Annotated in this window: 114 protein-coding genes, 3 tRNA genes and 1 pseudogene (2 of these 118 running past the window's edge); 58 read left to right on the top strand and 60 right to left on the bottom strand. The window is 57.4% G+C overall.

All coding sequences use genetic code 11. The features are described from left to right. On the bottom strand, positions 1-2,221 hold the 5' portion of the coding sequence (gene lon, locus BFV97_RS05800) for an endopeptidase La (RefSeq protein WP_069299388.1). Its footprint begins 191 nt before the window's first position; 2,221 of the gene's 2,412 nt are visible here — the first part of the coding sequence; it begins with the start codon at positions 2,219-2,221; its stop codon lies beyond the left edge, outside the window. A 301-nt stretch (positions 2,222-2,522) separates the two neighbouring features. Here lon and BFV97_RS05805 point away from each other — a divergent pair, with 301 nt between their 5' ends. Then, positions 2,523-2,957 (top strand): BLUF domain-containing protein, encoded by a 435-nt coding sequence (locus BFV97_RS05805; protein WP_069299389.1) that lies wholly within the window; start codon positions 2,523-2,525, stop codon positions 2,955-2,957. A gap of 44 nt (positions 2,958-3,001) precedes the next feature. Here BFV97_RS05805 and tgt read toward each other — a convergent pair whose 3' ends face one another. After that, on the bottom strand, positions 3,002-4,132 hold the full coding sequence (tgt, locus tag BFV97_RS05810; protein ID WP_069299390.1) for a tRNA guanosine(34) transglycosylase Tgt: 1,131 nt from the start codon (positions 4,130-4,132) through the stop codon (positions 3,002-3,004). A 66-nt stretch (positions 4,133-4,198) separates the two neighbouring features. Here tgt and rimK point away from each other — a divergent pair, with 66 nt between their 5' ends. From rimK to tpiA, 5 genes are all read left to right on the top strand, one after another. After that, positions 4,199-5,596: a 30S ribosomal protein S6--L-glutamate ligase gene (gene rimK, locus BFV97_RS05815; RefSeq protein WP_069299391.1), complete on the top strand. Its 1,398-nt coding sequence runs from the start codon at positions 4,199-4,201 to the stop codon at positions 5,594-5,596. Between the two features lie 137 nt (positions 5,597-5,733). After that, on the top strand, positions 5,734-6,096 hold the full coding sequence (locus tag BFV97_RS05820; RefSeq protein ID WP_069299392.1) for an SUF system Fe-S cluster assembly protein: 363 nt from the start codon (positions 5,734-5,736) through the stop codon (positions 6,094-6,096). Positions 6,097-6,191: 95 nt separating this feature from the next. Next, positions 6,192-7,415 (top strand): glycerophosphodiester phosphodiesterase family protein, encoded by a 1,224-nt coding sequence (locus tag BFV97_RS05825; RefSeq protein WP_172827901.1) that lies wholly within the window; start codon positions 6,192-6,194, stop codon positions 7,413-7,415. 136 nt (positions 7,416-7,551) lie between these two features. Further along, positions 7,552-7,902: a HesB/IscA family protein gene (locus BFV97_RS05830; protein ID WP_069299393.1), complete on the top strand. Its 351-nt coding sequence runs from the start codon at positions 7,552-7,554 to the stop codon at positions 7,900-7,902. Between the two features lie 143 nt (positions 7,903-8,045). After that, positions 8,046-8,789 (top strand): triose-phosphate isomerase, encoded by a 744-nt coding sequence (gene tpiA, locus BFV97_RS05835; RefSeq protein ID WP_069299529.1) that lies wholly within the window; start codon positions 8,046-8,048, stop codon positions 8,787-8,789. Between the two features lie 3 nt (positions 8,790-8,792). Here the strand turns inward: tpiA and BFV97_RS05840 are convergent, their stop codons facing one another. Then, positions 8,793-9,884 carry a DUF6456 domain-containing protein gene (locus BFV97_RS05840; protein WP_069299530.1) on the bottom strand — a complete coding sequence of 364 codons (1,092 nt, stop codon included), beginning with the start codon at positions 9,882-9,884 and terminating at the stop codon, positions 8,793-8,795. 207 nt (positions 9,885-10,091) lie between these two features. Between BFV97_RS05840 and BFV97_RS05845 the strand changes: the two genes are divergently transcribed. After that, positions 10,092-10,394, top strand: a complete 303-nt coding sequence (locus tag BFV97_RS05845; RefSeq protein ID WP_069299394.1) for a DUF6477 family protein — start codon at positions 10,092-10,094, stop codon at positions 10,392-10,394. 18 nt (positions 10,395-10,412) lie between these two features. Here BFV97_RS05845 and BFV97_RS05850 read toward each other — a convergent pair whose 3' ends face one another. Next, entirely contained in the window at positions 10,413-11,420 is a 1,008-nt protein-coding gene (locus BFV97_RS05850; RefSeq protein WP_108721638.1) for a M23 family metallopeptidase, read from the bottom strand. Between the two features lie 79 nt (positions 11,421-11,499). On the opposite strand from BFV97_RS05850, the gene BFV97_RS05855 reads away from it, so the two are divergent. Next, the gene (locus BFV97_RS05855; RefSeq protein ID WP_069299395.1) at positions 11,500-12,882 is read left to right on the top strand and encodes a M20/M25/M40 family metallo-hydrolase; all 1,383 of its coding nucleotides are present in this window, start codon (positions 11,500-11,502) and stop codon (positions 12,880-12,882) included. Positions 12,883-12,907: 25 nt separating this feature from the next. On the opposite strand, the gene BFV97_RS05860 is transcribed toward BFV97_RS05855, so the two are convergent. After that, positions 12,908-13,183 carry a hypothetical protein gene (locus BFV97_RS05860; RefSeq protein ID WP_069299396.1) on the bottom strand — a complete coding sequence of 92 codons (276 nt, stop codon included), beginning with the start codon at positions 13,181-13,183 and terminating at the stop codon, positions 12,908-12,910. A gap of 64 nt (positions 13,184-13,247) precedes the next feature. After that, entirely contained in the window at positions 13,248-16,073 is a 2,826-nt protein-coding gene (locus BFV97_RS05865) for a bifunctional [glutamine synthetase] adenylyltransferase/[glutamine synthetase]-adenylyl-L-tyrosine phosphorylase (protein WP_245667600.1), read from the bottom strand. 14 nt (positions 16,074-16,087) lie between these two features. On the opposite strand from BFV97_RS05865, the gene BFV97_RS05870 reads away from it, so the two are divergent. Further along, complete coding sequence (locus BFV97_RS05870; protein WP_069299397.1) at positions 16,088-16,558, top strand: YbaK/EbsC family protein; 471 nt, start codon at positions 16,088-16,090, stop codon at positions 16,556-16,558. Positions 16,559-16,637: 79 nt separating this feature from the next. Here the strand turns inward: BFV97_RS05870 and lpxB are convergent, their stop codons facing one another. From lpxB to pyrH, 12 genes are all read right to left on the bottom strand, one after another. Continuing rightward, complete coding sequence (lpxB, locus tag BFV97_RS05875; RefSeq protein WP_069299398.1) at positions 16,638-17,816, bottom strand: lipid-A-disaccharide synthase; 1,179 nt, start codon at positions 17,814-17,816, stop codon at positions 16,638-16,640. Continuing rightward, a complete protein-coding gene (locus BFV97_RS05880; RefSeq protein WP_069299399.1) occupies positions 17,813-18,697 on the bottom strand; it encodes an LpxI family protein in 885 nt (294 codons plus the stop codon). Before BFV97_RS05880 ends, lpxB begins: the two co-directional genes overlap by 4 nt. Positions 18,698-18,701: 4 nt before the next feature. After that, positions 18,702-19,508 (bottom strand): acyl-ACP--UDP-N-acetylglucosamine O-acyltransferase, encoded by an 807-nt coding sequence (lpxA, locus tag BFV97_RS05885; RefSeq protein WP_069299400.1) that lies wholly within the window; start codon positions 19,506-19,508, stop codon positions 18,702-18,704. 2 nt (positions 19,509-19,510) lie between these two features. After that, on the bottom strand, positions 19,511-19,987 hold the full coding sequence (fabZ, locus tag BFV97_RS05890; RefSeq protein ID WP_069299401.1) for a 3-hydroxyacyl-ACP dehydratase FabZ: 477 nt from the start codon (positions 19,985-19,987) through the stop codon (positions 19,511-19,513). Positions 19,988-20,075: 88 nt separating this feature from the next. Beyond that, positions 20,076-20,648: an OmpH/Skp family outer membrane protein gene (locus tag BFV97_RS05895; protein WP_069299402.1), complete on the bottom strand. Its 573-nt coding sequence runs from the start codon at positions 20,646-20,648 to the stop codon at positions 20,076-20,078. Positions 20,649-20,660: 12 nt separating this feature from the next. Beyond that, positions 20,661-23,015 carry an outer membrane protein assembly factor BamA gene (gene bamA / locus BFV97_RS05900; RefSeq protein ID WP_245667602.1) on the bottom strand — a complete coding sequence of 785 codons (2,355 nt, stop codon included), beginning with the start codon at positions 23,013-23,015 and terminating at the stop codon, positions 20,661-20,663. Between the two features lie 103 nt (positions 23,016-23,118). Then, a complete protein-coding gene (rseP, locus tag BFV97_RS05905) occupies positions 23,119-24,462 on the bottom strand; it encodes an RIP metalloprotease RseP (protein ID WP_069299403.1) in 1,344 nt (447 codons plus the stop codon). A 3-nt stretch (positions 24,463-24,465) separates the two neighbouring features. Further along, positions 24,466-25,623 carry a 1-deoxy-D-xylulose-5-phosphate reductoisomerase gene (gene dxr, locus BFV97_RS05910; protein WP_069299404.1) on the bottom strand — a complete coding sequence of 386 codons (1,158 nt, stop codon included), beginning with the start codon at positions 25,621-25,623 and terminating at the stop codon, positions 24,466-24,468. Beyond that, positions 25,623-26,411, bottom strand: coding sequence for a phosphatidate cytidylyltransferase (locus BFV97_RS05915; RefSeq protein WP_069299405.1), 789 nt, complete (start codon positions 26,409-26,411; stop codon positions 25,623-25,625). Before BFV97_RS05915 ends, dxr begins: the two co-directional genes overlap by 1 nt. Next, positions 26,408-27,136, bottom strand: a complete 729-nt coding sequence (locus BFV97_RS05920; RefSeq protein ID WP_108721639.1) for an undecaprenyl pyrophosphate synthase — start codon at positions 27,134-27,136, stop codon at positions 26,408-26,410. Before BFV97_RS05920 ends, BFV97_RS05915 begins: the two co-directional genes overlap by 4 nt. Positions 27,137-27,180: 44 nt before the next feature. Further along, positions 27,181-27,744, bottom strand: coding sequence for a ribosome recycling factor (gene frr / locus BFV97_RS05925; protein WP_069299407.1), 564 nt, complete (start codon positions 27,742-27,744; stop codon positions 27,181-27,183). Between the two features lie 23 nt (positions 27,745-27,767). Continuing rightward, complete coding sequence (pyrH, locus tag BFV97_RS05930) at positions 27,768-28,502, bottom strand: UMP kinase (RefSeq protein ID WP_069299408.1); 735 nt, start codon at positions 28,500-28,502, stop codon at positions 27,768-27,770. A 132-nt stretch (positions 28,503-28,634) separates the two neighbouring features. Between pyrH and miaA the strand changes: the two genes are divergently transcribed. The 7 genes from miaA to BFV97_RS05965 all read left to right on the top strand — a co-directional run bounded on the left by miaA (position 28,635) and on the right by BFV97_RS05965 (position 37,420). Further along, a complete protein-coding gene (gene miaA, locus BFV97_RS05935; RefSeq protein WP_069299409.1) occupies positions 28,635-29,567 on the top strand; it encodes a tRNA (adenosine(37)-N6)-dimethylallyltransferase MiaA in 933 nt (310 codons plus the stop codon). A gap of 78 nt (positions 29,568-29,645) precedes the next feature. Next, positions 29,646-30,464: an AraC family transcriptional regulator gene (locus BFV97_RS05940; RefSeq protein WP_069299410.1), complete on the top strand. Its 819-nt coding sequence runs from the start codon at positions 29,646-29,648 to the stop codon at positions 30,462-30,464. Between the two features lie 312 nt (positions 30,465-30,776). After that, a complete protein-coding gene (locus BFV97_RS05945) occupies positions 30,777-32,438 on the top strand; it encodes an ABC transporter substrate-binding protein (protein ID WP_069299411.1) in 1,662 nt (553 codons plus the stop codon). A gap of 157 nt (positions 32,439-32,595) precedes the next feature. Then, the gene (locus BFV97_RS05950) at positions 32,596-33,678 is read left to right on the top strand and encodes an ABC transporter permease (protein ID WP_069299412.1); all 1,083 of its coding nucleotides are present in this window, start codon (positions 32,596-32,598) and stop codon (positions 33,676-33,678) included. Between the two features lie 15 nt (positions 33,679-33,693). Continuing rightward, positions 33,694-34,899: an ABC transporter permease gene (locus tag BFV97_RS05955; RefSeq protein ID WP_069299413.1), complete on the top strand. Its 1,206-nt coding sequence runs from the start codon at positions 33,694-33,696 to the stop codon at positions 34,897-34,899. Between the two features lie 12 nt (positions 34,900-34,911). Next, entirely contained in the window at positions 34,912-37,002 is a 2,091-nt protein-coding gene (locus tag BFV97_RS05960; protein WP_069299414.1) for an ABC transporter ATP-binding protein, read from the top strand. Between the two features lie 82 nt (positions 37,003-37,084). Then, a complete protein-coding gene (locus BFV97_RS05965; protein WP_069299415.1) occupies positions 37,085-37,420 on the top strand; it encodes an antibiotic biosynthesis monooxygenase family protein in 336 nt (111 codons plus the stop codon). Between the two features lie 12 nt (positions 37,421-37,432). On the opposite strand, the gene BFV97_RS05970 is transcribed toward BFV97_RS05965, so the two are convergent. Continuing rightward, positions 37,433-38,635: a cation:proton antiporter gene (locus tag BFV97_RS05970; protein WP_069299416.1), complete on the bottom strand. Its 1,203-nt coding sequence runs from the start codon at positions 38,633-38,635 to the stop codon at positions 37,433-37,435. A 153-nt stretch (positions 38,636-38,788) separates the two neighbouring features. On the opposite strand from BFV97_RS05970, the gene BFV97_RS05975 reads away from it, so the two are divergent. Together BFV97_RS05975 and purB are read left to right on the top strand one after the other, a co-directional pair. Next, the gene (locus BFV97_RS05975; RefSeq protein WP_069299417.1) at positions 38,789-39,175 is read left to right on the top strand and encodes a VOC family protein; all 387 of its coding nucleotides are present in this window, start codon (positions 38,789-38,791) and stop codon (positions 39,173-39,175) included. A 147-nt stretch (positions 39,176-39,322) separates the two neighbouring features. Continuing rightward, positions 39,323-40,627 carry an adenylosuccinate lyase gene (purB, locus tag BFV97_RS05980; protein ID WP_069299418.1) on the top strand — a complete coding sequence of 435 codons (1,305 nt, stop codon included), beginning with the start codon at positions 39,323-39,325 and terminating at the stop codon, positions 40,625-40,627. Between the two features lie 411 nt (positions 40,628-41,038). Here the strand turns inward: purB and BFV97_RS05985 are convergent, their stop codons facing one another. Next, on the bottom strand, positions 41,039-41,353 hold the full coding sequence (locus tag BFV97_RS05985) for a DUF1476 domain-containing protein (RefSeq protein ID WP_069299419.1): 315 nt from the start codon (positions 41,351-41,353) through the stop codon (positions 41,039-41,041). Positions 41,354-41,566: 213 nt separating this feature from the next. On the opposite strand from BFV97_RS05985, the gene purC reads away from it, so the two are divergent. The 5 genes from purC (at position 41,567) to BFV97_RS06010 (ending at position 46,570) form a co-directional block, all read left to right on the top strand. Then, positions 41,567-42,325 carry a phosphoribosylaminoimidazolesuccinocarboxamide synthase gene (gene purC, locus BFV97_RS05990; RefSeq protein ID WP_069299420.1) on the top strand — a complete coding sequence of 253 codons (759 nt, stop codon included), beginning with the start codon at positions 41,567-41,569 and terminating at the stop codon, positions 42,323-42,325. Between the two features lie 166 nt (positions 42,326-42,491). Then, entirely contained in the window at positions 42,492-42,731 is a 240-nt protein-coding gene (purS, locus tag BFV97_RS05995; RefSeq protein ID WP_069299421.1) for a phosphoribosylformylglycinamidine synthase subunit PurS, read from the top strand. After that, positions 42,731-43,408: a phosphoribosylformylglycinamidine synthase subunit PurQ gene (gene purQ, locus BFV97_RS06000; protein ID WP_069299422.1), complete on the top strand. Its 678-nt coding sequence runs from the start codon at positions 42,731-42,733 to the stop codon at positions 43,406-43,408. Before purS ends, purQ begins: the two co-directional genes overlap by 1 nt. Before the next feature lie 49 nt (positions 43,409-43,457). Beyond that, complete coding sequence (locus BFV97_RS06005) at positions 43,458-45,224, top strand: sensor histidine kinase (protein WP_069299423.1); 1,767 nt, start codon at positions 43,458-43,460, stop codon at positions 45,222-45,224. An 8-nt stretch (positions 45,225-45,232) separates the two neighbouring features. Beyond that, on the top strand, positions 45,233-46,570 hold the full coding sequence (locus BFV97_RS06010; protein ID WP_069299424.1) for a sigma-54-dependent transcriptional regulator: 1,338 nt from the start codon (positions 45,233-45,235) through the stop codon (positions 46,568-46,570). A gap of 75 nt (positions 46,571-46,645) precedes the next feature. On the opposite strand, the gene BFV97_RS06015 is transcribed toward BFV97_RS06010, so the two are convergent. The 5 genes from BFV97_RS06015 to BFV97_RS06035 all read right to left on the bottom strand — a co-directional run bounded on the left by BFV97_RS06015 (position 46,646) and on the right by BFV97_RS06035 (position 51,288). Next, on the bottom strand, positions 46,646-48,100 hold the full coding sequence (locus BFV97_RS06015; protein ID WP_069299425.1) for a calcium-binding protein: 1,455 nt from the start codon (positions 48,098-48,100) through the stop codon (positions 46,646-46,648). Positions 48,101-48,262: 162 nt separating this feature from the next. Further along, entirely contained in the window at positions 48,263-48,913 is a 651-nt protein-coding gene (locus BFV97_RS06020) for a DUF1638 domain-containing protein (RefSeq protein WP_069299426.1), read from the bottom strand. A 6-nt stretch (positions 48,914-48,919) separates the two neighbouring features. Then, a complete protein-coding gene (locus BFV97_RS06025) occupies positions 48,920-49,621 on the bottom strand; it encodes a corrinoid protein (protein ID WP_069299427.1) in 702 nt (233 codons plus the stop codon). Positions 49,622-49,757: 136 nt separating this feature from the next. Next, positions 49,758-50,768 (bottom strand): betaine--homocysteine S-methyltransferase, encoded by a 1,011-nt coding sequence (gene bmt / locus BFV97_RS06030; RefSeq protein WP_069299428.1) that lies wholly within the window; start codon positions 50,766-50,768, stop codon positions 49,758-49,760. An 88-nt stretch (positions 50,769-50,856) separates the two neighbouring features. After that, complete coding sequence (locus BFV97_RS06035) at positions 50,857-51,288, bottom strand: SufE family protein (RefSeq protein ID WP_069299429.1); 432 nt, start codon at positions 51,286-51,288, stop codon at positions 50,857-50,859. A 157-nt stretch (positions 51,289-51,445) separates the two neighbouring features. On the opposite strand from BFV97_RS06035, the gene BFV97_RS06040 reads away from it, so the two are divergent. After that, positions 51,446-51,991: a hypothetical protein gene (locus BFV97_RS06040; protein ID WP_069299430.1), complete on the top strand. Its 546-nt coding sequence runs from the start codon at positions 51,446-51,448 to the stop codon at positions 51,989-51,991. Between the two features lie 59 nt (positions 51,992-52,050). Here the strand turns inward: BFV97_RS06040 and rnd are convergent, their stop codons facing one another. The 3 genes from rnd to BFV97_RS06055 all read right to left on the bottom strand — a co-directional run bounded on the left by rnd (position 52,051) and on the right by BFV97_RS06055 (position 54,352). Next, entirely contained in the window at positions 52,051-53,208 is a 1,158-nt protein-coding gene (gene rnd / locus BFV97_RS06045; RefSeq protein WP_069299431.1) for a ribonuclease D, read from the bottom strand. A 67-nt stretch (positions 53,209-53,275) separates the two neighbouring features. Continuing rightward, positions 53,276-53,350, bottom strand: a tRNA-Asn gene (locus tag BFV97_RS06050). A gap of 75 nt (positions 53,351-53,425) precedes the next feature. Beyond that, positions 53,426-54,352: an MBL fold metallo-hydrolase gene (locus BFV97_RS06055; RefSeq protein ID WP_069299432.1), complete on the bottom strand. Its 927-nt coding sequence runs from the start codon at positions 54,350-54,352 to the stop codon at positions 53,426-53,428. A gap of 60 nt (positions 54,353-54,412) precedes the next feature. On the opposite strand from BFV97_RS06055, the gene BFV97_RS06060 reads away from it, so the two are divergent. Continuing rightward, positions 54,413-55,732: an ATP-binding protein gene (locus BFV97_RS06060; RefSeq protein ID WP_069299433.1), complete on the top strand. Its 1,320-nt coding sequence runs from the start codon at positions 54,413-54,415 to the stop codon at positions 55,730-55,732. Between the two features lie 16 nt (positions 55,733-55,748). Here the strand turns inward: BFV97_RS06060 and BFV97_RS06065 are convergent, their stop codons facing one another. The 3 genes from BFV97_RS06065 to BFV97_RS06075 form a co-directional block, all read right to left on the bottom strand. Further along, positions 55,749-56,999, bottom strand: a complete 1,251-nt coding sequence (locus tag BFV97_RS06065) for an AAA family ATPase (RefSeq protein WP_083225533.1) — start codon at positions 56,997-56,999, stop codon at positions 55,749-55,751. A 122-nt stretch (positions 57,000-57,121) separates the two neighbouring features. Beyond that, positions 57,122-58,750 (bottom strand): AMP-binding protein, encoded by a 1,629-nt coding sequence (locus BFV97_RS06070; protein ID WP_108721640.1) that lies wholly within the window; start codon positions 58,748-58,750, stop codon positions 57,122-57,124. Then, complete coding sequence (locus BFV97_RS06075) at positions 58,747-59,253, bottom strand: hypothetical protein (RefSeq protein ID WP_069299435.1); 507 nt, start codon at positions 59,251-59,253, stop codon at positions 58,747-58,749. The genes BFV97_RS06070 and BFV97_RS06075 overlap by 4 nt, the downstream gene beginning before the upstream one ends. A gap of 160 nt (positions 59,254-59,413) precedes the next feature. On the opposite strand from BFV97_RS06075, the gene moaA reads away from it, so the two are divergent. Continuing rightward, positions 59,414-60,427 carry a GTP 3',8-cyclase MoaA gene (gene moaA, locus BFV97_RS06080; protein WP_069299436.1) on the top strand — a complete coding sequence of 338 codons (1,014 nt, stop codon included), beginning with the start codon at positions 59,414-59,416 and terminating at the stop codon, positions 60,425-60,427. Between the two features lie 103 nt (positions 60,428-60,530). On the opposite strand, the gene BFV97_RS06085 is transcribed toward moaA, so the two are convergent. Next, positions 60,531-61,508, bottom strand: a complete 978-nt coding sequence (locus BFV97_RS06085; protein WP_069299437.1) for an MrcB family domain-containing protein — start codon at positions 61,506-61,508, stop codon at positions 60,531-60,533. A gap of 156 nt (positions 61,509-61,664) precedes the next feature. Between BFV97_RS06085 and BFV97_RS06090 the strand changes: the two genes are divergently transcribed. After that, entirely contained in the window at positions 61,665-61,943 is a 279-nt protein-coding gene (locus tag BFV97_RS06090) for a YrhK family protein (RefSeq protein WP_069299438.1), read from the top strand. Positions 61,944-61,963: 20 nt separating this feature from the next. Here the strand turns inward: BFV97_RS06090 and BFV97_RS06095 are convergent, their stop codons facing one another. Further along, positions 61,964-62,734 carry a GNAT family N-acetyltransferase gene (locus BFV97_RS06095; RefSeq protein ID WP_069299439.1) on the bottom strand — a complete coding sequence of 257 codons (771 nt, stop codon included), beginning with the start codon at positions 62,732-62,734 and terminating at the stop codon, positions 61,964-61,966. Between the two features lie 89 nt (positions 62,735-62,823). Between BFV97_RS06095 and msrB the strand changes: the two genes are divergently transcribed. Further along, on the top strand, positions 62,824-63,234 hold the full coding sequence (gene msrB, locus BFV97_RS06100; RefSeq protein ID WP_069299440.1) for a peptide-methionine (R)-S-oxide reductase MsrB: 411 nt from the start codon (positions 62,824-62,826) through the stop codon (positions 63,232-63,234). A gap of 97 nt (positions 63,235-63,331) precedes the next feature. Here msrB and BFV97_RS06105 read toward each other — a convergent pair whose 3' ends face one another. Beyond that, positions 63,332-63,793: an outer membrane protein assembly factor BamE gene (locus BFV97_RS06105; protein WP_069299441.1), complete on the bottom strand. Its 462-nt coding sequence runs from the start codon at positions 63,791-63,793 to the stop codon at positions 63,332-63,334. Positions 63,794-63,905: 112 nt separating this feature from the next. Here BFV97_RS06105 and BFV97_RS06110 point away from each other — a divergent pair, with 112 nt between their 5' ends. From BFV97_RS06110 to BFV97_RS06140, 8 genes are all read left to right on the top strand, one after another. Beyond that, a complete protein-coding gene (locus BFV97_RS06110; RefSeq protein ID WP_083225534.1) occupies positions 63,906-64,496 on the top strand; it encodes a YceD family protein in 591 nt (196 codons plus the stop codon). 155 nt (positions 64,497-64,651) lie between these two features. Then, positions 64,652-64,858: a 50S ribosomal protein L32 gene (gene rpmF / locus BFV97_RS18395; protein ID WP_083225535.1), complete on the top strand. Its 207-nt coding sequence runs from the start codon at positions 64,652-64,654 to the stop codon at positions 64,856-64,858. A 26-nt stretch (positions 64,859-64,884) separates the two neighbouring features. Continuing rightward, entirely contained in the window at positions 64,885-65,991 is a 1,107-nt protein-coding gene (gene plsX / locus BFV97_RS06115; protein ID WP_069299442.1) for a phosphate acyltransferase PlsX, read from the top strand. A 23-nt stretch (positions 65,992-66,014) separates the two neighbouring features. Then, entirely contained in the window at positions 66,015-66,992 is a 978-nt protein-coding gene (locus tag BFV97_RS06120) for a beta-ketoacyl-ACP synthase III (RefSeq protein WP_069299443.1), read from the top strand. A gap of 180 nt (positions 66,993-67,172) precedes the next feature. Further along, entirely contained in the window at positions 67,173-67,475 is a 303-nt protein-coding gene (gene ihfA, locus BFV97_RS06125; protein WP_069299444.1) for an integration host factor subunit alpha, read from the top strand. Between the two features lie 15 nt (positions 67,476-67,490). Further along, positions 67,491-68,408 (top strand): MerR family transcriptional regulator, encoded by a 918-nt coding sequence (locus BFV97_RS18400; protein WP_083225536.1) that lies wholly within the window; start codon positions 67,491-67,493, stop codon positions 68,406-68,408. 66 nt (positions 68,409-68,474) lie between these two features. Further along, a tRNA-Pro gene (locus BFV97_RS06135) sits at positions 68,475-68,551 on the top strand. Positions 68,552-68,802: 251 nt separating this feature from the next. Continuing rightward, the gene (locus tag BFV97_RS06140) at positions 68,803-69,882 is read left to right on the top strand and encodes a 2'-deoxycytidine 5'-triphosphate deaminase (RefSeq protein WP_069299445.1); all 1,080 of its coding nucleotides are present in this window, start codon (positions 68,803-68,805) and stop codon (positions 69,880-69,882) included. Positions 69,883-69,886: 4 nt separating this feature from the next. Here the strand turns inward: BFV97_RS06140 and BFV97_RS06145 are convergent, their stop codons facing one another. From BFV97_RS06145 to BFV97_RS06175, 7 genes are all read right to left on the bottom strand, one after another. Next, positions 69,887-70,135: a hypothetical protein gene (locus BFV97_RS06145; protein ID WP_069299446.1), complete on the bottom strand. Its 249-nt coding sequence runs from the start codon at positions 70,133-70,135 to the stop codon at positions 69,887-69,889. Positions 70,136-70,208: 73 nt separating this feature from the next. Beyond that, a complete protein-coding gene (scpB, locus tag BFV97_RS06150; protein ID WP_069299447.1) occupies positions 70,209-70,865 on the bottom strand; it encodes an SMC-Scp complex subunit ScpB in 657 nt (218 codons plus the stop codon). 2 nt (positions 70,866-70,867) lie between these two features. Continuing rightward, entirely contained in the window at positions 70,868-71,668 is an 801-nt protein-coding gene (locus tag BFV97_RS06155) for a segregation and condensation protein A (protein WP_069299448.1), read from the bottom strand. Continuing rightward, the gene (gene nagZ / locus BFV97_RS06160; RefSeq protein WP_069299449.1) at positions 71,661-72,668 is read right to left on the bottom strand and encodes a beta-N-acetylhexosaminidase; all 1,008 of its coding nucleotides are present in this window, start codon (positions 72,666-72,668) and stop codon (positions 71,661-71,663) included. The genes BFV97_RS06155 and nagZ overlap by 8 nt, the downstream gene beginning before the upstream one ends. After that, positions 72,668-73,636, bottom strand: coding sequence for an SPOR domain-containing protein (locus BFV97_RS06165; protein ID WP_069299450.1), 969 nt, complete (start codon positions 73,634-73,636; stop codon positions 72,668-72,670). Before BFV97_RS06165 ends, nagZ begins: the two co-directional genes overlap by 1 nt. Positions 73,637-73,810: 174 nt before the next feature. Then, entirely contained in the window at positions 73,811-75,553 is a 1,743-nt protein-coding gene (gene argS, locus BFV97_RS06170; protein ID WP_069299451.1) for an arginine--tRNA ligase, read from the bottom strand. A 48-nt stretch (positions 75,554-75,601) separates the two neighbouring features. Then, a complete protein-coding gene (locus BFV97_RS06175) occupies positions 75,602-76,732 on the bottom strand; it encodes a deoxyguanosinetriphosphate triphosphohydrolase (protein ID WP_069299452.1) in 1,131 nt (376 codons plus the stop codon). A 108-nt stretch (positions 76,733-76,840) separates the two neighbouring features. Here BFV97_RS06175 and erpA point away from each other — a divergent pair, with 108 nt between their 5' ends. The 4 genes and pseudogenes from erpA to BFV97_RS19020 form a co-directional block, all read left to right on the top strand. Further along, positions 76,841-77,170: an iron-sulfur cluster insertion protein ErpA gene (gene erpA / locus BFV97_RS06180; protein ID WP_069299536.1), complete on the top strand. Its 330-nt coding sequence runs from the start codon at positions 76,841-76,843 to the stop codon at positions 77,168-77,170. 83 nt (positions 77,171-77,253) lie between these two features. Next, the gene (gene xth, locus BFV97_RS06185) at positions 77,254-78,036 is read left to right on the top strand and encodes an exodeoxyribonuclease III (RefSeq protein WP_069299453.1); all 783 of its coding nucleotides are present in this window, start codon (positions 77,254-77,256) and stop codon (positions 78,034-78,036) included. Positions 78,037-78,144: 108 nt separating this feature from the next. After that, positions 78,145-78,843 (top strand): hypothetical protein, encoded by a 699-nt coding sequence (locus tag BFV97_RS06190; protein WP_069299454.1) that lies wholly within the window; start codon positions 78,145-78,147, stop codon positions 78,841-78,843. A gap of 56 nt (positions 78,844-78,899) precedes the next feature. Beyond that, positions 78,900-79,016: pseudogene (locus BFV97_RS19020) on the top strand (exodeoxyribonuclease III); the annotation flags it as partial. Here the strand turns inward: BFV97_RS19020 and BFV97_RS18940 are convergent. From BFV97_RS18940 to BFV97_RS06220, 6 genes are all read right to left on the bottom strand, one after another. Next, positions 78,983-79,195: a hypothetical protein gene (locus tag BFV97_RS18940; protein WP_069299455.1), complete on the bottom strand. Its 213-nt coding sequence runs from the start codon at positions 79,193-79,195 to the stop codon at positions 78,983-78,985. The pseudogene BFV97_RS19020 and the gene BFV97_RS18940 overlap by 34 nt on opposite strands. 82 nt (positions 79,196-79,277) lie before the next feature. Beyond that, positions 79,278-79,622, bottom strand: a complete 345-nt coding sequence (locus BFV97_RS06200) for a DUF1127 domain-containing protein (protein WP_069299456.1) — start codon at positions 79,620-79,622, stop codon at positions 79,278-79,280. Between the two features lie 315 nt (positions 79,623-79,937). Continuing rightward, positions 79,938-80,687, bottom strand: coding sequence for a hypothetical protein (locus BFV97_RS06205; RefSeq protein WP_069299457.1), 750 nt, complete (start codon positions 80,685-80,687; stop codon positions 79,938-79,940). 85 nt (positions 80,688-80,772) lie between these two features. Next, positions 80,773-81,582, bottom strand: coding sequence for a hypothetical protein (locus BFV97_RS06210; protein ID WP_157888274.1), 810 nt, complete (start codon positions 81,580-81,582; stop codon positions 80,773-80,775). A gap of 217 nt (positions 81,583-81,799) precedes the next feature. Further along, positions 81,800-81,876, bottom strand: a tRNA-Ile gene (locus BFV97_RS06215). 53 nt (positions 81,877-81,929) lie between these two features. Continuing rightward, positions 81,930-82,829 carry a DMT family transporter gene (locus tag BFV97_RS06220; protein ID WP_069299459.1) on the bottom strand — a complete coding sequence of 300 codons (900 nt, stop codon included), beginning with the start codon at positions 82,827-82,829 and terminating at the stop codon, positions 81,930-81,932. A gap of 94 nt (positions 82,830-82,923) precedes the next feature. Between BFV97_RS06220 and purM the strand changes: the two genes are divergently transcribed. The 4 genes from purM to BFV97_RS06240 all read left to right on the top strand — a co-directional run bounded on the left by purM (position 82,924) and on the right by BFV97_RS06240 (position 86,800). Continuing rightward, complete coding sequence (gene purM / locus BFV97_RS06225) at positions 82,924-83,967, top strand: phosphoribosylformylglycinamidine cyclo-ligase (protein WP_069299537.1); 1,044 nt, start codon at positions 82,924-82,926, stop codon at positions 83,965-83,967. Continuing rightward, a complete protein-coding gene (purN, locus tag BFV97_RS06230; protein WP_069299460.1) occupies positions 83,967-84,539 on the top strand; it encodes a phosphoribosylglycinamide formyltransferase in 573 nt (190 codons plus the stop codon). Before purM ends, purN begins: the two co-directional genes overlap by 1 nt. Before the next feature lie 316 nt (positions 84,540-84,855). Then, on the top strand, positions 84,856-85,260 hold the full coding sequence (locus tag BFV97_RS06235) for a TadE/TadG family type IV pilus assembly protein (protein ID WP_069299461.1): 405 nt from the start codon (positions 84,856-84,858) through the stop codon (positions 85,258-85,260). A 10-nt stretch (positions 85,261-85,270) separates the two neighbouring features. Further along, positions 85,271-86,800, top strand: coding sequence for a Tad domain-containing protein (locus BFV97_RS06240; protein ID WP_069299462.1), 1,530 nt, complete (start codon positions 85,271-85,273; stop codon positions 86,798-86,800). Between the two features lie 88 nt (positions 86,801-86,888). Here the strand turns inward: BFV97_RS06240 and ndk are convergent, their stop codons facing one another. Then, complete coding sequence (gene ndk / locus BFV97_RS06245) at positions 86,889-87,311, bottom strand: nucleoside-diphosphate kinase (RefSeq protein ID WP_069299463.1); 423 nt, start codon at positions 87,309-87,311, stop codon at positions 86,889-86,891. 115 nt (positions 87,312-87,426) lie between these two features. Between ndk and BFV97_RS06250 the strand changes: the two genes are divergently transcribed. From BFV97_RS06250 to BFV97_RS06260, 3 genes are read left to right on the top strand one after another with little or no spacing between them, the layout of a single operon-like run. Then, positions 87,427-89,301, top strand: coding sequence for an ABC-F family ATP-binding cassette domain-containing protein (locus BFV97_RS06250; protein WP_069299464.1), 1,875 nt, complete (start codon positions 87,427-87,429; stop codon positions 89,299-89,301). After that, complete coding sequence (locus BFV97_RS06255) at positions 89,298-89,915, top strand: MarC family protein (protein ID WP_069299465.1); 618 nt, start codon at positions 89,298-89,300, stop codon at positions 89,913-89,915. The genes BFV97_RS06250 and BFV97_RS06255 overlap by 4 nt, the downstream gene beginning before the upstream one ends. Then, on the top strand, positions 89,912-90,490 hold the full coding sequence (locus BFV97_RS06260) for a retropepsin-like aspartic protease family protein (protein ID WP_069299466.1): 579 nt from the start codon (positions 89,912-89,914) through the stop codon (positions 90,488-90,490). The genes BFV97_RS06255 and BFV97_RS06260 overlap by 4 nt, the downstream gene beginning before the upstream one ends. Before the next feature lie 37 nt (positions 90,491-90,527). On the opposite strand, the gene BFV97_RS06265 is transcribed toward BFV97_RS06260, so the two are convergent. Further along, the gene (locus BFV97_RS06265) at positions 90,528-90,995 is read right to left on the bottom strand and encodes a DNA polymerase III subunit chi (protein WP_069299467.1); all 468 of its coding nucleotides are present in this window, start codon (positions 90,993-90,995) and stop codon (positions 90,528-90,530) included. Then, complete coding sequence (locus BFV97_RS06270; RefSeq protein ID WP_069299468.1) at positions 90,988-92,463, bottom strand: leucyl aminopeptidase; 1,476 nt, start codon at positions 92,461-92,463, stop codon at positions 90,988-90,990. The genes BFV97_RS06265 and BFV97_RS06270 overlap by 8 nt, the downstream gene beginning before the upstream one ends. A gap of 132 nt (positions 92,464-92,595) precedes the next feature. Here BFV97_RS06270 and lptF point away from each other — a divergent pair, with 132 nt between their 5' ends. From lptF to rsmA, 6 genes are read left to right on the top strand one after another with little or no spacing between them, the layout of a single operon-like run. Beyond that, positions 92,596-93,705, top strand: coding sequence for an LPS export ABC transporter permease LptF (lptF, locus tag BFV97_RS06275; protein WP_083225538.1), 1,110 nt, complete (start codon positions 92,596-92,598; stop codon positions 93,703-93,705). After that, positions 93,702-94,802, top strand: coding sequence for an LPS export ABC transporter permease LptG (gene lptG / locus BFV97_RS06280; protein WP_069299470.1), 1,101 nt, complete (start codon positions 93,702-93,704; stop codon positions 94,800-94,802). Before lptF ends, lptG begins: the two co-directional genes overlap by 4 nt. Before the next feature lie 3 nt (positions 94,803-94,805). Beyond that, on the top strand, positions 94,806-96,983 hold the full coding sequence (locus BFV97_RS06285; protein WP_069299471.1) for an LPS-assembly protein LptD: 2,178 nt from the start codon (positions 94,806-94,808) through the stop codon (positions 96,981-96,983). 14 nt (positions 96,984-96,997) lie between these two features. Further along, the gene (locus tag BFV97_RS06290; RefSeq protein WP_069299472.1) at positions 96,998-98,209 is read left to right on the top strand and encodes a peptidylprolyl isomerase; all 1,212 of its coding nucleotides are present in this window, start codon (positions 96,998-97,000) and stop codon (positions 98,207-98,209) included. Next, positions 98,206-99,195, top strand: a complete 990-nt coding sequence (gene pdxA, locus BFV97_RS06295) for a 4-hydroxythreonine-4-phosphate dehydrogenase PdxA (protein ID WP_069299473.1) — start codon at positions 98,206-98,208, stop codon at positions 99,193-99,195. Before BFV97_RS06290 ends, pdxA begins: the two co-directional genes overlap by 4 nt. Beyond that, the gene (rsmA, locus tag BFV97_RS06300) at positions 99,179-100,024 is read left to right on the top strand and encodes a 16S rRNA (adenine(1518)-N(6)/adenine(1519)-N(6))-dimethyltransferase RsmA (protein ID WP_069299474.1); all 846 of its coding nucleotides are present in this window, start codon (positions 99,179-99,181) and stop codon (positions 100,022-100,024) included. The genes pdxA and rsmA overlap by 17 nt, the downstream gene beginning before the upstream one ends. A 3-nt stretch (positions 100,025-100,027) precedes the next feature. Here the strand turns inward: rsmA and BFV97_RS06305 are convergent, their stop codons facing one another. The 9 genes from BFV97_RS06305 to BFV97_RS06345 form a co-directional block, all read right to left on the bottom strand. Continuing rightward, positions 100,028-100,729, bottom strand: a complete 702-nt coding sequence (locus BFV97_RS06305) for a DUF4167 domain-containing protein (protein WP_069299475.1) — start codon at positions 100,727-100,729, stop codon at positions 100,028-100,030. Positions 100,730-100,923: 194 nt separating this feature from the next. Continuing rightward, positions 100,924-101,772, bottom strand: a complete 849-nt coding sequence (prmC, locus tag BFV97_RS06310) for a peptide chain release factor N(5)-glutamine methyltransferase (RefSeq protein WP_069299476.1) — start codon at positions 101,770-101,772, stop codon at positions 100,924-100,926. After that, complete coding sequence (gene prfA / locus BFV97_RS06315; RefSeq protein ID WP_069299538.1) at positions 101,769-102,824, bottom strand: peptide chain release factor 1; 1,056 nt, start codon at positions 102,822-102,824, stop codon at positions 101,769-101,771. The genes prmC and prfA overlap by 4 nt, the downstream gene beginning before the upstream one ends. 305 nt (positions 102,825-103,129) lie before the next feature. After that, positions 103,130-103,585 carry a DUF1499 domain-containing protein gene (locus BFV97_RS06320; protein WP_069299477.1) on the bottom strand — a complete coding sequence of 152 codons (456 nt, stop codon included), beginning with the start codon at positions 103,583-103,585 and terminating at the stop codon, positions 103,130-103,132. A gap of 25 nt (positions 103,586-103,610) precedes the next feature. Further along, the gene (ispG, locus tag BFV97_RS06325; protein WP_069299478.1) at positions 103,611-104,738 is read right to left on the bottom strand and encodes a flavodoxin-dependent (E)-4-hydroxy-3-methylbut-2-enyl-diphosphate synthase; all 1,128 of its coding nucleotides are present in this window, start codon (positions 104,736-104,738) and stop codon (positions 103,611-103,613) included. 79 nt (positions 104,739-104,817) lie between these two features. Beyond that, positions 104,818-105,999 carry a helix-turn-helix domain-containing protein gene (locus BFV97_RS06330; RefSeq protein ID WP_069299539.1) on the bottom strand — a complete coding sequence of 394 codons (1,182 nt, stop codon included), beginning with the start codon at positions 105,997-105,999 and terminating at the stop codon, positions 104,818-104,820. 196 nt (positions 106,000-106,195) lie between these two features. Beyond that, positions 106,196-107,419: a 5-aminolevulinate synthase gene (gene hemA, locus BFV97_RS06335; RefSeq protein ID WP_069299479.1), complete on the bottom strand. Its 1,224-nt coding sequence runs from the start codon at positions 107,417-107,419 to the stop codon at positions 106,196-106,198. Positions 107,420-107,647: 228 nt separating this feature from the next. Then, positions 107,648-108,157, bottom strand: coding sequence for a MarR family winged helix-turn-helix transcriptional regulator (locus tag BFV97_RS06340; protein WP_069299480.1), 510 nt, complete (start codon positions 108,155-108,157; stop codon positions 107,648-107,650). 91 nt (positions 108,158-108,248) lie between these two features. Then, a complete protein-coding gene (locus BFV97_RS06345; RefSeq protein WP_245667605.1) occupies positions 108,249-108,527 on the bottom strand; it encodes an FAD assembly factor SdhE in 279 nt (92 codons plus the stop codon). 113 nt (positions 108,528-108,640) lie between these two features. Between BFV97_RS06345 and BFV97_RS06350 the strand changes: the two genes are divergently transcribed. Together BFV97_RS06350 and BFV97_RS06355 are read left to right on the top strand one after the other, a co-directional pair. Then, a complete protein-coding gene (locus BFV97_RS06350) occupies positions 108,641-109,846 on the top strand; it encodes a pyridoxal phosphate-dependent aminotransferase (RefSeq protein ID WP_069299481.1) in 1,206 nt (401 codons plus the stop codon). A gap of 8 nt (positions 109,847-109,854) precedes the next feature. Beyond that, positions 109,855-110,253, top strand: coding sequence for a hypothetical protein (locus tag BFV97_RS06355; protein WP_069299482.1), 399 nt, complete (start codon positions 109,855-109,857; stop codon positions 110,251-110,253). Positions 110,254-110,318: 65 nt separating this feature from the next. Here BFV97_RS06355 and BFV97_RS06360 read toward each other — a convergent pair whose 3' ends face one another. Continuing rightward, the gene (locus tag BFV97_RS06360) at positions 110,319-110,780 is read right to left on the bottom strand and encodes an Lrp/AsnC family transcriptional regulator (RefSeq protein ID WP_069299483.1); all 462 of its coding nucleotides are present in this window, start codon (positions 110,778-110,780) and stop codon (positions 110,319-110,321) included. Between the two features lie 151 nt (positions 110,781-110,931). On the opposite strand from BFV97_RS06360, the gene cysG reads away from it, so the two are divergent. The 3 genes in view from cysG to BFV97_RS06375 are tightly spaced (at most 3 nt apart) and all read left to right on the top strand, a layout consistent with a single transcriptional unit that may run on beyond the window. Beyond that, complete coding sequence (gene cysG / locus BFV97_RS06365; protein WP_069299484.1) at positions 110,932-112,335, top strand: siroheme synthase CysG; 1,404 nt, start codon at positions 110,932-110,934, stop codon at positions 112,333-112,335. Next, positions 112,335-112,637 (top strand): DUF2849 domain-containing protein, encoded by a 303-nt coding sequence (locus BFV97_RS06370; protein ID WP_069299485.1) that lies wholly within the window; start codon positions 112,335-112,337, stop codon positions 112,635-112,637. The genes cysG and BFV97_RS06370 overlap by 1 nt, the downstream gene beginning before the upstream one ends. Positions 112,638-112,640: 3 nt before the next feature. Next, positions 112,641-112,665: the 5' portion of a nitrite/sulfite reductase gene (locus BFV97_RS06375; RefSeq protein ID WP_069299486.1), read on the top strand. The gene runs 1,643 nt beyond the window's last position; the window shows 25 of its 1,668 coding nt (coding positions 1-25); the start codon lies at positions 112,641-112,643; its stop codon lies beyond the right edge, outside the window.

A 112,665-nucleotide genomic window follows, 5' to 3' on the forward strand; every position in this document is an offset into this window, starting at 1 on the left:
GATCCTTCTGGTTGTCTTTGGGGATAAGAACCGTTTTGATCCCGCCCCGCAGCGCCGCCAGAAGTTTTTCCTTCAACCCGCCAATCGGCAAGACATTCCCGCGCAACGTGACCTCGCCAGTCATGGCGATGTCCTTGCGAACCGGAATCTGTGTCAGCACCGACACGATAGATGTCACCATGCCAACACCGGCGGAAGGACCGTCCTTCGGGGTTGCCCCTTCGGGAACGTGAACGTGGATGTCGATCTTCTCGAACTCAGTCGGTTTCACACCCACATCAGGGCTGATCGAGCGCACGAAAGAGCTGGCCGCGTCGATGCTTTCTTTCATCACATCGCCAAGCTTACCCGTGGTCTTCATCCGCCCTTTGCCGGGCAGTTTCAGCGCTTCAATCGACAGCAGTTCCCCGCCCACAGATGTCCAGGCCAGTCCGGTGACAACACCCACCTGATCCTCTTCTTCTGCCAGACCGTATTTGAACCGTTTGACCCCCAGAAATTCTTCCAGATTGTCTTTGGTCACAACTACAGCCTTTTCAGCACCTTTGACGATCTGGGTCAGGGCCTTACGGCAGAGTTTTGCCAGTTCCCGTTCCAGATTACGCACGCCCGCTTCACGGGTGTAGGTGCGCACGATGTCGAGCAGCGCGGCGTCTTGAACTTCAAACTCGCCCTTGCGCAGGCCGTGATTCTTGATCTGCTTGTTGATCAGATGCTGCTTGGCAATCTCGGTCTTTTCGTCCTCGGTGTAGCCGGACAGCGGAATGATCTCCATACGGTCCAAAAGCGGGCCGGGCATGTTGTAGCTGTTCGCCGTGGTCAGGAACATCACGTTCGAGAGGTCATACTCCACTTCCATATAGTGATCGGTAAAGCTGGCGTTTTGCTCCGGATCGAGCACTTCAAGCATGGCAGAGGCCGGATCACCACGGAAGTCCTGACCCATCTTGTCGATTTCATCGAGCAGGATCAGCGGGTTCGTGGTTTTCGCCTTTTTCATGGCCTGAATGATCTTACCGGGCATAGAGCCGATGTAGGTCCGACGGTGGCCGCGAATTTCGCTTTCGTCGCGCACACCCCCAAGGGAAATGCGGATGAACTCACGCCCTGTCGCCTTGGCCACGGATTTACCCAGCGAGGTTTTACCCACGCCCGGAGGACCGACGAGACAGAGGATCGGGCCTTTCAGCTTGGCGCTACGTTGCTGCACCGCAAGATATTCGACGATCCGTTCCTTGACCTTCTCCAGACCGTAGTGATCCGCATCAAGCACGTCCTGTGCTTTGTTCAGGTCTTTTTTCACGCGGGATTTCACGCCCCACGGGATCGACAGCATCCAGTCGAGATAGTTGCGCACAACAGTGGCTTCGGCAGACATCGGAGACATCTGTTTCAGCTTTTTCAGCTCGCCTTCGGCTTTTTCCTTGGCTTCTTTGGACAATTTGGTTTCCGCGATGCGGCTTTCCAGTTCGGCCAGTTCGTCGCCGCCCTGCTCACCATCGCCCAGTTCCTGCTGGATCGCCTTCATCTGTTCGTTCAGATAGTATTCACGCTGGGTGCGCTCCATCTGGTTTTTGACGCGGGATTTGATCTTTTTCTCAACCTTGAGAACAGACATCTCGCCCTGCATCAGACCGAAGACCTTTTCCAGCCGCTCTGACAGGTCCAGTTCTTCCAGCAGTTCCTGCTTCTGGTCCACGCGCACGTTCAGGTGGCCCGCAATGGTATCGACCAGTTTCGCGGGGCTGTCGCTCTCGGCGGCGGCGCTCAGGGCTTCTTCGGGCACATTTTTGTTCAGCTTCGCATAGCGGTCGAATTCCTTGGCCACCGCATTGCCCAGAGCCTCAAGTGTTTCAGGCTCGCGTACGGATTCATCAAGGATGTCAGCGTTGGCTTCAAAATAGTCCGGATTGTCCAGATACTCGGTAATGCGCACACGCTCACGGCCTTCGACGAGCACTTTCACAGTGCCATCGGGCAGTTTGAGCAGTTGCAGAACCGATGCCAGAACGCCGGTTTCATAGATACTATCTTCGCTTGGCTCGTCCTCGGAGGGGTCGATCTGGCTGGACAGAAGGATTTCCTTATTGTCGGCCATCACCGCTTCGAGTGCGCGAACCGATTTTTCACGTCCAACGAAAAGTGGAACGATCATGTGTGGAAACACCACGATGTCGCGCAGGGGAAGTACTGGGTAGGAAACGCTGCTCGCGTTGGTCATGTTATCGTCCTTTAATTAGCAAGAAGCATCAGGCCCCGGATCACCAGCAACACACCGCTTCTTCTGTTATCGGTCTTGTATGTGGTATCTGATAGCAGGATCGTCAAGCACCGCCGAATTTATTGGAAACCATTCTGACGCGATGTGATAAGGCGTGCAAGTACACAGGCGCGAAAAACTCCGTTTCTTAAAGCTATCTATTGCAGCAGTGTATGGCACTGCCTAGTATTAAAGGCATATCTGGAATTTTCCGGCTTACAAGCTGTGCCACGCCATTACCGCAATCCAAAAGAGGCCTGTATTGTATTATCTAATTTATCAAAGTTCGGCCCTGATTCCGCGCAACTCTGGTGAACATGACGCCATTCTTATTGCAAGCTATCGTTGCAACAAACGGGATGACATCACAGGCTTTCTCCACCGCGAGCAGGATTACTTCGTGCAATATCTCGAAGGGCCGAAAGACAAGATCATGGACCTGATGGGCCGTTTGGAAAAAGACTGGCGGCACGAGAATATTGACGTGCTCGACGAGGGAAAACTGAACATGCGGCGGCTGCCGGACTGGCAGATGGGCATGGTAGAGCAAGGCACCTTTGCCATCAGCGACCTACTTGAAATCGAGGATACAAAGCTTGCCATCAAATCCGCCGATCCGTTTGATCTGGTGGTGTTTATGGTGGCAAACGCGGGCCTGCTGCGCCAGATATTTGAGCCGGGAACAGATGTGACATAAACCACGGCTTTCCCCGTGACAGGTCCGCCTGAAAGCTTCCTAATCTAGAGAATCTCCAGATCGCCCTCTGCCCGACGGGCATGAAAGCGGGTCACAAAATCGTCAAGCGTCCCGCCGGCAATTGCCCCCCGCAGCCCTGCCATCAGTTCCTGATAGTAATGCAGGTTGTGCCACGTCAGCAGCATGGAACCGATGATCTCTTGGGATTTAATCACATGGTGCAGATAGGCGCGGGAATAGTTTGCGCAGGCCGGACAGGAGCATTCCGCATCCAAAGGGCGCGGATCATCCTTGTGGCGGGCGTTGCGCAGATTAATCGCGCCCATACGGGTTTGCGCCTGCCCGGTACGTCCCGAACGGCTCGGCAATACGCAGTCGAACATGTCCACCCCGCGCTGCACCGCGCCGACAATGTCATCCGGCTTGCCCACGCCCATCAGATAGCGGGGTTTATCCTCGGGCAGTTGACCGGGCGCATAATCGAGACAGCCAAACATTGCCTCCTGCCCCTCCCCGACTGCCAGACCGCCGATGGCATAACCGTCAAATTCTATGCTGCGCAGGGCCTCGGCGCTTTGGGCCCGCAAGTCTTCTTCCAGACCGCCCTGCTGGATGCCGAACAGCGCATAGCCCGGACGATCCCCGAAGGCATCCCGCGAGCGCTGCGCCCATCGCATGGAAAGCTGCATGCTTTCCTCAATCCGTTTGCGATCCGCAGGCAGCGCGGGGCATTCGTCGAAACACATAACAATGTCGCTGCCCAGCAGCTTCTGGATTTCCATAGAGCGTTCCGGCGTCAGATTATGTTCCGACCCGTCAATATGGCTGCGGAACTTCACGCCTTCTTCGGTCAGCTTGCGCAAATCAGTCAGGCTCATGACCTGAAATCCGCCACTGTCTGTCAGGATCGGACGGTCCCAATTCATAAAGCGGTGCAACCCGCCGAGATTGTGAATCCGTTCCGCACCCGGACGCAACATCAGGTGGTAGGTATTGCCCAGCAGAATATCCGCTCCGGTCGCGCGGACGTTCTCGGGCATCATCGCCTTGACGGTGGCCGCCGTGCCGACGGGCATGAAGGCGGGCGTGCGAATTTCACCCTTGGGTGTTGACACAACACCTGTGCGGGCGCGACCTTGGCGGGCGGATATGGAAAAACCGAATGTGTTAGACATAGCGCCCCTCTACCGCTATGGCCCGTAATTTCAAGCGTAAAGTGACAGTCAGGCAGGGGACAAAAGATGGCAGAAGAAGAAAACACCACCGACACACCGTTCGTTCTGGGCTGGGAAGAATGGCTTTCCCTGCCCGATCTCGGCCTGCCTGCGCTAAAGGCCAAAGTGGACACCGGCGCGCGGACCTCTGCCCTGCACGCCTTTAATATCGAAAAATTCGGCACGACCACGCGCCCGAGGGTACGCTTTGGCATTAACCCGATCCCCGAACGCGACGACATAGAGGTAATCTGTTCGGCCGATGTGATCGACCAGCGCGAAGTCACCAGTTCCAACGGAGAGCGGGAATCCCGCATTGTGATCGCAACCAACGTGCGGTTTGGCGACCAGTCCTGGCCCATCGAGGTCACTCTGACCGACCGCAAGAACATGGCCTACCGGATGCTTCTGGGGCGCCAGGCGTTTCCCTCCGGCACCACGATTAATCCAACCGAAGGGTTCAACCAGCCGGAACTGTCGTTTGATTTGTACAAGAAAACGCTGACAAACGTGCCAAAACGCCCCTTGCGTATCGCAATTCTGACAAGAGAGCCGAACAATTATTCCACCCGCCGACTGATCGAAGAGGCGGAATCCCGCGATCATGTGATCGAAACCATCGACACCACGCGCTGCTATATGAACATCCGCACCACAGCACCCGAGGTCCATTACGACGGCAAGATCCTGCCCCGCTATGATGCGATCATCCCGCGCATCGGTGCCTCGATCACGTCCTACGGCACCGCTGTGGTGCGCCAGTTTGAAACTATCGGCACCTATTGTGTGAACGGCTCTGACGGGATCACCTCCAGTCGGGACAAACTGCACGCGCACCAGATCCTTGCCAGCTACAAGATCGGCACGCCGACGACGGCTTTTGCCTCTTCTCCGAAAGACACGCAGAACCTGATTTCCATCGCAGGCTCCACGCCGCTGATCGTGAAACTGCTGGAAAGCACCCAAGGCAAAGGCGTTGTTCTGGCGGAGACCCAAAAAGCGGCGGAAAGCGTGATTTCCGCCTTTCGCGGTCTGAAAGCGGATTTTCTGGTGCAGCATTTTGTTAAGGAGGCCGCCGGAGAAGACGTGCGTTGTCTGGTGATCGGCGGCAAGGTGGTTGCTGCCATCCGGCGCAAGGCCGCCGCCGGTGAATTCCGCTCCAACCTGCATCAGGGCGGTGTGGCCGAACCGGTCAAGATCACCAAAGCCGAGCGGGAAACCGCGATCAAGGCTGCGCGGGCGATGAAACTGAATTTTGCCGGCGTCGATCTTTTGCGCTCTTCAGAGGGACCGAAAGTTCTGGAAGTGAACTCTTCACCGGGGCTGGAAGGCATCGAAAAAGCCAGCCAGCGCAATGTAGCAGGCAAGCTGATGGACCATATTGAACGCAGCGTGCGCCCGACCCGCACCCGCAAGTCCCTGTAACCGCGCCTTAAATCCGCGTCGCCCAAGTGGATCGGCGCGGGGCGGAATCGCCGCAGGGAAGCTATCCTTGCAATCTGGACACCCAGACTTAGATTCCATATAAGAACCGTCAGGAATAAAAAAGCAGGCCCGTTGCCATGAACGCCGAAAATCCCCATCTCGAAGGTCAACCACTGATCAAGCCGTCCACAACGGACCATCCGTTGCACGAGGCCATCACCGAGGCATGTCGCACTGTGCATGACCCTGAAATTCCGGTGAACATCTTTGATCTGGGCCTGATCTACACCATCGAAATCGACGATGCAGGCGTTGTGGACATCCTGATGACACTGACAGCACCGGGGTGTCCGGTTGCCGGTGAAATGCCCGGATGGGTTGAAGATGCCGTGATGGCTGTTCCCGGCGTGCAGACTGCGAATGTGCAGCTGGTCTGGGAGCCTCAGTGGGGCATGGATATGATGTCCGACGAAGCGCGGCTTGAACTGGGCTTTATGTAACTTTTCGACAGGTTCACATAAAATTTACACCGTATGAGATGCCCTGTCACACTTGGCCCGCACATAGGCGGCACCAGTGAATACAGGAGACATCAATGCTGCGTATAACGACACTCGCCTTATCCCTCGTGCCCGCGATTGCAGCGGCACAATCCATACAACTCGGCCCCCGCCCCGCTTATCTGATTGACCAGATGGCAGAGGGTGCGCTGAAATCCAAGCTGCAATCCTGCGCCGGAATGGATTTCCAGAAGCATGATTTCTCTATCGGCCACCGCGGTGCGCCGCTGATGTTCCCCGAACATACGAACGAATCCTACAAAGCCGCCGCGCTGATGGGGGCTGGAATTGTTGAATGTGACGTGACATTTACCGCCGATCAGGAACTGGTCTGCCGCCACGCCCAGAACGATATGCATACCACAACAAACATCGTCGCCACCGATCTTGGCAGCAAATGCACCACACCCTTTGCACCAGCCAATGGCGATGACGCAGCACAGGCCGAGTGCCGCGCGTCAGACATCACACTGGCCGAGTTCAAAACCCTGAATGCGAAAATGGACGGGGCCAACAAAAAGGCCACCACAGCGCTGGAATATCTCGACGGAACCGCTGGCTGGCGCACGGATCTCTATGCCACCAAAGGCACGCTGATGACCCACGCCGAATCCATTGCTCTGATGCAGGAATTGGGCGTGAAATTCACTCCGGAACTGAAAGCCCCTTCGGTTGAAATGCCCTTCAACGGCTTCACTCAAGAAGACTACGCGCAGAAGATGATCGACGAATACAAAGCGGCAGGCGTTCCGGCTTCGGATGTCTGGGCCCAGTCCTTTAACCTGAGCGATGTGCTCTACTGGATTGAAAACGAACCGGAATTTGGCAAGCAGGCGGTATATCTGGACGACCGCTACGAAGCCCATGATGACGACGAGGGCCTGATCGACCCGAATGATCCGGCCACGTTCAAGCCGACAATGGCCGAGCTGAAAGAGATGGGCGTAAACTATATCGCCCCGCCGATCTGGATGCTGCTGACCCTGAAAGACGGTCAGGTTGTGCCAAGCGTATACGCCAAGGAAGCCAAAGCCGCAGACCTGAAAATCATTGCATGGTCGCTCGAACGTTCCGGCCCGCTGGCCAATGGCGGCGGCTGGTATTTCAAATCCGTCAAGGATGCGACAACCAGTGACGGCATGTACTTTGAGGCTCTTGATGTTCTGGCACAACAGGTCGGGATCGAAGGCATGTTCTCCGACTGGCCTGCAACCACGACTTACTATGCAAACTGCATGGAATTGAACAGCCCGAGCTGATCCCCTGCCCGACTGTCACAGGATCTTTGCCGTTTCGCACAGTCGCGTTACCAATGCGCCCCGCAGTCCGCTGCGGGGTTCTCTTTTAGGGCAGCAGCCCCTATATTAGACCCGTAACAAGCTTCGAAAGACTGACATGTTTGGAATTCCGGGAAAACAGGCTGTGTCGATCACCGACAAAGCCGCAGCGCAAATCGTCAAACTGATGAATGCAGGCGACAAAAAAGGCCTGCGCATCGGCGTGAAGAAGGGCGGCTGTGCGGGTATGGAATACACGATGGAATACGTGGACGAAGTGGACCCGATGGACGAAGTGGTGGAACAGGAAGGTGCCCGCGTGATGATCGCACCAATGGCCCAAATGTTCCTGTTCGGCACGGAAATCGACTATGAGGTTTCCTTGCTGGAAGCGGGTTTCAAGTTCAACAACCCCAATGTTACCGAGGCCTGCGGCTGCGGCGAATCCATCAAATTCGACGGCATGTAGAGCCGCGCCCTGTCGGGCGGTTTTTTGTCCCATTCTGCATAAGGCGGACGCCAATACCCTTGGTGTCCCGCTGCTTTTGCGGTAAATGATCCCGAAATGCCCGTGCAAAGGGGCGCAAATTCAACGGGATGGGACGCAACGACATGCCTAAAAAACTCGCCGCCGGTAACTGGAAAATGAATGGTCTGCGTCAGGCTCTGGACGAGGTCCGAGCCCTGCACGATGCCTGCCCCGATGCGGCCTGTGACATTGTCATCTGCCCCCCTGCCACACTGATCCGGTCTATGGTTAAGGTCTGCGATGACATGCAGATCGAAGTGGGCGGTCAGGACTGCCACGAAAATTCCGCCGGTGCCCATACCGGCGATATTTCCGCCCCGATGCTGGCGGATACGGGTGCCAGCTATGTGATCCTCGGCCATTCCGAACGGCGGGCCACTTATGGTGAAACCGATGCGCTGGTACGGGCCAAAACCCTTGCTGCATGGGACTCCGGTCTGACTGCGATTGTGTGCATCGGGGAAACGCTGGAGCAGCGCGAGGCGGGTCAAACCCTAGAGGTCGTCGGACGCCAGTTGCAGGAGTCCACACCCGATGGTGCGAGCCCCGAAACCCTTGTGATCGCCTATGAGCCTGTTTGGGCCATTGGCACCGGCAAGACCCCGACACTGGAGGAAATTGGCGAGGTTCACGGATTTATCCGCGAGGCGCTGGTTAAACGGTTCGGGCCCGAGGCGCAGGACATGCGGATCGTCTATGGCGGTTCCATGAACCCGAAGAACGCCCGCGATATTGCCGGAATTGCCAATGTGGACGGCGGGCTGGTGGGCGGCGCCTCTTTGAAGGCATCGGATTTTTACCACATCGTAAAAGCACTCGACGGCTGATCCTCATCCAATCAGGCGAGAGTCGCTTCCGGTCTGTGTTTCGTAATAGTCCTGCAGCCGTTGCAATGCGATGCGCAGGACGATCTTGCCTGATCGCGCCGACCAGCCGAGCTTTTTCTCTGCCGTTTCCAATCCTTCGAGAAAGCAGCAGCAGCGCAGGGCAATGTCATCCAGCCCCGGCCCGAGCGCAGTCAGCGCAGCGCTCAGCCGGTCCTGTGCGGCATTGGAACCGCCGGCGTTGCTGTTAAAACTGCCCCGCTGCCCGCCGGTCAGAAAACGATCCCAGTTCTGCCCGACACGCGGTCCCATTTGCGCCAGTTCAAAGTCCTCTCGCAGACGATCCCCCGCCGCAATCAGTTCTCCGTTCAGGAAAGGACGACCGGATCGGTCCTTTTTGCGCCCGAGTACGGTTAACGGGCTTTCGCGCAGATTAACGCGTTTGCGCTCCATCCCGCGGTCGGGGTCGTGGATCACCCGCTCCCCCCATTCTTTGTGTTGCTCGCTGTAAACGGTCGCAGATTCGCCAGCTCCGCTTTGCGGCCTGCCACGGATCGTATCCTGCGCAATGGCGCGTTTCAACGCCGCCCGCCCCGCTTCGGTGATTTCATAAAGCGAAATCCGGCCGGTTTTCACGCAGCGCAGCCAGTCTTTGATCACGGAAGATCCGGCAAGATGGGCGTTCACAACCGCTGTCCGGCTTTGGGTTTTGTCGGGATTGGTGCGCATCACCATCGCCTTTTTCAACCCTTTGGACACCACCAGTTGCGCTCCGGACTCTCCCAGCCGCCGCAGCAGGGTCTTTTCCCCGTCCGTCAGGGTTTCAGGTCCCGTCCCCGATCCCGCAGGCCGGAGCGGTTCGACCCGTTTCTCCCCCCGCACCACGGCGCTGTTAAGGTATTGGTCAAGCACCGGATCATCCCGCATGGTTTCGATCTTGCGGATGCGACGCATGATGGTGGACGGATGCACATTCTTGTCCTGTGCGATTGAACGGATGCTCTCTCCGTTAACCACATGGGCCAGATAGCTGGCTGCGGCTTCTTCGAGGTTTCCTCGTGGTTTTACTGTCTCTGTCTGTTTGTGTTGTCTCTGCATTCGCTTGGATTCCATGTTTTGCTTACCCTGAAATAGCGAGGGCTTAAGCCACTAGGGGTTGATTTGTTGAAAACTTAGTTAAAGTTATCCACAAAACACAGCTATTGTTTCCAAACGATAAATTCAGGTTTACCCACCGCTCTGTGAAATCCGTTTCGCGCAACGGTTGTTTCTTTGTGGTTAAGCAAGGTGTGAAAGGAATTTATTATGACCGAATCACACCAAATATTAAGCAATTTGCGCCGCCCGAAGATCCTGATCAGTGCGGCCCGATTGGGGCTGGCCCATTACCGGCGCGACGCAGATCTGCGCTCTATTACAGGCAGCAACCGCACACCCGACCGCGCCTTCGCAATTGAAACGCTCTTGCGTCACGAGGCCTTGCTGGAATCCGAACGTAAGGACGGTGCGGCAAGTTACAGCATCCAGAAACACATCCGCGTGTTAACGGCATTGTTGGGCGAGTTCCGTCTGCCGCTGCCCGATCTCAGGGTCGTCAAACCCAACTGATCCGGAAAAACAGCTCTGTCAGGGGGCCAGTTCGACAGTGTTGGTGCGTTCATGCAAGGTTATGTCACCGCGCAACACCCGCACTGTCATTTCATAACGGCCCTCTGTCCAGCCACCGGCGGGCTGGCGTTTACCGGCAAAGGCGAACCACTGCGCCTGCGGCTTGCCCAGACCGTCCTGTGTGATATCAACAATCGTTCCGCTCGGGCCGTCCAGCACCAGTTGCAGCCGGTCGCCTTTTTGTCCGTTTACCGCCAGCCCGAAAACCACAAGCGGCGCGTCTTTTCTGATGGTGAAATCAGACCAACGCCCGTCCGCCACGTCCCGCAGATCCAGCGCCCGATCCGCAAGCCCAAGGTCGATCACCTTGACCGGCTGATAGGTGAACGCCTGCGCAAAACCATCGTCCCAAAGCGTGCCGTTGGCATTGTAGGTGCATGTATCGTCGCCGGATTCTGGCGCGAAAGGGTCAACGGGCACCCCGTCCTTGCGCACCGACAGATGCAGATGGGGGAATTGGGTCTTTCCCGACAGGCCCACTTCGCCCAAGGGGTCGCCCGCTTTGACCTGTTGGCCCTTTTCCACGCGCACCGAGCCGAGTTTCATGTGGCAATACTGGGTTTCCCACCCCTCGCCATGGCGCAAAACAACACCGTTACCACATTCCTTGCCTTCTACCGCTTCCCTGTCTTCGGGCAGCACGATGCGGCGGTCTGTCATGGAATCCCGCAACCCCATCACCACCCCGTCCGCCGCGGCCAGAACGGCAACGCCTGCATCCATCATCGGGACGGACACGCGGAAATCAGTGCCTTTGTGCCCGTCGTAGCTGGCACCGCCACAGGCAAAGTCGCGGCTGCCTTCGCCCGCGTCATGATCCATGAACTGCTGGATTTCACAGGTCTCGCCCAAGCTGCAATCAATGGGCTGGCGGAACACCGGATCTGCGCTTGCGCCCGTGCTGCCACTTACGGCAAGTCCAAGGAAAACCGCTTTGGCCAGTCGCTTTAAGATTTCAGACATCATTCGCCAATTGCCCTTTAATTCCGCTTGGAAACAGTGTGTAGTTTTTTCAATCCGAATACAAACACCGAAAGGCCGTATGATGTCACTCGACTCCGTTCTCGCCCATATTGACGCCGATCAGGACAAGGCTCAGGACCGTTTGCTGGACCTGCTGCGCATCCAGTCGATCTCAACCGATTCCGCCTATAAAGAGGAATGCGACAAGGCCGCAGACTGGCTGGTTCAGGATCTGGAGAGCCTTGGCTTTGACGCATCCAAACGCCCGACACCCGGCCACCCGATGGTTATCGGCCATCAGGACGGGGACGGCATTCACGTCACGTTCTACGGCCACTATGACGTGCAACCCGTTGATCCGCTTGAGCTTTGGGACAATCCCCCGTTTGAACCCGCCATAGAAGACACCCCCAATGGCAAGGTCATTCGCGGGCGCGGGTCGTCTGATGACAAGGGCCAGTTGATGACTTTCCTAGAGGCCTGCCGCGCATGGAAAGCCGTGACCGGATCGTTGCCCGTGAAGGTTTCGATCTTTTTTGAAGGCGAAGAGGAATCCGGCTCGCCCTCCCTTGTGCCCTTTCTCAAGGAGAACGCAGAGGAACTGAAATCCGACATTACACTGATCTGTGACACCGGCATGGTGACGCCGAAAACCCCGTCGATCGTGACCATGTTGCGCGGGTTGGTTGGCCAGCAAGTGACAATTACCGGACCAAGCAAGGATTTGCATTCCGGCATGTTCGGCGGCCCCGCCCGCAACCCGATCCGTGTGCTGAACAAGGCACTGGCCGCCCTGCATGACGACGATGGCGCTGTCACCCTGCCCGGTTTTTATGACGGTGTGCCCGAACTGCCCGAACAGGTGGCCGAGCAATGGCGCAATCTGGACTGGAGCGCGGAGAGCTTCCTTGGCGATGTCGGGCTAAGCGTTCCGGCAGGCGAAAAAGACCGCTCTGCGATTGAACAAATCTGGTCACGCCCGACCTGTGACGTGAACGGCATTTGGGGCGGTTATACCGGCGAAGGGTCCAAAACCGTGATCCCGTCCCAAGCCCACGCAAAGGTCAGCTTCCGGCTGGTTGGCACGCAAGACCCCCATAAAATCCGCGCCGCGTTTCAGGACCATATCCGCACGCATCTGCCCGCAGATTGCAGCGTGGATTTTATCGACTACGGCGCTGCTCCGGCATCCAATATGGAAATCAACCACCCCGCCTTTGAAGCCGCCCGCACGGCGCTTTCGGACGAATGGGAAAACGACGGGGTTTATGTGGGCTGCGGCGGTTCCATCCCGATTGCAGGACACTTTCAGAAGATCCTTGGCACAGAGTCCATGCTGATCGGGTTCGGGCAGGATGATGACCAGATCCACAGCCCCAACGAAAAATATGACCTGCGCTCGTTTCACAAAGGCATCCGCAGTTGGGCGCGGATCCTTGATTCCCTGTCCCGCAACGCCGGATAAGACGGCTTAAAGGGCGCCGCCGCTGTCAGGAAATGCGGCGCGCCCGTCCGCCCTGCCGCCCCAAGGGACGGTCCATCTTTTGCAGACCCTCGCGCAAAACCTGCGTCATGGCATGATCAGGGGCGTTGCCTGCATATTCATCGAGCAAGCTGTGCAGCATGGCGGTCATATCCGCGCCAAGCTGCGTTCCCATTGCCCAGTCCAAAAAGATGCTGCGGCATTCTTCCGGTCCAATATCAAGGCGATACGCCTCGTAGATCAGGCCGCGGGGGTCGATATCCAGATTGCCTTTGAAAACCATTGTACTGTCTCCTGTTCGCCCTTCCGGTTAGCAGCCGCTCCGGTGAAAAACAATTCCATAGACGTCACTCCGGAGTCAGAATCCGCGCAATCACCGTTTCCGCCTGGGAACACTGCGTCAGAATCGCTTTTTCCAGTGCCTCGGCACTGTCAAAACCGGCAAAGCCGACCACAAAACCCATTCCATCGGTGCCAAGCTTGTCCGGATCGAACCGCCCCTCGATCACCAGCCGCTGCGCCTGTTGCACGGTACAAAGCAGACGGTGCACCTCTGCCAGCGCTGCCACCTCGGGATTTGATGCAGCAGCAAGCTGCTTGCGGGGATCACGGGCGTCGCTACCCTCTAGAAGTGCAACCATCTGGGCTATCAATTCAATATCGAGAATGCCGCCCGCGATGTCTTTGACCTCCCAGACCGAGGCGCGGCTGCCCTTGGCCGCCGCCAGCCGCGCACGCATGGCGGCCACGTCCTCGCGCACCAATTCGGGCCGGCGTTCCTTGGCAATGACCATGTCGCGCACAGCATCCACCTTGGTGCTGTCACCCGCGATCACGCGCCCGCGGGTCAGGGCTAGATGCTCCCATGTCCAGGCTTCGTCCCGTTGATAGGCCGCAAACCCGTTGACAGAAGTTGCCACCGGCCCCTGCCGACCGCTCGGGCGAAGGCGCATGTCCACCTCGTAGAGTTCGCCTTCCGCCATCGGGGAGGACAGCGCCATGATCATTCCCTTCGTCAGCCGCGCGAAATACTGGGGCGCGGACAACCCCTTACGCCCGTCCGACTGATCGCCGTCCACATCATAGAGCAGGATCAGGTCCAGATCGCTGCTGGCGGTCATCTGACGGGAGCCAAGCTTGCCCATCGCCAGAATGCTGACAGATTGCTGCGCAAACCGACCGTAACGGCGGATAATATCCGCTTCGATCCACGGTAAAAGCACGCGGATCACAGCGGTGGCAAGATCGGAATAGGCCCGCTCGACCTCTTCCAGTCCGGCCAGACGGCGCAGCATTAGAACACCGATGCGGAAATGCTGTTCCTTTTGCCAGCGCCGCGCCGTATTCAGCGCATCCTCGTAATCGCTCACGCCGCGCAGGGCTGCCTCTGCCCCTGTGACATAGCGTTCGGCATCGGGCAGATCGCCAAAGAAGGTGCCGCTTAGCACTGCATCAAAAACACCTGTGTTGCGGGCCAGATACTGCGCAAGGCCGGGGGCCGTGGAACAAATATCCAGCAGCAGATCGAGTATCTGCGGGTTTGCCTCGAACAAAGAAAACAACTGCACACCGGCAGGCAAACGGCGGATGAAGGAATCAAGCTGGCGCAGGGTAAAATCCGGCCGTTTCACCCCCGCGATGCGGCGTTCGATTTCGGGGCGCAACCGCTCGAATATCTGGACAGACCGGCGCGAGCGCAAGGCAGGCAGCGCCGCCCAACTGTCCATCTGCTCGCGCAATTCCGGATCAAGGACAACCCCCTCCTCCGCCGTTTCTCCGTTGGAAACGGGGTTGTAAAGGGTTTCGATCCGGTCGTGTACGCCTTGCAAACGGGCGGTTTGATCGGCCAGAAACGCCGCCACATCGGACCAGCCCGACAGGTTGGCAACCTGCGCCAGCCCCTCTCCACTGGTCGGCATCACATGGGTCTGGGCATCCCGCAACATCTGGATGCGGTGTTCTGTGGTGCGATGCATGCGGTAAGCGGCACTCAGGGTTGCGGCCACCTCTTCGGGCACCCAGCCCTTTTGCGCCAGCCCCGCCAGCGCGTCGAGCGTGCCCGCACTGCGCAATTCCGGATCGCGCCCGCCTGCGATCAACTGCTGGGTCTGGGCAAAAAACTCGATCTCGCGAATACCGCCCCGCCCAAGTTTCATATCGTGACCTGCAATTTCGATCGGACCGCCCAGCCCCTTGTGCTCGCGGATACGCAGCCGCATGTCATGAGCGTCCTGAATGGCGGCGAAATCCAAGTGGCGGCGCCAGACAAACGGCGTGATCCGTTGCAAAAACGCAGCCCCCGCCGCTTTGTCCCCCGCACAGGGCCGCGCCTTGATAAAGGCGGCCCGCTCCCATGTGCGCCCCTCGCTTTCATAGTAGCGTTCCGCCGCATCCATCGGCACGCACACCGGCGTGACTGATGGATTTGGCCGCAGGCGCAGGTCGGTGCGGAACACATACCCCTCCGCTGTCACCTCTGACAGAAGTTTGGTCATATTGCGCGTGGCCCGCTGGAAGGCCATGCGCACATCATCAATATGCGCATCGGCATGACGCTCGTCGTCGAACAGCACAATCAGGTCGATATCCGAGGAATAATTCAGTTCGTAAGCGCCCATCTTCCCCATCGCCAGTACCGCAATTCCGGCGCAGTCGGCGATGTCTTCCGGCCCGCAACCGGGCAGTTTTTTTCGCGCGATCAAGGTCGCAATCTGCGAGCGTAACGCCGTGTCAGTGGCAAAATCCGCAAAGCGGGTCAGTCGGTCCGTCACCTGCTCCAGCGTCCAGACGCCGCCCAGATCACAAGCCGCCAGCAACAGGGCAACCCGCCGTTTTGCCTGACGCAAGGCAACTCCCAGACCCACAGCATCCTGCGGATCGACCGCCGCCAGCACCCCGTCGAAACAGGCCTCCGGCAGCTCTTTCAGCGCGGTCTCAAACCAGTCCGCCTCCCGCTCCAGCAAACCGCGCAAATAGCTGCTGGTCGCAGCCATTCCGCCCACGAGATCACGGGTCTGAGCGCTCTGATCCGCAAACCGGTCGAGCACCTCCGCGGCGAGTTCGGGGTTATAGGGGACGGGCGCTGATTTTAGCTGTGTTTCCAAGGTCATATCCGGACCTTGCGCGGATCGCACAAAACCGTCAAGTCGCAGTTGCATCCCTTTGCGTTTCATCGCAAAAATCTCCCATGAGCAAGAGTCTGAAACGGGTCCAACGCCACGCAGAGTCGCTTGGCCTAAATATCACTGTGGTGGAAACCGCAATCGACACCCATACCGCAGCGCAGGCAGCGGAGTCGCAGGGTTGCACGCTGGATCAGATCGCGAAATCCATCATCTTTCGGGGCGAAACCAGCGGCGCAGCCATCCTGTTCCTGACCGCAGGCGGCAACCGCGTGGACGGGGATCAGGCGGCGGCGCTTGCGGGCGAGCCGCTGGGCAAGGCGGATGCCGCCCTGATCCGCAGCCAGACCGGTTTTGCCATCGGCGGTGTCTCTCCCATCGGCCACCTGAACCCGATCAGAACCTTTATCGACCCGCGCCTGCTGGAGTTCGATGAAATCTGGGCCGCGGCCGGAACCCCGCGCCATCTGTTTGCAATCAACCCACAGGTCTTGCAACAGGTCACACGGGCACAAACCGCGCCGTTTACAGGGTAACCTCTGCTCTTTTTGGGACCAATATCCGCGGGTGAATTGCGCCAAAGCGCAAGAGGGCCGGCAGGCCCTTAAACCGCCCCTAAACCGCGCTATCCAGAAACGCCAGAACAGAACGGGCCGCCCGCAGACCCGGATCTTCACCGCCAAGTCCAAGCGCCTGCATGGTTTGCGCACAGACCTCTTTCTGTGCCGCTGCAACCTGCCTGTCCTTAAGCAGCGCAAGCAGCGCCGGTGCGATCAGGTCGGGCGTGCAGGCTTCAAACAGAAACTCGGGTATTTCACGGGTTTGCGTAACGATATTAATCAGGTTCGCCGTGTCAATTTGCGCCAGTTTCTTGACCATGCGCGTGGTCAGATAATTTGCCTTATACCCCACCACCATCGGACAGGACGCCGCCGCAAGTTCCAGCGCGACCGTGCCCGAGGTCGCAAGCGCTGCGTCGCTAAGCGCGAAAACCATCCGCTTGCGATGCTCGTTTTCCGCCACGCCCAATCCGCGCGGATCGAGCACCAGCGGCGTCACTTCCCAGGTTTCCACCATCCGCTTGGCCTGATCGACCACGGCTCCGGCAGCGGGCAAGATGAATTGCACGCCCTCGACATGGATGGCAATCCGGCGGGCAACCTCGCCGTGGATCGGCCCCATACGCGTCAGTTCCCCCTTGCGCGAGCCGGGCAACAGGCAGACCACAGGCAACTCCGGATTTATCCCCAGCTCCTTTGCAAAAGCTGCCGTTTCCGGCTCTGCGGGCTGACGTTCTGCCACGATCGGATGACCAACGAAATCGCAACTCATCCCTGCGGCTGTCATGTAGGGTGGCTCAAACGGAAGCAGTGCAAGCACATGATCCACATGGCGGGCCATTTTTTCCGCCCGCTCCGGACGCCACGCCCAGACCGAGGGGGCAACGTAATGCACAACCTTCAAATCAGGATGGCTCTGTTTCAGCTTCTCGGCCACGCGCAGGCAGAAATCGGGACTGTCGATGGTGATCAGCACATCCGGCGCAAATGCCTGTGCCGCGGCAACCGTCTGCTTGATCCGGCGCAACAGTTTGGGGATGCGGGGCAGAACCTCCAGCAGTCCCATGACCGACAGATCCGCCATATCAAACAGACTGTCCAGCCCTTCCGCCGCCATCGCATCGCCGCCCACCCCTTGAAAGGAAATCTCCGGCGTCAGACTGCGCAGTCCGGCCATCAGCGCACCGCCCAGCTTGTCACCCGACGGTTCACCGGCGAGGATAAAGACCTTCACGACCCTGATCCTTCTGGCCCGGCTGCGGCGCCCTCGCGCCCCACCCCGACCAGAAACAGGCCCAATTCGTCCGCTTTCGCAATCGTCTGTTCCAACCCAAGCACAAGAACACCTCCGGCCTGTACCGCCACACCGGCCAGTCCGGCCTGTGCTGCGGCCTCCATCGTGGCGGGGCCAATGCTCGGCAGATCGGTGCGCCAGTCCTGTCCGGGCTTGGGCAGCTTGCACAACACGCCCTTCGCGCCTTTCTTGTCGAGCCGGAAAGCCTCGCCCGTTTCGGCCACAAAGCGTAACATGGCGTCTGTGCCCTGAATGCTCTCAACCGCAAGGCAAATCCCCTGCGCCACGACTGCGCCCTGCCCCACATCCAGCCGCCCCGAGGCTTCGGCAATGTCAAAACCCCGTTTGATGTCTATCCAATCCGCTTTGGACAGTTTCGCGACCGTCTGCACGCCACTTGGGGCAAGCAGCGTTGCAAGCACATCATGGGCGCCGATAACCTCTATTCCTTCGGATTGGAAAATGGCGGTGATGGTGCGCAGGGTTACATCATCCCCTGCCTTCATCGCCGGCAGCAGGCTCGGGGCGAGCCGCAGGAATTTCCAGTCGAATTTCAAAGGCCGCAACTGGGGGCGTTGCATGGCACCGGCAAAGGTCACATGGTCGAAACCGCGCTTTTTCAACGCTTTGAACATGCGGGCAGGCTTTTCAAATTCTGCCTCGATCACCGGGAGACCTTTGGTCCATTCCGGCGAGAACCCAGCAAAAAGCACCAGAACATAGTCCCGTCCGGATCGCTGGCATTCCTCGGCCAGCAGCTTAGGCAAATCCCCGTCGCCCGCGACAATTGCCAGCGGTTTCAGATCCGACGCCGCGCTCATGCCCCTAGCCCGCTTTGGGCGTCGTCATGTGGCGGCTGCTCTCGTCCAGAATGAAATCCGTCACATCCTGAACCAGCGCATTAGAGGCGTATTCCAGTTGCAGGCTCGCAGCCCGCTCCTTAAGCGAACCTGTGCCGTTAAACAGCAGCCGGAAGGCACTGCGCATTCCGTTGATGGTGTTCTTGTCATAGCCTCGCCGCTTTAGCCCGACAAGATTCAATCCTTCCAGCGTGGCCCGATCGCCAAGCACGGTGCCGTAAGGGATCACATCCGCCGCCACAGCCGCCAGACCACCGATCATGGCGCCCTTACCGATGCGACAGAACTGGTGGACGCCGGACAACGCGCCCATCACAACATTATCTTCGACGATGCAATGCCCGCCAAGCGAGGCGTTATTGGCCAGAATCACATGGTTGCCGATGATACAGTCATGACCGATATGGACGCTCATCATGAACAGGCCATCGTCGCCCACTTTGGTCAGACCGCCGCCCCCTTCGGTGCCCGGATTCATCGTGACATGCTCGCGGATGCGGTTGCGTTTGCCGATTTCAAGCTTGGTGCGCTCGCCGCCAAACTTCAGGTCCTGCGGTATATGGCCGATGCTGGCAAAGGGGAAGATGACGGTTTCATCGCCAATTTCGGTCCAGCCTTCGACAACGGCGTGGGATTTCAGTTCAACCCCGCGTCCAAGTGTGACCTCCGGCCCGACCACGGCAAAAGCGCCGATCTTGCAATCGGGGCCGACGACCGCGCCCTCTTCGACCACCGCCATCCGGTGGACTGTTGCAGTTTCATGGACAGCCATTTTTACTGATCCTCTGGTGGAACCATCATTGCGTTGAATTCGGCTTCAGCAACAACCTTGCCATCTACCATCGCCTCACCGGAGAAGCGCCACAGTTTGCCACGACCACGGATTACCTTGACGTGCAGTTCCAACTGATCACCCGGTGTAACAGGCTGGCGGAACTTGCATTTGTCGATGGACAGGAAATACACCAGCATGTCGTTGTCGATCATGTCGAGCGTCATCACCACCAGAACAGCGGCCGTCTGGGCCATAGCTTCGACGATAGTGACGCCGGGCATGATCGGGCTTGCGGGGAAATGACCCTGAAAATGCGGCTCGTTATAGGTGACATTCTTGATGCCAACGGCGCTTTTGTTCAGGTCAACGTCCTTGACACGGTCGATCAACAGGAACGGATACCGATGGGGGATCATCCGTTTGATCTCTTGAATATCCGCGGTTAACAACGTGTTGCCGGTCTCGCCGTCTGCCATTATTTCTTCCTTTGTTTTAGAAAACCAACCTTAGCCTGCCTCTTGCTGCGGTTCCAGAGGAACCACCGTTAGATCAGCGTGCCAAAGCCTATTCGATGGATATTTCACCCGCTGCATAGGCGGAATTCATCCGTTCTATGACAATGTTTGTAACATCGCCGCCCTGACTCATCCAAACCGCGCTTTCGTCCAGCACGAAGACGATGCCCTGTTCCTGCATCAACTGGGCGATGATGCTTTCCGCCTGCCGGAAAAACCGGAACCGCATGGATTCCAGCGTTCTGGCCAGATCGACGGATTTCTGGTCCTGTTCCCTGCGGGTCTTTTTAACCTTGGCGTCGAACGCCTCGGCCATGGGCGCAAAGTCTTCCGCGCTCATGGTTTTGCGCAAGTCTGTGAGGTCGAGTTCTTCCTGTTCCAGCGTCGCGGCAAGCGTTTCGTTTTCCGAAACCAGTGCGGTTTGCAGTTCGGCCAGAACCGAAGAGAGATGCCGCCCGAGATCGGACCGCTGGATCAGTGCCTCGCGGTTGATGCTGACGATCGGCAAGGACTGGCTATAAAGCGGAAAATCCCGCGTCTGCGCCAGCGCGGTCGTCGACCCGCCTGCCATTAGCAGACAGGTTGAAAGAACCGCGCCAAGACCCAGCGTCCTGCCTGTCATCCACATCATCCCTTAGAAGCGGGTGTCGATGGTAAAGTTGAACGACTCCGTCTTGTCTACACCACGGACATATTCAATCGGCTTGGCAAAGTTGAAGCGAAGCGGCCCGAGCGCCGTATCCCAGAACAGCGAAACCCCGATGGCAGAGCGCAGTTCAAAATCAGAGGAAGACGCTGTTGTGGTCACGCCCCCTGCCGTTGCCGTGGTGTTATCAAGCCCCCAGAGACTGCCGACATCAAAGAACAACCCCCCGTGGATGCCGTATTCTTCCGGCAGCCCGATTGGAAAGCTCGCCTCCAGACGGGCCAGCGCGTAAAAGTTGCCGCCAAGTGCCGCATCAAAGTTGGTTCCGGGATTGTTCGGGTCCGCCGACACATCCCGTGGGCCGATCCCGAAGGCTTCAAAGCCGCGCAGGGTGTTGCCGCCCAATTGGAACCTGTCGATGATACTCGTCGAATTGCCCCCGAAGCTCTTGAGATAACCGCCTTCAAGCTCGGCAGACAGGACAACCTCTTCGTTGAAGATATTGCGATAGCCTTTGGCGTTGGCGACGGCCTTATAGTATTTGCTGTCCCCGGCCAGCCCTGCCAGTGTCTGGTCGATGCTGAAGATAAATCCGGCTGTAGGATCAATCGGAGAGTTCCGCCGGTCATAGGTGTACCCCAGCCCCACCCCGAAGGAAGAGCGCCGGCCTGCTTCGGCCTGAATCAACGGAGAGGAACCGGTGTCCGGGATCACCTCGTCGCTGGCAAACAGCAGCGAGGTGTTCAGTCGGGAATATTCGCCAATCGGGAATGCCAGACTGGGGCGGAAACTGAAACGGCTTGTGTTGAAATCCAGATCATCATCATTCGTGGTCCGGTACACAAAGTTCAAAGACCCCGCCAAATCCCGATCAAACATCTTGGGTTCGGTGAACCTGAACGAAAATTCGCGGTTGTCGCTGGTGGTGCTGATGGACAGGCCAACCGACTGCCCCCGCCCCAGAAAGTTGTCTTCGGTCAGGGTGACGTTACCGCTCAGGCCGGAATCCGTGCCAAAACCGACACCAAAGCCCAGCGTGCCGGTGGATTGTTCTTCCACGTTCACGTCAATCACAACCTGATCAGGGGCCGAGCCTTGCCGCGATTGCACCTCTACGTTGGAGAAATAGCCGAGCGCACGAATGCGGTCCGCAGCTTCCTGCACTTTACGCGGATTGAAGGGATCGCCTTCAACGGTTTCAAATTCACGCCGGATCACACGGTCAAGCGTGGTGCTGTTGCCCTCAATGTCGATCCGCTCCACAAAGCGCTTTTGACCGCGGGCAAGCTCAAAGTTTATATCGAGCGTGCGGGTGTCGTCGTTGCGGGTCACAACCGGACGGGCCTGAACAAAGGGCAGCCCCTTTTGCGCGGCGATCACGTCCAGCCGCTCCAGCGTGGTGTTAACCAGTTCGGGGTTATAGGTCCGTCCCTCGTTGATTTTCATGGCGGACTGGAAATCTGCGATATTCACGTCCTGCTCCGGACTGGAGAGGGACAGTTTGCCAAAGCTGTACTGCTGGCCTTCCTGCACCTGAAAGTTTACGCCGAAAGAATTCCGTTCCCGCGCAAAATCAGCAGAAGAGGACAGGACCTGCGCGTCGATATAGCCCCGTTTCAGATAGAAGTTCCGCAGCTTTTCCTTGTCAAATTCCAACCGCTCCGGAATGAATGTATCCTTGCGCACCAATGTGCGGAACAGCCCCGCCTGTTTGGTTTCCAGCGCCCCACGCAAACGACGGTCCGAGAACTTCCGGTTGCCGGTAAAGCTGATGCGGTTGACCTCAATCACGCGACCCTCGCGCACTTCAAACACCAGATCCACTCGGTTGTCAGAGCGGCGGATGATCTTGGGGTCGATCCGTGCAGCCAGACGACCGGCCTGTGCGTATGCCTCGGTCAGGGCCTGCGTATCCGCTTCGGCCTGTGCCGGCGAATAGGCCCGCCGTGGTGTGGACCCGATCAGCCCGATCAGGTCTTCGTCCTTCAGCCGGCGGTTGCCTTCGATCGCAATGGCATTGATTGTCGGGTATTCGGCAACGTCAATAACCAGACGCCCGCCTTCGGGTCGGACATCAACCGTTTCAAACAGACCGGAGGCATAGAGGTTCTGGACGGCTGTGTTGATCTGTCCGGGTGTCACGCTGACGCCCGCAGACACACCTGCGATAGAGCGGACCGTATCCGCAGCAATCCGTTCGTTCCCTGAAACATCCACCCGCGAGAACCGCGCGGTGGCCTGCGCATAAGCCATAGAACTTTGCAGGGAAATAACACTGTTCACCGGCACCACCGCAACGCCAAGCGCCAAAGCTGCACCACCGAGTTTCAAATTGCGTTTCATGCGCAATGACATCCGTGAAGTCTTCATACTGTCCCAAACCCCCAAGGTCTTAATCGAACCTTATAATTTTTCTACACCCTTTCTAATCGAACCGTTCCCGAAATCAAAGGCGCATAATGTCGTTAAAGGTGGCGAAAATCATCAACATCAGCAAGAGCGAAAGCCCCAGTCCCATTGCAACCTGTAGGGCGCGGTCGCTTGGTGGGCGCCGGAAAATCGCCTGATAGGCAAAAATCACCAGATGCCCGCCGTCCAGGATCGGAATGGGCAGCAGGTTCATCAACCCGATTGCGGTAGAGATAAAGGCGATCATAAAGACCAGTTCCAACGGTCCTTGCGAGGCACTGTCACCGGAGGCCACAGCAATCCCGACCGGACCTTGCAGGTTCTTGACCGACAGACCGCCTGTCACCAGTTCGCTGATGGTCCGCACAAAGGTTTTGGCCAGATGCCAGACCGACCCGACACCCGCATCCAACGCACCAAGCAGCCCGACGGTTTCATAGACAGGGGCCACCGACAGCCCTGCCCCGATACCAATCATCATCCGCTCGCCAAAGCTGCCGTCCGCTTTTTCATAAGCCATAGAGCGCGGGGTGATCGAAAGGTCCACAACCTCGGCATCGCGCAATACCTTCATGGAGACTTCACGAGAGGTCATTTGCTGCACAAGGGTTTGCAATTCAAAGAAAGAGGCAATCGGTTTGCCGTCCATTTCAATCACAAGATCATCCTTCCGCACACCGGCCTTTGCCGCAGGCGTCACCGGATTAACCGAGGATACGATCGGCAGCCACGGGAACGGGCCGCTCACCGTCAGTTCTTCGCCGTTGCGCACCACGCCATACATCGGGGTGCTGTTCTCATCGGCGCGGTATTTGAAATCTTCAAAGTCCTTCCAGACCGTGACAGGCTGGCCGTTAAAGCTGCGGATTTGGTCGCCCGCTTGCAGGCCGATGCGCTCACCCGGGGCGGATTTGACTTCGCCAACCACCAGATCGGGGGATGGGCGGCCGGATCCGATTGCGATCAGGCCGAAGATCACGATGGACAGGATAAAGTTGGCCCCGGGGCCGGCAAAAACCGTCAGGGCGCGTTTCCACAGGGCGGCTGCCTCGAATGTGCGGGCGCGCAGGGACTCTGGCATAGCCTCGATTGCGCTGCGATCCGCACCGCCGCTGGCAGCATTCGCGTCGCCCAGAAATTTAACAAACCCGCCAAAGGGCAAGGCGGCAATCTGCCAGCGGGTGCCCCGTTTGTCGGTCCATGTCTTTAACACCGGACCAAAGCCCATAGAAAACGCCTCGGCGTGGATGCCGCACCAGCGCCCTACGATGTAGTGACCGAACTCGTGGATGAAAATCACGATACTTAACACGATAATGAACGGCACCAGAAAGGTCAGCGTTCCCCCGATCAGTGGCACATAGGACAGGAAATCGAACATAGACTAAAACCCTTTCTGCGCGGCTTCCACCGCTCTCACACGCGCAATTGCATCTGCGTCAATCACGTCTTTTATGCTGAGTGTATCATTGCCGGCCACATCTGTCTGCGCCAGTACCGCGCGCACCACGCGGGCCATATCCAGAAACCCGATCCTGCGGTCCAGAAACAGATCGAGTGCAGCCTCTTTTGCTGCATTGAACGCCGCGCCAGCCAGTCCGCCCATCTGCATGGTTTGGCTGGCCAGCTCAAGGGCCGGAAATTGCGCCGGATCAGGATGCTGAAAGCTGAGCGCACCAAGCGCCCCGAAGTCCAGACGCTCCAGCGGCAGGTCCACCCGGTCCGGCCAGTTCAGCGCAAACCCGATCGGCCCGCGCATGTCCGCCGGACCCAGATGGGCCATGATCGCCCCGTCCGCAAACCCCACCATCGAATGGATGATGGATTGGGGGTGGATGATGACTTCGATCTGGTCGGGCGTCACGTCGAACAGGGCGTGGGTTTCCAGAACCTCCATCGCCTTGTTGAACATGGACGCGCTGTCGATTGAAATCCGCTGCCCCATATCCCAGTTCGGATGGGCCATCGCCTGTTCCGGTGTGGCCGTTTCCAGCGCCTTGGGGTCCGAGTGCAAAAACGGCCCGCCCGAAGCGGTGAGAATGATCCGCTCCACCTCTTTATCCGCGCCGCCGATACACTGCAAAATCGCGGAATGCTCGCTGTCCACAGGCAACAGAAGCGTGTCGTTCTCGGCGCAAACCTTGGTGAGCAAAGCGCCCCCGCAAACGAGGCTCTCTTTGTTAGCAAGGGCGAGGGTTTTCGTGTTACGGGCAATGGCCAGACTGATCTCCAGACCGGCAAAACCCACAACCGCCGACATCGCCCAATCCACCGGCACAGCCGCCGCCGCAAGCACAGCATCCCGTCCGGCGCTGGCTTTGATGCCACTGCCCGCTAATGCGTCCCGTAGATCGGGCAGCAGATTTTCTTGCGCAATAACGGCATGTTCGGCCCGCAACGCCCGCGCCTGTCGTGCCAGCAAATCCACATTTGCGCCACCGCTCAGGGCGACCACATCGAATTCATCGGATCTACGGGCGATCAGATCAAGGGTATTCTGCCCGACCGATCCTGTCGCCCCGAAAACGGACACACGGCGCATCACACCAGCCCCAAGGCTCCGGCGCCGCCAAGGGCAAGCACCAGTCCTAGCGCACATGAGGCACCGATGGTTCCGTCAAACCGGTCCCACAAGCCACCATGTCCGGGGATAAGATTGCTGGAGTCCTTTATTCCGGAGCGGCGTTTCATCGAGGATTCCAGCAGATCGCCAATCTGTGCGGCAACAGCCACCAACACCGACAACAGCACAATCCCCGCACCGCCAAGCCCCGCGCTATAAGCGATAAACCCAACCAAAGCGGCCAGAACCCAGCCGCCGACCGTACCGGACCACGTCTTTTTGGGGCTGATCCGTGGCAGGATCTTTGGCCCGCCGATCATCTTGCCGGCAAAATAGCCACCCACATCAGAGGCAACCACGACCACCAAAAGCCACAGCGTCCAGCCGATGCCGAACTCGCTGCGCAAGATCTGCAGCGTATAGCAGCCCGCAGTAATCGCGACCGCCGACAGAAGCACCGCTAGCGGACGCTTGTGACCAAGGAACACCGCACCAAGCAGCAAAACCGCCAGCACCACGGTCCAAAGCACCGGCAGGAACATGGCCGACAACACCAAAGCGGCCAGCAACAGGCCGAACACATAGTTGATCAGAACCGGCGTGGCGTGCATCCGGCTGGTTTCCCAGCCAAGCAGTCCCGCAGCAATTACCAGCAAAACGCCAAAGGCATCGCCGCCCACCCAGACCAGCGCCAGACCGATGAACACCAGCGCCAGCGCAGAGATAATCCGTGTGCGCAGGTCCGAAAAATCCGCGCCGTTTTTCATTTCGCTACGGCCGCACCAAAGCGGCGGTCCCTTGATCGGTACTGGTTCAGCGTCTTGACCAACTCGGCCACGGTAAAGTCGGGCCATGCGGTGTCGGTAAAGACATATTCGGCGTAACAGGACTGCCACGGCAGAAAGTTGGATGTGCGGCATTCACCGGAGGTGCGAATGATCAGATCAGGGTCGGGCAAATCAGAGGTATCAAGGAAATTGCCGATCATCTGCTCGGTCACATCTGCCGGATCAATCATGCCCATCTTGGCGGCTTTGGCGATCCGCCCCACAGCGCGGGTGATTTCATCCCGCCCGCCGTAATTCAGCGCGATGGTCAGCTTCAGTCCGGTGTTGGTTTCCGTCAGCTTTTCCAGCTCGTCCATAAGGGAACGCAGTTTGCGGTCCAGCGGTTTGCGGTCCCCGATAAAGCGCACGCGCACATTATCATCATCAAGGGTAGCAGCCTCGCCGCGGATGTAGCGTTTGAACAGGTTCATCAGCCCTGTCACTTCCCGTTCGGAGCGTTTCCAGTTTTCGGTGGAAAATGCAAAAACGGTGAGAAAGCCGATGCCGTAATCAGGTGCCGCGCGCACAACCTCGCGCACACGATCCACCCCTTTGACATGGCCTTTAAGCCGCTCCAGCCCACGCGCGGTTGCCCAGCGCCCGTTGCCATCCATAATTACCGCAACGTGATCCGCTTGGGCCACAGGGTCTGTTTTCTGCATCATTTGCCTGCCATATCAGACCTTGCCTGCGCGCCGGCGGAACCGGTCTACACCTGCATGATCTCTGCTTGTTTGGCCTCAAGAGCCTTATCAATATTTTCAATTGCCGCATCGGTCATGGTCTGGATTTCTTCGGACCAGATTTTCTGGTCGTCTTCGCCCATGCCGTTGTTTTTGGCTTTCTTGACCTGATCCATACCATCGCGGCGCACGTTGCGTACAGCAACACGTGCCTGTTCGGCGTAATTGCCGGCAACTTTGGCGAGATCCTGCCGACGTTCCTCGTTCAACTCGGGGATTGGCAGGCGGATGGTCATACCGTCCCCGACAGGGTTGATGCCAAGGCCGGAGTTGCGGATCGCTTTTTCCACAGCGTTGATCAGACCTTTGTCCCAGACCGTCACGGTAATCATGCGGGGTTCGGGCACATTGATGGTGCCGCACTGGTTCAGGGGCATCATGGAGCCGTAAGCATCCACCATCACCGGCTCCAGAATAGAGGCCGAGGCCCGTCCGGTGCGCAGCGAGGCGAACTCGGTTTTCAGCGCAGTCATTGCGCCATCCATGCGACGTTTCAGACCGTCTACATCAATTTCAATATCGTCACTCATAGCTCTGTCTCCAAGCGCGGGTCTCAGCCCACTTTCGTATAGGTGCCTTCGCCGCGCAAAATACCGGCAAAGCCGCCGGGTTCATCCAGCGAGAATACCACAATCGGTTTGTGGTTGTCCCGTGCCAGTGCAATCGCGGAGGCGTCCATGACCTTCAGATGCTTTTGCAGCACTTCGTCGTAGGACACTGTATCATAGCGTACGGCATCTGCATGTTTTTTCGGGTCTTTGTCGTAAACACCGTCGACCTGTGTGCCCTTAAAGATGGCCTCGCAGGACATTTCGTTGGCCCGCAGGGTCGCGGCGGTGTCGGTGGTGAAATAAGGATTGCCGGTGCCTGCTGCAAACACGCAGACCCGTTTCTTTTCCAGATGGCGCACCGCACGGCGGCGGATGTAGGGTTCGCAGACCTGATCCATCGGAATGGCGCTGATCACGCGGGTAAACACCCCGAGACTTTCCAGCGCACCCTGCATGGCCAGCGCGTTCATCACAGTTGCCAGCATGCCCATGTAATCGGCGGTGGTCCGCTCCATACCCTGCGCACTGCCCTGTAGACCGCGAAAGATGTTGCCGCCGCCGATTACCAGACAGATTTCTACACCGAGATCGTGGACCGATTTGATTTCATTGGCAATTCTCTCGACGGTGGGGGGATGCAAGCCGAACCCCTGATCACCCATCAACGCTTCGCCGGAAATTTTCAGAAGGACACGTTTATATGTCGGTTTCTGCTCGTCATGCGATGCGTCAGCCATGCGCGATTCCTCGATTTTTGTGCTTCGGCGCAAACTGTCCCAAAATCGCGCGTGATTCAATGGCAAATTGCGCCTCGATCCCCTAAGAGAATTTCCGAACCCGACCCTATAGACAGCGATGTTGCGAAAGATATGACACAAAGCGATGCACCGATCCTGATTGCGGGCCCTACAGCTTCGGGCAAATCCGCACTGGCCTTGCGACTGGCGGCCCTGACAAACGGTTGCGTGATCAATGCGGATGCTTTGCAGGTGTATGACTGCTGGTCTGTGCTGTCCGCCCGCCCCGACAAAACCGAGATGGCACAGGCCCCGCATTGGCTCTACGGGCATATCGGCAAATACGACAGCTATTCAACGGGGCACTGGCTGCGGGATGTGGAATCCTGTTTGCAAAAGGCCCGCGCCCAAGGTCTGCGCCCGATCATTGTCGGGGGCACGGGGCTGTATTTCGGCGCACTGACACAAGGGTTGGCGCCCATTCCGCCGGTCCCCGAGGCCATCCGCGCCGCCGGAAACGCCCTGCGGGAGCAATCGGGCAAAGAGGGTTTCATCGCAGAACTGACGGCAGAGGACCCCGAAACGCTGGCCGGACTGGATGCAAATAATCCGGCACGGCTGCAACGGGCGTGGGAGGTGCTGCGCGCCACGGGCAAGGGTTTGTCCCGCTGGCAGGCCGACACCCCGCCCCCGCTGGTTGCACCGCACCGCGCGGTGCGCCTGCATCTTGATGCCGACCGCGACTGGCTGGCAGAGCGGATCGGGCGACGGTTCGATCAGATGATGGAACTGGGGGCGCTGGAAGAGGTCAAAGCCTATGTTGCGGATGGCTGGGATGGGACGCTCCCCTCGGCGCAGGCCATCGGCGCAAAAGAACTGGTCGCCCACCTGCACCAAGAACTCGATTTACCCTCTGCCATTGAGAGCGCGAAAATCCAGACCCGCCAGTATGCCAAGCGCCAGCGCACATGGTTTCGCAAGAGAATGGCGGACTGGACACCGCTTGATCCGCAAAAAGAGATTACAGAACAGGCGCTTGTCAAAATAGCTTCAACCTTTTCTTGATTCGATTTCCGGTTTGGGCTTTAGTATCGGGATACCGTATTAATTTTTCTTATTTTCGACGCCTGAAGCGAGCCTATTATGGATGATGATACACCAACACTGATCCGCGACACAGAGCAACGGGTCTTTGTCGGCTCGCTTGCTGGTACGCTGCGCTCCAGCCATCCCGAACTGCGCCTTGACAGTGTGAACGGCCTGCACAAGTTCTTCTGGATTTCCAAGGGCAACGGACGCTGTATGATCAACGGGGTTACACGCTCCTTCGGGCCGAATACGGTGATTTTTATCCCCCATGACGTGCCCCACCGTCTGGAGCTTTCGTCGAATGTTTACGGCGTTGTGGTCACGGTTGATCCGAATGTCGCGGTGGTATTGCCGGATCATTCGGTGTTCATGCCGATTCTCAATCTGATGGATCAGAAACAGATCGCCAACCGCTTTGACCGAATCTCGGCAGAGTTCAACACCTCGGGGATCGGGCGCAATCTGGCGGTAGAATATCTTGTGGGGCTGCTGTCAGTTCATCTGGCGCGCATGGCCCAGAAGCATTTCAAGGAACCCCAGACCAACGCCGCCCAGCGCCTGATGGAAGCCTTCGTCAACATGCTGGAAAAGGATTACCGCACCGGACGCACGCTGGCGGATTATGCGCGGGTGCTCGGGGTGACGCCAACCCATCTGACGCGGGTGTGTCAGCAGGTAAACGGCAAGTCTGCCTCACGTTTGATACAGGAACGGGTGCTGGCAGAGGCCCGTATGATGTTAAGCAATACAGATCACAAGATACTGGAAATCTCCAACCAGCTTGGCTTTTCATCACCGGCCTATTTCACACGTCTGTTTTCTGCCAAACAGGGACAAAGCCCCAAAGCCTACCGCCGGACCGCGCAGAAATAGTAAGGACCGGCTTGCCCCGCCACCGCGGAGCCAAAGCGCATCCAGAGTTAAGTCTGTGGTGAGCTGAATTCACCCGAACGTGAGTATTCTGATTCCGTAATGTCGCGAAAACGACACCTAATGTCGTTTTCCTCCCCTTAAAAACCACGCAAAGCGAGTGTCCTGTTAAGACGGCGGAGGGTAGCATCGTTACAGCATTCACAATCATAAGCGGCAAATCGGACGGCACCGCCGGCCTCTGGTTTGGGCAAAACCGCAATTCGTGCTATACTCAATAAAACAAAAAAAACTTGGTCTATCAGGGAGAAACATATGACCTCGACTCGCTCTAAACTGCATCCGGCAGTGGAAATGTACGCAGAGGAACACAAGGCGGGGCTGTTGTCCCGACGGGAGTTTTTGTCGCGTGCCACAGCGCTGGGGGTGACAGCCGCTGCCGCTTATACGCTGATCGGCACCCCGATGGCCGAGGCTGCGGCCCACGGTGCCAAGCCCAAGATGGGTGGCACGATGCGCATTCAGATGACCTGTAAGGCGCTGAAAGATCCCCGCGCCTACGACTGGTCCGAAATCGCGAACTTCACCCGTGGCTGGCTGGAATATCTGGTCCAGATCAATGCCGACGGTTCGTTTGAGGGGCGTCTTCTGGAAAGCTGGGAGGCCAATGAGGATGCAACAGAAATCACCCTCAACGTGCGCAAGGGCGTAAAGTGGAACAATGGCGATGATTTCACCGCCGAAGACGTCGCCCGCAATATTCGCGGCTGGTGTGACAAGGCCATGGAAGGCAATTCCATGGCCGGACGTATGGCCACGCTGATCGGGGAAGACGGCACGGCTGCCGAAGGCGCGATCACGGTAGCGGATTCCCATACTGTGATCCTGAAACCGTCCGATCCCGACATCACCCTGATCCCGGGCATGGCGGATTATCCGGCGGCGATTGTCCATTCCTCCCATGATCCTGAAAACATGGTTGGCAATCCGATCGGCACCGGCCCTTACATCCCTGAATCCTTTGAAGCAGGTGTGAAAGGTGTCGTTGTGCGCAACGAGGACCACACCTGGTGGGATGCAGAGGCCAACGGCCCCTATGTAGACCGGATCGAATACATCGACTTTGGCACGGAACCTGCCGCTTGGGTCGCCGGGGCGGAATCCGAAGAATACGATATGGGCTATCGCACAGACGGCGAGTATATCGAAATCTTCGAAACGCTGGAGGGCTGGAACAAATCCACCACAGTGACCGCCAACACCATCGTTGCCCGCTGCAACCAAGTGGCCGAAGTGGACGGTATGGTGCCCTATAAGGACAAACGTGTCCGCAAGGCACTGGCGATGGCGGTGGACAATGCGGTTGTGCTGGAGCTTGGCTTTGCCAATAACGGCGTGCCTGCGGCGAACCATCAGGTCGCGCCGATCCATCCGGAATACGCCGATATTGGCCCCCATGTTGCCGACCCCGAAGGCGCCAAGGCGCTGATGGAAGAGGCTGGCATGGCCGATTTCGAGCACGAGCTGATCTCGCTCGACAGTGACTGGCGCAAGGATTCCACGGATGCCATTGGCGACCAGATCCGTCAGGCGGGGATCAACATCAAACGCACGGTCCTGCCCGGCTCTACCTTCTGGAACGACTGGGCGAAATATCCGTTCTCGACCACCAACTGGAACCAGCGCCCGCTGGGGATTCAGGTGCTGGCCCTTGCCTTCCGCTCCGGTGAGGCGTGGAACGAAAGCGCCTATGCCAACCCCGAATTTGACGCGGCTGTGACAGAGGCAATGGCGATTGCCGATGCGGACAAGCGGCGCGAGGTTATGGCCCGTCTGGAACAAATGCTGGTTGATGACGGTGTGATCATCCAACCCTACTGGCAAAGCGTCAGCCGCTTTTACAAGGACGGCGTGGTCGGGGCAGACATGCACCCCTCCTTTGAAATCCATGTCCATAAGCTCGGCTTTGCGGCCTGATAGAAAACGACAAAAGGCCAGAGCATCGCTCTGGCCTTTTTCGTCAATCGCTACAGTTGTCTGACGATCAACCAACAATAAACCACAGGCCCGGACCCCGCTGACCCGCAATCAGGCAGCCAAATCAAGGCCACAGGACCAAGCAACAGGGAAATCTATGGGAAGATTTATTCTCCGGCGAACAGGGGTCATGCTGCTGACAGCCCTGTGCCTGACTTTCATCGTGTTTTTCATGACGAACCTTTATCCGAACCTTGAAAAACTGGCGAAAACCGAAGGCAATATGCGGATGACCGACGAACAGGTCGAAAGCTGGCTGGTAAATCGCGGATATACCCAGAACGTTTTTCTTAAGTACGGCCAGTGGCTTGGCGTAATGCCCTCACCCAAAATCGAAGTCGACGGAGAGATCCACACCCGCTGTTCCCGCCCCGGAGTACCGGATGAAGAGATCGGGAATTACTGCGGCGTGTTACAGGGAAACTTTGGATTTTCCACAGTTTTCAAAGGCGAGGTTTCGGATATTATCGCCAAGAGGCTGGCGCTGACGGGCTGGCTGATGCTGTTTGTACTGATTGTGATGGTGCCTATGGCGCTGGTGATCGGGATACTTGCAGGAATGCGGGAAGGATCGCGCACGGACAGATCGCTTTCAACTTTTGCAATCGCCACGACGGCTACGCCGGAATATGTGTCCGGTGTGATCTTTGTAGTGTTGTTTGCCTCCTCGCGCACCGGCCTCTCCCCGATCCTGCACGAATGGGGCTGGATTGAGAAGAAAACCCTGTTCAAAGGGCTGGCCTCAACCGCTGCCAATGACATTACATTTGCCAATTTCACCCTGCCCGTGATGGCGCTGGCGCTTTACGGGGTGGGGTATATCGCGCGGATGACACGGGCCTCTATGGCCGAAGTGATGACCGCGCAATACATCCGCACCGCCCGCTTGAAAGGGGTCAGCTTTCGCAACATCGTCTTGAAACACGCACTGCGCAATGCGCTGATTGCGCCGTTTACCGTCATCATGCTGCAAATCCCGTGGTTGCTGACCGGCGTTGTGATTGTCGAGACCCTGTTCAATTACAAAGGCTTTGGCTGGACGCTGGTTCAGGCCGCCGGAAACAACGACATAGAGCTGTTGCTCGGCGTTTCGGTGGTGGCTGTTCTGGTGGTGCTGGTAACGCAGCTCATATCCGACATCGGCTATGTTTTTCTCAACCCGCGCATCCGCGTCAGCTAAGGAAGGGACACTATTATGGAACCTCTCACATCCCTTCAAATCGTCGGTTATGTGTTCATGCAGTTCATCCCTGTCTGGGTCGGAATGCTGGTGATTTTCGCCCTGTCAATCATGACCAAGAACAAGACCGGACTTTATGGCAAGCTGTTTGACAGCCCGATTGGAATGGTCGGCTTTGCGCTGGTGCTGTTCTGGGTGCTGACGGCCATTTTTGCCGATGCCATCATGACACACGCCGCGCTGGAAACCGCGTCGGGTATGAAAAACAAACTGCCCGGCACCCCCCTGCGCGGCGCGACCGAGGGCGATTTCCAGTGGTATCTGTTTGGCGGCGATAACCTTGCACGGGATGTGTTCTCGCGCATGGTGGCCGGTTCACGGATCGTGCTGATCATCGCGCCTGCGGCCACGCTGTTTGCCTTTATGGTGGGTATCACCCTTGGCCTGCCTGCGGGATATTTCGGCGGGCGCACCGACACAGTGCTGTCATTTCTGGCGAACCTCGTGCTCGCCTTTCCGGTGATCCTGCTGTTCTACCTGCTGGTCACACCGGAGATCCGCGCAGCAGGGGCCGAGATCCGCATCTGGGGCGGCAACACTTGGGTCACGTCGATCCCGAATATACTGGCGGCAATCCTGTTCCTGTTCCCGATCCTGTTCTTGCTGATCCTGTTCCAGTCGCGGTTTTTCACCCGTCCGATGCTGCGCAACATCCTGATCGCGGGCACCTTGCTGGCAGGCGCTTGGATGTATTCGGGACTGGCGTTCAATGCCGATCCGCTCGGCCTGCTGGGGATGGACCCGAACCTGTTGAACATCTTTGTCTCGGTTGTGTTTGTGAACTCCCCCACGGTATTCCGGATCGTGCGGGGGCTGGCGCTCGACATTCAGACGCGGGACTATGTGGCAGCGGCGCAGACCCGTGGCGAGGGTCCGTGGTATATCATGCTTTGGGAAATCCTGCCCAACGCGCGCGGACCGCTGATCGTAGATTTCTGTCTGCGCATCGGCTATACCACCATCCTGCTCGGGACATTGGGCTTTTTCGGCCTTGGCCTCTCGCCGGAAAGTCCGGACTGGGGGTCTACCATCAACGAGGGGCGCAAGCTGCTGACCCTTTATCCCCACCCTGCCCTGATCCCTGCCCTTGCCCTGATGTCTATGGTGCTGGGGTTGAACCTGCTGGCCGACGGCCTGCGTGAACAATCACTCAAAGACTAAGGGAGACGCGGAATGACTAAATGGGATTATGACGGCCCGATCCTTGAAATCGAAAACCTGTCGATTTCCTTCTTCACCCGCGCCGGAGAAATCCCCGCGGTGATGGATTTCTCCACCACGGTCATGCCCGGTGAAGCAATGGGGCTGGTCGGGGAATCCGGCTGCGGCAAATCCACCGTTGCGCTGGGGGTGATGCAGGATCTGGGAAAGAACGGGAAGATCGTCGGCGGCAGCATCAAGTTCAAGGGACGCGATCTGAACACGATGAGCGAGGAAGAGTTACGCGACCTGCGCGGCTCTGAAATCGCGATGATCTATCAAGAGCCGATGGCCTCTCTCAATCCGGCAATGCGCATCGGCAAGCAACTGATGGAAGTGCCGATGATCCATGAAGGCACCTCCAAGGATCAGGCCCGCCAGATGGCGATTGAAGTGATCAACGATGTGAAACTGCCCGATCCGGAACGGATACTCGATGCCTATCCGCACCAGCTTTCGGGTGGGCAACAGCAGCGTATTGTGATCGCAATGGCACTGATGTCCAAACCATCGCTGCTGATCCTTGACGAACCGACAACCGCATTGGACGTGACGGTAGAGGCAGGGATCGTCGATCTGGTAAAGGGGCTGGGCGAGAAATACGGCACATCCATGCTGTTCATTTCCCATAATCTCGGGCTGGTGCTGGATACCTGTGACCGTCTGTGCGTGATGTATTCCGGTGAAGCGGTGGAAACCGGATCTATCGAGGATGTGTTCGACAAGATGCGTCACCCCTACACGCAAGCGCTGTTCCGCTCTATTCCGCTGCCGGGGGCAGACAAAAACGCCTCTCCTTTGATCGCCATTCCGGGCAATTTCCCCCTGCCTCATGAACGCCCGCCCGGCTGTAATTTCGGACCGCGCTGCGATTATTTTGTCAACGGGCTGTGCAACAAAGGCGCTATCCCGATGGTCGCCGTAGAAGGCGGTGGCCGCGACCGCCATGAAAGCCGCTGCCTGCGGGTGGACGAGATCAACTGGAAGGCCCCGCCTGCCGTTGCAGACAACACCTCAAAGACCGAACCGGGCGAAGTGGTTTTGAAAGTGGACGGGTTGAAAAAATACTATGAAGTGGCCGCAAATGCCATTTTCGGCGGCGGCGATGTTCGGGTTGTGAAAGCCAATGAGACCCTGTCCTTTGAAGCCCGCGAGAGCGAGACACTGGCCATCGTGGGGGAGTCCGGTTGCGGTAAATCCACGCTTGCCAAGGTGTTGATGGGGCTGGAGACCGCTACCGACGGTTCCGTGACGCTGAACAACAACCAGATTGAAAACACCCCGATTGAAAACCGCGACACGGATACGGTGGCCTCTATCCAGATGGTGTTCCAGAACCCGTTTGACACGCTCAACCCCTCTATGACGGTGGGCAGCCAGATCATTCGTGCACTGGAGATTTTCAAGGTCGGAAACACCGCCGCTGAACGCCGCCAGAGGATGCTGGAACTGCTCGATTTGGTGAAACTGCCCCGCGCCTTTGCGGACCGGATGCCCCGTCAGTTGTCAGGCGGGCAGAAACAGCGGGTCGGCATCGCGCGGGCCTTTGCCGGATCAGCGCAAATTGTGGTGGCGGATGAACCTGTGTCTGCGCTGGACGTATCTGTGCAGGCGGCGGTGACGGACCTGCTGATGGAAATCCAGCGAGAGAACAAAACCACCCTGCTGTTCATCAGCCATGATCTGTCCATTGTGCGCTACCTCGCGGATCGGGTCATGGTGATGTACCTTGGTCATGTGGTGGAAATGGGCACTACAGAAGAAGTCTTCTCACCGCCCTATCACCCCTACACCGAGGCGCTGCTCTCTGCTGTGCCGATTGCCGATACCAGCGTGCTGAAAAAGCGGATTGTGTTGGAAGGCGACATTCCGTCCGCCATGAACCCGCCAAGCGGCTGCCCGTTCCAGACGCGCTGCCCCCACAAGGTTAACGTAGCCGGAAACCTGTGCGAAACCGAAGTCCCGCCAATGCGCGATCTGGCAGGCAGCCAGCAGATTAAGTGCCATCTGGCGCAAAGCTATCTGGACCAGATGGAGCCCGTAATCAAAATCGCGGCGGAATAGCGTGGGGCGGCGCGTCAAAACAGGGTGACAGCGGGCTTTTCGGGGTGGCATAGTCCGCCTAACCCATCGCAAAGGCCCGCCCATGTCCCGTTTCGCCCCCCTGCCCGAACCGCCTTATTACGCAGTCATATTCACCGCACAGCGCAGGGGTGCGGACAATGGTTACGGCGCAATGGCCGAAAAGATGGGCGAACTGGCCGCCGCCCAGCCTGGCTATCTCGGGGTGGAATCCACGCGGGATGAGCACGGTCTGGGGATCACCGTATCTTACTGGCAGGACGAAGCGGCGCTGAAGAACTGGAAACAGGTTTCAGAGCATTTGTTCGCGCAAAAGATGGGGCGCGAGAAATGGTATGAACATTACACCCTGCGTGTTGCCAAGGTTGAACGCCATTACGACGGACCGGAGGGGCGCTGAATCTGACGCGGTTCAATCCTGCGGCGCGTCATCCTTTTGCGCGAATGTCCGTGCCAGCGGGGCCGCAGAAATACCATGGGCCAGGATGGACAATAACACCGTCACCACCACGCAGGCCTGTATCTCATCCGCGAACGGAATATCGTAGTCCTCTACCACCAGCAGCGCAAACAGGATAGAGGCCAGTCCCCGTGGCCCGAACCAGCCCAAAAACAGCCGTTCCCGCAGGATTAGCGGACTGCCCAGCAGCGACAGCATAATCGGGACGATCCGCACCACCGTCAGGAACAGAACCGCCAGCAGGACCGCCGACAGGCTGATGTGTGCGATGCCCACAGGCAGCAGCACGGCACCGAAAATCACAAAAGCCCCGATGGTGGCAAGCTGGCCCTGACTTTCCATAAATTCGGTAATGAAACTGGCGTCATAGCGGTAGGTATTGCCAAAAACCGCACCGGCAACAAAAGCCGCAATGAACCCGTTGCCCCCGATGACCGAAGCCAGCAGATAGGCGGCAAAGGCTGTGGCGAGAAAGACAATCGCCTCGCTCTCCTCATTGGCCCAACCTGCCTGCTGCGCACGGTTCATCGCGCGGGCTATGCCCCAGCCAACCGCCAGACCTGCCAGCGGCCCGAGGATCACCTGCAACAGCGCATCCAGCGCCAAGGCTCCGGTTCCGTCGCCGCTGCCCGCCAAAATCGCGCCGAACAGCACAAAGGGCAGCGCCAGCCCGTCGTTCAGCCCGCTTTCCACATTGATGGTCTGGCGCAAACGGTCCGGCAGCTTGTCGGAATTGACCACACTCGCCCCCAGTGCGGCATCTGTCGGGGTCAGCACCGCCGCAATCAGCAGTGCCACCGCCCAGCCACCCGAGGGGAAAATTACATAGGCCACCAATGTGCCCAGCCCGACTGTAAGCGGCATCCCGATCACCAGCATCCGCAGCGGTAAAAAGACGCTTTCCCCAAGATGCTTGGGGCGAAAATGGCTCGCATCTGCGAACAGGACAATGACCAGCGTCACCTCTGCCACCACGCGGGCAATCTCTCGCAGGGCGTGTTCTTCGGCCAGCAGACCAATAGGATAGGACATGGCGAATCCGGTGGCGGTGAAAATCATCGGCAGGGTAATCGCGGATTTCTCCAGTCGCGCCGCCGAAAGCGCCCAGAGGATCACGACACACAGCAGTCCAAGCACCAGAAGTTCAGTCGGCATAGGGTCCCCCAATCGTCAGTCCACGGCTATGCGGTTGAAAAACCCTAAGCATTCCCGCGACCCATTTGCAAGCAAACCTGCTGACACAACTTGGCAGGACCGATGGGCTACACCGGAGTCACCCATGACAACCAACCCTGAAAGGACATTACAATGATCGACCATTCCGGTATCAGCGTTTCGGATTTTGACGCCGCCAAAGCATTTTATCTCGCAGCTCTCGCCCCTCTGGACGGGAAAATGCTGATGGAAATACCAAGCGAACACACAGGCGGCGTAAAAGTAGCCGGATTTGGCCGCGACGCGCCAACCTTCTGGATCAGCGAAAACGGCCAGCAAAAACCCGCGATGCACGTGGCTTTTGCCGCCAGAAACCACACCGAGGTGGATGCCTTCTACAAAGCGGCCATTGCTGCGGGTGGCGAAGACAACGGGGCCCCCGGCCCGCGCCCCCATTATCACGAGCATTACTACGGCGCCTTTGTGCGCGACCCCGATGGCAACAATGTAGAAGCGGTCTGCCACGCGCCGCAATCCTGATCCGTTACACACCCGCCGCGCACCGGCCGCATTGTCCTGCCGGTGTGCATGCGACACCTCTCGCGCTTGTCAGTTGCGTCCTGTCAGTCTAAACCGCGCCCATCTGCCCGTATTAGCAAAGCCTGTCAGACAAAGGACACTCGCTTCATGATCCCACGTTATTCCCGTCCCGAAATGGTTGCCATCTGGTCGCCGGAAACGAAATTCAAAATCTGGTACGAGATCGAGGCCCACGCCTGTGAGGCAATGGCCAACATCGGCGTCATTCCCCGCGAAAACGCCGACGCCGTCTGGAAGGCCAAAGACGTAGAATTCGACGTGGCCCGCATCGACGAAATCGAAGCAGTGACCAAACATGACGTCATCGCCTTTCTGACCCATCTGGCCGAACATGTGGGCAGCGATGAAGCCCGATTTGTCCATCAGGGCATGACATCATCTGACGTGCTGGACACCTGTTTCAACGTGCAACTGGTGCGGGCGTCTGACATCCTGATCGCAGATGTAGAGGCGCTTTTGGCGGCGCTGAAACGCCGCGCACTGGAGCATAAAGACACGGTACGTGTGGGTCGCAGCCACGGCATCCACGCTGAACCAACGACAATGGGCCTGACCTTTGCGCGGTTCTATGCGGAGATGGATCGCAACCTGACCCGCCTTAAAACCGCCCGTGAAGAAATCGGCACCGGCGCAATTTCCGGCGCGGTTGGCACCTTTGCCAATATTGATCCCGCGGTTGAAGAACACGTCTGCAAACAGCTTGGCCTGAAGCCCGAGCCGATCAGCACCCAAGTCATTCCCCGCGACCGTCACGCCGCCTTCTTTGCGACACTTGGTCTGGTGGCAAGCTCAATCGAGAACATCGCGACCGAAGTGCGTCACATGCAGCGCACCGAAGTCCTGGAAGGTGCGGAATTCTTCTCGGCGGGGCAAAAGGGGTCTTCGGCCATGCCACACAAGAAAAACCCGATCCTGACAGAGAACCTGACAGGTCTGGCCCGTACTGTACGTATGGCCGTGATCCCTGCGATGGAAAATGTGACCCTGTGGCACGAGCGGGACATCTCCCATTCCTCCGTGGAACGGGCCATCGGGCCGGATGCGACTATCACGCTCGACTTTGCGCTGAACCGTCTGACTGGCGTGATCGACAAAATGCTGATCTATCCGGAAAACATGCTGGCGAATATGAACAAGTTCAGCGGTCTGGTGATGTCACAACGGGTGCTACTGGCGCTGACGCAAGCCGGCGTTTCGCGGGAGGACAGCTACAAACTGGTGCAGCGCAATGCGATGAAAGTCTGGGAACACGGCGCGGATTTCAAAACCGAGCTGCTGGGCGACGACGAAGTGCTCGCCGCGCTGTCGCCAGAGGAAATCGAAGAGAAGTTCGACCTTGGCTATCACACCAAACATGTGGACACGATCTTCAAACGGGTCTTCAAGTATTGAACACCTGCCGTTGCGTAAACGGGTGAATCACTACTTTCAGTGGTGATTCATCTGAAACACTTAACAATGGATTGTTGCGCATAGCGAAACAGCAAAGTCTCAAAAATCGACACAAACGCCCAAAAACCGTTAATGTTTTTAGACCACTTGATAAATAACCTTAAAAAGAGTGACGTTTATCACTTTTTATATGGCAGAAATAAGGGTATTTTTAGGCATACCTTTTCAAGTAGCCATATTTACAGTCGGTGTTGGGGGTCGGGTAACTGATCTTCGAGGAATTTAGCTTCAGTGGCTGGCGTGTTGTGTCGCTTATACCGACTTTTTGTTAATAAGGGCCCTCGCTTTCGCGGGGGCCCTTTTTCATTGCAGCGTCATTGTGGCGGTGCACTCTGCACCCCGAAACGGTCTTTAGACTTCGGTCATGATCTCGGCTTTGGCCTGAATTTTCAGGGTCTGCATCTTCTCGCGGATGGTGGCTTCGTCCGCCTTGCCGTTCAGATCCCCTGACACCTTGCGGAAGACATCCTCGTCGCCGGCTTCCTCAAAATCGGATTTCACCACTTCTGCGGCATAGGCCTCTGCTTCGGACCCGGTTTTTCCCATTAGGTCAGCGGCCCAGAGCCCCAGCAATTTGTTCCGGCGCGCCTCGGCGCGGAACTGCATTTCCGCGTCATGGGCGAATTTGTTTTCAAAAGCCTTTTCGCGATCGTCGAATGTGCTCATCAGGGTGGTCTCCTTGTGATAACTGTCTCTTCAATCTAGGGTGCCGTCCCTGCAAAAGAAAGCTCCCGATTGTGGAAAATCACAAAGGTTTGTCAGGCACAGGGCTGCCCTGCATTGACGCAGCGGCCAGCCCCTGCAGTGCAAACCGCTTGCCGCTTCGACGAACAAACCCTATAGAACCCCCAAACCCCCGACACTGATGTGGAACCGATCATGGCGCGACGCACAAAAATTTACGAAGGCAAGGCGAAAATCCTGTACGAAGGACCGGAGCCCGGAACAATCGTACAATACTTCAAAGATGACGCCACTGCGTTCAATGCGCAGAAGAAGGACGTAATCGAAGGCAAAGGCGTGCTGAACAACCGCCTGTGTGAATATTTCATGAACGGTCTGACCGCGCTGGGTATTCCCAACCACTTCATCAAACGCCTGAACATGCGAGAGCAGCTTTGCCATCAGGTGGAAATCATTCCTCTGGAAGTGATCGTGCGCAACGTGGCTGCGGGATCGCTGTGCAAGATGCTCGGGATTGAAGAAGGCACGCAATTGCCCCGCCCCATTGTTGAGTTTTGCTACAAGGACGATTCCCTTGGCGACCCGCTGGTGGCCGAAGAACACATCCTCGCCTTTAACTGGGCCAGCCAGCAGGATCTGGACGATATGGTGGCCATCGCCTTGCGGGTGAACGACTATCTGTCCGGCCTGATGTATGGCGTCGGGATCAAACTGGTGGATTTCAAGATTGAAATCGGTCGCCAGTTTGAAGGTGACTTCCAGCGCCTGATCGTCGCGGATGAGATTTCGCCTGACAGCTGTCGGCTTTGGGATCTGAAAACCGGCCAGAAACTGGACAAAGACGTGTTCCGCCGTGATCTTGGCGATCTGGCAGACGCCTATACCGAAGTCGCACGGCGTCTGGGCCTAATGCCAACCAATAACATCACCGAAGGTCCGAAACTGGTGAACTAGGCGCAGGCATTACCGTTAAGCCTCATTACCCCGCAGCCAAGGTTGCGGGGTTTTTCGTTTTGGCGGCCTTTACACACTCATTCCCCCCGCGACACCCGTGCCTCTTGCCTCAATCGCGGCTTGGCGCTATCACGCCGCCATACCTCTTGGCCAAAGGAATCCCCTGATGAAAGCTCGTGTGCACGTTACCCTGAAAAACGGTGTTCTTGATCCTCAAGGGGCGGCTGTCGCCCATTCGCTTGGGGCGCTTGGCTTTGAGGGCGTCAATGACGTGCGTCAGGGCAAGGTGATCGAACTGGATCTGGCCGAAACCGACAAGGCGCAGGCCGAAGCCAGCGTCAAGCAGATGTGCGAAAAGCTGCTCGCCAATACTGTGATCGAAAACTACTCGGTTGAGATTCTCTGATGCGTGCGGCGGTAATCCAGTTTCCCGGCTCCAACTGTGATCGGGATATGGCGGTGGCACTGGCGAATGTCGCTGGCGGCGCCAAGAATGTTTCGATGGTCTGGCACAAGGACGCAGAACTGCCCAAAGGGTTGGACGTTATCGGCATCCCCGGCGGCTTTTCCTTTGGTGATTACCTGCGCTGCGGCGCGATTGCTGCGCGCTCCCCGATCATGGATGCAGTTGTAGAGTTCGCAAATAAGGGCGGCTATGTGTTCGGCCTGTGCAACGGCTTTCAGATCCTTACGGAATCCGGCCTGCTGCCGGGCGTTCTGATGCGCAATGCGGGGCTGAAATACATCTGTAAGGACGTAGAACTGCGGGTGGAAACCACCGCATCGCCTTTCACCTCCCGCTATACGGTGGGCGAAGTGGTGACAGTTCCTGTGGCCCACCATGACGGCAATTATTCCGCCGATCCCGATACCCTGAAACGTCTGGTCGGGGATGATCGGGTCGCGTTCCGCTATACCGAAACGCCCAACGGTTCGATGGATGACATCGCCGGTATTCTGTCTGCCAACAAACGGGTTCTGGGCATGATGCCCCACCCCGAACGTCGGGCAGATGCGCAACTGGGCGGCACCGATGGCGTGCGCTTCTTTGAGGGCATCGCGGATGCGCTGGTTTCTGCCTGATCCACAGGCAAAGCTTGAGCAACCGCGCCCTGCGCCCTAGATTGGCAGAATGAACATAACCCAGCCAGTACCGCGCAGCCGCCGCAGCCATTGGATGCTTCGCGCAGGTGTGCTTGCCTTTCTGGTTGGCACAGGTGTTCTGATCTGGCTGTCCAACATCTATTTCACCCAGCGTTTCTCTGAGGCGACCCGTGCGGATGCCGAGGCGCAGATGACGCTGTATTCAGGCCGTCTGGTCAGTGAATTACATCGAAATTCCGTTGTTCCGCTGTTGTTGTCACGGGACACGACACTTATTTCGGCGCTGAACACGGATGATTACGTTGGCACCTCGCAGCGGCTGATTTCCTACAAGGAAGAAATCGGCGCGAAATCTATCGTGCTGCTGGACGATGGCGGCCGCGTTGTTGCGGCTTCGGACCGGCGAGAGTTGGGTACGGTGCTGCGGGATTCCACCTTTTTCGTAGAGGCGCTGCGCTCTCCGGATACGGTCTTCACCACCAACGGCGTCAAGGAAGGCGCGCTCGGGTTTTATTACTCTCGCAAGATGCAGAGCCAGAAAGAGACCGTTGGCGTCATCCTGATCGAAGTGGATCTGGATCAGTTGTTTGACCGCTGGTCCACACGGGACAGCATCATTTTCGTTTCTGACAGCGAGGGCGTCATCATCCTGAGCACAGAACGCCAGTTCCGCCATCAGACCCTAGAGGCAGCCCTGGCCAACCAGCCGGCCCTTTCCGCGGTGGAGCGGGCGTGGCAGGCGACTGGCGACTGGAACCGCAGTGTGGTGAACGCCAACTTTCAGGGGCAACCGCTGTTCCGGCTGGATCAGAAAATTCCGTTTCAGGGCTGGAAGCTAAGCTATCTCGCCTCTTTTGAAGACGTCCGTGCAAGGGTGAACGCGGTGCTGGCGCTGGAACTGATGGTGCTGGCCATTGTGACCGCGCTCGGGTTTTATTATCTGTCCCGCCGCGCCATCCGCCAGTCCTTTCTGTTTCAGGCCGAAAGCCGCGAATTGCGGGCCCTGAACGAGCGTCTGCAAGCCGAAATTGCCGAACGGGAGCGCGTGGAGAAGGATCTGGAAGTGGCAGAGCAAAGCCTTGCTCAATCATCCAAACTGGCCGCGCTGGGGGAGATGTCCGCCGCTGTCAGCCACGAGCTGAACCAGCCGCTGGCCGCCATGCGGACCTATCTGGCGGGCGCCAAACTTCTGTTGCAACGCCGTCGCCCAGCCGAGGCCATGTCCTCTTTCCAGCGGATTGACGATCTGATCGAACGGATGGGGGCGATCACGCGGCAGTTGAAATCCTATGCCCGTAAAGGCGGGGATGATCTGATCGCTGTGGACATGCGCGACGCGGTGAACGCCTCGCTTTCGATGATGTCTCCCCAGCTTAGCCAGATGAAGGTGGAAATCCTCTCTAGCCTGCCGCCGGAGCCTGTCATGGTGCTGGCCGATCAGGTGCGGGTAGAACAGGTTATCGTAAACCTGTTGCGAAATGCGCTGGATGCGACCAAACTGCAAGAGGACCGCCGCATCGCGATTACCCTAACTGGGGGCAGCACGATCAAGCTGGCGGTTGAAGACAACGGCAAGGGCATTGAGAACCTCGACGAGCTGTTCGAGCCGTTTTACACCACCAAGAAACCCGGCGACGGTGTCGGTCTCGGACTGGCCATTTCATCGGGGATCGCCAAAGACCTCGGTGGGCGACTTATTGCCAGAAATTCACAATCCGGTGGCGCGGTCTTTGAGTTTTGGCTACCCGAACTAGATAAGTCACAGATCAAAGCACAGACTCAGGCAGCAGAATAGAGAGCCCCATGGCAGAACAGATGACAATCGCGATCGTTGATGACGAACAGGATATGCGCGAAAGCATTTCCCAGTGGTTGACCCTTTCGGGCTATCGCACCCAAACGTTTTCCAGTGCGGAAGAAGCGCTGAAAAATATCGACGGCGACTTCCCCGGAATCTTCATTTCCGACATCAAAATGCCCGGCATGGATGGGATTACCTTTCTTAAACGCCTGCAAAGCATCGACAACCAGCTTCCGGTGATCATGATCACAGGCCACGGCGATGTGTCTATGGCGGTAGAGGCCATGCGCATCGGGGCCTATGACTTTCTTGAGAAACCATTTGACCCCGAACGTATGGCAGAGCTGACAAAACGGGCAGTGCACACCCGCCGCCTGACACTGGACAACCGCACGCTGCGGCGTGAACTGTCTGATGGCACGGTGTTGCTGCGAAAGCTGATGGGCTCCAGTCCGGTGATGGAACGGCTGCGCGAGGATATTCTCGATCTGGCACAGGCGGACGGACATATTCTGGTTTCGGGCGAAACCGGTTCGGGCAAAAGCCTGATCGCCCATGCCCTGCATGCCTGCGGTCCCCGTCAGGGTAAGAAATTTGTCATGGTGAACTGCGCGGCCTTTGCCGAAGAGGAACTGGCCCGCCGTCTGTTCGGTCCGATGGACGATGGCACGCCAGCGCTTGAGGCATCCCTCGGCGGCACATTGTGCCTTGAAGACGTCGAAAGCCTGCCAGCGTCCATTCAGGCCCGCCTAATCGGCGCTCTGGAGGATCACGACCGTGGCTCGGATACCTCGCCGCTGCGCATCATCGCGATTTCCAACGAACCGGACCCGAACACATCCTTGGAAGAAACGATCCGGCAGGATCTCTACTTCCGTCTGGCCGCAATGCAGATCACCCCGCCGCCCCTGCGCGCACGGGGGGAGGATATTCTCAACCTGTTCAACCGCTACGTGGAAACCTTTGCCGATGAATACGGCGTAGAAGGGCCGGATGTTTCCGCCAAGGACGCGGCGCAACTGCTGCAAGCGCCCTGGCCCGGCAATATCCGCCAGCTGATCAATCTGGCCGAACGGGCCGTGCTGCAACACCGGCGCGGCAGCTATTCCATTGCCAACCTGCTGATGGATGATACCTCGGAACCAACGCCCGATGTGATCGCTGAAGGCAAGCCGCTGAAGGAATATGTCGAAGCGTTCGAGCGGATGCTGATCGACAACACCATGCGCCGCCACAAAGGGTCTATCCAATCGGTGATGGAGGAACTTTCCCTGCCGCGCCGGACCCTGAACGAGAAAATGGCGAAATACGGGCTAAGCCGCAGCAACTACGTGGGTTGAGTTTTCAGGGTGTCGTGGCACAAAACCCGACACCCGAACGCACCGCGCACTGAGCTTTCAAGGCGCTGACAGCGTTCAATATTCGATATTTAGTTCAGGCGTATCAGACAGGTCCAATCCTTCGAGGATGATAATTCCCCGTGGATGCGCCAGTATCAGGTTGCCGTCTTCTTCGACAAACTCAATGGCGGTTTCGGGCACCCCGTTCAGGCGGATCATGTCCGCATCCACGTCAAAGTCCGTTACTGTGTCAGTGCCCTGACTTTTTTTACCGACCGCAAAGAACTCGAAGGTATCCGCGCCCTTGCCGCCTGTTAGCCGGTCATCACCGCTGCCGCCGGTAATCGTGTCCTGTCCGGACCCCCCGTCGATAATGTCGTCCCCTGCCCCGCCTTCCAGCCGGTCCTTACCCGCGCCGCCCTCAATAGCGTCGTCGCCGCCGCCACCGTTGATCCGGTCGTTGCCCTGGTCTCCCCCGATGCTATCGGCACCGGCACCGCCGTCGATAGCATCCTTTCCGCTACCACCAAAGAGCGTGTCATCACCGCCGCCGCCATCCAGTGTGTCGCCACCGCGACCGCCAAATTGCGTGTCATCTCCCTTGCCGCCATAGAGAAAATCATTCCCGTTGCCGCCAAAGTTTCGATCATTCCCGGCACCGGACTCGATGAAATCATCCATCGCGCCGCCCTCGTTCCGGTCATTTCCACTGCCTGATTTGATCGTATCGTCTCCACTGCCGCCGTAATTCCGGTCGTTCCCGCCGCCACTGTAAAATGTGTCATTCCCGTCTGAACCATGAAACACGTTGACAAAATCATCCCCGATGAAAGTGTCATCACGGATCGTCCCGAAGCCGCCTTCAATATTCTTGATATCAATCGTTTCTGTTTCTGTTTCGCCTCCCCCATCACCCGCTGTCGCAAGAACGACAAGTGACAAAAGAAGGTTCAGTGTAAGAGAGTAGTCGACGAGCTCAAAACCTGTGACCAGATCCTTTCCCTTGCCCCCGTTTATCGAATCGTTCCCAATACCATCGGCATTTTCGTGAAGAATAAATGCATCCTTCCCCTTGCCGCCGATCAAGACATCCCTGCCAAAGCTTGCTTCCAGCACGTCCTTCCCATCGGTTCCCGTAACGGTTGAACCATAGGGTCCCATCAAGATTTCCAAGAAATCCCGATAGGCGTCGGTGTTGTAGCCGGCCGTGACATCTTCAGCCGCCGCCCGCATCGCCCCTATGTCAAAGCGCGCCCCTTCTATCCGTACAGCCTTGTAGGGAGAGGACGGAAAGAACATATCAACTGCATTAACCTCGCCGCTAAAGCTGTCTCCGTCGATCGCCAGTCCTGTACCGAAAAACCGGAAGGTCGGTTGATCCCCTAGGGTCGGCCCCACAGAAATAGAAGACGCCGTACCAGCCGGTTCAAACCGCCACCTCACCGTGGCGCTGGTGACTGCATCGACTATGTGCTCTACCATAAATCGCTGAAAGCTGGTGGTGATACCGGATAACATTGTGACGTGCATTGAAATTAACTCCCTGAAATTAACCTGAAACAGACGGTAAAAATTCAGTCGAGACTGCTTGCGCTAGCCAAGAATTTGAATTTTGTAGGAATTAATATCGATTAAACGTCATTTTCGCGTTTTTCGCAAGTTAAGGCCTGTCCAAAGCTTTGAAAGGCGCAATTACCCCTTTCCCGACAGGTGCTCCAGCGCGGTTTGCAGATCGCCATAGCCGGTGAACCGCCGCTCCAGCGGCAGGCCCAGTTTGTCCGCGCAGGCTTGGGCCTTGGCGTCGAGCGCGGGATCGTTGGTCTGCGCCTGATAAATCATCTTGGTGTAATTGCCAAACAGCATGTCGCGCAGTTCGGGATGCCTGTCCAACCCCATCGGTTTCCACACAAAGGCATCGAACTGTTTGACCAGAAAATCTGTCAGGTAGAAGGCCGTGATCTCGTCCTCGGCGGTCTGGGCGAAGGCGTCATTTCCTTTAAAAAAGGAATAACAATGGGGACCGGCTATCATTTCGACGCCCAGTTCTTCGCATTTGGCCTGCAACAACCCGCCGGTGCCGCAATCTGCATAGGCCACGAAAATCTGCGCATATTCATCGCGGTGTTTCTCAACCGCCTTGGCGACCTCCTGGGTGATCCGCTCCGGATACAGATGCAGTTTCGCCGGCAGGCAGGTCAGGTCCATATGGTCCCAGTTGTTCAGCCGGAATAGCGCAAGGATTTCCCGCGCCAGCGCACCGCAGGCCAGAACGAGAATGCGCGCAGGTTTCTCACTGCGCGCATCCAATCCGTCTTCGGTCAATGTATCGTCATCAACCTGCATGGCGCATCACGCGCTGACTTGATTGTGTTTTTTGGCCATGAATTCCTTGGCCGTTTCCACCGCAACAGCAGCGTCACGACAATAGGCATCCGCGCCAATCGCCTTGCCGAATTCCTCGTTCAGGGGGGCACCGCCCACAAGAACCGTGTAGTCGTCCCGCATGCCTTTTTCGACCATCGTGTCGATCACGACCTTCATATAAGGCATTGTGGTGGTCAGCAGGGCAGACATACCAAGAATGTCGAACTCGCCGGTTTCCAGCGCTTCGATGTAGTTCTCAACAGGGTTGTTGATCCCCAGATCCTTCACCTCAAATCCGGCACCTTCCATCATCATGGTGACAAGGTTCTTGCCGATGTCATGAATATCGCCCTTTACGGTGCCAATCACCATATTGCCCAAACGGGGCGCGCCGGTTTCTGCCAGCAGAGGTTTCAGGATCGCCATCCCGCCCTTCATCGCATTGGCCGCCAGAAGCACTTCGGGCACAAACAGGATACCATCGCGGAAGTCGATCCCGACGATGCGCATGCCTTCCACCAGTGCTTTGGTCAGCACGTCGTATGGCTGCCATCCCCGTTCCAGCAGGATGTTGACGCCTTCTTCGATCTCTTCCTTCAGACCGTCATAAAGATCGTCATGCATTTGCAGCGTGAGTTCCTCGTCACTGAGTTCCGAGAGGATGATTTCGTCTTCTTCTTCAGACATTTGGCAAAATCCCACTAGTTTTGGCACCCGGCACCGGGCGGCTCTGGCCCCACGTTACCTGCGGGACCCTTTCATTCTGCGAAATAAGCGACATTTGTGTTTCACAATCCGACCGCTCTTCGCATTTTAAGATGGATTAGTCGCGGCGGCGGCGTCTTGTACGTGTCTCGCCGGTTCTGGCGGTCGTGCCGTCGTCTGCGGACGAAAAATCGCCCATCCGCTCCGCGATGAGCGCCAGATCCGGCGTTTCGCCTTTTTGCGTGGACTCGAGCGACTTGCGCATGGCGGCAAGATGTTCGGGCATCGTGCCACAGCACCCGCCAATAATAGAGGCCCCGCAATCCCGCGCCAGAACAGCGTATTCCGCCATCAGCGTGGGCGTCCCGTTGTAATGGATATGACCATCCACATACTTTGGAATCCCCGCATTGCCCTTGGCGATCAGCGGACGGTCCGGATTGGCCGCTGACATACCCAGAATGGTGCGCAGCAGGTCAGAGGCCCCGACCCCGCAGTTTGCACCAAAGGCAAAGGGTTTATAGTCCATGCCGTTAACCATATCGACCATACCGTTGGATGTGACACCCATCATGGTCCGACCGGCGGTGTCAAAGCTCATTGTGCCACACCAGGGCGCGCCGATATTGCCGATTGCTTCGGCGGCGGCGGCATATTCTTCGGGGGCGGAAATGGTTTCCACCCAAAGCACATCTGCCCCGCCTTCCACCAAACCTGTGGCCTGTTCTTCAAAAATTTCGACCGCATCCGCATGGGACAGGGTGCCAACCGGCAGCATAATGTCCCCCGTCGGACCCATCGATCCGGCAACGATCACATCGCGCCCGGCCTTATCCGCCACTTCCCGACCGATCTCGGCCGAAATGCGGGACAGTTCCCGCGCACGGCTCTGGGCGTTGTGCAGCTTAAGTCGCGCGGCGTTGCCGCCGAAACTGTTGGTCAGAAACATATCGGAACCGGCGTCTACAGCCCCCTGATACAATTTGGTGATCCGGTCGGGATGCCAGTCGTTCCACATCTCGGGCGCTTCACCGGCTTCCAGACCCATGTTGAACAGGTTGGTCCCTGTCGCACCATCGGTCAGGATCCAGCCTTGGGTATCCAGAAGTTTCTGTAGTTTCTCAGACATATATTGCTCCGCGTAAGGCCGTATTAGCCAGCTTACGCCTCCGTGTCACATGGACCGGCAGGGCGCAAATTCTTTCTTAGCATATTGATTATGAATCTGCCGCGAGTTTGCGCTGTGCGAGGGATTGAATCCGCACGATCATCGCCCGCAAACCGTTGGACCGCTGCGCTGAAAGGTGCTGATCCAGACCCAGTTGCGCAAAGGCCGCCGCCGCATCCGTATCGACAACCTGCTGCACCGTCACATTGTTAAACAGCGCATGCAGGATCGCGATCAGGCCGCGCACAATCATTGCATCGCTTTCCCCCTGAAAGGTGAACACCGCTTCCGGCCCGTCCCCTTCGATATGGGGCACGATCCAGACCTGCGAGGCGCAACCGTCCACTTTGGTAGCGGGCACCCGCAGTGCCTCGTTCAGTTCGGGCATCGCCTTGCCCATGTCGATGACATGGCGGTAGCGGTCCTCCCAGTCGTCAAGGAATTCAAATGTTTCCACGATTTCCTGAAAATCTTCAGTCATTCTTAACCGTTCCTGCGTAAATCCTGTGGGATACCTAAGTCCCCTGCCCGATCAGGTCCACCAATAATTCGACACCGCGTCACTCGGCCCTTTTCTTTGAAACCCGTTTTGGCTAACACTTGGCCCGTAAATAAAAGACCAACAACGGGGTCGGCAGATGAAAAAACTTATAGGCGCAGTTCTCCTTGTCGGGATGGTCTCCTCTTGCGGCTTGGGCAACAGCGCAGGCAATAGCGCGGGTAGCAGTGCCGGCAGCAGCGCCAACAGCGCCGGTTCCGCAAGCAGTGCAGGATCCGCCGGAAGCGCCAGTTCAGCAGGCAGCTTTGGCAACCTGTTTGGCCGCCGCAACCGTGTGGACCAGCGGGTTGATCCGGTAATCCAGAACAATGGCGGCCTGATCAGCGTCATTAAAGAGGCCCGTTTTGAACGGGCTCGGGGTGGCGCAATCATCCGCGCCCGTGGTGTGGCCCCCCGTCAGGGGTATTATGACGCCAGCCTCTACAGCGCGACCGGCCTGAAACCCGATGCAAACGGCGATATAACGCTGGAGTTTCGCGCCAAGGAACCGCAGTTCCAAACCAATGTTCTGGGAGAGCATAGCCGCGAAATAGATGTGGGAATTTTCATCTCGAACCAGAAGCTGAACGCTGCAAACGCCATTCGCGTGGTCGGGCGCCAGAACCAGATCAGCCTGAGACGCTGATCGCGGCACCAGTTCAGGACGAACCACCGGCCCTGTCGCTTGCGCCAGGGCCGTTTTAGTTAGATATGTACGATTTTCACGCTGCTGCCATCCGCAGACAGGGCCACCTTGCCATCGCAAAGGTCCTTGGCATCCTTGCCGAACACCTCGTTTCGCCAGCCGCGAAACACCTGATCCGCACCCAGACCCGCCGCAATATCATCAAGATCAGAGGCATTGGCGATCAGCTTTTGCGCAACGCCGGATTCCTCGGCCTTGGCTTTCAGAAGCACGCGCAAGAGATCCGCCAGACCTTCACTGCCCTGCGGACGCTGCCTTGCCTTGGCGACATGGGGCAGTTTGTCATTCGGGATCGCATCGGCCGCTTTGACCGCCGCCAGAATACCTTCACCAATGGCGCCCTTGCGGGCCTCGCGCAGCAACAGACGGGATTTGCCCAGATCGCCAAGCACCTTGGGTCGTGTGGCCGCAACCTCCATCAACGCATCATCCTTGAATACGCGGTTGCGCGGGATGTTGCGTTCCTGGGCATAGGACTCGCGGAATTTGGCGAGTTCTTGCACCGTTGCCAGAAAACGTCGGGAATTGCTGCGGGTTTTCAACCGCTTCCACGCATCGTCAGGATTGGCGTTATAGGTTTCGGGATTGGTCAGGATCTCGACCTCTTCCTCCACCCAAGAGGTGCGCTTCGTCTGGTGCAGCTTGCGCTTTAGAAACTCGTAAATCTCGCGCAGATGGGTCACATCGCCCAACGCGTAATGCTTTTGCTTGTCCGACAAAGGCCGCGCCGACCAGTCGGTAAACCGCGAGGATTTGTCCAACTGCGCCTTGGCAATCTTGCGCACCAGCGTTTCATAGCCGACCTGTTCGCCAAAACCGCAAACCATCGCCGCCACTTGCGTATCAAAGAAGGGTTTCGGAAAAATCCCGCGATCCACGTAGAAAATCTCAAGATCCTGCCGCGCCGCGTGAAATACTTTCACCACGCTTTCGTCCTGAAACAGCGCATAAAGCGGATCAAGGGACAGCCCGGGTTCAAGCACGTCGATCAGCACAGCGCCCTCATCCCCTTCACCGGGATGGGCCATCTGGATCAGACAAAGCTTGGAATAATAGGTGCGCTCCCGCAGGAACTCGGTGTCGAGTGTGACATAATCGAATTGGGCGCAATGGGCACAAAACTCTGCCAGCTGTTCGGTGGTTGTTATTGTTCTCATAAACAGGGCTTAGTTTTTTTCGCTGCGATCTTCAAGGTATGAAAACCGCAGTCGGTCAGGGGAAAAATGGCTCCGGCGGTAGGGATCGAACCTACGACCAATTGATTAACAGTCAACTGCTCTACCGCTGAGCTACGCCGGAACATTTTTACCTTGCGGTGATGGGCGTATAGCAAAGGCTATTTGGGGCGTCCATAGGCATTTTGCCTGTTTTTGATTATTTTTCAAAGAACACCGCATCGACGCTGATCGGGCGGTCTGCTTGCACGAGATTTCGCTCTGACAGGTCGATCAAATGGGCAAAAACATTGCGTGTTGCGGCGGGGATCAGGCGGGGGTCTACATCCGTGTAAATCTGTTCGGCCAGTTGCAGCGCGGTTGCGGGATTACCCCCTGCGAGTGCCTGACGAATCTGGCTCTCGCGGGATTTGCGGTGGCGAATCTGATGCGAGACCATAGCGGCGGGATCTTTGATCGCCCCGCCGTGACCGGGAAAATAAACGCTGTCCCCGTCCCGCGCGGCCAGTTTTTCCATCGAGGCCATAAAGCTGGTCAAATCACCGTCCGGCGGCGACACCATCGTTGTGGCCCAGCCCATGACATGATCGCCCGTCAGCACCGCGCCTGTGCCCTGCACGGCGAAGCACAGGTGGTTGGACAGATGTCCGGGCGTATGTATCGCCTCCAGCGCCCAGCCATCGCCCTTGATGACTTCGCCGTCTGCAATCTTGCGATCCGGTGCGAATCCTTCGTCGATGCCTTCATTGCCGCCAAGGTTGCCTTGGGCGGCCAGCCGCTCCATCACCGCACTGCGCCCTTCGTTTGCGGTGCCAAACCCCAGCACAGGTGCGCCGGTGGCGTCGGACAGGCGGCGACACAGGGGCGAGTGGTCCACATGGGAGTGGGTCACAAGGATATGGCTGACCGGCCGCCCGTCAATCGCCCGCAGCAAAGCCTCTAGGTGGGCGTCATTGTCCGGCCCCGGATCCACCACCGCCAGCGCACCCTGCCCCACCAGATAGGTCTGGGTGCCGGTAAAGGTCATCGGTCCGGCATTGGGCGCTGTGACAACGCCGATCAGCGGCGTCAGTTGCACCAGCTCTCCGGTTTTCGGGGTATAATTGCGATCAAACGGATCAGACATCAGCGGCTCTCCAGCTTTGGGTTGCACAGGGGCGGTTCCGCCCGTAACGCTGTTGTGGTGATGTTTAACAAATGGCTCAAGCCCTATCTGCCCCGCTCTCTGTTCGGCCGCGCCTTTATGATCCTTGCGGTGCCCATTGTGCTGATTCAGGTCGTGGTGGGCGTGGTTTTTGTGGAACGGCTGTTTCAGGACGTGACGCGGCAGATGACACAATCCACATCCCTTGACCTCAACCACCTGATTGCACTGCTGGAATCCGGACAGGACACCACTCAGGCGGCGCGGGATCTGCAAATCACGCTGCGCCCTGTGCCCGATGCGGATCTGGACGCGCCCGACCGGTTGAAGGACAGTCTGGATTTTTCGGGACGCTACGTCATTGAAACATTGCGCGCCGAAGTGCCGGAGGCCCGCGTCATAGACCTTGCCAACCCCAAAAGCACCGTGACCCTTATCGCAGAGGTGAACAGCACCCCTTATGCGTTCACCCTGCCCCGCAAGCGGGTCTCTGCCGCCAACCCGCACCAGTTGCTGGTGGCGATGGTGGCAGCGGCGATTTTCCTGACAGCCCTGGCGGCGGCCTTTCTGCGCAACCAGATCAGCCCCGTACGCCGTCTGGCCCGTGCTGCGGATGCCTTCGGGAAAGGCCAGTCCCTGCCGCTCTATCCCCGTGGCGCCTCCGAAGTGCGGGCGGCCACCAATGCGTTTTTGTCCATGCGATCCCGGATTGAGCGGCAGATCGAACAGCGCACGCTGATGCTGTCGGGTGTCAGCCACGACCTGCGCACGCCGCTCACACGGTTGAAACTGTCCCTGTCGCTGCTGGATTCAGACGACGAAGAGACCACCCTGATGGCGCGGGATCTGGACGAGATGGAGGACATCCTGAACGAGTTTCTGGCCTTTGCCAAAGGCGACAGCGAGGAACAGGATGAAATGGTGTCCCCCCTTGCGCTGGCCGAGCAGGTCGTCGCCAATGCAGAGCGCGGCGGTCGGGTTGTGCCGCTGAACCTTGAAGGGGCCGAAGCCGCAGAGGAACCCGTCAAAATGCGCCGCCCCGCCGTGCAGCGGGCGATTGCAAACCTGCTGTCCAATGCGGCGAAATACGGCGACCAAAGCGAGCTGACCCTATACACGGGGGCGGGTTTTGTAGAGTTCGTGGTGGAAGACAACGGCCCCGGCATCCACCCCGATCAACGGGAAACCGCCGTAAAACCCTTCGCCCGCCTCGACACCGCGCGCAATCAGGACAAAGGCAGCGGAGTGGGACTCGGCCTCGCCATAGCCGCCGATATTGCGAGAAGTCACGGGGGGAGTTTGAACCTCGGCGACAGTGAGAGACTGGGTGGTTTGAAGGCAGCGTTTAGGTTACCTAGGTAGGGGTTGGTGGGTGCTGCTAAATCTTCAAAATTTCTTTCCGAACCTTTTCGTCTTCTACCTTCAACATAGTGCATATAGCCATACGAACCTTAGGACTGGCCAAACGGTACGCGTCATCAGTCGGAAGGCGCTTCAATAAAGGATTTTCTCCTTTCGCCAATTTAGACAACTCGCCCGAAATATTTAAGGAAACGCCCGATGTAGTTGTTGGAAAGAGTTTCCTGATTAGCGCCTCTACATCTTTGTACGAAAAGCTCTCCTTGTCCAAAACTCCACAAGCATAAATACACTGGTTTCTTCTTGATACTTTGGTTTCCCTCGAATTTAACCTATTTGAAACCATTACGCAGTAAGCTCTAATAGAGTTTTTAGCCCATTTTTCTACTGCTCGGTTTAGAACATTCTGATCAATCACCCCATTTTTCTTTAAAGCTTCCTTCGCTATTCTCAAGCCCAATCCTTGAAGCTCTAAGGCGATCCGATCCGTTATACTTAGCATTCGCTCATAGAAAACTTGTGAATTCCCGAGGACGGACAGTTTCAACTGATCCTCAAGCCCTCTACGCATCAATAACTTTGCCTCTGTAACACTCATCCGTTCGACTTCGGGTATCTCTTTCAGACGTGTAGATATTGTTTGGATATTTCCATTCCTAGACAGAATCTCATCGATTCCAACCGGGGTCCCCACAACCACAATTTTCACATCGTAATTGGCGTATATCGGGTCGTCTAAAAGAACCACGCAGTTAGAGACTTGCTTGCAGAGTTCAGGTTCGTCAGCAATTTGCTCAAAATTGTCGAAAACTATTACTGCTCTCCCTCTTCCGGCCGATTTCCTTAAGTATGCCAGAAGTTTCTCAAATGGTTCCTTCTTCCCTCTAACCAATTTCCATGTACCTATGAAATCGAAACCAATACCGGCAGGTTTGGCACCGGCCGATTTGGAAACCTCATACTCTTGTCGTTCTAGTTCTTCTCTCCGCGAAAGCTTATCATTAAAAGCAGCACCTAATGACCCAAGGGTTGATGCTTGAACTAAGTTAACCACTTCGCAAGTTACATTTTCTTGTTTAAAAACTTTTTTGTATAGCCATGACTTTCCGTTACCGCTCTCACCAAATATGACTAGGTGTTGGCTCTCAGATAATCCCTCTATCAATTCCTCTTCTAAGTCAGGCCTAGGAATATAAAGATTGGGATTAACGTCTGCCGACCGAGGTGTGAACACTTCATCTGGCTTTAACTTTGATGAAAAAAGAACCAATTTAACCGATCCATCTTATAAAATACGCACGCAGTATAGGTGCACATCTACCATCAGTTCGTTGGGGAATCCAATAGCTTAAGACAAGGCGTTCAAACATAACCTCTTCTTGCTTAAAAAGATCACCCCTCCAACGCCCGTAACTCCCGCCGCATGATCTTGCTCGTTGCAGTCATTGGCATTTCCGTCAGGAATCTGACAGAGCGAGGGGCGACGTGGGGGGAGACTTTTTGTTTTACCCGATCAATCAGCACCTGTTCCATGCCCTCCGGTGACACCCCTTCGCGCAGGACGATGAAGGCTTTGACCACCTCGCCCCGTATCTCGTCCGGCACGCCGATCACGCCAGCAAAGACCACGTCTTCGTGGCCACCAAGGCAGGCTTCGATCTCGCTCGGCCCGACGCGGTAACCGGCAGAGGTGATCACATCGTCATCGCGCGATGAAAAGGCGAAGAAGCCGTCTTCGTCGCAGGTGCCGATGTCGCCCGTGCGCATCCATTCGCCGCTGAATTTGGCGGCGGTTTTTTCCGGTGCGTTCCAGTATTTCAGGAACATGGCCTTATGGCTGCGGTGGATGGCTATTTCTCCGGTCTCTCCGGGTTCCAGCGGGATGCCGTCGGGGCCAAGGATCACCACCTCGGCGCCGGGCACCGCCTGCCCCATGCTGTTGGGTTTGGGATCAAAGCTGCGCACGCAATTGCCCAGCACAAGGTTGCATTCGGTCTGGCCGTAAATCTCGTTAATGGTCAGCCCCAGCCCCTTGCGCCCCCAGTCAAGAATATCCGCGCCCAGTGCCTCACCGCCAGAGAGGACGGATCGCAGGGTTGTTGCGCCGGGTGCCGGCACCTGCCGCATCAGTTTCAGCGCCGTGGGCGGCAGAAAGGCGTTGCGGATGGAATGGGCGGCGATCAGGTCATAAACCCGTTCAGGATCGAATTTGCCCATGCGGTAGGCCACCACCGGCACGCCGTAATAAAGGCTCGGCATCAGGGTGTTCATCAATCCGCCCATCCACGCCCAATCCGCCGGCGTCCAATGCAGGTCACCTTTGATGGGAAAGAAATTATGGGCGGTTTCGATGCAGGGCAGATGCCCGATCAGCACGCGATGCCCGTGGAGCGCGCCTTTGGGCGGGCCTGTCGTGCCCGAGGTATAGACCAGCAATGCGGGATCATCGGGGCTGGTGGCCTTCGTGCGAAAACTGTCAGAGGCGGCGTTCAGATCGGCGTGAAAGTCCCGCGCCTGTGGTCCTGCGCCGTCGATACAATAGATGGTTTCAAGGTCGGGCAGGCGGTTGCGAATCTCCAGCAGTTTGGGCAGGTTGGCGCTGTCCGTCACCACCACCCGCGCCCCGCTGTCGCGCAGCCGGAACTCCAGCGCGTCGGCCCCGAACAGGGTAAACAGCGGTAGCGCCACGCCTGCGGTTTTGTAGATTCCGAAATGGCAGACAGCGGTTTCAAGGGATTGTTGCAACAGGATGGCACAGCGGTCCCCCCGCCCTGCCCCGCCCGCCGTCAGAACATTGGCAAAGCGGTTGGCGAGCCGGTCCAACTGCTGGAACGTGACCGGCGTGGCCGTGCCGCAATCATTAAGGCAGATCAGCGCCGTACGTTCAGGATCCTGCCGCGCCCAGCGTTCCACACAGGCGCTCGCCATGTTGAAACGGTCCAGTTCCGGCCATTCAAACGCCACGCGCATCGCCCCCCAACTGTCGCGGCGCGGCACCAGCGGATCGGCAAACCGGATCATCGAATGAACACCCGCACCGTGACCAGATCGGTGATCGGCACGCCCAGCACCTGCATCGCCGCAATAGAAAGCTGCGATCCCGACCCCGATTCCCCCCCGCTGGGCAACAGGCGGAGGTTCACCGACGCCCCCGAGGGTTCCAGCACAACGCGCCCGTCTGCCTCGGATGTGACCAGCGGTGTGCGCAGCCAGAACCCGTCCCGCTCCAACAGACCAAGAGAAGCCACGGTGGTGCCCTTGTCCTGTTCGGGCCGTTCCACAGGTTTGGTCGCCTCTGCCAGCGCAGTCTCGCTTACCGCGCCGGCGGCTTCCTGTGTCAGTGCACCGCCTGCGTTCAGGGCGGGCGCATCGGGGCGCTGCTTGGGCCGCACATCGGTTTCGGCGGGGGCCTGCACCACAGGCTCCGGCCCGCGTTCTGCCCGTTTGAACAGTCCCGGACCGCTATCGCCGCAACCGGCCAGCGCCAGAGTTGCGGCTATGAAGAAAAAGAGGGGTCGGGTCATAACGGGTATCCTGTTTGTGCGCGAAAGGGTCATTTGTCGTGGCTGGCATAGAGCGGGTCGGCGTCAATCCCGACGATAGGTCCGCAGGCCCTGCAATTCAACTCCCCGTAAACGGTGGAAACCCCTTGATGCGCTGGCAGTCACCCCCTAGGTTCCCCCTATGACAGATGCACCCAGACTAGTAGACCCGTTCCAACGCGCCATCACTTACTTGCGGGTTTCCGTAACCGACAGGTGTGATTTCCGCTGTGTGTATTGCATGTCAGAGAACATGACCTTCCTGCCCAAGAAAGAGCTTCTGACGCTGGAGGAACTGGACCGTCTGTGCACGGCTTTTGTGGAACAGGGTGTGCGCAAGCTGCGGATCACAGGGGGCGAGCCGCTGGTGCGCCGTGGCATTATGGAATATTTCCGCGCTATGAGCCGCCATATCGACAGCGGCAAACTGGACGAACTGACCCTGACCACTAACGGATCTCAACTGCGCCGCTTTGCACAGGAACTGGCGGATTGTGGCGTGCGGCGGGTGAACATCTCGCTTGATACGCTGGACGAACAGAAATTCGCCAAGATCACCCGCTGGGGTCGTCTGGCACAGGTGCTTGACGGGATCGACGCAGCGCAAGAGGCCGGCCTGCGGGTTAAAATCAACGTGGTTGCGCTGAAAGGCGGCAATGAGGACGAACTGGAAACCATCGTAAAATGGTGTGCGGATCGTGGCATGGACCTGACCTTTATCGAGGTAATGCCAATGGGCGATCTCGGGAATGAGGACCGTCTGGACCAATACTGGTCCCTCAAAGACCTGCGGGCACGGCTGGAACAGACATGGTCGCTGTCCGACCTGTCGGAAAATACCGGCGGCCCGGCCCGTTATGTGCGGGTGAATGAAACGGGGCAGAAAATCGGCTTTATCACCCCCCTGACCCATAATTTCTGCGAAAGCTGCAACCGCGTGCGCCTGACCTGCACCGGCCAGTTGTTTCAGTGTCTGGGACAGGAAGACGAAGCCGACCTGCGCCGCGTGCTGCGGGACAACCCCGAAGACAACACCCCGCTGATCCGCGCCATCCACGCCGCCATCGCGAAAAAGCCCAAAGGCCATGATTTCGACTACTCACGGCAGGAAGTGGCAGGGACAATGACACGGCATATGAGTCATACTGGCGGGTGATGGCTGGGGTAGTGGATTACTACTCCCTATTATCATACGCGTTAAATGAAGTAGCCTATAGGAAGGGTGGGAAACACAAGAGACTGATTGATTGCTCTGCACGTTAAAGGAGGTAAGAAGATACGTCTCTTGCGATTTTAAATCGAACTTTATCTTTAAGTCCTTGTAAGTCAGACGGATTTTCGGTTTTGTGTATCATGCGATGACGGGTCGGGCAGAGAACTAGAAAGTCATTTTGAATACTGTACCTTCGTGTTTCTCCTTCGGACAGACCGGACAGCGGAGCTGCGTGGTGTACGTCAAGTGGTGTCTTATGAACGGGCCCATTAAAGCCGTAGTCCCGTTTAGGATCCAAGCCACAACTCTCGCAAATCGCAGGTCTGACTGAAAGGACCTGTTTGCGCACTCGCGCAGATCGTTCTATTCGTCGAGATAAAACGTATCGGCGTGTCTCTTCAATATCTTTCCCCCCCGCCTCCTCGTGCATAACTTCGCTCGGAGTTGTTCCCCCGCGAGATACTAAAGTTTCATATAGTTCGAGCATGTGATACAAGTCATCCGAAAGCTCCGTTTCCGTGAGGCTACTACCCTGCATTGTTTTGCCAAACGCATGCCCAGCCTCATATCCCGCTGGCAAACCAGCTGTGGAACTAAGGGTTATCGGATCATCGGTAAAATGATTTTTAAACTCTGCCACACGGTCGGCCATATCTTTTGCGCGCCTGCTAAGTATCTCACGCCCTCTAAACTGGCCAAATTCGTTGTAGATCGCGGTAGTCCCCTGGTTCATCGACAAGATTACTGTCTGCTCGTCTGGGTTAATCAAAATGACCACATAAAATCCCTGCGTAGCCGTCTCGGTGATTAATGGATCAAAAAAACCAAGCCAAGGCACCGAGGCCCACACCCCCTGACCTACGCTAGCCTTTACTTTTAAGTCAAAGTGCCAGAGTGACAGCGCCATTTTGGCATCCATTGCAATGTCGTGTCTTACGAAATCTGCAAAAGCTGAACCAGTAAACGGTTTTGCACGTTCGTATGTAAATTCAGTAGCAAGACGGAGTAAGTTTGCAGCCAGCATAAATTACCTTTCACCTAAAAACTTACTCAACTTTAAATAGATTTTTTAGGGTAGCAAGAAATTTCTTAACGCCCCCTCTCCCCTAATCGTGGCGGAACTTCAACCCATGCAGTTTGTTAACCCGTGAAAGAACCCTCCATAACTCAGGAGACAAACATGCAATTATTCGATCCGGATACACGAAATCTGAGCGAGCGACATAAGAAGATTTATGCCTATTTTGAATTGGCCTATACGGTGGTCGATGTCACAGCGGCCTCTATGTTTGTTGTAGGCAGCGTCCTGTTTTTCAGGGAATCGACGTCTTTGGCCGGGACATGGCTTTTCCTGATCGGCTCAATCCTGTTTGGCCTGCGACCGACCCTGAAGCTCATTCGGGAATACGCTTATCTACGGGTGGGCAAGTATGAAGATGTCGCGATCAAGCGACCCTAGCGGATAAGCCGCAAGACCCCTCACCGCGCATCCGCCCTTAACAACTCTGCCCGCCGCTGCGGGATCTTCGCAATCTCCACCCCTGTGAAGACGTGAAACGTGCCAAGGGCACGGTCTATAACGGCGTGGTCGGACACCCAGCCCCCCATCCCCAGATAGGTGCGCAGCAGGCTTGGGACAGGCTTTCTGCCAGCCCCAAGTCCTGTGCAATCGTCTGAAACCAGCGGGCGTGTCTCGGGGGCTTTGGGTCTCGGGGCCCAATGCGCCGGCGCAAGGTGGCGTTTGTGCAGCAGTGCAAGTGCAGCGCTGTAGGGTTTTGTGTCGTTGCCCGGAAAAGACGAACAGCCAAACATCATGCCGATGCTATGGGCATCCACATAGCGGGTCAGCATGGCCCAGCCAAGACGGATCACGTCAGGATCGTTCACGCCTTCAGCGGTGCAAAACCGGCCGATCTCCAGCATGGGATCCCTGTAGCTGCGCAGATTGTTAAGATCATAGAATTGCGCCGAATAGCTGATGCCCAAATCCGCGCCGGTGTTCAGATGCAAAAAACGGAAACAGGCAAGGATCGCGCCGGTGTCCGTATCTTCGACCAGCACATGCTGGCACTTGGGATCAAACCCGTCCGCGTCGAGCGCGCCTGCCTCTGCCGCCCTCGCCCCGGAAAACATTCTGTGGCGCAACCGCTGGGCGGCCTGCACATCCTGCGCCCCTGTCGCCATACGCGCCTGCAACCGGCCTCTGGTCACGGCTGGTACAGACGCGATCTTGCTGTCAAAAGCGGTCATCAATCACCATTCATTGATCGGACCGCTTGCAGCCGCCCTGTTTCACTATATCTATGGGACCAAGGACTAAACGACAACGTCGATATTCGATGAAGGAGCATGACGTGACAGATAAGATTGTAAAAAGCGATGAAGAATGGCGCGCACAACTGTCCGATCTGGCCTATAAAGTAACCCGCAAGGGCGGCACGGAACGGGCCTTCACCAATGACAACTACCCCAAGGCCCCCGGCGTATTTCACTGTGTCTGCTGTGATGCGCCGCTGTTTGATGCAGAAGCCAAATTTGACAGCGGCACCGGCTGGCCGTCTTTTTACGAACCTGCAAGCGGGGAAGCCGTGGAAGAGCGCGAAGACAACGGCTGGTTCATGCGCCGCACCGAAGTGGTCTGCGCCCGTTGTGACGCCCATTTGGGTCATGTGTTCAACGATGGTCCGCAACCGACCGGCCTGCGGTATTGCATGAACGGCGCTGCGCTGAACTTTGAGCAAGAGGGTTAACACCCTGTCGCAAAACACTGAAAAGACTGATTAAAAACGGCCCGCCCTGCATCCGGCGGGCCTTTTCATTGGGATTACCTTAAGATCATCCCCATGATCACCCGTCGAGCAGTTGTTCCGCATTGATGTTGCCAAAGTTGCCAAGCAACTGACGGAAGATGTTGGTCCCCTGCACGCCGCTGTCGGTCACACGACGGGAAAAGGTGATGACCCGTCCGTCCTCCAGACCAAAGCGTTCGATGTTGCTGACCTTGTCATTGGCATCAAAAGACACCGCGAGGATCGTCCGCTCTACCGTTTCCGGTTTGTTGTAGGTGTAATATTTGATCCGGCTGGACATATAGTACCACGCCCCGTCCGACAGAACACCGGTTGAAGACGGGTGCCCGACGATTTCGGCAACCGTCTCGCGGGTGTCGGTACCCACGATAATATTCTCAAGCTCCAGCTCGGTTGGAACATAGCCGTGGTTGGTATAGGTTGCCGAACAAGCGACAGTCACGGACAGGCCGATGATCGCGAGTGTGGTTCTGATCTTTCTCGCATGCTTGAATTGCATGTTGCCTGCGCCCCGTTTCTTATGTCACTGGCGTGTCATAGCTTGCTCTCGCCCGACAATCAAATATCTTATGGAACAGAGCAATGCAAAACTGACGATATGAGGGGTCAAAATGGCCAATTCCGACGGCAAACCAGCAGCCAAATCCGCCAAGGGACCAAAGCGGGTAGAGACACGCGCCCAAATTCCCGTAGCCGACATGCCTTCCGGACGGAGCATCGACTTTGATCTGGTCTTCGATCAGGCACAGTTGGAAGCGGCGCAGGAAAAGCTCGATATTCTCGGGGTGCAGAAGCTGCGTCTGACAGGTACGCTGTCCCCGCGCGGGCGCAGTGACTGGTCCTTGAAGGCAGATCTTGGCGCGACGATCACGCAGGCCTGTGTGGTCACGCTTGATCCGGTCAAGACGCGGCTTGATGAAACCGTCACCCGCACTTTTGTGGCCGACTGGCACGAACCTGACCCCGACACGGTGGTCGAGATGCCAGAGGATGTGGATCAGGACCCGCTTGGCACTGTGATCGACCTTGAGGGCATCGCAATCGAATCTGTTGCGCTTGCCATGCCGGACTATCCCCGCAGCGAAAGTGCGGCGCTGGAAGAATCGGTTTTCGCAGAACCGGGCGTCAAACCGATGAGCGACGAAGACGCTAAACCCTTTGCAGGGCTGGCCGCGTTAAAAGAAAAAATGGACAAATCGTAAAAACAAAGGGAAAAGGGGTTGCGAAGACACAGTATCTTTGTATTTTCGCGGCTCTTATCTTCAGGCGGGAAATGACGCCTTGTTCTTGCGACGAACAAGGGTTACATCACCGCGCATCCGGGTAGTGTTTACCCGCCATATCTTGAGGTTGTGACATGGCTGTCCCACAGAATAAAATTACCCGCTCCCGCCGCGGAAACCGTCGGTCCCACGATTCCCTCGTTGCGGACAATCCGAACGAATGCCCGAACTGCGGTGAGCTGAAACGCCCTCACCACGTTTGTGGTGCTTGCGGCCACTATGCCGACCGTGAAGTAGTTGCCGTTGTGGACGACGTCGAAATCGACGAAGACGCAGCCTGAGCAAAGAGAGATTGAGCTGACCAGACATGCAAACCAGCGTAACTGTCGGCTCTGATTCTGCTTCAAAAACAGTCATTTCTATTGACGCGATGGGCGGCGACCTCGGGGTCGCCGTTGTCGTTGATGGAATGGCGTCTGCGGCAGCAGAAAATGCCGGTATCTCCTTTATTGTGCATGGCGACCAACCCACACTGGAGCCGCTGATCAAGCGGAAATCCGTGCTGGAAGGCCGCGTAAGCATCTGTCACGCCGATGGTGTTGTGGATATGCACGACCGTCCGAGCCACGTCATGCGGCACGGCAAAGGAACCTCTATGTGGTCTGCGCTGGAATCAGTGCGCACCAAAGAGGCCAGCGTCGCCGTTTCCTGCGGCAATACCGGCGCGCTGATGGCGCTTTCGATGATTCGACTGCGCAAGGCACCCGGCGTGAAGCGCCCTGCCATTGCGGTGCTCTGGCCCTCTCTCAATCCGCAAAATTTCAATGTGATGCTGGATGTGGGCGCCGATATTCGCGCCGATGCACAGGATCTCAAGGTTTTTGCGCTGATGGGCGCCTCTTATGCCCGCAACGGGCTGGGTCTGAAGCGTCCGCGCATCGGCCTGCTGAATGTGGGCACCGAAGAACATAAGGGCCGTCCCGAACTTCACGAAGCCAATGACATCATCGAAGAAGATGCGGCGCTGAATGATTTTGAATACGTCGGCTTCGTTGAAGGCGGCGATATTCATTCCGATAAGGTTGATGTGATCGTCACCGACGGTTTTACCGGCAATATCGCCCTGAAAACCGGTGAAGGCACGGCAGGGATGATTTCCCTGCGCATGCGCGAGTCCTTCAAAAACAGCCTGCTGTCGCGTCTGTCAGCCGTTTTCGCCTACCCGAGCCTGCGCCGCCTGCAGCACCGGATCGACCCCCGCCGCGTGAATGGCGGTGTGTTTTTGGGATTGAACGGCACAGTAATCAAATCCCACGGCGCGGCCGATGCCACCAGCGTTGCCGCTGCAATCCGGCTGGCCCAACAGCTCGCCCAATTGCGCTTTACCGAAAAACTGGCAGCGCGTGTTGCATCCGGCATGCAGAACAGACAAGATGAGGACGACTCCAAAGGCTCTTCTGCCGACGGCTCCTAAAAACCACCGGGAAATTCTGAATAATGACGACGATCCGATCAGTTGCAATTGGCATTGGGCACTATCTGCCCGAACGTGTTGTTCCAAACGAGGAATTTGCAGCGAAACTGGATACATCAGATGAGTGGATTAAGTCCCGCTCCGGTATTGAGCGCCGCCATTTCGCCGCCGAAGGGGAATTCACCTCTGATCTGGCTGTGAAAGCTGCCCAAAACGCGCTGACGAACGCCGGACTTCAAGGTGCGGATATTGACGCCATCGTGCTGGCGACCTCTACCCCGGATCAAACCTTCCCGTCTACCGCCACCAAGGTGCAGCATCGTCTGGGCATGACGGGCGGCTTTGCCTTTGACATTCAGGCGGTCTGCGCCGGGTTCGCCTTTGCGCTGGCCAATGCGGATGCGCTTGTCGTGTCGGGTCAGGCCAAACGGGTTCTGGTGATCGGTGCGGAAACCTTCAGCCGGATTATGAACTGGGAAGACCGCACCACCTGTGTCCTGTTCGGAGACGGTGCAGGGGCGCTGATCCTTGAAGCACAGGAAGGTAGCGGCGAAAGCAGCGACCGGGGCATTCTGGCGACGGATCTGAACTCTGACGGGCAGTACAATGATTTGCTTTACGTGAATGGTGGCGTGTCCTCGACCCAGTCCACCGGTCATCTGGTGATGGAAGGACGCGAGGTCTTCAAACACGCGGTCTCCAAACTGGCCGCAACCGCCAATGCCTCTTTGCACAAAGCCGGCCTGACCCATGAGGACGTGGATTGGGTGGTGCCCCATCAGGCAAACCTGCGCATTATCAAAAGCACAGCCAGCAAGCTCGGGGTGCCGATGGAAAAGGTTGTGGTCACGGTGCAGGATCACGGAAACACCTCTGCTGCCTCTATTCCACTGGCCCTGTCCGTGGCGGTGGAAAAAGGTATGATCCGCAAGAACCAGCTTCTGGTGGCCGAAGCCATCGGCGGCGGTCTGGCTTGGGGCTCTGTGGTTCTGCGCTGGTGATTCGCACCGCAAATGCGTTTTCTCCATACGGTTCAGCCGCTTGACCCGTCCAGCGAAACTCCTGCCCCCTCAAGGGGTTTCCCCGAACTGACGCTAATTATTTCTTAAGTACCAATGCGTTGCAGTTGACAGGTAAATCTGATTTCTCCTAGTGTTCGTGCATAGAACAGGGAGACAGTTATGGGCGGTAAGACCTTAACACGTATGGATTTGAGTGAATCCGTGTTTCGCGAAGTAGGACTATCACGCAATGAATCAGCCGATCTGGTGGAAAGCGTGCTGGATAATATCTCGGACGCTTTGGTCAGCGGCGAAAATGTAAAGATTTCGTCATTCGGCACGTTCAGCATCCGCGACAAGACCGAACGCATCGGTCGCAACCCGAAAACAGGCGAAGAGGTGCCAATCCGGCCCCGCCGCGTGTTGACCTTCCGGCCTTCTCATCTGATGAAGGACCGTGTGGCCAACGGTAACAAGTCCTAAAGGGACCAAGAGTAAATGAGTAAATCTCCAGACGCGTTTCGCACCATTTCAGAGGTTTCTGAATGGCTAGACACGCCAACATATGTCCTGCGCTTCTGGGAAAGTCGCTTTCCCCAGATCAAACCGGTGAAACGCGCCGGCGGCCGGCGGTATTATCGCCCCGAGGATATGATGCTGCTGGGGGGCATCAAGAAACTGCTGCATTTTGACGAGCTGACAATCAAGGCGGCCAAGGCGCTTTTGAAGGATAAGGGCGTCAAACATGTGATGGAACTGTCACCGGATATCAACACGCCCGTGGTCACACCGCAGTCTTCGGCGGATGCTGCGGATAAGGCGGATATTGCCAAGATGGTGCAGGAAACCGCACAGGACGCGCCCAAGGCCAAGCCCGCCGTAGAGGTGCGCGTGGTCAAAAAGGCCAAACCAGCCGCAGAACCGGAAGAAGAAACCATCGCGCCAGCGGCTGCGGAACCGGTAACAGAATCAGCCCCTTCCCCGGAGGAAACGCCGATGACCCAGGATACACCCGAAGAAGAACCCGCCGTCGCCAAGACAAAAGCAGACACACCGGCTCCACAAGAACCCGCGCAGGAGCCGGCTGACGCCGCTGAAACGGACGCCACAGACGCCGGTGCAGATACAGACGCTGATACCGTCAGCGATCCAGCAATGCAGGCCAAAGCAACAGAGGCAGAACGTCAAGCCGCCGCCCAACAAGCAGCACAGGCCAAAGCCGCCGCAGATGAAGAAGCCGAGGACTGGGCCGGACTGGTGCCCGATATGGTCATGAACGCCCCCTATCGGATCGGTACTCCGGATGATTACGATTCCAAAACCATGGGCGAAATCGAAATGCTGTATTACAGCCTGCGCATGGCCCGCAACAAAATGCGCCGCTCTATCAACCAGCGGGAAAACCGGCCGTCATAACTTGTTGGTTCGGTGCAGTTCTGACTTGCAGAGCCGCGCGCAAACCCTTACATGATCGCCAAGTGTCGGGCTATAGCGCAGCTTGGTAGCGCGTTCGTCTGGGGGACGAGAGGTCGCAGGTTCGAATCCTGCTAGCCCGACCATTTCCCCCACCAACTCCTCCGGTCAATTCAGTCACAAACCGCGGCCCGACCGGGGCTGGCGGCCCCGGACCCCGCGGATATTTTGCCAAAAAGAGCCGTCAGCGTTCAAGGTGCGCGGGGTGCGGCTCTTTTTGGGTCAAATATCCAATTCCCGCCCTGTCCACACACCTGTGCCGCTCGAAACTTTTTTTAAGTGCAGCGCGGCTTAAAATACGGCATAAGCCCCGTAAAACGCAGGGTAAGGGATCGTTATGACAACAAAAGGCGTAGTTTCCAGCCAGTCCATTGCAAAGATGCTGGAGCGCGGAGAAATCCGCAGCACAGTTCCCCCTGTAGAGGGACAAATTCAGCCGGCCTCTCTCGACCTGCGTCTGGGCACAAAGGCGTGGCGGGTGCGGGCCTCTTTCCTTTCGGGGGCCAATGGCACCGTGGCAGAGCGTTTGCAGGAATTCCAGATGCACGAGATTGACTTGCGTCAGGGTGCGGTGCTGGAAAAGGGCTGTGTCTATGTGGTTCCGCTGATGGAATCCCTGAACCTGCCGCCCGAAGTGAACGCAGTGGCCAACGCCAAAAGCTCGACCGGACGGCTTGATCTGTTCACCCGCTGTATCACGGATCACGGGATCGAATTCGACCGGATTGAAAAGGGCTACACAGGCCCGCTTTATGCCGAAATCAGCCCGCGCAGTTTTTCCGTTCTGGTGCGCCCGGGCATGCGATTGAACCAGATCCGCTTTCGCCGTGGCAAATCGGAACTGTCTGACGACGCTCTGGCCGCCCTGCACGAAGAAATCGGCCTTGTGGACGGCATTGCCCAGATCGACAACGGACTGGGGTTCTCGGTGGATCTGAACGGCGATAAAAACGGTCTGGTGGGGTATCGCGCCAAACCCCATACCGGATTGATTGATCTGGACCGGATCAATCATTACGATCCGGCAGAGTTTTGGGAACCTGTGACCACACGCACTGGCGGCATCATCCTTGATCCCGGGGCGTTTTACATCCTTGTCAGCCGCGAGGCGGTCCATATTCCGCCCAATTGCGCAGCGGAAATGGCACCCTATCTGGCGATGGTGGGGGAATTCCGCGTCCATTATGCAGGCTTTTTCGATCCCGGATTCGGCCATTCCGCCGCCGGGGGCACCGGATCACGGGGCGTGCTGGAAGTGCGCTGCCACGAGGCCCCTTTCGCGCTGGAACACGGCCAAAGCGTCGGGCGACTGGTTTATGAATATATGGCAGAAGTGCCGGATGTTCTTTATGGCGCTGACCTTAAATCCAATTATCAGGGTCAGGGTCTGAAATTGTCCAAACACTTCCGCATGTAGCGCCCTACATCCGGTCTATCGGATCATTCTTGCGCTTTTGCTTTTCAGCCTGTTTGCGCGCCAGTTTCTTCTGGCGCCTGAACTCCTGAAACTCGGCTTCTTCTTCGGGTGTCATGGGCGGGCGGCTTTGTTTGGCCTGATTGCGGGACTTGTTGCCGCCCCGCGCCATTCCCATACCCTTGTTGATCCCCGCGTTAATACCGCGCCGCATGATCATCCGGATGATCAGGTTTACAATCTGGTTTACATTCATTGCATTGGCTCCTGCCCGCATTATGCCTCTGTCAGAGTATAGAGCGTCGCGCCCCACATTCCAATTGGCCGGATCAGCCGAACATATCGTCTTGTTCTTCGGCCCTGTCGGGATCGTCGCTCGGGATTTGCAACGCGCCCGGAGGTGGACGGTTGTCCAGCAGCCCCGCATCGCGCAATTCCTTGACGCCCGGAAGATCGCGGGCGTTTTCAAGGCCGAAGTGATCCAGAAACACCTGTGTGACGATAAAGGTAACGGGCCGTCCCGGTGTCATGCGGCGGCGGCCAAGTTTGATCCAGTCCAGTTCCATCAGCATGTCAATCGTACCGGAAGATACAGAAACCCCACGAATTTCCTCGATCTCGGCGCGGGTGACGGGTTGGTGATAGGCGATAATGGCGAGGGTTTCGATGGCAGCACGGCTGAGCTTGCGGGTCTCCACCTGCTCTTTTTGCATCAGGAAGCCCAGATCGGCGGCGGTGCGAAAGGCCCAAGCCTCCCCCACGCGCACCAGATTTACGCCGCGCCCGTCATAGCGTTTGCGCAGGCGGGTGATTGCCTCGGCCACGTCGGAGCCGTGAGGCATCCGGTTTTCAATCTGCAACTTGGTTTGCGGCGTATTGGTGGCAAAAAGGATCGCTTCGATCATCCGTTCCTGTTCGGCCATCGGGGGCGCTTCAAACAGGCTCTCGGTGATGTTGGCGGGCTGTTCCGGTTTATCATCGGACATGCTCAGATCCCTTTTTTGCGCAGCTCGATGGGCGCGAATGTGTCGGACTGGCGAATCTCGAGCGAGCCGTTCTTGACCAGTTCCAGCGCCGCCGCAAAAGAAGCTGCCGTGGCAGAGCGTCGTTTTTTCGGATCATCAGACCAGCCGTCGGGCAGGAATTGTGACAGGTCGGACCATTCGAGAGCATGGCCCATCAGGGATTTCATCCGCTCCAGCGCCTGTTCCATCGTCAGGACGCTATCCCGTTCGGCGTAATGCAGGGGCGCAAAACTGTCTTTGGTTTTCAGCCGTGCATAGGCTTGCATCAGGTCTAGCACAGTGGCCTTGTAGACGACGGTTTTCTTGACGCCAGTGTCTTCGGGCAGGCCGCGTGCGAAAAAGTCCCGCCCCAATTGGTCCCGTGCCATCAGCTTGGCCGCCGCACGGCGCATTGCCTCAAGCCGTTCCAGCTGGAACGCCAGATGCGCGGCAAGTTCTTCCCCCGAAGGTCCGTCTTCCTGCGGGTCAACCGGCAGCAGCAAGCGGGATTTCAGGAAGGCCAGCCAAGCCGCCATCACCAGATAATCCGCCGCCAGTTCGATCCGCAGGGTTTTCGCACGATCCACAAAGGAAAGGTATTGCTCCGCCAGCGCCAGCACCGAAATCTTGCGCAGGTCCACCTTTTGCGTCCGCGCCAGCGTCAGCAGCAGGTCAAGCGGTCCCTCATAGCCGTCCACATCAATCAGCAACGCCTCTGAAGCGATCCGCGCCTGTGTTGCGTCCAGCACGGCATCTGTTCCGTCGGGGGAGGTTTGTTCAACCATGAACCGCGTCTTCCCGCAACAGTGCCAGCGCATCTTCGGCTTGCGTCGGATCGAAGGGTTCTGGCGTGTGGCGCTGCGCCAGTGCGGCCTCCGCGCGGGTTGCAGCCAGACCGGACAGCGCGGGTGTTTCGCTCAGGATCGGTTCCATCTCCGCCCGCTCTCCGTTGCAGTGCAGAACCACATCACAGCCCGCCGTCAGCGCACGGGCGGTGCGATCCTCAAAGCTGCCGGACAGCGCCTTCATTGACAGATCATCGGTCATCAGCAGTCCGCCAAAGCCGATGTCCTGCCGGATCACGTCAATCACTGCAGGGGACAGGGTGGCGCAGTTCTGCGGGTCGATGGCGGAATAGATAATATGGGCCGTCATTGCCATTGGCAGGTCCGACAAGCGCGAGAACGGCACGAAATCAGAGGCTTGCAGGTCCGCCAGCGGCGTGTCGAGTTTGGGGAGGTCAAAATGACTGTCGAGCGATGCCCGCCCGTGGCCCGGAATATGTTTGATGATCGGCAACACGCCGCCCGCCAGTTGGCCTTCGGCCAGTGCCCGTCCGTTGGCGGCAACCGTTTCGGGATCATGGCCGTAACAGCGATTCAGGATAATTTCGTGGCTGTCGTCCGTGGCCACATCCAGCATCGGTGCGCAATTCACATCTATGCCGAGGTCATAAAGCTCGGCCGCAATCATCCGCCCGCGCAGGTGCATGGCCTGTGGTGCGTTGGCCCCTGCCCGCTGTGCAAAGTCAAGAGCCGCATCCCATTCCCGCCAGTGGGGGGGGCGCAACCGCGCAACACGACCGCCTTCCTGATCTATCAGGATCGGGGCGTCACGGCCCACAGACTCGCGCAAGTGGGCGGTCAGTTTGCGCAACTGGTCCGGTGTTTCGATGTTGCGGGCAAAGAGGATGAACCCCCATGGGTCCGCGTCCCGAAAAAAGGCCGTTTCCGCGGCGGATAGCACAGGGCCGAGACAGCCGAATATGGCAGCACGGGGCGCCATTACCGGGCCGTCACGGGAATACAGGGCGTGCCAACCGCCAGCAGCGCAGAACAAAGCGCACGGGATTCATCCAGCGAGTCAAATCCGGCAGCCCGCAGACGATAGAACTTGCGCCCGCCGGACTTCGCCGCAATCACCAACCGCTTTTTGTCTTCCAGCAGGTGGTTGTGTTTCTTGAGCAGTTTCAGCCAGTCCGCTTTGGCCAGTTCCGCACTGTCATAGGCGCCAAGCTGGATCAGCCGTGTTCCTGCGGGAACGGAGTCCACGCTTTGGAATTCCGGCACTTCGTCCGCTTGGGAGGAGGTCGGCTGCACGCGGGTGATCTGGGTTTCAAGATTATTCGGGCGCACCTGCGGACGGGACGATGCCGAAGGAGAATATTGCGTGCCGCGAATATTGCGGCGCGGGATCGTGGCAGGGTCCACATTGGCCTGTTCCCGCTCGGCCAGTTGTTCTGCCACGTCTTCTACGATCTCAAGCGCGTCGAGATCGGCTTCGGCGGGTTCGTCCTCGGCACTTTCAATTTCTACGTCGATGTCGGTTTCTTCGTTGATGGCCTCAAGGCTGGTGTCGTCCTCTGCCTTGGCAGAGACACGGGTGATCTGTGCCGCTTCACCCGCGGGCAGGTCATCTTGTGACAGTCGAGCCGGTTCAGGTGCCAGCACCACAGTATTTGCAGGGGCTGCAACGCCCCCTTCCGCCTGTACCGAGTTCACCGCCAGCCCCTGATGGGACGCCTGCATGCCGCCCGGATCTTCCGGCGCAATACGGGACGGGCCGACCATCGCACGGATGATGGGAACGTCATGGGGGTCGCGGGTGCCAAGGCTGACCGTCCAGTACACAAAGCCGCCGACGACAGCGACTGACAGGCCAGCGACACCCCAGTTGACCGCAGTTCGCACAACACCCAAACCTCCGACAGCTTCCGTCGGTTTGGATTTCGACTCCGTTTTCTTCTTGGACATCAGTTTCGCCTCTTTACTCGCACAGGCTCTCGCATGTGCTTAACTGCTCAGCCCCCGAAACAAGCGGTTATTCCGCCTTTTATGTGCGTTTCGGGACTGTTACTCTTGATACCACCCGAACCCCTGCGGGCCGGTGCCTGTGGACGTTTTCTTTTCAGTCGCAAAACGCCCGATTTACATTTCTGTCATCGGGGTCACGCCCAGAATACCAAGACCGGCGGATAAAACAACCGAAACGGCACGGATCAGGGCAATTTTAGACAGGGACAGATCGGTATTATCCGCCTGCCAGAAGCGCAGTTGCGGTTCGGCTTTGCCCAGATTGTGCAGGGAATGGTATTCCGCTGCCAGCTCATAAAGGTAGAAAGACACGCGGTGCGGTTCGTTGTGTTTTGCAGCCAGTTCCAGCAAACGCGGCCATTCTGCCAGTTTGCGGGCCAGCGCCAGTTCCGCCGGATGGGTGTTCGCGCCCATATCCGCCGCTGCAAGGATCGCATCAGATGTGTCCACGCCAGCCTCGTTCGCCTTGCGCATCACTGAACAGATCCGCGCATTGGCGTATTGCACGTAGAACACAGGGTTTTCTTTGGATTGCTCCAGCACTTTGTCGAAATCAAAGTCTAGCGGCGCGTCCTGTTTGCGGGTCAGCATGTGAAAGCGGGTCACATCGGGGCCCACCTGTTCCACCACATCGCGCAGGGTGATGAACGTCCCTGCCCGTTTGGACATTTTGAACGGCTCACCGTCTTTGAACAATTTGACAAGCTGGGTCAGCTTGATGTCCACCGGCACCTGACCTTCAGACAGGGCCGAGACCGCCGCTTTCATCCGTTTCACGTAACCGCCGTGATCGGCACCGAAAATGTCGATCAATTCGTCAAAGCCGCGGGAAATCTTGTCGTAGTGATAGGCGATGTCGGGGGCAAAATAGGTCCATGACCCGTCCGATTTTTTCACCGGACGGTCCACATCATCGCCGTGTTCGGTGGATTTGAACAGGGTTTGTTCGCGCGGTTCCCAGTCTTCGGGCTTCTTGCCTTTCGGGGGTTCCAACACGCCCTCGTAGATCAGGCCCTTGTCTTTCAGACTGTCGATCGCCACCTCGATCCGGCCCGTGCCGTAAAGCGACTTCTCGGAATAGAACACATCCATTTCAATGTTGAGCGCCTTCAGGTCAGCGCGGATCATATCCATCATCGCCTCGGTGCCAAAGGCCCGCAGATCGGCCAGCCATTCGGATTCCGGTTTGCCCACAAGGCTATCGCCGTATTTTTCCTTCAGCGCCTCCCCCACAGGGATCAGATAGTCGCCGGGATAGGTGCCGTCTTCAAAGGCCACTTCCTGTCCGTTGGCTTCCAGATACCGCAGATAGGCAGAACGGGCGAGCACATCCACCTGCGCACCGCCATCGTTGATGTAATATTCCCGCGTCACGTCATAACCGGCAAAATCCAGCAGGCTGGCCAGCGCATCGCCAAAGACCGCGCCGCGCGTATGGCCTACGTGCAGCGGACCTGTGGGGTTGGCAGAGACATATTCCACGTTAACCTTCTTGCCCTGCCCCATGTCAGAGCGCCCGAAATCCGCACCGGATTTGATCGCTTGAGGCACAATCGCAGTCCAGCTTGCAGGGTCGAGCGTCAGGTTCAAAAAGCCCGGCCCAGCCACATCCGCAGCTTTAATCCGGTCGTCCTGCAACAGTTTCGCGGCCAGCGCCTCGGCAATGTCGCGGGGTTTGGATTTGGCAGGTTTCGCCAGCACCATCGCCGCATTGGTGGCCATATCCCCGTGCAGGGCATCGCGGGGCGGTTCTACCGCGACGTTGGTGAAATCCAGATCGCCCGGAAGCACGCCTTCGGACTGAAGGGCTGTCAGGCTGTCGAGCACAAGTGTTCTGATGTCTGCAAAAAGGTTCATGGCGCTTTCCTATGTATCAGGCGGGGTTTAGCATGTTGGCGCAAAGGGTCAACTCACCCCGCCCCACTCCTTGTGCAATTTCAGCGCAAAGCGGTCTGTCATGCCCGAAACGTAATCCGCCACCAGTCGGGCGCGGGCGAAATCGTCGCTATAGGGGGTCCAGCCCTCGGGCAGCAATTCGGGGTGGTCCATAAAACGGTGGAACAGATCGCGCAGCACGGCAGTCATTTCCTCACGCACCACCAGAACGTCCGCGTGGCGGTACATATTGGCGTAAAGAAACTCTCGGATTGCGTTCAGACCGGACAGCAGTTCGTCTGAAAAGGCAATCACCGGATGGTCCAGATTGCGTATGTCCTGCGCAGTTTGCGCGCCGGATTTTTCCAGCCAGATGCGGCTTTCGGTCAGCAGGTCCTCTACCATCAGACCAAAGACACGGCGCAGGGATTCATGGCGACGGCGGTCGGGGTCCAGATTGGGGTACTTGCGGTCCACCTCGGCAAAGCAGGGTTTGACCAGCGGCAGGTGCAGAATGTCGTCAATCTGGAAAAGACCTGCACGTAGCCCGTCATCAAGATCGTGATTGTTATAGGCGATGTCATCGGACAGGGCGGCGACCTGTGCCTCGGCACTCGCGTGGGTGTGCAGTTCCAGATCGTGTTTGGCGTTATATTCCGCCAGCGCGAAGGGGATTTCCCCCAACACCGGACCATTGTGTTTGGCGATGCCTTCCAGACATTCCCACGTCAGGTTCAGACCGTCAAATTCCGCATAATGGCGCTCCAGATCGGTGACGATCTTGATGGCCTGCGCGTTGTGGTCAAACCCGCCGTAAGGCGCCATACATTCATCAAGCGCATCTTCTCCGGCGTGACCGAACGGCGTGTGGCCCAGATCATGGGCCAGCGCCACCGCCTCTGTCAGTTCGACGTTCAGGCCCAGTGCACCGGAAATCGTCCGCGCCACCTGCCCGACCTCGATGGAATGGGTCAGACGGGTGCGGTTGTGATCACCTTCATGCTCTACAAAAACCTGCGTTTTATGTTTAAGACGGCGGAAGGCCGTGGAGTGGATGATCCGGTCCCGATCCCGCTGAAAGGCCGAGCGGTGGGCCGAGTGCCCCTCATCCACAAGCCGACCCCTGCTATTCGCAGGATTACTGGCATAATTCGCTAACATTTGATTGAGGCCCCGATCTAAACGTCTGTCTTGTCCTTGATGCCGCGTTTATCGCAGCCTATGTTTAGGGAAACCTTACACGATTGATGTGGACGTTAACAGATGGACTTGTCCCTGCCCCCTAAAGTAACCGACCGCGCGTTTGAACGGCTTGCCGAAATCAACGAAGGCGCAACTGCGGCCCAATGCCTGCGCGTCGCCGTTGAAGGCGGCGGCTGTTCGGGCTTTCAGTACGAAATCAAGCTGGAAGAGACGGCTGCCGATGACGATCTGATCCTTGAAAAAGACGGACAGAAGGTGCTGGTGGACAGTGTGTCCCTGCCCTTTTTGACCAATGCGGTGATTGATTTCAGTCAGGAACTGATCGGCGCACGCTTTGTGATCGAAAACCCAAATGCCAGCAGCTCTTGTGGTTGTGGCACCAGCTTCAGCATGTAAACCGCCCCTCGCGGGTCCGGTTTGCGCTTGTTCTCTGACAGGATTGCCGCGATATTTGCGCGGCAATCAAAGGACCAACCCACATGAAAATCGCCAGCTTCAATATCAACGGGATCAAAGCCCGCCTGCCTGCCCTTTTGCAGTGGCTGGAAGAGGCGAAACCGGATGTGGCCCTGTTGCAGGAAATCAAATCGGTGGATGAAAACTTCCCCCGCGAACCGATTGAGGATCTGGGCTACCAAGTGGAAACCCACGGGCAGAAATCCTTTAACGGTGTGGCGATCCTTTCCAAACTGCCGTTGGAAGACATCACACGTGGCCTGCCCGGTGATGACGAAGACGACCACGCCCGTTGGATTGAAGCTACGGTGATCGGGGACAAAACGGCTGTTCGTGTCTGTGGGTTGTACCTGCCCAACGGCAATCCGGCCCCCGGACCGAAATACGACTACAAGCTGGCCTGGATGGAGCGTCTGCACGCCCGCGCCCGCGATCTGATGAATGCTGAAGAACCGGCACTGATGGCTGGCGATTACAATGTGATCCCCCAGCCCGAAGATTGTTGGGATGTGAAACCGTGGCTGGAGGATGCGCTCTATCTGCCCCAGTCCCGCGCTGCATTTGAGCGAATCAAGAACCTCGGCTTTACCGAAGCTTTCCGCGCCCGCAATCAGGCGCCGATGAATTTCACCTTCTGGGATTATCAGGCGGGCCGCTGGAACAAAAACCAAGGCATCCGCATCGACCACTTCCTGCTGACCCCGCAATGCGCCGACCTGTTGCTAGACTGCCAGATCGACCGCGACACGCGGGGTCGCGAGAAACCCAGCGATCACGTCCCGATCTGGGTCGAACTGGACGCGTAAACCCACTGACTATCAACGACCGTCAGTTTTTCTTCACATAAGAATTCTTCACATAAGAAAACGAATGCCAAGTTAATTTTAGAAATTATTTCATTGAGGATTGCGGCTATGAACAAACCTTTGCCAGAATTAAAGCTAACTGTACCTGGTCTTAGAATTATTGCTCCTCAACACATTAAAGATAATTTAAAAAAGAAATGGGAATATTCAGCTAGAGAATTTGTGACTGAATTGACGGAAGAGTACTGTTCCGCATGGGCGAGTCTAATTCTTTTCTCCCGCTACCATGACACGCACACCAAGCGGGCACTATTCGAAGCGGAGTTAGCCGAGAAAGGCAACCAAGAAGCGCTTCGCGAGGCGCAACAAAATCGATACCCATCAGCGATAGAAAACCACTTTTACAAAATACAACGCGACGCCTTTGTCTTTACCGTGGTGCGAACAATAAACATAATTAAGTTGGGACCTGCCACCGATTCCGACGATCTCATTGACGTAGATTTTTCACCTTTCAAAGAGCAACTGGAAAATGCGTTCCCTGATGCGAGGGACGTTCGAAATTCTATTGCTCACGCGGAAGAAAGACGGCGGAAAATAAAAAATGGAGGCAAGCCTATGCCTCCGCATATATCTATTGTGGGCGCACAAACAGGTGACAGCCTCACAACCATAGGGGCGGACGGAATACCAAAATCTATAAGTTTCTCCGCAGAATCACTAATTAAACTTAAGAATATATTAAATGAATTGTTTGCGGTTTTTGAATGGTATGGAGAGCCTGAGAAGTGGCCATTAGATTACTAATTACTGCAAAATCTAAACTCATAAATAATCTACCGTTTTGGCATTGCAATCCACGGTTCCTGCTGACCCCGCAATGCGCCGACCTGTTGCTAGACTGTCAGATCGACCGCGACACGCGGGGTCGCGAGAAACCCAGCGATCACGTCCCGATCTGGGTCGAACTGGACGCCTGAGCCAGCGCAGCAGCGCTGGCGGCATGGGCGGGGTGAAGGGCGGGCGGACCGCCATCGTCTTCCCAACGGGCCAGACAGGACGGTGACGGTTTCTTGAAAACAATCCTTGCGCGGCCGGCCGAGGGGCGTCTTTTCGACCTTAACTCGGGTGATTTGAAATGGTTTTGGCGGATCAACATGTCGCAACTCCTCTGAAACGTAACGGGATTTTCTGAACAGCGCGTCACCTGTAAATCGGGGACGCGCGAACGGGGCGTGGCGTTAACCGGCCTGATGGATCCCGTCGGCTTCAGGCGTGGCCGCTGTTGCGCGGCTCACGGGGGTCATGCCCAGTTCCTCGTCAGTGAAGCGGCCCACCACATAGCGGATCTCGCCGCGGCGGATGCCCATGTCGTGCAGCAACCGGTCATCCAGCGCCTGAAGCGCGTCGATCATCTTGCGGCGCTGCCAGCGGCGATACAAAGACCGTCCCAGATCCCCGATAATCCGCGCGACACGACCCCGTTGCCTGATCGCACCGGCATAGGGGGCGGCGGGAGAGAGGTAGTTACGTTGTGAAAGATAGGTTTGCATGTCGTTCTCCGAAACTGTGAAGGTTCCAGACATGCGCAAAGCCGTCTCCGGCACGTGACCGGCAACGCGGTCACAGGCATTGCGGCGCCTGTTGCGCTCGTGTCTGGATTGAAAGAAGGAAATTCCAACATCACCCCGAGGTCAAAGCAGGCAAACAGCCCGCCTGACCCGGGGCTAACCGCGGTTCAGTAGATTTCCTGCGGGACGCAGGACCTTCTTATGACACAGTGTTATCGACATGCCTTGCATATGGGCGCTGCGGGCACCTGTTTCAAGAGGCCGCCCCGCGCTGCGACCTTCTGTCCGTTGCAGCCCGCCAGTCGCGGACGCGCAATCGAGCCAGTCGGGTCAGTCGGAAACGTAAGCCGGATAGCCAAGCTGCTGGAACAGGAACCATTCGCGATCCTGTACCGCCCGCAGCAGATCATCAGAGAGGACATCCTTGGCGTCATCCCGCTTTGAGGCGTTGATGCGGGCGTCAGACGTCATCAACTCGTTCACAGCCGCCTCTGCATCCTCAAACTTCGGCGCAAGTTCCGCCTTGATCAGCGCGGCAAGATCCCCGTTCAGGCTTTCGTTGCGGATCACCACTTGGGGCAGGCCCTTGTTCTTGTACCGCCGGACCACCTGATCACGATCCTTGAACGCATTCAGTTCCTTGTGTTTTCCAGGCAACGCGAGGGTCAGGTAGCGATAGGTCATATATCCGAACAGTCCCGCATGGGTGTCGGCATAAGGCGCCTCGTAGAAATGGGCGTTCTGCGGGTCAAGCATGAACTCCAGCCATTTTGGAAAGCCCGCCGGACCATCGGCGTAAAGGCTGTTTCCCTCACTGAAGTGCCGGTCCAAACGGCGACGGATCGGGCTGCCGGTTTTGGTCAGGCCGAAATAATACAGGCTTTTATACTGGTCGAGCGGGTCCCGCGCAGTGATGAAGTAAAACGTGCCGTCATCCTGTTTGACCTGTTTGAAAGACACGCGCCGGTGCTTGATAAACCTGACAGGCTCTTCCGCGATATGACGTTTGAGGAAATCGACGATAAAGCTCGATCCGGTCTTCTGGACATCAAGATAGCAAAAGGAACCGTAATCGAGCATATATTTTCCTGCTTTTGTGCCGCACCGCCCCCTGTTCGGACCCGCCCAGCTTCATTTAAATCTGTATCTCAGTGTTCAAGCAGGTTTACGTTGCAGCGACAAGCCCCTCTGTTTCGGCGTCTTTTGGCGCTCCTTCCAGAAAGGCGCGCATCCGCTGACGGGCAAATTCCTGTTTCTCGGCATCGGTTTCTCTGGCCACATAGACCCGCACCATTTGCTCTGCGATAAAGTAGCGGACCACACGCTTTTGCCGCAGGGCCACGCCGGCAGCTTTAAGAAACATTCGTGCCTCTTTCTCTGGCAGGCCGTGAAACAGCCTCTGCCCGTCCGGAGACGAGAAGAAATCCTTCATCACCAGAAAACGGGCCGCCATGCGCATCAGGGGCAGCCAGCGTTCCCTGTTGATGTCGATTGCATAAAGCCCGCCTTCCCAGATCTTGAGGTTCACCAAAGTCATGTCGTCATGGGCGCTGGTGTGATCCACCGGCTTGCCTTCTATCTGATCTGCAAGAGAAGCCATTTCCGCCAGCATCCCGTTCAACAGGGTGCGTTCTTCGCCGCTTAGGGTGTCGTTATCCGAAACGTCCAAACGGGACACAAACTGCGCGGCCCGCAGGGGTTTCTCTTTGCGCCGCAGATCGGCACAGGCTTTCAGCCAGCCTGCAACTTGTAGCACGATGGCTTCCCGTTCCGGCTGTTCTGCCGCATTATAGAGGGACCGCACCGTGTCCCCATCGACCCATTTCAGGATCACGACCCCCAGTTCCGGCACGGTCTCAAGGCAATTGTTGACATAATAGGGTTCGGGCAGATTGGTCTCTAGAAATTGCAACTCTGTGCAGGCGCGTTTGGCGCTGACGGCAGCTTTGTCGCGGGGGTATTGTTTATAAACCACCCGCTGCCCCTTGTAGGACCCCGTGGCAACAATGGAGCGATCTTCGATCTTTCTGACCCGCAATCCTCTGACGGCGAACAGCCCAAGTCTGGAGCATAATTGCCACCGGAACCTTAAGGTCAGAGCAATTTTGCGCAGTCGCGTTGTCAGCATGATGATGTTTTCTCCCGGCCCGGCAACAAATGCAGGCAGTGCATTGCAAGATGTTTGGAAAGATTGGTAGGCCCGGTAGGACTCGAACCTACGACCAAAGCGTTATGAGCGCTCTGCTCTAACCAACTGAGCTACAGGCCCCCGTAAGGGTGGGCAAAGCGATACCCAAGCACTGCGTCAGGGTCAAGCATCTTTCAGGCAGCCTTGCGGTACAATTGCTGTTCGCGAAAGATCACATAGAGCCCTGCGCCGATGGTGATGCAGATGCCGGTTGCCGCCAGTGGATCGGGCAGATCGTTAAAGATCAGATAGCCCACGATCGTCGCCATCGGAATTTCCAGATACTGCATCGGGGCCAGTGTTGCAGAAGGGGCGAACCGCAGCGACCATGTCATCAACAGATGCGCTACCGTACCAAGCACGCCGATGGCAACCAGAAGACGCCATTCCTGTGTATTCGGGGCAATCGTTCCCAGCATCTCTATGTCGCTGCCGGAAAAGGCCAGCAGCACCGCACCGATCAGCAGCGCCGCGATCACGCCGGACTGGGCTTGCAAGTTCATGGCATCCACCTCTTTGGCCACCCGCCGTGTTACCAGCATAAACAGCGCGAAGTTCACCGCCACACCAAGGGGCAGCAAAGCGGGCCAACCCACGGCGGCAAAGCTCGGCTGGATCACAAGGAGTGTGCCAATGAACCCCACCAGACAGGCCATAAGACGATGCGGGCCGACTTCTTCGTCCAGAACATAGCGGCCCAGTAGCAGCATGATAAAAGGCATCACAAAGGCGATGGCAATTGCATCGGCCAGCGGCAGGTAGCGCAGCGAGCTGAACATCATGCCAATGCCAAGAATATGTAAAAGCGTGCGCAGCACCATCAGCCAGAACAACCTGCGGGGCAAACGCACTGGCAATCGGGTGAACCAGATAACCGGCCAAAGCAGCATCGTCTGCGCCACAAAGCGCACCAGTAGCAACTGCAACAAAGGCACCGAATCGCCAAGCACTTTTGCAATGGCATCCCCAAGCGGGGCCAAGATACAAAAGCCTGTCATAAAGGCTATTCCAAGAAGCGGGCGGTCCTGTGTCATTCGGGCACTCTATTCCAGTCCCACCGCGGCGCAATGGCTGTTTTCAACGAAGCGCCCTTACGTTACAGGGATGCAAGAGATTCTGGAGGCCCACATGAACGACCGCAAGAACAGCCTGACCTACGCCGATGCCGGTGTAGACATTGATGCCGGTAACGCGCTGGTAGATCGCATCAAACCCGCTGCAAGCAGCACCAAACGCCCCGGCGTCATGGACGGGCTTGGCGGTTTTGGCGCGATGTTCGACCTGAAGGCTGCGGGCTTTAACGATCCGGTTCTGGTCAGCGCGACAGACGGGGTTGGCACCAAGCTGCGCATTGCCATTGATACAGGTCACGTGGGCACGGTCGGCATTGATCTGGTGGCTATGTGCGTCAACGATCTGATCTGTCAGGGCGCGGTGCCGCTGTTCTTCCTTGATTACTTCGCCACCGGGAAATTGGATGTCGACAGTGCCGCCAAAGTGATCGAGGGCATTGCAGAGGGCTGCCGTCAGGCCAACACTGCACTGGTTGGCGGGGAAACCGCCGAAATGCCCGGCATGTATGAAGCGGATGATTTCGATCTGGCAGGCTTCTCGGTCGGCGCGATGGAACGGGGCGCAATGCTGCCCGCAAATGTCGCGCAAGGCGATGTGCTGATCGGGATGCCGTCAAGCGGTGTGCATTCCAACGGCTATTCGCTGGTGCGCAAGATTGTCGAACAGTCCGGTCTTGGCTGGGATGCGCCATCGCCATTCGGTGACGGCACACTGGGCGAAGCCTTGTTGGAACCGACAAAAATTTACGTCCGCCCTGCGGTGGCCGCGCTGGAAACCGGCGGACTGCACGGTCTGGCCCATATCACAGGCGGCGGTTTGACAGAAAACCTGCCCCGCGCCCTGCCCGAAGGTCTGGGGGCTGAAATCGACCTTGATGCCTGGACCCGCCTGCCCGTCTTTGACTGGTTGATCAAAGGCGCCGGTCTGGATCAGGCTGAGGCGCTCAAAACCTTTAACTGCGGTCTGGGCATGATTGCCATTGCCGCTGCAGATCAGGCGCAGGACGTTCTGGCTGCACTGAAAGGTGAAGGTGTCGCCGCGATGACCATCGGCAAAGTTGTTGCTGGCAGTGGGGTATCCTACTCCGGTTCGCTCTGATGACGCGGGTTGCCATTTTCATCTCGGGCGGCGGTTCCAACATGCTGTCGCTGCTGGATGCGATGGAAGACCCGTCTTTCGGGGCGGAACCTGTGCTGGTGTTGGCCAATTCGTCAAAAGCCGGCGGGTTGGCCAAAGCGGACGCCCGCGGTGTGCCGACCGCCGCTGTAGATCACCGCGATTACAGTGACCGCGCCGGTTTTGAAGCGGAAATCTCAAAAATTCTGGCGCAGTACAATCCCGACTTAATCTGTCTCGCTGGGTTTATGCGGGTTTTGACGCCTGAATTTACTGCGCAATGGGAAAACCGGATGCTGAACATCCACCCTTCCCTGCTGCCGAAATATAAAGGGCTGCACACCCACCAGCGTGCCCTTGATGCGGGCGACACCGAAGCCGGGTGTTCCGTGCATCTGGTCACAGCCGCGCTCGATGACGGCCCGATCCTTGGTCAAGCCCGCGTTCCGGTGCTGGACGGGGACACCGCCGATGACCTTGCCGCCCGTGTTCTGGTGGAGGAACATAAACTCTACCCGACCGCCCTGCGCAACTTTATCGCCCAACGCGGCTAAGACGCCTCTCTGCTTTATTATGGTTCGGAAACAGTGAGCGACTTGCAAAGCGGGCTGTTTCCCCATCGGAAAACCGGCGAATCCGTCTCTGCTGGAATGTGCGGAAATTGTGACAATTCTCGGACAATTACACCTTAATCCGCACAACTAAAGGTTAACCAAACGTAAACGCTTAACTTTCCATGTAAAAACAATAACTTAAAAAATCAATAAAACTACGGAAATTTTTAATATTAACCCAATTCCTCCCACTTCTGACCGCATTTGCCCGACATATTGAGGGAAGCAAAGCAATTAGCCAGAAGGGAAGTTCGACATGCGTTCAAGCTTTTCCAAATTATTAAAACGGACCCGACGCGACGAAGACGGCGGGGTGAGTGTGGAATTCATGCTCTGGGTTCCGGTGTTTGTCGCCCTGATGACAGGTGCGGTCGATGTGGGCACAATTTTTGCTTATAAAACAAATTACTGGGGTGTTGCGCGGGATACAGCCCGACAAGTCGCCCGACACGCCATGGATGAGACCGAGGCAGAAGCCTACGCGAAGAAAATGGCTACATACTCCGGTGTTGAACCGGAAACAGAGGTAAAAATCACCGCGAATGACGTAACCGTTCGATTGATCGGATACGCCGACACAATCGCGTCTTTCGGCATTTTCAAGGTTCTTCAGGGAACCGAAATCTCTGCCGAAGTCACCTATGCGCTAGAGCCGATTTAAGGATAGACCCATGACCCGTATCAAGCATCAAATTTCCGATTTTCTGCGCGACGAAGACGGTGGCGCGACCGGCTGGAACCTTGCGTGGTTTGCCGTTTTGGCCGCCGGAGCCGGTTTTGCCATTGACGTCTCAAACGCCCGCAACGCCAAAGAGCACCTGACCGTCACCGCCGAAGCGGCCTCCCACGCGGGGCTGGTGGCGCTGATGAACACCGGATCCAAAGGCGAAGCGCGGGCGGCGGCAGTTGCCTCGGTCCAGCAGAACTATCCCAGCGATGTATTCGGTCCGGTCATCGCGAACGCCACCTCCGACATCAAGGTTGCCCATTACAACCCCAAAGATTCCAGCTGGAGCGACTCCGGCATGGCAAACGCGGTTGGCGTGACCCTGCGGCGCGATGAATCTACCAAAAACGGCGTATCGACCTTTCTTTTGAACTGGGTCGGGCTGGAAGAATGGACTTTTTCTGCATCCGCGGCCACTGCAATGGCGGGCACGCAAAAGTGCAGCAACACCGAAGGTCTGTTTGCCCAAGGCAATATCCAGCTTCGCTCTCACAATGAATTCGGACGGAATATCTGTCTGCACAGTGACGAATACGTGACCATGTCAAACCACAATGCGTTTGAAGACGGGTCCTATGTCAGCATGCCCGACCTTAGCCTCTGTGCAAAATGTGACGATAATACCAAGAACCCCGGCATCGTCGAAGCGGCCTATGAAACCAAATATATCATGCCCGATATTGCCGACTGGATCGAACGGACGGAAATGTCTTTTCTCGGCTCCGGTGACAGCGCTATCAAGGAAGCCTTCTTTGAAGGGCGTGCGCTGGACCGCGATCTGTCCTCTCTTGCCGCGCTGAATTACGAAACCGCCTATCTGGAACGGGGCTCGGTTATCGAAATCTCTGCAACCGAATTTTCGCTGATGGACGATATTCCCGAAGGTCTGACCTATAATGTAAGCTGCACCGCCTCCGGTTCTTCCGGTTCGGGGAACGGCAACGGCAACGGAAATGGGAATGGAAATGGCGGCGGCAATGGGAACGGCAAAGGCAAGAAAAAGAACCAGAGCGGCTCCGGAAGCGAGGTTGCCTCTGTGTCGTCGCTCGATTTTTCCAACGCGCCCTTGAAGGATTTGGCGGTGATCACGAATTGCCCTGTGAACTTTGGCAGATCAGCGGATTTACTGGGAACCATGATCGTTACCAGCAGTGAGAGCGGCATCTCCGGATCGTCCGGCACCACAATCGGCGCGTCGAACTATTCCTGCGATCCCTTGGATCGTGTGACGATCATGACCAATGCCGACGTGCATATGGCGGCCAAGTTTCTGGCCACCAACCTGACGCTGGTTATTGACGGCGCGATCCATCTTGCCTCTGGCGGGTCGGGCAATTCGGATCACTACGGTGTGGGGATCCATACGTCCGGCGACATAGACGTGACGACCCATCACAACTATTACAGCTGCGACAATCCCAGCACCGAGGTTGCCCCGATCATGGGCGTTATCCGCCACGTTACCTCTGGCTGAACAGGCCGTTCGGACAGGCACAAAAAAGGGCCCCGCAGGGCCCTTTTTCTATGAGACAGGTAAATTCTGCCCCAAGAAATCTGTCGGCTTAGCCAACCAGTTCCAGACCGGAGAAGAAATATGCGATTTCTTCAGCGGCTGTTTCAGGGGCATCGGAGCCGTGGATGGAGTTTTCGCCCAAGGACAGAGCGAAGGTTTTGCGGATCGTACCTTCGTCAGCATCGGCAGGGTTTGTTGCGCCCATGATTTCACGGTTGCGCAGGATGGCGTTTTCACCTTCCAGAACCTGAACAACGATCGGCTCGGAAACCATGAATTCACACAGTTCGTCGTAGAACGGACGCTCTTTGTGGACCGCGTAAAACGCCTGAGCTTGGGCAAGTGTCAGTTGGATGCGCTTTTGTGCGATGATGCGCAGGCCGCCGTCTTCCAGCATGGCACAGATTTTGCCAGTCAGGTTGCGTTTTGTTGCGTCTGGTTTGACGATAGAGAAAGTACGTTCGAGAGCCATTTTGACTGTCCTTTGGGTTGGTGAATTTGGCGGTGCGATAGCATGGAACATCCTTATTGGAAAGCACCCATTCAGCCCCTGTTGACAGTATCGGGTCACTGGGGCATTGCGAGGCATGCTAAAGCTGACAGATATATCCTATTCGATTTCGGGCCGTCCCTTGTTTGACGGCGCTTCCGCAACGATTCCGACCGGCCACAAAGTGGGCTTTGTCGGACGCAACGGGACGGGCAAAACGACCCTGTTCCACCTGATCACCGGCAAGCTGGCGATGGACGGGGGGAGTGTCGAAATTCCCCGTGGCGCCCGCATCGGCGGTGTCGCACAAGAGGCACCCGCATCGGACGACAGCCTGCTCGACACGGTTCTGATGGCCGACACCGAACGGGCCGCCCTGCTGGAAGAAGCTGAAACCACCACCGATCCGGTGCGCATTGCCGAAGTCCACGCACGGCTTGGCGATATTGACGCCTATTCCGCCGAGGCCCGCGCCGCGGCCATTCTGCACGGTCTGGGGTTTGACAAAGAGGCCCAAGCCCGCCCCTGCGCCGATTTCTCCGGTGGCTGGCGAATGCGCGTTGCGCTTGCGGCTGTGCTGTTCTCCGAACCTGATGTGCTGCTGCTCGATGAGCCGACCAACTATCTTGACCTTGAAGGCACGCTTTGGCTGGAAGGGTATCTGGCGAAATACCCCCATACAGTGCTAGTGATCTCTCACGACCGCCAGTTGCTGAACCGCTCAGTCAATTCGATCCTGCACCTGATGGACCAGAAGCTGACGCTTTATCAGGGGAATTACGACACGTTCGATGCGGTGCGCCGCGCAAAACTGGCGGAGCTGGCGGCAGCGGCCAAGAAACAGGCGGCAGAACGTGCCCATATGCAAAGTTTTGTGGACCGTTTCCGCGCCAAGGCATCCAAAGCGAAACAGGCCCAGTCCCGTCTGAAGATGCTGGAGCGGATGGAACCCATCGCGGCCGCAACGGAAAACAACGTGGCCTCGTTCAACTTCCCCTCGCCCGAACAGCTTTCGCCGCCGATCATGAAACTGGACGGTGTGGATGTGGGCTATGACGATGTCACGATCCTGCGCAACCTGAACTTGCGGATTGATCAGGACGACCGGATCGCGCTGCTCGGGGCGAATGGTCAGGGTAAATCCACCCTGTCCAAACTGTTTGCCAATCGGCTAAAGCCACAAACCGGCGATGTTATTGCCTCCTCCAAGCTGCGTATCGGCTATTTTGCCCAGCATCAGGTGGACGAATTGCATCTGGACGAAACCCCGCTGCAACATCTGGCACGGGAACGCCCCGAGATGCCACCTGCCAAGCTGCGCTCGCGGCTGGCGCAAGGCGGTGTTGGGCCGGAACAGGCCGAAACGCTGGTGGGCAAACTGTCGGGCGGGCAAAAGGCGCGGCTGTCGATGCTGCTGGCCACACTTGATGCGCCCCATCTGGTGATCCTTGACGAGCCGACAAACCACCTTGATATTGAAAGCCGCGAGGCACTGGTGCGTGCCTTGATGGATTATGACGGCGCGGTAATCCTTGTCAGCCATGACCCCCATCTTGTGGGCATGGTGGCGGATCGTCTGTGGCTGGTGAAGGATGGCAGCGTCAAACCTTTCAACGAGGATCTGGACGCCTATCAGAAACTGCTGCTGAGCGAACGTGGCGGCGGCGGTGTCGCCGCAGCCCCCGAAAAGAAGAAACCCCGCGAGAAACGCAAGCCCGCCGCCGAACAACGCAAGGCGATTGCGCCCCTGCAGGCAGAAGTGTCCAAATGCGAAGCCCGCGTTGCCAAGCTGGAAGAGTTGAAAGCTAAAATCGAGGACCGGCTGGCCGATCCCGATCTTTACACCCCTGTTTACCGCGACAAACTGATGTTATTACAGGGCAAAGCCCGCGAAATTAATGACGGTTTGAAACGGGCCGAGGAACTGTGGATGGCCGCGTCCGAAGAACTGGAGCTTGCAAAGAGCCAATGACGTTTGATCTGTTTGTCACTGCTTTCGTTACGATTTTTCTCGTTATCGACCCGATCGGCCTGCTGCCGTTCTACATCGCGCTGACAAGCGAGCATACAAAGTCCGAGCGCCGTGGCATTGCCCTGCGCTCTACCGGAATTTCGCTGTTTGTGCTGTTGCTGTTCGCCTTTGCAGGCGATCAGATCCTGCAAGGCATTGGCATCGGCATGCCGGCCTTCCGAATTGCGGGGGGTGTTTTGCTGTTCATGACAGCGGTGGACATGCTGTTTGAAAAACGCGCAGAGCGGCGAGGCAACCAGACCGAAGCCTCTGACCGGCCCGATCCATCGGTCTTTCCGCTGGCCACACCGCTGATCGCGGGGCCGGGTTCCATCGCGGCTGTGATCCTGCTGGCGGGCGGCGGGAGCGACCGCGTGCAGGCGCTGTCGATCACCCTTGGCGCGTTGTTTCTGGTACTGGCCCTCGTACTGGCGCTGTTCTTTCTGGCGGGTCCTGTCGAACGCCTGCTCGGTAAGGTCGGGATCAATGTTGTGACCCGATTGTTGGGAATGCTGCTGGCGGCGCTCGCGGTTCAGTTCGTCGTAGACGGGATGCACGGGTTGGGCGTGATATGAGCGGTGACGAACGGGCCTATTTTTTCTATCTGACCCTGCTGCTGCTGTTTGTCGGCAGCGGCTTTTTGTTCGGGTATCGTCAGAAAATGGGCAAGTCGCTGCAACAGGCCGCGATCTGGGGGCTGATTTTTGTTGGCGTGATCATCGCCTACGGGTTTTCCGACACGCTGAAACAGCAGATCATGCCGTCCCGCGCTACCATCAGCAGTGACGGCTATGTGGTGCAGCGGGCACGGGACGGACACTTTTACCTTGCGCTGGAAGTGAACGGAAAAACTGTTCCATTTGTGGTAGATACCGGCGCAACTTCAATCGTTCTGAGCCGCCAGGATGCGATTAAAGTCGGCATTGATCCTGACAGTCTCAGCTATCTGGGGCGGGCGAATACCGCGAATGGTGTGGTTGAAACCGCCTCTACCGTGCTTGACCGCGTCGCGCTCGGGGAACTGGTGGATTACGATGTGCGGGCTTCGGTCAATGGCGGAGAAATGAACGGATCGCTACTGGGGATGGCCTATCTCAGCCGGTTTTCAGAGATCTCCATGCGCGGGGACAGGATGATCCTGCGGCCTTAGGATCTGAGTATTTTTGGAACATTGAAGCAGGCCGGAACTAACTGGCCGCTTTTTCCGCCTTTTTGATCCAGCGTCCGTCTTCCTGTGCCCAATACTGCGCCGCGATCCCGGCCGCGGTGAGGGTTTTCCAGTCTTCCCGTGCGGCCGTCAATTCATCGGAATTGTTGCCATCGAACATCAAGCAGACGCGGGCGTAGCGGGCGACTTCGTCGGGGGTGGTTTTTGCCCCGTTCGTCAGCAGCAATATTTCGGCCTGATTGGGGTTGTCGTCCGACAGCGTCAGCAGGATCGGCTGTTCCGCGTCATGGGGGCCGCCGGCGATCCCGTGGGGCAGAAAAGACTCCTCGCGGTATTGCCAGAGGGCAGCATCCAGATGTTGCAACTTGCTATCCTCCCTGCCCCGCACCAGCGCGCGCCAGGGTTTGGCGCGCACTTTCTCCAACAGGTCAGGCAGCGCCTGTTCCAGCCGGGAGCGGGTCAGGTGATAGAAAAAGACCTCAGCCATCGACCTGTTCGTAGTTATCGGCAATCAGACGGTCGAGCGCACGAACGCCCCAGCCTGTTGCGCCCGCAGGGGCAAGGTCTGTGGCGGATTTGACCGAGGCCACACCAGCAATGTCGAGGTGAATCCACGGCATTTCAGGTTCAACAAAGCGTTGCAGGAACTGGCCCGCAGTGATGGACCCTGCCGCGCGGCCGCCGGTGTTTTTGATGTCGGCAATGCGCGATTTGATCAGCTTGTCATAGGCATCCCCGAGCGGCATGCGCCATGCGCCTTCAGTCTCGGCTTTGGCTGCTTTGAGGAAACGGTTGCACAGATCGTCGTTGTTGGAGAACACGCCCGCATTTTCATGGCCAAGCCCGATAATGATCGCGCCGGTCAGTGTGGCAAGGTTGATCATGCCCACAGGCTCATAGGTTTTCTGCGCGTACCAGAGCACATCTGCCAGTAGCAGACGGCCTTCGGCATCGGTGTTAATCACCTCGATCGTGTCGCCCTTCATAGAGGTCACAACGTCTCCGGGGCGCTGTGCCTTGCCGTCGGGCATGTTTTCCACCAGCCCGACCAGACCGACTACATTGGCTTTCGCCTTGCGCAAAGCCAGCGTTTTCATCACGCCCGCCACAACACCGGCGCCACCCATGTCCATGGTCATGTCTTCCATACCGCCTGCGGGTTTCAGGCTGATGCCGCCGGTGTCAAAGACAACGCCCTTGCCCACCAATGCGAAGGGTTTTTCATCCCCGCCGCCGTTCCATTCCATCACCACCATTTTGGACGGGCTGACAGAGCCCTGCCCCACACCAAGCAGCGCGTGCATGCCCAGCTTTTCCATATCCGCTTCTTCCAGAACGGTGACTTTCAGGCCGATTTCTTCCATCTCTGTCAGACGGTTGGCAAATTCTGTTGTGGTCAGTACATTGGCAGGTTCATTGACCAGATCGCGGGTCATGAACACGCCTTCAGTGGCCGCCTGACGGGCGGCATAGGCCGTTTTTGCCTCTTCTGCGTTGCTTACCAGAACCGTCAAACCGCCCTGATCGGTCTTTTCGCCGGATTTGTGATCGCTGAAATCATAAGCCCGCAGCACGTAGCCTTGGACCACATCAAGGGCCGCACGGTTTGCACCGGCCAGCAGCATGGCATCGGATTTGCCAACGGCCTTGGCGGCATCGGCACCGGCTTTGCGGGCCACATCCGCATCTGCCTTGCGTCCGAGTTTGACGATCACGATCGCTTTGGCAGCAATATTCGCAGGATAGTCCATCACCTGAACTGCGCCCGTCTTCATGCTTTCAAAGGCTTCTGATTCGGAGAACCGCGCCAGCACTCCGCGGGCCAGTTTGTTCACACGCCGCGCCAGCGGGTCTAGCCCGCCTGAAGGTGTGAGGAAACAGACGATTTTACCTTCAAATGCGTCGATCCGGTCCAGATCGGTTTCCACGAAGTCAGGAGAGATGGGAGAAGTCATTGAACGCCCTTTTCATTTTGCGTGTTTTCCCCCGATTTAACGTTTTTCAGCCGATTTGACCACCTGCGTCTGTTGCCTCGGAAAAAAATGGGTTAGTTCAGGTGGACTTGAAGAAAACAGAGGTCTGCACAGGTGAAACGGATAGACAGGTATGTTCTGCGCCAGTTGCTTGGGCCGTTTCTGTTTTTCATGGTCATCTTTGGCGGAATACTTTGGCTGAACCAAGCGCTGCGCATCGTGGATGTGGTGATCAGCAACGGCCAGTCGGGGCTCGTCTTCGGGGAACTCTCGCTTTATCTGCTGCCCAAAGTGCTGGAAACGGTCGTGCCTGTGGCCGCCTTTGCCTGCGCGATTTATCTGACCAACCGGCTTTATGCGGAATCCGAACTGGTTGTCTTTATGGGGGTCGGTCATGGTCCGGCCAATGCAACCAAGCCGTTTTTCGCCTTCGGTCTGATCTGTTTTCTGTTGATGAGCCTGCTTACCCATCTGGCGACACCGTGGTCCCTGTCCACATTTCAGGACCGCCAGTATGAGATCAGCAAGGAATATCTGACACAATTCATCGTCGCCGGAGAGTTCGCCAGCCCTGCGGCGGGCGTGACTATCTTTTTCGGGGACACCACGCCAGAGGGCAATCTGCGGGACGTATTGATCAATGACAGGCGCGATGAAACGGTGATTGTCACCCATACGGCGGCTTCGGGTCAGCTGATCTCGTCGGAAAACAAACCGAAACTGGTGCTGTTTGAAGGCTCTATCCAGCAGTTTGAACCAGAGGCCCGCACGCTGAGCACTATTCAGTTTGACAGTCTGAGCTATGACCTCAGCCAGTTTGCCAAAACCATCGGCGCCCGCAGCATTTCAGCCCGCGAGGAATACAGCTGGCAATTGCCGGCATCAGAGGCTACAGGCGCCATGCTTGAACTGCATGACCGGCTGGTGAAATCCCTGCTGGCGGTGATCGTGCCCGTGCTTGGGGCGGTGGTTCTGCTGTCTGCGGGGTTCAGCCGGAGCGGGTTTTTCCTGCGGATCGCGCTTGGCGTGGTGTTCATGGTGGCGATCAACTCTGCACGGGGGGTGTTTCAGGGATTTGCCGAAGAAACGCCCGCTGCATGGCCGCTGCTCTATGTGCCGGTGATTGTCGCCTTCCTTGCCGTTTTGTTCATGATCCGGATGGGACAGGCACCGTGGAAATCGGGGCTTGGCGGTCTGCTCTTTCCAAACAAGAGCACGCCATGACCCTCTATTCCTATTTTGCCAAACGGTTCTTCAGCGCGTTTTTGCGTGTGTTTGCGGTTCTGGCGCTGCTGATCTTTGTGCTGGAAACGCTGGAAAACATCCGTGGCCTGTCCAAACACGGGGTGGATTTTGGTCAGGCTGCATGGCTCGCCGCGTTCAGTTCGCCGGAACTGGTGTTACAAGCGATGCCGATCATTGTGATGCTGGGCGGTCTGACCTTTTGTGTCGGGCTGGCGCGGTCGAACGAATTTGTCGTGACGCGGGCTGTGGGGGTTTCCGCCCTCAAAGCGATGATCGCACCTGCGCTCAGTGCTTTTGCGCTCGGGGTGGCGGCGATGCTGGTACTGAACCCGTTGTCGGCCTTTTTTGCTGTGCAACACGACAAGCTGCGCGAGACCTATACCAACGCCAACCGCGAGGCAGTCTCCTTTAGCGAGGACGGTTTCTGGTTGCGGCAAAAGGATGTGGACGGCCATACGGTGATCCACGCCGAAAGCGCCAATTCACGGGGCACCAGCCTGCGCGGGGCGACGGCACTGGAATTTGACGCGGAAGGACAAATCGTTTCGCGCATATATTCGCGCACGGCGATCCTGCGGGAAGGCGAATGGGTATTCACCAACGGCAAATTCTGGCATACGGACCGGACCACCGCCAACCCCGAGAGCACATCGGAGGCTTTTGAAATCCGCCGCTTCCCCACTGATATTACCCCCGAGCGGATCCTTGACGGATACCCCAAGCCCGAAACCGTTCCGCTTTGGGACAAGTGGCGGACCATCCGCGCGATCGGGGATGCCGGTTTTTCCACCCTGCCCCATCGCATCCATCTGAATATGGAACTGGCGCGCCCCCTGATGCTGATGGCCATGATGATTATCGGCGCAGCGTTTACCTTGCAAAACGCCCGTATGGGGAACCTCGGAATCTCGGTGTTTATCGCGTTAATTTGTGGTTTTTCACTCTACTTCCTACAAAATCTTGCTATGACTTTGGGAGAAGCAGGAGAGATTCCCGTTTTCGCGGCGGCTTGGGCGCCTCCGCTCGCCGCTATTTTATTTGCCGTGGGGTTGTTCCTCAGTTTTGAGGACGGGTAAGTCATGAAACGTTGGGCATTTGTGTTACTTTGTGCCGCAAGCACCTCGTTTGCCATAACGGGGGCGCCGGTTGTGCAGGCGCAAACCGCGCCGCAAAGTGTGTCCTCTGCCCGAGACTCCCAGCGTCCGATTTCCCTGATTGCCGATAGTGTCAGCTTTGATCCCACCAGCGGCGTCCTTACCGCGTCCGGCAATGTGCAGGTGTTTCGCGGCTCGCAAGTTCTTGCCACCGAACGGCTGGTCTATGACCAGCGCAACCGTCATCTGTCCATACCCGGTCCCATGACCCTGACCGACGGTGAGGATGTCATCACGCGGGCTGCGGGTGCGGAGCTGGATACCGATCTTGAAAACGGGCTGATCGAAGGTGCAGAGCTGTTGATCCAGCAGCAGATGCAACTGGTCAGCGCGCGAATGCACCGTCAGGACGGCAAGTTCAAGGTTCTGGATAAGGTCGTCGTCACAAGCTGTCAGGTCTGCGCGAAATATCCGGTCCCTTTCTGGAAAATCCGCTCTCGTCGGGTGATCCATGACGAAGAGGCCCGCCAGTTGTATTTTGAAAATGCAACGCTGGATGTATTGGGCGCGCCAATCGCATATGTGCCGAACCTGCGGGTGCCCGAACCGGGTGTAAACCGGGCCAAGGGCATGCTGGTGCCGAAATTCTCTACCTCGAACACGCTCGGCTACGGGGTTGAAATTCCCTATTACTGGCCCCTTGGAGAGCATGCGGACCTGACCCTGACCACGCAGCTTTATACCAAAGGCAGCTTCCTGCTGAATCCGGAATACCGGCGTTGGGTCAAACGCGGCTATTTTGAGATTGATTCCTATCTGACGCTGGCGGACGATCTGGTGCGCAATAACACCCGTTCCTCTTTGACAGCGACGGGACTGTTCCAACTGCCAAATGAAATAGAGCTGGAGTTCCAGCTTGATGTGACATCGGACGATGATTTCCGCGACGATTACGGTATCGGGGATGAGGACGAGGACCGTTTGACCTCTTTCGTAACCCTGCGCCGCACGCGCGAGGATTCCTACGTCAGCGTCAGTGCGTCCTATATCCAGAGTTTGCGCGCCAACGAGATTGACCAGCAAATTCCGCTGGTCTTTCCTGAAATCTATGGCCGCAAAACATGGCGCGATCCGGTTCTAGACGGCAAGTTTTCCCTGACAGCCCAATCCGTTACCCTGCTACGCGAGGATGACAGCCGGTTTTCCCGCGCCGGTCTGGTGGCGGAATGGAACAACGACTGGTATCTGCGCAACGGCCTTATCGTTTCGGCCTATACCGGCGTTGCGGCCAGCTATTATCTGACCGAGGGCATCACCGGCTTTAACGATGGCACCCTGTCCGAAACCGTCCCCACCGCCGCCCTTGATTTGCGCTGGCCCCTGTCCCGCCAGAACGGGTCTGTCACCCATATCATAGAGCCGCGCGTGCAGCTTGTCTGGTCTCCCGACACGCCGCGCGACAACCCGAATGAAGACAGCGTCCAGCTGGAATTTGAGGAAACAAACCTGTTTTCCTATAACCGCTTCCCCGGATTTGACGCCTCCGAACGGGGCGTTCGCGCCAATGTGGGTGTGTCCTACACCCGCTATAACCCCAAGGGCTGGACCTATGGCTTTACCCTTGGCCGCGTATTCCGGCGCGATGATCTGGGGCAATTCGGGGCTGGTACGGGGTTAAACGGGCGTCACTCCGATTATGTCAGTGCCGTTAACGTGGCCTATCTGGACCATTTTGATTTTAGCAACCGGACGCTGTTTGACGAGGATCTGAATGTCTCCAAAAACGAAGCCCGTTTGCAGATGGATTTCAACCGCGTTTCCACACGGGCCACATATGTATATCTCGAACAGGATGTGGTCGCGGGTGCGAGTGATCGCAGCCACGAAGCGTCCCTTGCGCTGAGCTACCAGTATAACGATTACTGGACCTATCAAGGGGCATGGCGGCAAAATCTGGAGACCGGAAGCGCCACCAGCGGCGCCTTTGGTGTGCGTTATGAAAACGAATGTGTGGCGGTAAACCTTTCACTCTCGCTTGAATACGAAGGGTCTGGTATTGTGCGCCCAACGCGGGAGCTTGGCCTGTCAGTGGAACTGGCCGGACTGGGCAATAAAAAGCGAAACACAAAATATGCACGCCGGTGTTCGGCGTTAAACGGGTAGTACAGGTGGTAGAAATGAAATCATTGGCACTGACTTTAATTGCGGGTCTGATGGCGGTTGCTCCACCGGCGGTCGCGCAAAGCAGCAACCCCTATGCTGTGGCCATTCGTGTGAATGACGGTGTGGTAACGAATTTCGAAGTGAACCAGCGGATTCTGTTGTTGCAAGCCTTTGGAACCACCGGCGACCTGCGCAAAACTGCGCAAGAGCAACTGATCGAGGATCGCCTGCGCCTGCAAGCTGCCAAGCGCGCGGGGCTGACTGTGACCGACGAGGAAATCGAGGAAGGCGTTGCGGAATTTGCCGGTCGCGCCAATCTGAGCGCCGAGCAGCTTTACCAGTTTGTCGCACAAAGAGGCGCAGCGCGGGAGAGCATGCAGGACTTCGTGCGGGCCGGTCTGTTGTGGCGCAATCTTGTGCAGGCCCGATTTGCAGGCCGCGCAAACGTGAGCGACAGTGAAGTTGACACCACCTTGAACCTTATCGCCGTGCGCCCGTCCCAGTCTATCCTGTTCTCGGAAATTCGCCTGCCGCTGAACCAGCAAACCGATGCGCAGACGCTGGAACTGGCCGAAAGCCTGTCAAAATCCATCCGCAGCGAAGCCGCCTTTGCTGCCGCCGCCCGCCGCTATTCTCGCGCGCCAAGCCGCGCCCGCAGCGGTCGTCTGGACTGGCTACCCGTGGCAGAACTTCCGCCCGCGCTGGCAGGCCAGATCATGGCGCTGCAACCGGGCGAAGTGACCGCCCCTGTCACACTGGGCGCCACCGTTGGCTTGTTCCAGCTGCGCGGTGTGCGCAATAATCCCCCGTCCGCGGATCAGGTCCTGTCGGTCAGCTATACCACTGTGGATATTCCCGGCGAACCCGGTTCGGAACGTCTGGTGGCCGAAGCAACCGATCTGATAAATGACGTGGACACCTGCAAAGATTTACGCGCGGAATCAGAACGTTACGCTGTGCCGGGCTATACCGACCACACCCAGACCATTGGCACGGTGCCCGATCATATCGCGGTGACTCTGGCCGGACTGGACCGGCATGAAGCCAGTTATTACACCAACACCGCAGGCACGCTGAGCGTGGTTATGCTGTGCGACCGGACCCGTGACCTGCCCGAAGGCACACGGGATAACATCCGCAACGGTCTGTTCAACCAGCGGGTTGGTGCGCTTGGTCAGGGGTATCTGCAAGAGCTGAAGGGCGATGCGGTCATCGTTTACCCATGACACGCTCCCAGCCGCGCCCGATCGCGCTCAGCAGCGGAGATCCCGCAGGTGTTGGACCCGAAATTACCCTTGCCGCCTGGTCTGTGCTTAGGGATGAGCTGTCCTTCTTTGTGATTGGCGACCCGCGTCATTTCCCCCGCTCCGTCGAAATTTCCGCACCCGCCGAGGCCGTTGATGCGATGGCGCATGGCGTGCCCTTGCTGCCGCTTGAATTTGCTGCCCCTGCGATACCCGGGCAGCCGGATCACGGGAATGCGGCGGGGGTGATCGGTTCGATCGAACAGGCGGTTGCTTTTGCGAAAGAGGGCACCGCCAGCGCCGTTTGCACCAATCCGATCAGCAAGCAGGTCTTGATCGAAGGTGCAGGCTTTCCCCATCCGGGCCATACGGAGTTTCTCGCAGAACTCGGCGGGGTGGCGCGGTCCGTGATGATGCTCACCGCGCCGGAACTCTCGGTGGTGCCGGTGACAATTCACATCCCGCTGGAACAGGTGAAACAGGCGCTGACCGCGGACCTGCTGGAAGACACCATCCGCATCACCCGCGCCGCCCTGATCCGGGATTTCGGCCTTGCTGCCCCGCGCATCGCCATTGCAGGACTGAACCCCCATGCTGGTGAAGGCGGCGTCATGGGGCGCGAGGAAATCACCCTGATCGAACCCGTGCTCCAAAAACTGCGTGCCGAAGGGATGGAGATCACCGCCCCCCTGCCTGCGGATACCATGTTCCATCCGGCGGCCCGTGCCAGCTATGATGTGGCGGTCTGCATGTATCACGATCAGGCGTTGATCCCGATCAAAACGCTGAATTTTTCTGCGGGCGTGAATGTGACACTTGGCCTGCCCTTTATCCGCACCTCCCCCGATCACGGCACGGCATTTGGCATTGCCGGACAAAGCATCGCGGATGCCACTTCATTAACCGAGGCCCTGCGCCGTGCGCGCGACATGGCCCAAGCGAGGGCGCTTTATGACGCTGAGCATTGACGGTCTTCCCCCCCTGCGGGAAGTGATCAACACCCATGAATTGCGGGCCAAGAAATCCCTTGGCCAGAACTTTCTGCTGGACCTGAACCTGACGGCGAAAATTGCGCGGCAGGCGGGAAATCTGACCACCTGCGATGTGCTGGAGGTCGGTCCCGGACCGGGGGGGCTGACCCGTGCGCTGCTGCTGGAAGGGGCACGCAATGTGGTGGCGATCGAACAGGACCCCCGATGCCTGCCCGCGCTGGCCGAAGTGTCAGAGCATTACGGCGGCAAGCTGACGGTGATTCAAGGCGATGCGCTGCAAATCAATCCGTGGGAGCATCTGACCGCCCCTGTGCGGATCGTGTCGAACCTGCCGTATAACGTGGGCACAGAGCTGCTGACCCGCTGGCTTTCACCTGCCGAATGGCCCCCCTACTGGCAGTCCCTGACGCTGATGTTTCAAAAAGAGGTTGCGCAGCGGATCGTGGCGAAACCGGGCAGCAAGACCTATGGCCGCCTGTCGATCCTTGCGCAGTGGCGCACCGATGCAAAAATCGTGATGGAACTGCCGCCCGAAGCGTTTACGCCGCCCCCGAAGGTCACATCTTCAGTGGTTCATCTGGAGCGTCTGGAAGAACCGCGCTACCCCGCAGATCCGGTCTGGCTGTCGCGCACGGTGGCCAAAGCCTTTGGCCAGCGGCGCAAGATGCTGCGGGCCAGTTTGAAAGGCTTGGCGCCGGATCTGGAGGACAGGATTGTTGCGGCGGGAATTAAGCCCACGCAACGGGCCGAAGAAATCGACCTCGCCGGTTTTTGCGCCCTGAGCGAAAAGCTTCGGGCGCAATAAGCCTTATTCGGCGGCTTTGGTGTCTTCGGCCACAGCCGGTGCCGGTTCTGCAGGAGCCTCGGTAGAGTCCGCGGCCGGTTTTGCCTTGGGTTTGGCCGGAGCCCGCTTGCGCGGAGCGGCTTTTTTCACAGGTTTGGCCGGTTTGCTTTCCGGTGTTTCCACCAGATTGCTGTCATCCTGACCGGGAAAGAGATCATCGGTTTCAGGGATTGTTGGTTGCTCGCCTGAGGGATCGACCGCCGGTGCGGCCGCGGTGTTGCCACCATTCCCGCTTGCAGCCTGCGAAGGCTTTTTATTCTGCTGCGGAGCGTTCTGCTGGTTCTGGTTTTGGTTCTGGTTTTGGCCCTGATCCTGACCATTCCCCTGATTGTTATTCTGGTTGTTATTTTGATTGTTCTGATTGTTGTTCTGGTTCTGGCGCTGCGATTCCTGTTGTTCGCGGCGCTGGTCCATTTCTTTCTGGGCCTCACCCAGCAGACGCACGTAATGTTCGGCGTGCTGTAGGAAATTCTCTGCGGCGACCCGATCTCCCGAAAGCTGCGCATCGCGGGACAGGGTCTGGTATTTTTCGATAATCTGCTGGGGCGTACCGCGCACCTTACCGTCGGGGCCGGAACTGTCGAACACCCGATTAACCACATTTCCCAGATTGGAACGGTTGGAACGGTTCTTGTTGCGCGAACGCGATTTGCTAGAAGATCTCATATGATCCGAGTACCTTTTTCGTCTTTGATTTTGAGCAGTCTTCGTAAAGACCTAAAGTCCAGATGCCTATTTGGATGCTAGGGGATGAGAACCGACCGGTTCCATCATCCGATAGGACAAAGTACAATGGCTAAGGTTCCTATGACAAGCGGAAATGCGGTGAAATCCGCCCGATTGGCATTATTTTTCCGCAATTAGCCCTTTTCCGCCGGAGAAACCGCAACAATCCGGTCACGCCCGCCCAGATCGGGATGGACGTTAACCGCTTTGAAACCCGCTTCGTCAAAGATGGCCTTAACCTGCGGCCCCTGTTTGTAACCTATCTCGAACAGGGCGCGGCCCGTTGGCGCCAGAAACCCTGCCAGACCGGCGGCGATGCTGCGGTAGGCGGATAACCCGTCCCCCCCCGGTGTCAGCGCCAGATGGGGTTCGTATTCGCGTACATCTGTGGACAGTTCGTCCATTTCTTCTGCGGTGATATAGGGCGGATTGCTGACCACAAGATCAAAGCGGCCTTGCAGCCCTGAGAACCAGTCGGCCTGTGCAAATTGCGCCCGATCATTCAGACCCAGCGCAGCCGCATTGCCTTTGGCCACGTTCAGCGCAGCCTCTGACATATCCGTCCCCAAACCACGGGCCTCGGGATATTCTGCCAGCAGCGACAACAGGATACAGCCCGAACCGGTGCCAAGATCCAGAATGCTGGCAGGGGCATCCCCGTCAAGCGCCAGATCAATCAGCGACTCGGTTTCGGGACGGGGGTCAAGCACATCTGCTGTCACATTGAATTCGTGTTTCCAAAAGGCCCGCTTGCCGATGATATGGGACACGGGTTCGTGGGCGGCGCGGCGTTTGATCATATGCTCGAACTGGGACACCTGCGTTGGGGTGATGGTGCGCGACAATTCCAGCGTCAGCCGGTCTGCGGGAACCCCCATCATATGCGCCATCAGGATGCGGGCATCGCGGCTTGCCCCGTCGCCAATCGCGTCGCGCAACAATTTCGTGCCACTGCGCAGCACCATGGAAGCGGTCTGGATCATGGGTCCATCTCTGCCAGACGCGCCGCCTGATCATCCGCAATCAGCGCGTCGATGATTTCATCCAGATCGCCCTGCATCACCTGATCCAGTTTATAAAGCGTCAGGTTGATCCGGTGATCCGTCAGACGGCCTTGCGGAAAGTTATAGGTGCGAATCCGCTCTGACCGGTCGCCCGAACCGACCTGCCCCTTACGGCTCGCCGCACGTTCGTCATCCGCCTGCTGGCGTTTAAGATCATAAAGCCGCGTGCGCAGCACCTGCATGGCAATCTCACGGTTGCGGTGTTGGGATTTTTCGGCGCTCACCACCATGATATTTGTGGGAATATGCACAATCCGCACCGCAGAATCCGTGGTGTTCACATGCTGCCCGCCGGACCCCGATGCACGCATGGTATCAATGCGAATGTCACTGGCGGGGATGTCGATGTCCACCTCTTGCGCCTCGGGCAGAACCGCAACTGTTGCCGCCGAAGTGTGTACCCGACCGCCGCTTTCGGTGACAGGCACACGCTGCACGCGGTGCACGCCGCTTTCAAATTTCAAACGGGCAAACACCCCCTGCCCCTTGACGTTGATCACCGCTTCTTTCAGCCCGCCGAGTTCGGTAGCACTTTCCTCCATCACTTCGAATTTCCAACCGGCGTCTTCCGCATAGCGCTGGTACATGCGCAGCAGATCACCGGCAAAGAGCGCGGCCTCATCCCCGCCGGTTCCGGCACGAATTTCCAGAATGGCAGAGCGTTCGTCAGCCTCATCCTTGGGGATAAGGCTAAGTTGCACGGCATGTTCAAGCGCGGGCAAACTGTCCTGAAGCGCGGGCAGTTCTTCGGCTGCAAGCTCGCGCAGTTCGGGATCGGCCATCATGTCTTCGGCCTCTGCAATATCCTGCAAAAGCGTCTGGTATTGCTGGATCTTTTCCACCACGGGGCGCAGATCGGAATACTCTTTTGACAGGGCGGCAAAATCGTCGCTGGCGCTGCCTTCGGACATCTTCGCTTCCAGAAAAGCGAAGCGCTGTTTTATCTGTTCAAGTTTTTCTATCGGGATCATAAAGCTGAAATCACCGAGGTCAGGCCGCAGGTCAAGCAGTAAGTGACAAATCGGCAAAAAACGTCTATAATCGGCGGATGAGGACCGCTTTGATGATCGGTTTGCTCGTACTGGCCATCGGGCCGGCCGCACGCGCACAAGATGCCGATGTGATATGGCCCGACTGTTATTGCACCGATACAAACGGGGCCCGCGTAGAATTGGGCGAAGTGATCTGTCTGCGGGTGGACGGGCGGGATTTTCAGGCCCGTTGCGAAATGTCCCTCAACAACCCGATGTGGCGGGACACCGGACAGGGGTGTATGTCATCGCGCAACAGCCTGCCGCAAAGCGTTGGTCCAGTTCTTCACGCGAGCCTTGTTCACCCCTAGATCAGACCGCCCGAAGCGGGAGCGGGAATAGACCAGCAGCGCGGATTTTCCATTCGCCACAGGTCCGATGCGCACGGAAATATAATCGGGGTAGCCCATCAGTTTGCTGCGCTGCACATAGGTGATCCAATAGTCGTTATCCGCTTCTGCCAGAACGCTGACCCGCGGCTGGGCCATGGCAACCTTGTGAAACGCCGATGCCAGTTCCGCAGGTGGCATATCGAAAACCTCGGCGGGGGCATCGCTGCCGTCCCGCATCAAGAACTGGTTCGGCTTGGCGGTTTTTTCTACCGACGCGGGGTCTTTGTGCCATGTCGCCGGATCACTCGGCGCGAAGCGGAACCAGATCAGCGCCGCAACGATACCTGCAATTAGAAACCAGCCCAGCATGACAATTCCCTTTTTCAATAGCGCCTTACACGGCGACTTTGGTGACGTCTTCGGTCTCAATCTGCTCTGCGCGTTTCTCAACCTGTTCGACGATATGTTCGATCATCTGGTCGTTGGACATCTTATGGCTCTGCGCCCCCGCCAGATAGACCATGCCGGACCCCGCCCCGCCGCCGGTAAAACCGACATCCGTCATCAGCGCCTCGCCCGGTCCGTTTACCACGCAACCGATGATCGACAGGCTCATCGGGGTTTTGATATGCTCAAGCCGTTTCTCGAGGATTTCAACGGTTTTAATCACGTCAAACCCCTGCCGCGCACAGGACGGGCAGGAAATAATGTTCACACCGCGATGCCGCAACCCGAGCGATTTCAGGATCTCAAAGCCGACTTTGACCTCTTCCACCGGATCGGCAGACAGGCTGACCCGCAGGGTATCCCCGATCCCCATCCACAAAAGGTTGCCAAGCCCGATGGCGGATTTGATTGTGCCGGATGTCAGCCCGCCAGCCTCGGTAATGCCCAGATGGATCGGCGCGTCTGTTGCCTCGGCCAGACCCTGATAGGCAGCGGCGGCCATGAACACATCAGAGGCTTTGACGCTGATCTTGTATTCGTGGAAATCATTATCGTCGAGAATGCGCATATGATCGAGACCGCTCTCGATCATCGCTTCGGGACAAGGCTCGCCGTATTTATCCAGAAGATGTTTCTCCAGCGAACCGGCGTTGACCCCGATGCGGATGGAGCATCCGTGATCCCGCGCGGCTTTTACGACCTCGCGCACCCGCTCGGGGCTGCCGATGTTGCCGGGGTTGATCCGCAGACAAGCCGCGCCTGCCTCGGCGGCCTCAATCGCGCGCTTGTAGTGAAAATGGATGTCCGCCACCAACGGCACCGGGCTTTCCCGCACAATTTCGTGCATGGCTTTTGTGCTGGCCTCATCCGGGCAGGAGACACGAACAATATCGGCCCCCGCTTCGGCGCAGGCCTGAATCTGCTTTATTGTCGCTGCCGCATCATTGGTCAGCGTGTTGGTCATGGTTTGCACCGAAATCGGCGCATCGCCCCCCACAGGTACAGACCCCACATGGATCTGACGGGATTTACGGCGGTAAATATTGCGCCACGGGCGCACGGCATTCAGGGACATAGGATTTCCTGACGAGTATTCGGTTTCTAATGCATATAGGGTGTTTTACATGCAGCGACGAGTGCTGCAATGCCGCAGATCAGTTTGACCCGCTTGCGTCGGCAACAGGGTTCATCCCGTTCAAAGGAGGCGCCAGTGGCGTGGTGAACAAATCCGTGGCCAGAGCCATCGTTTCGGTCACGGTATCTTTACCCAAGGCCACGTCCCGCACCACACCGCCCCGTCGGCCGACCGGACCATAGGTGTTATCCCCGACCATCACGAAAACTGCGCCCGCATTGCCGGCCCGCAGTTTCGCCCCGTCCACATCGGCGGGAATGCGATAGCGTTCGCCCGCATCAAGGATTTTCTCAAACAGCACAGACCCATCGTCGAAATAGACCCGTATCCACGCCGGTTTCAGTGCGACCACATCCACAGGCGGCGGGCCTTCGGCTACAACGCGCGGTGCGACCTCTTCCACCTGCTCTACAACGGGGGGGTGCACATCGCGGGGTTGCAAATCCGCATAGGCGCCAATGCTACCCGCATTGAAAGATGAAATCGGCGCATCCCGCGCCACCATTTGCGGCACTTCCAGTTCGGTCGGGCGGTATAGCTGATCCAGATTGGAGGTCTGGAAATCCGGTGTCGGGTTCAGCGCAACCACATTGTCCTGCTGGGACGTGGGTTCGATCGGCAGGGTCGCCACCTCCGAGGTGACGCCGGGCGTCTGGTTGACCGGAACAAATTGCACGCGCTGGACTTCTTGCAGAACGGCCCAGCTGCCATACCCGAGCCCGCCGACCAGCAGCGCCAGCACCAAAACCGACCCTAGGGCCGATGGCGAAATATTGCTCAGGAAACTGGCGGTGGGCGGCGTCATCGGGATACGGGGCCGCGCGATCGGGTCCGCCGTTGCGGGGCGCACCGGCGTATGCAAAAGCGCTGCGGATTTATTGGCCAGCGAATTGGGCTTTAATTCGGAATGGACACCGCTAAAGCCGCTTTCTTCGCAGAAGCGCACGAAACATTCGTCGGGGTCCATGTCCAGATAGCGGGCGTAGGACCGCACATATCCGGCAATAAACCCCTGTGTCTGAAAGACCGAAGGATCGCAGTTTTCGATAGCAGATATATATGTGGCTTTGATCCGCAGATCCCGTTGGACGTCCAGCAGGGATTTGCCAAGTGTGGCCCGCTCTCCGCGCATCTGATCCCCGAGTGTTACCTCAAACGTATCAAAGCCGCGTGGCTGTTGTTTCCCAAAGCCTTTGTCCATCCAACCTGCCTGACCCCTTGCGTCCGGATATTTGTTTTGCGGTTGCCCCCGCATCGGACGATTCGTTCATCCGTTGTTATATTGCATCCCTACCACAGGATACGTTTTTTGTGCACCCCCGTGCACAAAAATTGTTGCATTTTTCGTGGCGGCGAAAAACCGCCCAGAAACGGGTTTGCTACGGGCGATTTCGGACCTATCCGACCATATCCATTCGGTTCAGCGCACATTGCCCCCACAACCCGTCGAGCGCCGAAACCAGATCGTTGATCATGGCATCCGTGTGGACCGGAGAGGGCGTGAAGCGCAGACGTTCCGTTCCGCGCGGCACAGTAGGAAAGTTGATCGGCTGGACGTAAATACCGTGGTTTTCCAACAACATATCCGACAGCATCTTGCATTTGACCGGATTGCCCACGTGGACCGGAACGATATGGCTACCCTGATCGTCAAGTGGAAGGTTCAGGGCGCGTAGGCGGGTTTTCAACAAAGCCGCCTTTTGCTGGTGCAATCCGCGCAGGGCGTTATCCGTCTTGAGATGCTTGACCGAGGCTGCCGCAGCGGCGGCAACAGCGGGTGGCAGGGAGGTGGTGAAGATAAAGCCCGGCGCATAGGAGCGCACCGCATCGGCCAGACGGTCAGAGGTCGCGATATACCCCCCCATCACACCATAGGCCTTGGCCAGTGTCCCGTTGATGATGTCGATCCGGCCCGCAAGATTGTCCCGCTCTGTGATGCCCCCGCCGCGCGGACCGTAAAGCCCAACAGCGTGAACTTCGTCGATATAAGTCAGAGCGTTGAATTCATCCGCTAGGTCGCAAATCTCCTCAATCGGGGCAAAATCCCCGTCCATTGAATAAAGCGATTCAAATGCGATCAGTTTTGGCGTGTCGGCGGGCAGCTTTTCCAGAAGGCTGCGCAGATGGGCCACGTCATTGTGGGCAAAGACGTGTTTTTCACCGAATCCGTGGCGGATTCCTTCGATCATAGAGGCGTGGTTCAGTTCATCCGAGAGGATCACCAGACCGGGGAAGAGTTTGGGCAGCACCGAAAGCGTCGCCTCATTCGCGTTATAGGCCGAGGTAAAAAGAACCGCGCGTTCCTTGCCGTGCAGATCGGCCAGTTCTTCTTCAAGATCATGGTGATAGGCGGTGTTACCGGAAATATTGCGGGTGCCGCCAGAACCGGCACCTGCGTCATCCGCGGCAGATTTCAGCGCATCCAGCACTGTAGGGTGTTGCCCCATTCCCAGATAGTCGTTGCCACACCAAACGGTAATTTCCGATTCGCTGCCATCGGGTTTGGACCAGATCGCACGGGGGAACTGTTGGTTCATCCGGCGGATATTCTGGAACACGCGATACCGCCCCTCTTCGTGCAGACGGTTCAACGCATTGTCGATATGTTGTTCATAATCCATAGGTGGCACCCTAAACTTGCGGCCCGAACGTCGGGTCGATACCCAGATAGGGTATTATAACCCGAACAGTTAGACCACAAAACGCCGCATCTGTCTGCCGGATTATCCCTGCCAAACCGCGAAATTTTCGCGTTTTGGCCCGCCTGTTTCAAATAACCGAGAGATTTTCTGAACACTGGATACAGTTCCGGCGGACCTGACACCCGTCACAGGGCGCATATCGCGGGCTTAGTAGATATAGCGAATCTGATCGGTCCAGTAACGCTCCACCCGGCGCAGCACTGTGTTGATGTTCTTCAATCCAACGTCCCCGATGACATCATGCCCCACCATGCCGCCGGCATGCCTTTCAAACAGGTCGGTCACGATCGAGCGGATTTCGCGCCCCCGCGATGTCAGCCGGACCCGCACCGCGCGCCGGTCGATTTCACAGCGGTGGTGGTGCATATATCCCGCCTCTACCAGTTTCTTAAGATTATAGGACACGTTAGAGCCCTGATAATATCCGCGTGATTTCAATTCCCCTGCGGTGACTTCGTTATCACCGATATTAAACAGAAGCAGCGCCTGAACCGAATTGATGTCCAGCAGCCCCAACCTTTCGAATTCATCCTTGATCACATCGAGCAACAACCGGTGAAGCCGCTCTACCATTGAAAGGGTTTCGAGATAGGAGCCAAGGAATTCCGACCCTGTCGCGTCCGTTTCGGTTGTGTCTACAGTTGCATGAATGCTCATTAATACTCTCCGCCATTTGCTATTCACAGGCAGAATTGCGGAAAAGTTCGAACAACTGGTTAAAGGGACTCTATTTTTTTCGAAATTACGACTATCTTACTGACAAATTGTCTAAAATTCGCGCCAGTGCAGGGCGGAATTCGTCCGGAACTGGGGCAGCCCCGCTGATCCACGAATATAACACCTGATCCGGCTGGTTCATGAAATGCTCATGCGCGTCGAGCGCGTCGGCATCCAGATTTGCCAGTTCTGTATCTGCGAAACGGCCCAAAATCAGGTCCATCTCTTTCATACCACGCCGCCACGATCGCATACGCAGCCTGCGCAGGCGGGTTTCATAGGGTTCGTCTTTGGGGTGCATCTGTTCCATACCGCCTTCTAGAACGGCGGTATGGAACAGGCAAGACCCGCAGCATCAGGGTTTTCCTTGCACCCTGCGCGGCGCACTCCTAAGACAGAGCAAAACACTATGAGGGGTCATTCATGTCTGATTTTCTGTCAAAAACGCTGGATCGGGTGAAACCCTCCCCCACGATTATGATTTCCGCAAAAGCGGCAGAGCTGAAAGCCGCCGGACGGGACGTTATCGCGCTGAGCGCGGGCGAACCGGATTTCGATACGCCGGACAACATCAAGGCCGCCGCCAAATCCGCGATTGACGCGGGCAAGACGAAATACACCGCTCCGGACGGCATCATTGAGTTGAAACAGGCGGTTTGTGCCAAGTTCAAACGGGACAACGGGCTGGAGTATACACCGGATCAGGTCTCGATTTCCTCGGGTGGTAAACAGGTGCTTTATAATGCGCTGATGGCCACGCTGAACCCCGGCGACGAAGTGGTGATCCCTGCGCCTTATTGGGTGTCCTATCCCGATATGGTTCTGCTGGCCGGGGGCACCCCTGTTGTGGCCGACACCTCGATCCAGACGGGTTTCAAGCTGACCGCCGACCAGCTGGAAGCGGCGATCACGCCGAAAACCAAATGGTTGATCTTTAACTCGCCGTCCAATCCCTCCGGTGCAGGCTACAGCCACGCCGAGCTGAAAGAGCTGACAGATGTACTGCTGCGCCATCCCCATGTCTGGGTGATGACCGACGATATGTATGAACATCTCGCTTACGGCGATTTCAAATTCTGCACCCCTGCGGAAGTGGAGCCAAAGCTGTACGAGCGGACCCTGACCGTGAATGGCGTCTCCAAAGCCTACGCGATGACAGGCTGGCGCATCGGATATGCGGCCGGACCAAAACATCTGATCGGGGCGATGCGCAAGATCCAGTCGCAATCCACATCGAACCCCAGCTCCGTCAGCCAGTGGGCGGCGGTTGAGGCATTAAACGGCGCACAGGATTACATCGAAACCTCCCGCCCTGTGTTTCAGGACCGCCGCGATCTGGTGGTGGATATGCTGAATAACGCGCAAGGCATCACCTGCCCTACCCCGGACGGGGCTTTTTATGTCTATCCGTCGATTGCAGGGTGCATCGGCAAGACAACACAGAACGGCGTAAAGATCACCTCTGACGAGGTGTTTGCGACCGAACTGCTGGAAGAAGAAGGCGTTGCCGTTGTCTTTGGCGCGGCCTTTGGTCTGTCACCGAACTTCCGCGTCAGCTATGCCACATCCAGTGAAGAGTTGACGGATGCCTGCACCCGCATCCAGACCTTCTGCGCCCGTCTGAAATAGGAATACCAATGGCCGACCTGCAAAACCTGTTCTTCCGTGTTCGCGAAAATGGCGCGGCGGTGTATCGTGTTGATGCCGAGAACCGCCAGCGCCGTCTGGACATGCAACAAATCGCTGTGGTGAATATCCGCTCTGGCGAGGTGAAACCGCAAGGGGATCAGATTCCCACGGCAGCCGAGCGCAACGAGATCGACGCTTGGGTTGTGGCGCGGCGCAAGATTATCGAAGAGCGGCGCATTGACGATTTGCTGCGCACCACGGACCACCTGAATCTGACAGCGCAATGGGTGCAGACCCGCGCCACGGACGAGCAGATCGAGATGTTTGCCGATGATTTGCTGATGGCGATGCACGATCTGCGCACGGTGATTGTGCGGCGCAAGGCGGACGGGCTGTCTAAAAAGTAACGCGCTGGCCGTTATCTGGAAATTGAGTATTTCTGGAACATTGAAGCCGGAGCGCCCTGCGCCATTCAGACGGGAAGAATCGTTGTGCTTTTGATTTCTTCCATTGAAAGCAAAGCGGTGACGTTGAAGATTTTCACCTCAGAGATCAGCGCCTGATAGAAGGTGTCATAAGCTTTGGCATTGCTGACCCGCACCTTCAGGATATAGTCAATGTCCCCTGCAAGTCGGTGCGCCTCCATCACTTCGGGGCGTTCCAGCAGGGTTTTCAGGAAGGCATCCTGCCAGCTTTGATCGTGTTCGGATGTACGGATAAGCACAAAGAAACAAGCCTCTAGCCCCAGCATCTCGGGATCGACCAAGGTTGTCTGGCCGCGGATCAGTCCCGACTCGCGCATTTTGCGGATGCGGTTCCAGACCGGTGTCTTGCTGGCGCCCACCGTGCGGGCAATATCGTCAAGCGATTGCGAGGCATCCTTTTGCAATTCCGCAAGGATTTTCCGGTCCAGAGGGTCTAGCGCGATGGACATTTTGTCTTTCCTCTCAATTTGCGACGTTTGTTCCTGAACGGTGGCGCTCAAAAGTCATATTTTCCTATTTCACGTCAAAACTGGTTTGTAAATGGAATTTCTTCCTTAAAACCGCTATATCCGGTCTAACGAATTGAAAGTGGACGGGACAATGAAGCATTTTCCGATCTTTGTGAATCTTGTGAACCAGCGGGTTTTGCTGGCAGGCGGCGGTGAAACGGCGGTGGCAAAGCTGCGGCTGATCCTCAAGACGGAAGCCGAGGTTCACGTCTTTGCGCCGCAAGCGGTAGAGCTGATTGAAAGCTGGGCCAAAGCGGGGCGCATCACCCTGCACCGCCGCAATATGCGGGCGGGCGATGTGGATGGTGCACGTCTGGTCTATGCAGCGCAAGACGATGATGCAGCGGATGCGCGCGTGGCGGCATTGGGTCGTGCGGGCGGTGCGCTGGTGAACATCGTGGACAATCTGCAAGACAGCCAGTTTATCACCCCCGCTATCGTAGACCGCGATCCGGTCACGGTTGCCATCGGCACCGAAGGCGCGGCTCCGGTTCTTGCCCGTCACATCAAGGCACAGGTGGAAGAGTCCCTGCCCCCGTCCCTTGGCGCACTTGCCCGTCTCGGTCAGGCGTTTCGCAGCGCAGTTGAGGTTCTTCCCATGGGGCGCAAGCGGCGGGATTTCTGGTCGCGGTTTTACTTTGAGCGCGGTCCGAAGGCGCTGACCTCCGGCGGCGAACAGGCGGTGCGCACAGAGTTAAAAGACCTGCTGGCGCAGACAATCGCGGCCAAACGCAGTGCAGGGCGTGTCGATCTGGTGGGGGCTGGACCGGGGGATGCGGAACTGCTGACCCTGCGGGCACGCAAACTGCTGCACGAGGCAGACGTTGTGCTGCACGACCAGATGGTCACGAGCGAGATTCTAGAACTGGCGCGGCGCGAAGCCATCGTGGTTGAAACCGGCAAACGGGGCTTTGGCGAAAGCTGGTCGCAGGCGGACATTAACGATCTGATGATTTCTCATGCGGCGCAGGGCCACCATGTGGTGCGTTTGAAATCCGGTGATCCAGCCATGTTTGCGCGGCTCGACGAAGAAATGGATGCGCTTGATGCGGCGGGTGTGGACTGGGCGATTGTTCCGGGCATCACGGCAGCGTCGGCGGCGGCTGCGGGGGCTGGACTGTCCCTGACGCAACGGGGGCGCAATTCTGCGCTCAAGTTCCTGACCGCCCATGATGTGAACGGCTTTGCCGATCAGGACTGGCGCGATCTGGCCAAACCGGATGCGGTGGCCGCAGTCTACATGGGCAAGAAAGCCGCGAGCTTCCTGCGCGGGCGTCTGATGATGCACGGCGCAAACGGCGAGACACCTGTGACAGTTGTCGAAAACGCCTCCCGCGCCAACCAGCGCATTTTACAGGCAACCCTGTTGAGCTTGCCTGAAATCCTCAACGCCTCGGATGTGTCCGGTCCTGCAGTGATGCTGCTGGGTCTGGCACCACGGGCGGCAGCGCAAGTGGCGCTTGACCTTGATATTGACGAAATGGAGCAAGCCTGATGGCCAAGAAATTTACCCCGAAGGTTCTGACCGCAAACCATCTTCTGTCCGGTGACGTGATTTACTGGGACGAGAAAGGCGATTGGGCCGATGCGTTTGAAGATGCGCTTTATCTCGACACGGAAAAACTGGCCCATCACGTGCTGACCCTTGCGGAAAAGCAACAGGATGTGATCGTCGGCCCTTATCTGGCAGATGCGGCCCTTGGCCCTGACGATAAACCGATGCCGGCCCATTTCCGCGAAACATTCCGGATGACCGGACCCAGCAATTACCACCACGGCAAGCAAGCAGAGGCTTAACCCATGTATTCCTACAGCCAGTTTGACA

Source organism: Neptunicoccus sediminis (genome assembly GCF_001719615.1).
GTDB classification, from domain to species: Bacteria; Pseudomonadota; Alphaproteobacteria; order Rhodobacterales; family Rhodobacteraceae; genus Amylibacter; species Amylibacter sediminis.

Excerpts from the sequence above, each read along its gene's own strand:
- BFV97_RS06090 (WP_069299438.1), top strand. The coding sequence starts at position 61,665 with ATGCAATTATTCGATCCGGATACACGAAATCTGAGCGAGCGACATAAG.
- BFV97_RS06345 (WP_245667605.1), bottom strand. The coding sequence starts at position 108,527 with ATGGAACAGATGCACCCCAAAGACGAACCCTATGAAACCCGCCTGCGC.
- BFV97_RS05820 (WP_069299392.1), top strand. The coding sequence starts at position 5,734 with ATGAACGCCGAAAATCCCCATCTCGAAGGTCAACCACTGATCAAGCCG.
- BFV97_RS05855 (WP_069299395.1), top strand. The coding sequence starts at position 11,500 with ATGTCACTCGACTCCGTTCTCGCCCATATTGACGCCGATCAGGACAAG.
- BFV97_RS05860 (WP_069299396.1), bottom strand. The coding sequence starts at position 13,183 with ATGGTTTTCAAAGGCAATCTGGATATCGACCCCCGCGGCCTGATCTAC.
- BFV97_RS06175 (WP_069299452.1), bottom strand. The coding sequence starts at position 76,732 with ATGTTAGCGAATTATGCCAGTAATCCTGCGAATAGCAGGGGTCGGCTT.
- BFV97_RS06070 (WP_108721640.1), bottom strand. The coding sequence starts at position 58,750 with ATGATCCGGTTTGCCGATCCGCTGGTGCCGCGCCGCGACAGTTGGGGG.
- BFV97_RS06095 (WP_069299439.1), bottom strand. The coding sequence starts at position 62,734 with ATGACCGCTTTTGACAGCAAGATCGCGTCTGTACCAGCCGTGACCAGA.
- scpB (WP_069299447.1), bottom strand. The coding sequence starts at position 70,865 with ATGTCCGATGATAAACCGGAACAGCCCGCCAACATCACCGAGAGCCTG.
- rseP (WP_069299403.1), bottom strand. The coding sequence starts at position 24,462 with ATGTTCGATTTCCTGTCCTATGTGCCACTGATCGGGGGAACGCTGACC.
- purS (WP_069299421.1), top strand. The coding sequence starts at position 42,492 with ATGAAAGCTCGTGTGCACGTTACCCTGAAAAACGGTGTTCTTGATCCT.
- rsmA (WP_069299474.1), top strand. The coding sequence starts at position 99,179 with ATGACGCTGAGCATTGACGGTCTTCCCCCCCTGCGGGAAGTGATCAAC.
- BFV97_RS06290 (WP_069299472.1), top strand. The coding sequence starts at position 96,998 with ATGAAATCATTGGCACTGACTTTAATTGCGGGTCTGATGGCGGTTGCT.
- BFV97_RS06025 (WP_069299427.1), bottom strand. The coding sequence starts at position 49,621 with ATGTCTGAAGAAGAAGACGAAATCATCCTCTCGGAACTCAGTGACGAG.
- BFV97_RS06255 (WP_069299465.1), top strand. The coding sequence starts at position 89,298 with ATGACGTTTGATCTGTTTGTCACTGCTTTCGTTACGATTTTTCTCGTT.
- BFV97_RS06085 (WP_069299437.1), bottom strand. The coding sequence starts at position 61,508 with ATGCTGGCTGCAAACTTACTCCGTCTTGCTACTGAATTTACATACGAA.
- BFV97_RS06155 (WP_069299448.1), bottom strand. The coding sequence starts at position 71,668 with ATGGTTGAACAAACCTCCCCCGACGGAACAGATGCCGTGCTGGACGCA.
- BFV97_RS05850 (WP_108721638.1), bottom strand. The coding sequence starts at position 11,420 with ATGATGTCTGAAATCTTAAAGCGACTGGCCAAAGCGGTTTTCCTTGGA.
- BFV97_RS06105 (WP_069299441.1), bottom strand. The coding sequence starts at position 63,793 with ATGCAATTCAAGCATGCGAGAAAGATCAGAACCACACTCGCGATCATC.
- BFV97_RS06010 (WP_069299424.1), top strand. The coding sequence starts at position 45,233 with ATGGCAGAACAGATGACAATCGCGATCGTTGATGACGAACAGGATATG.
- rnd (WP_069299431.1), bottom strand. The coding sequence starts at position 53,208 with ATGAGAACAATAACAACCACCGAACAGCTGGCAGAGTTTTGTGCCCAT.
- BFV97_RS06350 (WP_069299481.1), top strand. The coding sequence starts at position 108,641 with ATGTCTGATTTTCTGTCAAAAACGCTGGATCGGGTGAAACCCTCCCCC.
- msrB (WP_069299440.1), top strand. The coding sequence starts at position 62,824 with ATGAAGGAGCATGACGTGACAGATAAGATTGTAAAAAGCGATGAAGAA.
- BFV97_RS06190 (WP_069299454.1), top strand. The coding sequence starts at position 78,145 with ATGAACAAACCTTTGCCAGAATTAAAGCTAACTGTACCTGGTCTTAGA.
- BFV97_RS05960 (WP_069299414.1), top strand. The coding sequence starts at position 34,912 with ATGACTAAATGGGATTATGACGGCCCGATCCTTGAAATCGAAAACCTG.
- BFV97_RS06240 (WP_069299462.1), top strand. The coding sequence starts at position 85,271 with ATGACCCGTATCAAGCATCAAATTTCCGATTTTCTGCGCGACGAAGAC.
- BFV97_RS06035 (WP_069299429.1), bottom strand. The coding sequence starts at position 51,288 with ATGACTGAAGATTTTCAGGAAATCGTGGAAACATTTGAATTCCTTGAC.
- BFV97_RS05940 (WP_069299410.1), top strand. The coding sequence starts at position 29,646 with ATGGATGATGATACACCAACACTGATCCGCGACACAGAGCAACGGGTC.
- BFV97_RS06265 (WP_069299467.1), bottom strand. The coding sequence starts at position 90,995 with ATGGCTGAGGTCTTTTTCTATCACCTGACCCGCTCCCGGCTGGAACAG.
- BFV97_RS06370 (WP_069299485.1), top strand. The coding sequence starts at position 112,335 with ATGGCCAAGAAATTTACCCCGAAGGTTCTGACCGCAAACCATCTTCTG.
- purQ (WP_069299422.1), top strand. The coding sequence starts at position 42,731 with ATGCGTGCGGCGGTAATCCAGTTTCCCGGCTCCAACTGTGATCGGGAT.
- argS (WP_069299451.1), bottom strand. The coding sequence starts at position 75,553 with ATGAACCTTTTTGCAGACATCAGAACACTTGTGCTCGACAGCCTGACA.
- BFV97_RS05970 (WP_069299416.1), bottom strand. The coding sequence starts at position 38,635 with ATGCCGACTGAACTTCTGGTGCTTGGACTGCTGTGTGTCGTGATCCTC.
- purB (WP_069299418.1), top strand. The coding sequence starts at position 39,323 with ATGATCCCACGTTATTCCCGTCCCGAAATGGTTGCCATCTGGTCGCCG.
- hemA (WP_069299479.1), bottom strand. The coding sequence starts at position 107,419 with ATGGATTATGAACAACATATCGACAATGCGTTGAACCGTCTGCACGAA.
- BFV97_RS06270 (WP_069299468.1), bottom strand. The coding sequence starts at position 92,463 with ATGACTTCTCCCATCTCTCCTGACTTCGTGGAAACCGATCTGGACCGG.
- tpiA (WP_069299529.1), top strand. The coding sequence starts at position 8,046 with ATGCCTAAAAAACTCGCCGCCGGTAACTGGAAAATGAATGGTCTGCGT.
- BFV97_RS05845 (WP_069299394.1), top strand. The coding sequence starts at position 10,092 with ATGACCGAATCACACCAAATATTAAGCAATTTGCGCCGCCCGAAGATC.
- ndk (WP_069299463.1), bottom strand. The coding sequence starts at position 87,311 with ATGGCTCTCGAACGTACTTTCTCTATCGTCAAACCAGACGCAACAAAA.
- BFV97_RS06340 (WP_069299480.1), bottom strand. The coding sequence starts at position 108,157 with ATGAGCATTCATGCAACTGTAGACACAACCGAAACGGACGCGACAGGG.
- BFV97_RS06015 (WP_069299425.1), bottom strand. The coding sequence starts at position 48,100 with ATGCACGTCACAATGTTATCCGGTATCACCACCAGCTTTCAGCGATTT.
- BFV97_RS05985 (WP_069299419.1), bottom strand. The coding sequence starts at position 41,353 with ATGAGCACATTCGACGATCGCGAAAAGGCTTTTGAAAACAAATTCGCC.
- xth (WP_069299453.1), top strand. The coding sequence starts at position 77,254 with ATGAAAATCGCCAGCTTCAATATCAACGGGATCAAAGCCCGCCTGCCT.
- BFV97_RS06320 (WP_069299477.1), bottom strand. The coding sequence starts at position 103,585 with ATGCTGGGCTGGTTTCTAATTGCAGGTATCGTTGCGGCGCTGATCTGG.
- BFV97_RS06355 (WP_069299482.1), top strand. The coding sequence starts at position 109,855 with ATGGCCGACCTGCAAAACCTGTTCTTCCGTGTTCGCGAAAATGGCGCG.
- BFV97_RS05865 (WP_245667600.1), bottom strand. The coding sequence starts at position 16,073 with ATGAAACGCAAAGGGATGCAACTGCGACTTGACGGTTTTGTGCGATCC.
- BFV97_RS06020 (WP_069299426.1), bottom strand. The coding sequence starts at position 48,913 with ATGCAGGTTGATGACGATACATTGACCGAAGACGGATTGGATGCGCGC.
- purC (WP_069299420.1), top strand. The coding sequence starts at position 41,567 with ATGGCGCGACGCACAAAAATTTACGAAGGCAAGGCGAAAATCCTGTAC.
- bmt (WP_069299428.1), bottom strand. The coding sequence starts at position 50,768 with ATGTCTGAGAAACTACAGAAACTTCTGGATACCCAAGGCTGGATCCTG.
- fabZ (WP_069299401.1), bottom strand. The coding sequence starts at position 19,987 with ATGGCAGACGGCGAGACCGGCAACACGTTGTTAACCGCGGATATTCAA.
- pyrH (WP_069299408.1), bottom strand. The coding sequence starts at position 28,502 with ATGGCTGACGCATCGCATGACGAGCAGAAACCGACATATAAACGTGTC.
- frr (WP_069299407.1), bottom strand. The coding sequence starts at position 27,744 with ATGAGTGACGATATTGAAATTGATGTAGACGGTCTGAAACGTCGCATG.
- miaA (WP_069299409.1), top strand. The coding sequence starts at position 28,635 with ATGACACAAAGCGATGCACCGATCCTGATTGCGGGCCCTACAGCTTCG.
- BFV97_RS06075 (WP_069299435.1), bottom strand. The coding sequence starts at position 59,253 with ATGACCCGACCCCTCTTTTTCTTCATAGCCGCAACTCTGGCGCTGGCC.
- BFV97_RS06060 (WP_069299433.1), top strand. The coding sequence starts at position 54,413 with ATGTTTAACAAATGGCTCAAGCCCTATCTGCCCCGCTCTCTGTTCGGC.
- BFV97_RS06330 (WP_069299539.1), bottom strand. The coding sequence starts at position 105,999 with ATGGACAAAGGCTTTGGGAAACAACAGCCACGCGGCTTTGATACGTTT.
- BFV97_RS06200 (WP_069299456.1), bottom strand. The coding sequence starts at position 79,622 with ATGTCTGGAACCTTCACAGTTTCGGAGAACGACATGCAAACCTATCTT.
- BFV97_RS06260 (WP_069299466.1), top strand. The coding sequence starts at position 89,912 with ATGAGCGGTGACGAACGGGCCTATTTTTTCTATCTGACCCTGCTGCTG.
- prmC (WP_069299476.1), bottom strand. The coding sequence starts at position 101,772 with ATGATCCAGACCGCTTCCATGGTGCTGCGCAGTGGCACGAAATTGTTG.
- lptG (WP_069299470.1), top strand. The coding sequence starts at position 93,702 with ATGACCCTCTATTCCTATTTTGCCAAACGGTTCTTCAGCGCGTTTTTG.
- tgt (WP_069299390.1), bottom strand. The coding sequence starts at position 4,132 with ATGTCTAACACATTCGGTTTTTCCATATCCGCCCGCCAAGGTCGCGCC.
- BFV97_RS06110 (WP_083225534.1), top strand. The coding sequence starts at position 63,906 with ATGGCCAATTCCGACGGCAAACCAGCAGCCAAATCCGCCAAGGGACCA.
- BFV97_RS05840 (WP_069299530.1), bottom strand. The coding sequence starts at position 9,884 with ATGCAGAGACAACACAAACAGACAGAGACAGTAAAACCACGAGGAAAC.
- BFV97_RS06205 (WP_069299457.1), bottom strand. The coding sequence starts at position 80,687 with ATGCTCGATTACGGTTCCTTTTGCTATCTTGATGTCCAGAAGACCGGA.
- BFV97_RS18940 (WP_069299455.1), bottom strand. The coding sequence starts at position 79,195 with ATGTTGATCCGCCAAAACCATTTCAAATCACCCGAGTTAAGGTCGAAA.
- BFV97_RS05950 (WP_069299412.1), top strand. The coding sequence starts at position 32,596 with ATGGGAAGATTTATTCTCCGGCGAACAGGGGTCATGCTGCTGACAGCC.
- BFV97_RS06120 (WP_069299443.1), top strand. The coding sequence starts at position 66,015 with ATGACGACGATCCGATCAGTTGCAATTGGCATTGGGCACTATCTGCCC.
- BFV97_RS05965 (WP_069299415.1), top strand. The coding sequence starts at position 37,085 with ATGTCCCGTTTCGCCCCCCTGCCCGAACCGCCTTATTACGCAGTCATA.
- BFV97_RS06285 (WP_069299471.1), top strand. The coding sequence starts at position 94,806 with ATGAAACGTTGGGCATTTGTGTTACTTTGTGCCGCAAGCACCTCGTTT.
- BFV97_RS05975 (WP_069299417.1), top strand. The coding sequence starts at position 38,789 with ATGATCGACCATTCCGGTATCAGCGTTTCGGATTTTGACGCCGCCAAA.
- BFV97_RS05945 (WP_069299411.1), top strand. The coding sequence starts at position 30,777 with ATGACCTCGACTCGCTCTAAACTGCATCCGGCAGTGGAAATGTACGCA.
- BFV97_RS06235 (WP_069299461.1), top strand. The coding sequence starts at position 84,856 with ATGCGTTCAAGCTTTTCCAAATTATTAAAACGGACCCGACGCGACGAA.
- BFV97_RS05915 (WP_069299405.1), bottom strand. The coding sequence starts at position 26,411 with ATGAAAAACGGCGCGGATTTTTCGGACCTGCGCACACGGATTATCTCT.
- BFV97_RS05880 (WP_069299399.1), bottom strand. The coding sequence starts at position 18,697 with ATGAGCGCGGCGTCGGATCTGAAACCGCTGGCAATTGTCGCGGGCGAC.
- BFV97_RS06220 (WP_069299459.1), bottom strand. The coding sequence starts at position 82,829 with ATGACACAGGACCGCCCGCTTCTTGGAATAGCCTTTATGACAGGCTTT.
- ihfA (WP_069299444.1), top strand. The coding sequence starts at position 67,173 with ATGGGCGGTAAGACCTTAACACGTATGGATTTGAGTGAATCCGTGTTT.
- BFV97_RS06005 (WP_069299423.1), top strand. The coding sequence starts at position 43,458 with ATGAACATAACCCAGCCAGTACCGCGCAGCCGCCGCAGCCATTGGATG.
- BFV97_RS06145 (WP_069299446.1), bottom strand. The coding sequence starts at position 70,135 with ATGAATGTAAACCAGATTGTAAACCTGATCATCCGGATGATCATGCGG.
- lpxA (WP_069299400.1), bottom strand. The coding sequence starts at position 19,508 with ATGGCTGTCCATGAAACTGCAACAGTCCACCGGATGGCGGTGGTCGAA.
- BFV97_RS06140 (WP_069299445.1), top strand. The coding sequence starts at position 68,803 with ATGACAACAAAAGGCGTAGTTTCCAGCCAGTCCATTGCAAAGATGCTG.
- BFV97_RS05895 (WP_069299402.1), bottom strand. The coding sequence starts at position 20,648 with ATGACAGGCAGGACGCTGGGTCTTGGCGCGGTTCTTTCAACCTGTCTG.
- BFV97_RS05920 (WP_108721639.1), bottom strand. The coding sequence starts at position 27,136 with ATGATGCAGAAAACAGACCCTGTGGCCCAAGCGGATCACGTTGCGGTA.
- BFV97_RS05825 (WP_172827901.1), top strand. The coding sequence starts at position 6,192 with ATGCTGCGTATAACGACACTCGCCTTATCCCTCGTGCCCGCGATTGCA.
- bamA (WP_245667602.1), bottom strand. The coding sequence starts at position 23,015 with ATGAAACGCAATTTGAAACTCGGTGGTGCAGCTTTGGCGCTTGGCGTT.
- purM (WP_069299537.1), top strand. The coding sequence starts at position 82,924 with ATGAACGACCGCAAGAACAGCCTGACCTACGCCGATGCCGGTGTAGAC.
- cysG (WP_069299484.1), top strand. The coding sequence starts at position 110,932 with ATGAAGCATTTTCCGATCTTTGTGAATCTTGTGAACCAGCGGGTTTTG.
- BFV97_RS06165 (WP_069299450.1), bottom strand. The coding sequence starts at position 73,636 with ATGTCCAAGAAGAAAACGGAGTCGAAATCCAAACCGACGGAAGCTGTC.
- purN (WP_069299460.1), top strand. The coding sequence starts at position 83,967 with ATGACGCGGGTTGCCATTTTCATCTCGGGCGGCGGTTCCAACATGCTG.
- BFV97_RS06055 (WP_069299432.1), bottom strand. The coding sequence starts at position 54,352 with ATGTCTGATCCGTTTGATCGCAATTATACCCCGAAAACCGGAGAGCTG.
- BFV97_RS06250 (WP_069299464.1), top strand. The coding sequence starts at position 87,427 with ATGCTAAAGCTGACAGATATATCCTATTCGATTTCGGGCCGTCCCTTG.
- dxr (WP_069299404.1), bottom strand. The coding sequence starts at position 25,623 with ATGCGCCGTGTGTCCGTTTTCGGGGCGACAGGATCGGTCGGGCAGAAT.
- BFV97_RS06305 (WP_069299475.1), bottom strand. The coding sequence starts at position 100,729 with ATGAGATCTTCTAGCAAATCGCGTTCGCGCAACAAGAACCGTTCCAAC.
- BFV97_RS06360 (WP_069299483.1), bottom strand. The coding sequence starts at position 110,780 with ATGTCCATCGCGCTAGACCCTCTGGACCGGAAAATCCTTGCGGAATTG.
- BFV97_RS06040 (WP_069299430.1), top strand. The coding sequence starts at position 51,446 with ATGAAAAAACTTATAGGCGCAGTTCTCCTTGTCGGGATGGTCTCCTCT.
- nagZ (WP_069299449.1), bottom strand. The coding sequence starts at position 72,668 with ATGGCGCCCCGTGCTGCCATATTCGGCTGTCTCGGCCCTGTGCTATCC.
- pdxA (WP_069299473.1), top strand. The coding sequence starts at position 98,206 with ATGACACGCTCCCAGCCGCGCCCGATCGCGCTCAGCAGCGGAGATCCC.
- rimK (WP_069299391.1), top strand. The coding sequence starts at position 4,199 with ATGGCAGAAGAAGAAAACACCACCGACACACCGTTCGTTCTGGGCTGG.
- BFV97_RS05830 (WP_069299393.1), top strand. The coding sequence starts at position 7,552 with ATGTTTGGAATTCCGGGAAAACAGGCTGTGTCGATCACCGACAAAGCC.
- BFV97_RS18400 (WP_083225536.1), top strand. The coding sequence starts at position 67,491 with ATGAGTAAATCTCCAGACGCGTTTCGCACCATTTCAGAGGTTTCTGAA.
- moaA (WP_069299436.1), top strand. The coding sequence starts at position 59,414 with ATGACAGATGCACCCAGACTAGTAGACCCGTTCCAACGCGCCATCACT.
- BFV97_RS05870 (WP_069299397.1), top strand. The coding sequence starts at position 16,088 with ATGAGCAAGAGTCTGAAACGGGTCCAACGCCACGCAGAGTCGCTTGGC.
- prfA (WP_069299538.1), bottom strand. The coding sequence starts at position 102,824 with ATGATCCCGATAGAAAAACTTGAACAGATAAAACAGCGCTTCGCTTTT.
- plsX (WP_069299442.1), top strand. The coding sequence starts at position 64,885 with ATGCAAACCAGCGTAACTGTCGGCTCTGATTCTGCTTCAAAAACAGTC.
- BFV97_RS05955 (WP_069299413.1), top strand. The coding sequence starts at position 33,694 with ATGGAACCTCTCACATCCCTTCAAATCGTCGGTTATGTGTTCATGCAG.
- rpmF (WP_083225535.1), top strand. The coding sequence starts at position 64,652 with ATGGCTGTCCCACAGAATAAAATTACCCGCTCCCGCCGCGGAAACCGT.
- ispG (WP_069299478.1), bottom strand. The coding sequence starts at position 104,738 with ATGTCCCTGAATGCCGTGCGCCCGTGGCGCAATATTTACCGCCGTAAA.